93 protein-coding genes and 1 pseudogene (2 of these 94 running past the window's edge) are annotated in these 115343 nt (G+C 52.8%); 44 read left to right on the forward strand and 50 right to left on the reverse strand.

The window, feature by feature from the left end:
- Positions 1–251 carry the 5' portion of a DUF6582 domain-containing protein gene (locus HNV11_RS08550; protein ID WP_171739269.1) on the reverse strand. It extends 4 nt beyond the left edge of the window, so only the first 251 of its 255 coding nucleotides appear in the window; it begins with the start codon at positions 249–251; the stop codon falls past the left edge of the window.
- Between the two features lie 279 nt (positions 252–530).
- Between HNV11_RS08550 and HNV11_RS08555 the strand changes: the two genes are divergently transcribed.
- From HNV11_RS08555 to HNV11_RS08565, 3 genes are read left to right on the forward strand one after another with little or no spacing between them, the layout of a single operon-like run.
- The gene (locus HNV11_RS08555) at positions 531–1649 is read left to right on the forward strand and encodes a sensor histidine kinase (protein ID WP_171739270.1); all 1119 of its coding nucleotides are present in this window, start codon (positions 531–533) and stop codon (positions 1647–1649) included.
- A complete protein-coding gene (locus HNV11_RS08560; protein ID WP_240163857.1) occupies positions 1646–2758 on the forward strand; it encodes a sensor histidine kinase in 1113 nt (370 codons plus the stop codon). The genes HNV11_RS08555 and HNV11_RS08560 overlap by 4 nt, the downstream gene beginning before the upstream one ends.
- Positions 2739–3524, forward strand: a complete 786-nt coding sequence (locus tag HNV11_RS08565) for a LytR/AlgR family response regulator transcription factor (protein ID WP_171739271.1) — start codon at positions 2739–2741, stop codon at positions 3522–3524. Before HNV11_RS08560 ends, HNV11_RS08565 begins: the two co-directional genes overlap by 20 nt.
- A gap of 7 nt (positions 3525–3531) precedes the next feature.
- Here the strand turns inward: HNV11_RS08565 and HNV11_RS08570 are convergent, their stop codons facing one another.
- Together HNV11_RS08570 and HNV11_RS08575 are read right to left on the reverse strand one after the other, a co-directional pair.
- The gene (locus HNV11_RS08570; RefSeq protein ID WP_171739272.1) at positions 3532–4356 is read right to left on the reverse strand and encodes a hypothetical protein; all 825 of its coding nucleotides are present in this window, start codon (positions 4354–4356) and stop codon (positions 3532–3534) included.
- A gap of 36 nt (positions 4357–4392) precedes the next feature.
- A complete protein-coding gene (locus HNV11_RS08575; protein ID WP_240163859.1) occupies positions 4393–5862 on the reverse strand; it encodes an aminopeptidase P family protein in 1470 nt (489 codons plus the stop codon).
- Between the two features lie 448 nt (positions 5863–6310).
- Here HNV11_RS08575 and HNV11_RS08580 point away from each other — a divergent pair, with 448 nt between their 5' ends.
- Positions 6311–6706 (forward strand): response regulator, encoded by a 396-nt coding sequence (locus tag HNV11_RS08580; protein WP_171739273.1) that lies wholly within the window; start codon positions 6311–6313, stop codon positions 6704–6706.
- 307 nt (positions 6707–7013) lie between these two features.
- On the opposite strand, the gene HNV11_RS08585 is transcribed toward HNV11_RS08580, so the two are convergent.
- From HNV11_RS08585 to HNV11_RS08635, 11 genes are all read right to left on the reverse strand, one after another.
- The gene (locus tag HNV11_RS08585) at positions 7014–7823 is read right to left on the reverse strand and encodes an SDR family NAD(P)-dependent oxidoreductase (RefSeq protein WP_171739274.1); all 810 of its coding nucleotides are present in this window, start codon (positions 7821–7823) and stop codon (positions 7014–7016) included.
- A 32-nt stretch (positions 7824–7855) separates the two neighbouring features.
- A complete protein-coding gene (locus HNV11_RS08590) occupies positions 7856–8695 on the reverse strand; it encodes a ThuA domain-containing protein (protein WP_171739275.1) in 840 nt (279 codons plus the stop codon).
- Positions 8696–8710: 15 nt separating this feature from the next.
- Entirely contained in the window at positions 8711–9883 is a 1173-nt protein-coding gene (locus HNV11_RS08595; protein ID WP_171739276.1) for a Gfo/Idh/MocA family protein, read from the reverse strand.
- Positions 9884–9919: 36 nt separating this feature from the next.
- Entirely contained in the window at positions 9920–11323 is a 1404-nt protein-coding gene (locus tag HNV11_RS08600; protein WP_171739277.1) for a putative oxidoreductase C-terminal domain-containing protein, read from the reverse strand.
- 41 nt (positions 11324–11364) lie between these two features.
- Positions 11365–12786, reverse strand: coding sequence for a Gfo/Idh/MocA family protein (locus HNV11_RS08605; RefSeq protein WP_171739278.1), 1422 nt, complete (start codon positions 12784–12786; stop codon positions 11365–11367).
- A 90-nt stretch (positions 12787–12876) separates the two neighbouring features.
- Complete coding sequence (locus HNV11_RS08610; protein WP_171739279.1) at positions 12877–15009, reverse strand: alpha-glucuronidase family glycosyl hydrolase; 2133 nt, start codon at positions 15007–15009, stop codon at positions 12877–12879.
- The gene (uxuA, locus tag HNV11_RS08615) at positions 14999–16252 is read right to left on the reverse strand and encodes a mannonate dehydratase (protein ID WP_171739280.1); all 1254 of its coding nucleotides are present in this window, start codon (positions 16250–16252) and stop codon (positions 14999–15001) included. The genes HNV11_RS08610 and uxuA overlap by 11 nt, the downstream gene beginning before the upstream one ends.
- A gap of 13 nt (positions 16253–16265) precedes the next feature.
- Positions 16266–17702, reverse strand: coding sequence for an alpha/beta hydrolase family protein (locus HNV11_RS08620; protein ID WP_171739281.1), 1437 nt, complete (start codon positions 17700–17702; stop codon positions 16266–16268).
- Positions 17703–17708: 6 nt separating this feature from the next.
- Complete coding sequence (locus HNV11_RS08625) at positions 17709–19034, reverse strand: MFS transporter (protein WP_394353876.1); 1326 nt, start codon at positions 19032–19034, stop codon at positions 17709–17711.
- A gap of 67 nt (positions 19035–19101) precedes the next feature.
- Entirely contained in the window at positions 19102–20385 is a 1284-nt protein-coding gene (locus HNV11_RS08630; protein WP_171739282.1) for a mandelate racemase/muconate lactonizing enzyme family protein, read from the reverse strand.
- Positions 20386–20410: 25 nt separating this feature from the next.
- The gene (locus HNV11_RS08635; RefSeq protein WP_171739283.1) at positions 20411–21355 is read right to left on the reverse strand and encodes an RraA family protein; all 945 of its coding nucleotides are present in this window, start codon (positions 21353–21355) and stop codon (positions 20411–20413) included.
- Between the two features lie 196 nt (positions 21356–21551).
- Between HNV11_RS08635 and HNV11_RS08640 the strand changes: the two genes are divergently transcribed.
- The 5 genes from HNV11_RS08640 (at position 21552) to HNV11_RS08660 (ending at position 26334) form a co-directional block, all read left to right on the forward strand.
- Positions 21552–22544, forward strand: a complete 993-nt coding sequence (locus HNV11_RS08640) for an aldo/keto reductase (protein WP_171739284.1) — start codon at positions 21552–21554, stop codon at positions 22542–22544.
- A 135-nt stretch (positions 22545–22679) separates the two neighbouring features.
- Positions 22680–23132, forward strand: a complete 453-nt coding sequence (locus tag HNV11_RS08645) for an SDR family NAD(P)-dependent oxidoreductase (RefSeq protein ID WP_394353877.1) — start codon at positions 22680–22682, stop codon at positions 23130–23132.
- Positions 23133–23237: 105 nt separating this feature from the next.
- Positions 23238–24215 carry a cellulase family glycosylhydrolase gene (locus HNV11_RS08650; RefSeq protein WP_171739285.1) on the forward strand — a complete coding sequence of 326 codons (978 nt, stop codon included), beginning with the start codon at positions 23238–23240 and terminating at the stop codon, positions 24213–24215.
- Positions 24216–24303: 88 nt separating this feature from the next.
- Complete coding sequence (ypfJ, locus tag HNV11_RS08655) at positions 24304–25161, forward strand: KPN_02809 family neutral zinc metallopeptidase (RefSeq protein WP_171739286.1); 858 nt, start codon at positions 24304–24306, stop codon at positions 25159–25161.
- A gap of 156 nt (positions 25162–25317) precedes the next feature.
- Positions 25318–26334 carry a GRP family sugar transporter gene (locus HNV11_RS08660; protein WP_171739287.1) on the forward strand — a complete coding sequence of 339 codons (1017 nt, stop codon included), beginning with the start codon at positions 25318–25320 and terminating at the stop codon, positions 26332–26334.
- A 113-nt stretch (positions 26335–26447) separates the two neighbouring features.
- Here HNV11_RS08660 and HNV11_RS08665 read toward each other — a convergent pair whose 3' ends face one another.
- From HNV11_RS08665 to HNV11_RS08690, 6 genes are all read right to left on the reverse strand, one after another.
- Positions 26448–26825, reverse strand: a complete 378-nt coding sequence (locus tag HNV11_RS08665; RefSeq protein WP_171739288.1) for a hypothetical protein — start codon at positions 26823–26825, stop codon at positions 26448–26450.
- Positions 26826–27398: 573 nt separating this feature from the next.
- Positions 27399–29141: a serine hydrolase gene (locus HNV11_RS08670; RefSeq protein ID WP_171739289.1), complete on the reverse strand. Its 1743-nt coding sequence runs from the start codon at positions 29139–29141 to the stop codon at positions 27399–27401.
- A gap of 53 nt (positions 29142–29194) precedes the next feature.
- Entirely contained in the window at positions 29195–31603 is a 2409-nt protein-coding gene (locus tag HNV11_RS08675; RefSeq protein WP_171739290.1) for a TonB-dependent receptor domain-containing protein, read from the reverse strand.
- Between the two features lie 169 nt (positions 31604–31772).
- Positions 31773–32486, reverse strand: a complete 714-nt coding sequence (locus HNV11_RS08680; protein WP_171739291.1) for a LytR/AlgR family response regulator transcription factor — start codon at positions 32484–32486, stop codon at positions 31773–31775.
- Positions 32486–33466, reverse strand: coding sequence for a Kelch repeat-containing protein (locus HNV11_RS08685; RefSeq protein WP_171739292.1), 981 nt, complete (start codon positions 33464–33466; stop codon positions 32486–32488). Before HNV11_RS08685 ends, HNV11_RS08680 begins: the two co-directional genes overlap by 1 nt.
- A gap of 39 nt (positions 33467–33505) precedes the next feature.
- Positions 33506–34573: a sensor histidine kinase gene (locus tag HNV11_RS08690; protein WP_205402748.1), complete on the reverse strand. Its 1068-nt coding sequence runs from the start codon at positions 34571–34573 to the stop codon at positions 33506–33508.
- Positions 34574–34792: 219 nt separating this feature from the next.
- Here HNV11_RS08690 and HNV11_RS08695 point away from each other — a divergent pair, with 219 nt between their 5' ends.
- Positions 34793–35428 (forward strand): dioxygenase family protein, encoded by a 636-nt coding sequence (locus HNV11_RS08695; protein ID WP_171739293.1) that lies wholly within the window; start codon positions 34793–34795, stop codon positions 35426–35428.
- An 80-nt stretch (positions 35429–35508) separates the two neighbouring features.
- Here the strand turns inward: HNV11_RS08695 and HNV11_RS08700 are convergent, their stop codons facing one another.
- A complete protein-coding gene (locus HNV11_RS08700; RefSeq protein WP_171739294.1) occupies positions 35509–36234 on the reverse strand; it encodes an NrtR DNA-binding winged helix domain-containing protein in 726 nt (241 codons plus the stop codon).
- A 301-nt stretch (positions 36235–36535) separates the two neighbouring features.
- Between HNV11_RS08700 and HNV11_RS08705 the strand changes: the two genes are divergently transcribed.
- The 3 genes and pseudogenes from HNV11_RS08705 (at position 36536) to HNV11_RS24265 (ending at position 41453) form a co-directional block, all read left to right on the forward strand.
- Complete coding sequence (locus tag HNV11_RS08705; protein WP_240163860.1) at positions 36536–40006, forward strand: ThuA domain-containing protein; 3471 nt, start codon at positions 36536–36538, stop codon at positions 40004–40006.
- 58 nt (positions 40007–40064) lie between these two features.
- Entirely contained in the window at positions 40065–40442 is a 378-nt protein-coding gene (locus tag HNV11_RS08710) for a hypothetical protein (RefSeq protein WP_171739295.1), read from the forward strand.
- Positions 40443–40727: 285 nt separating this feature from the next.
- Positions 40728–41453 (forward strand): annotated as a pseudogene (locus HNV11_RS24265) (transposase).
- A 402-nt stretch (positions 41454–41855) separates the two neighbouring features.
- On the opposite strand, the gene HNV11_RS08720 reads toward HNV11_RS24265, so the two are convergent.
- The 5 genes from HNV11_RS08720 to HNV11_RS08740 all read right to left on the reverse strand — a co-directional run bounded on the left by HNV11_RS08720 (position 41856) and on the right by HNV11_RS08740 (position 46776).
- Positions 41856–42404 carry a DoxX family protein gene (locus tag HNV11_RS08720; protein ID WP_205402749.1) on the reverse strand — a complete coding sequence of 183 codons (549 nt, stop codon included), beginning with the start codon at positions 42402–42404 and terminating at the stop codon, positions 41856–41858.
- Between the two features lie 549 nt (positions 42405–42953).
- Positions 42954–44111, reverse strand: coding sequence for an esterase (locus HNV11_RS08725; RefSeq protein ID WP_240163862.1), 1158 nt, complete (start codon positions 44109–44111; stop codon positions 42954–42956).
- A gap of 16 nt (positions 44112–44127) precedes the next feature.
- The gene (locus tag HNV11_RS08730; RefSeq protein WP_240163864.1) at positions 44128–44586 is read right to left on the reverse strand and encodes a DUF3237 domain-containing protein; all 459 of its coding nucleotides are present in this window, start codon (positions 44584–44586) and stop codon (positions 44128–44130) included.
- A gap of 23 nt (positions 44587–44609) precedes the next feature.
- The gene (locus HNV11_RS08735) at positions 44610–45515 is read right to left on the reverse strand and encodes an alpha/beta hydrolase (RefSeq protein WP_171739297.1); all 906 of its coding nucleotides are present in this window, start codon (positions 45513–45515) and stop codon (positions 44610–44612) included.
- A 7-nt stretch (positions 45516–45522) separates the two neighbouring features.
- A complete protein-coding gene (locus HNV11_RS08740; RefSeq protein WP_171739298.1) occupies positions 45523–46776 on the reverse strand; it encodes a flavin-dependent oxidoreductase in 1254 nt (417 codons plus the stop codon).
- Between the two features lie 131 nt (positions 46777–46907).
- Between HNV11_RS08740 and HNV11_RS08745 the strand changes: the two genes are divergently transcribed.
- Positions 46908–47798 (forward strand): LysR family transcriptional regulator, encoded by an 891-nt coding sequence (locus HNV11_RS08745; protein ID WP_171739299.1) that lies wholly within the window; start codon positions 46908–46910, stop codon positions 47796–47798.
- Positions 47799–47818: 20 nt separating this feature from the next.
- Here the strand turns inward: HNV11_RS08745 and HNV11_RS08750 are convergent, their stop codons facing one another.
- A complete protein-coding gene (locus tag HNV11_RS08750) occupies positions 47819–48592 on the reverse strand; it encodes an NUDIX hydrolase (protein WP_171739300.1) in 774 nt (257 codons plus the stop codon).
- A gap of 224 nt (positions 48593–48816) precedes the next feature.
- On the opposite strand from HNV11_RS08750, the gene HNV11_RS08755 reads away from it, so the two are divergent.
- Positions 48817–49665 carry a ThuA domain-containing protein gene (locus HNV11_RS08755; protein ID WP_171739301.1) on the forward strand — a complete coding sequence of 283 codons (849 nt, stop codon included), beginning with the start codon at positions 48817–48819 and terminating at the stop codon, positions 49663–49665.
- 40 nt (positions 49666–49705) lie between these two features.
- Entirely contained in the window at positions 49706–50731 is a 1026-nt protein-coding gene (locus HNV11_RS08760) for a sugar phosphate isomerase/epimerase family protein (RefSeq protein WP_171739302.1), read from the forward strand.
- 102 nt (positions 50732–50833) lie between these two features.
- Here the strand turns inward: HNV11_RS08760 and HNV11_RS08765 are convergent, their stop codons facing one another.
- On the reverse strand, positions 50834–53458 hold the full coding sequence (locus HNV11_RS08765) for a DUF7133 domain-containing protein (protein ID WP_171739303.1): 2625 nt from the start codon (positions 53456–53458) through the stop codon (positions 50834–50836).
- Between the two features lie 314 nt (positions 53459–53772).
- Here HNV11_RS08765 and fucP point away from each other — a divergent pair, with 314 nt between their 5' ends.
- Entirely contained in the window at positions 53773–55035 is a 1263-nt protein-coding gene (fucP, locus tag HNV11_RS08770) for an L-fucose:H+ symporter permease (RefSeq protein ID WP_171739304.1), read from the forward strand.
- Between the two features lie 502 nt (positions 55036–55537).
- On the opposite strand, the gene HNV11_RS08775 is transcribed toward fucP, so the two are convergent.
- Together HNV11_RS08775 and HNV11_RS08780 are read right to left on the reverse strand one after the other, a co-directional pair.
- Entirely contained in the window at positions 55538–56047 is a 510-nt protein-coding gene (locus HNV11_RS08775) for an SgcJ/EcaC family oxidoreductase (RefSeq protein WP_171739305.1), read from the reverse strand.
- A gap of 272 nt (positions 56048–56319) precedes the next feature.
- A complete protein-coding gene (locus HNV11_RS08780) occupies positions 56320–57000 on the reverse strand; it encodes a VOC family protein (RefSeq protein WP_171739306.1) in 681 nt (226 codons plus the stop codon).
- 302 nt (positions 57001–57302) lie between these two features.
- Here HNV11_RS08780 and HNV11_RS08785 point away from each other — a divergent pair, with 302 nt between their 5' ends.
- The 3 genes from HNV11_RS08785 to HNV11_RS08795 all read left to right on the forward strand — a co-directional run bounded on the left by HNV11_RS08785 (position 57303) and on the right by HNV11_RS08795 (position 61906).
- Positions 57303–58106 (forward strand): alpha/beta fold hydrolase, encoded by an 804-nt coding sequence (locus tag HNV11_RS08785; protein ID WP_171739307.1) that lies wholly within the window; start codon positions 57303–57305, stop codon positions 58104–58106.
- The gene (locus HNV11_RS08790) at positions 58103–58927 is read left to right on the forward strand and encodes a helix-turn-helix domain-containing protein (protein ID WP_171739308.1); all 825 of its coding nucleotides are present in this window, start codon (positions 58103–58105) and stop codon (positions 58925–58927) included. The genes HNV11_RS08785 and HNV11_RS08790 overlap by 4 nt, the downstream gene beginning before the upstream one ends.
- Before the next feature lie 594 nt (positions 58928–59521).
- Positions 59522–61906: an ABC transporter permease gene (locus HNV11_RS08795; RefSeq protein WP_171739309.1), complete on the forward strand. Its 2385-nt coding sequence runs from the start codon at positions 59522–59524 to the stop codon at positions 61904–61906.
- 93 nt (positions 61907–61999) lie between these two features.
- Here HNV11_RS08795 and HNV11_RS08800 read toward each other — a convergent pair whose 3' ends face one another.
- From HNV11_RS08800 to HNV11_RS08825, 6 genes are all read right to left on the reverse strand, one after another.
- The gene (locus HNV11_RS08800) at positions 62000–63301 is read right to left on the reverse strand and encodes a serine hydrolase domain-containing protein (RefSeq protein ID WP_171739310.1); all 1302 of its coding nucleotides are present in this window, start codon (positions 63299–63301) and stop codon (positions 62000–62002) included.
- Between the two features lie 102 nt (positions 63302–63403).
- On the reverse strand, positions 63404–64870 hold the full coding sequence (locus HNV11_RS08805; protein ID WP_171739311.1) for an FAD-binding protein: 1467 nt from the start codon (positions 64868–64870) through the stop codon (positions 63404–63406).
- Between the two features lie 102 nt (positions 64871–64972).
- Positions 64973–65383: an energy transducer TonB gene (locus tag HNV11_RS08810; protein WP_171739312.1), complete on the reverse strand. Its 411-nt coding sequence runs from the start codon at positions 65381–65383 to the stop codon at positions 64973–64975.
- A gap of 222 nt (positions 65384–65605) precedes the next feature.
- Positions 65606–66739 (reverse strand): porin, encoded by a 1134-nt coding sequence (locus HNV11_RS08815; protein WP_171739313.1) that lies wholly within the window; start codon positions 66737–66739, stop codon positions 65606–65608.
- Between the two features lie 97 nt (positions 66740–66836).
- Positions 66837–67067 carry a response regulator gene (locus HNV11_RS08820; RefSeq protein WP_240163866.1) on the reverse strand — a complete coding sequence of 77 codons (231 nt, stop codon included), beginning with the start codon at positions 67065–67067 and terminating at the stop codon, positions 66837–66839.
- A gap of 279 nt (positions 67068–67346) precedes the next feature.
- Complete coding sequence (locus tag HNV11_RS08825; RefSeq protein WP_171739314.1) at positions 67347–69752, reverse strand: TonB-dependent receptor; 2406 nt, start codon at positions 69750–69752, stop codon at positions 67347–67349.
- Positions 69753–69940: 188 nt separating this feature from the next.
- Between HNV11_RS08825 and HNV11_RS08830 the strand changes: the two genes are divergently transcribed.
- The 5 genes from HNV11_RS08830 to HNV11_RS08850 all read left to right on the forward strand — a co-directional run bounded on the left by HNV11_RS08830 (position 69941) and on the right by HNV11_RS08850 (position 75513).
- The gene (locus tag HNV11_RS08830; protein WP_171739315.1) at positions 69941–70525 is read left to right on the forward strand and encodes a helix-turn-helix domain-containing protein; all 585 of its coding nucleotides are present in this window, start codon (positions 69941–69943) and stop codon (positions 70523–70525) included.
- 129 nt (positions 70526–70654) lie between these two features.
- A complete protein-coding gene (locus HNV11_RS08835; RefSeq protein ID WP_171739316.1) occupies positions 70655–71086 on the forward strand; it encodes a MarR family winged helix-turn-helix transcriptional regulator in 432 nt (143 codons plus the stop codon).
- Positions 71087–71233: 147 nt separating this feature from the next.
- Positions 71234–71461 carry a cysteine-rich CWC family protein gene (locus tag HNV11_RS08840; protein ID WP_171739317.1) on the forward strand — a complete coding sequence of 76 codons (228 nt, stop codon included), beginning with the start codon at positions 71234–71236 and terminating at the stop codon, positions 71459–71461.
- Positions 71462–72112: 651 nt separating this feature from the next.
- Entirely contained in the window at positions 72113–73822 is a 1710-nt protein-coding gene (locus HNV11_RS08845; RefSeq protein WP_171739318.1) for an arylsulfatase, read from the forward strand.
- A gap of 113 nt (positions 73823–73935) precedes the next feature.
- Positions 73936–75513, forward strand: a complete 1578-nt coding sequence (locus HNV11_RS08850) for a family 43 glycosylhydrolase (RefSeq protein ID WP_171739319.1) — start codon at positions 73936–73938, stop codon at positions 75511–75513.
- Positions 75514–75609: 96 nt separating this feature from the next.
- Here the strand turns inward: HNV11_RS08850 and HNV11_RS08855 are convergent, their stop codons facing one another.
- The 5 genes from HNV11_RS08855 to HNV11_RS08875 form a co-directional block, all read right to left on the reverse strand.
- A complete protein-coding gene (locus HNV11_RS08855) occupies positions 75610–76074 on the reverse strand; it encodes a GNAT family N-acetyltransferase (protein ID WP_171739320.1) in 465 nt (154 codons plus the stop codon).
- Between the two features lie 7 nt (positions 76075–76081).
- On the reverse strand, positions 76082–76675 hold the full coding sequence (locus HNV11_RS08860) for a hypothetical protein (protein ID WP_240163868.1): 594 nt from the start codon (positions 76673–76675) through the stop codon (positions 76082–76084).
- 355 nt (positions 76676–77030) lie between these two features.
- Positions 77031–79682 carry an ATP-dependent chaperone ClpB gene (gene clpB / locus HNV11_RS08865; RefSeq protein ID WP_171739321.1) on the reverse strand — a complete coding sequence of 884 codons (2652 nt, stop codon included), beginning with the start codon at positions 79680–79682 and terminating at the stop codon, positions 77031–77033.
- 315 nt (positions 79683–79997) lie between these two features.
- Positions 79998–80957, reverse strand: coding sequence for a tryptophan-rich sensory protein (locus tag HNV11_RS08870; RefSeq protein WP_171739322.1), 960 nt, complete (start codon positions 80955–80957; stop codon positions 79998–80000).
- An 85-nt stretch (positions 80958–81042) separates the two neighbouring features.
- On the reverse strand, positions 81043–82107 hold the full coding sequence (locus HNV11_RS08875) for an SDR family NAD(P)-dependent oxidoreductase (protein WP_171739323.1): 1065 nt from the start codon (positions 82105–82107) through the stop codon (positions 81043–81045).
- A gap of 165 nt (positions 82108–82272) precedes the next feature.
- On the opposite strand from HNV11_RS08875, the gene HNV11_RS08880 reads away from it, so the two are divergent.
- The gene (locus tag HNV11_RS08880) at positions 82273–82824 is read left to right on the forward strand and encodes a DUF4136 domain-containing protein (protein ID WP_240163871.1); all 552 of its coding nucleotides are present in this window, start codon (positions 82273–82275) and stop codon (positions 82822–82824) included.
- Between the two features lie 73 nt (positions 82825–82897).
- On the opposite strand, the gene HNV11_RS08885 is transcribed toward HNV11_RS08880, so the two are convergent.
- From HNV11_RS08885 to xseB, 3 genes are all read right to left on the reverse strand, one after another.
- Positions 82898–83938 carry an SDR family NAD(P)-dependent oxidoreductase gene (locus tag HNV11_RS08885; RefSeq protein WP_171739324.1) on the reverse strand — a complete coding sequence of 347 codons (1041 nt, stop codon included), beginning with the start codon at positions 83936–83938 and terminating at the stop codon, positions 82898–82900.
- A 152-nt stretch (positions 83939–84090) separates the two neighbouring features.
- The gene (locus HNV11_RS08890) at positions 84091–85452 is read right to left on the reverse strand and encodes a DUF937 domain-containing protein (protein ID WP_171739325.1); all 1362 of its coding nucleotides are present in this window, start codon (positions 85450–85452) and stop codon (positions 84091–84093) included.
- 136 nt (positions 85453–85588) lie between these two features.
- The gene (gene xseB, locus HNV11_RS08895; protein ID WP_171739326.1) at positions 85589–85777 is read right to left on the reverse strand and encodes an exodeoxyribonuclease VII small subunit; all 189 of its coding nucleotides are present in this window, start codon (positions 85775–85777) and stop codon (positions 85589–85591) included.
- A 180-nt stretch (positions 85778–85957) separates the two neighbouring features.
- Here xseB and HNV11_RS08900 point away from each other — a divergent pair, with 180 nt between their 5' ends.
- Entirely contained in the window at positions 85958–88753 is a 2796-nt protein-coding gene (locus HNV11_RS08900) for a TonB-dependent receptor domain-containing protein (RefSeq protein WP_394353878.1), read from the forward strand.
- A 177-nt stretch (positions 88754–88930) separates the two neighbouring features.
- Entirely contained in the window at positions 88931–89632 is a 702-nt protein-coding gene (locus HNV11_RS08905) for a DUF4405 domain-containing protein (RefSeq protein ID WP_171739327.1), read from the forward strand.
- 10 nt (positions 89633–89642) lie between these two features.
- On the opposite strand, the gene HNV11_RS08910 is transcribed toward HNV11_RS08905, so the two are convergent.
- Positions 89643–89810, reverse strand: coding sequence for a hypothetical protein (locus HNV11_RS08910; RefSeq protein WP_171739328.1), 168 nt, complete (start codon positions 89808–89810; stop codon positions 89643–89645).
- A gap of 98 nt (positions 89811–89908) precedes the next feature.
- On the opposite strand from HNV11_RS08910, the gene HNV11_RS08915 reads away from it, so the two are divergent.
- Positions 89909–92437, forward strand: coding sequence for a DUF5686 and carboxypeptidase-like regulatory domain-containing protein (locus HNV11_RS08915; protein WP_171739329.1), 2529 nt, complete (start codon positions 89909–89911; stop codon positions 92435–92437).
- Positions 92438–92456: 19 nt separating this feature from the next.
- On the opposite strand, the gene pgmB is transcribed toward HNV11_RS08915, so the two are convergent.
- Positions 92457–93119: a beta-phosphoglucomutase gene (pgmB, locus tag HNV11_RS08920; protein ID WP_171739330.1), complete on the reverse strand. Its 663-nt coding sequence runs from the start codon at positions 93117–93119 to the stop codon at positions 92457–92459.
- Positions 93120–94425: 1306 nt separating this feature from the next.
- Here pgmB and HNV11_RS08925 point away from each other — a divergent pair.
- The 4 genes from HNV11_RS08925 to arr all read left to right on the forward strand — a co-directional run bounded on the left by HNV11_RS08925 (position 94426) and on the right by arr (position 97733).
- Entirely contained in the window at positions 94426–95184 is a 759-nt protein-coding gene (locus HNV11_RS08925) for an SDR family NAD(P)-dependent oxidoreductase (protein WP_171739331.1), read from the forward strand.
- A 79-nt stretch (positions 95185–95263) separates the two neighbouring features.
- A complete protein-coding gene (locus tag HNV11_RS08930) occupies positions 95264–96133 on the forward strand; it encodes a helix-turn-helix domain-containing protein (RefSeq protein WP_240163873.1) in 870 nt (289 codons plus the stop codon).
- A gap of 225 nt (positions 96134–96358) precedes the next feature.
- A complete protein-coding gene (locus HNV11_RS08935) occupies positions 96359–96781 on the forward strand; it encodes a hypothetical protein (protein WP_171739333.1) in 423 nt (140 codons plus the stop codon).
- Positions 96782–97307: 526 nt separating this feature from the next.
- Complete coding sequence (gene arr, locus HNV11_RS24205) at positions 97308–97733, forward strand: NAD(+)--rifampin ADP-ribosyltransferase (RefSeq protein ID WP_205402764.1); 426 nt, start codon at positions 97308–97310, stop codon at positions 97731–97733.
- Between the two features lie 172 nt (positions 97734–97905).
- Here arr and HNV11_RS08945 read toward each other — a convergent pair whose 3' ends face one another.
- The gene (locus tag HNV11_RS08945) at positions 97906–99780 is read right to left on the reverse strand and encodes a glycoside hydrolase family 13 protein (protein WP_171739335.1); all 1875 of its coding nucleotides are present in this window, start codon (positions 99778–99780) and stop codon (positions 97906–97908) included.
- 151 nt (positions 99781–99931) lie between these two features.
- Between HNV11_RS08945 and HNV11_RS08950 the strand changes: the two genes are divergently transcribed.
- The 11 genes from HNV11_RS08950 (at position 99932) to HNV11_RS08995 (ending at position 111460) form a co-directional block, all read left to right on the forward strand.
- Complete coding sequence (locus HNV11_RS08950) at positions 99932–101674, forward strand: alpha-amylase family protein (protein WP_240163874.1); 1743 nt, start codon at positions 99932–99934, stop codon at positions 101672–101674.
- 61 nt (positions 101675–101735) lie between these two features.
- Entirely contained in the window at positions 101736–102611 is an 876-nt protein-coding gene (locus tag HNV11_RS08955; RefSeq protein ID WP_171739336.1) for an N-acetylmuramoyl-L-alanine amidase-like domain-containing protein, read from the forward strand.
- Between the two features lie 86 nt (positions 102612–102697).
- On the forward strand, positions 102698–103069 hold the full coding sequence (locus HNV11_RS08960) for a hypothetical protein (RefSeq protein ID WP_171739337.1): 372 nt from the start codon (positions 102698–102700) through the stop codon (positions 103067–103069).
- Positions 103070–103293: 224 nt separating this feature from the next.
- Positions 103294–105501 (forward strand): bifunctional alpha,alpha-trehalose-phosphate synthase (UDP-forming)/trehalose-phosphatase, encoded by a 2208-nt coding sequence (locus HNV11_RS08965; RefSeq protein WP_171739338.1) that lies wholly within the window; start codon positions 103294–103296, stop codon positions 105499–105501.
- A gap of 31 nt (positions 105502–105532) precedes the next feature.
- The gene (locus tag HNV11_RS08970) at positions 105533–105946 is read left to right on the forward strand and encodes a response regulator (protein ID WP_171739339.1); all 414 of its coding nucleotides are present in this window, start codon (positions 105533–105535) and stop codon (positions 105944–105946) included.
- A 185-nt stretch (positions 105947–106131) separates the two neighbouring features.
- Positions 106132–106458: a hypothetical protein gene (locus HNV11_RS08975; RefSeq protein WP_171739340.1), complete on the forward strand. Its 327-nt coding sequence runs from the start codon at positions 106132–106134 to the stop codon at positions 106456–106458.
- Positions 106459–106636: 178 nt separating this feature from the next.
- Positions 106637–108928 carry a molybdopterin oxidoreductase family protein gene (locus HNV11_RS08980; RefSeq protein ID WP_171739341.1) on the forward strand — a complete coding sequence of 764 codons (2292 nt, stop codon included), beginning with the start codon at positions 106637–106639 and terminating at the stop codon, positions 108926–108928.
- A gap of 14 nt (positions 108929–108942) precedes the next feature.
- Positions 108943–109401: a molybdopterin oxidoreductase gene (locus tag HNV11_RS08985; RefSeq protein ID WP_171739342.1), complete on the forward strand. Its 459-nt coding sequence runs from the start codon at positions 108943–108945 to the stop codon at positions 109399–109401.
- A gap of 83 nt (positions 109402–109484) precedes the next feature.
- The gene (locus HNV11_RS23915; protein WP_240163875.1) at positions 109485–109622 is read left to right on the forward strand and encodes a hypothetical protein; all 138 of its coding nucleotides are present in this window, start codon (positions 109485–109487) and stop codon (positions 109620–109622) included.
- The gene (locus HNV11_RS08990) at positions 109623–110534 is read left to right on the forward strand and encodes a tellurite resistance/C4-dicarboxylate transporter family protein (protein WP_240163876.1); all 912 of its coding nucleotides are present in this window, start codon (positions 109623–109625) and stop codon (positions 110532–110534) included. It abuts the gene before it with no gap.
- Positions 110535–110665: 131 nt separating this feature from the next.
- Complete coding sequence (locus tag HNV11_RS08995) at positions 110666–111460, forward strand: ion transporter (RefSeq protein ID WP_171739343.1); 795 nt, start codon at positions 110666–110668, stop codon at positions 111458–111460.
- Between the two features lie 62 nt (positions 111461–111522).
- Here HNV11_RS08995 and HNV11_RS09000 read toward each other — a convergent pair whose 3' ends face one another.
- The 3 genes from HNV11_RS09000 to HNV11_RS09010 all read right to left on the reverse strand — a co-directional run.
- On the reverse strand, positions 111523–112140 hold the full coding sequence (locus HNV11_RS09000) for a hypothetical protein (RefSeq protein WP_171739344.1): 618 nt from the start codon (positions 112138–112140) through the stop codon (positions 111523–111525).
- Between the two features lie 97 nt (positions 112141–112237).
- On the reverse strand, positions 112238–114064 hold the full coding sequence (locus HNV11_RS09005) for a glycoside hydrolase family 15 protein (RefSeq protein ID WP_171739345.1): 1827 nt from the start codon (positions 114062–114064) through the stop codon (positions 112238–112240).
- Between the two features lie 266 nt (positions 114065–114330).
- On the reverse strand, positions 114331–115343 hold the 3' portion of the coding sequence (locus HNV11_RS09010) for a carboxylesterase/lipase family protein (RefSeq protein ID WP_171739346.1). Its footprint extends 646 nt past the window's final position; 1013 of the gene's 1659 nt are visible here — the last part of the coding sequence; the start codon falls outside the window, past its right edge; its stop codon occupies positions 114331–114333.

Consider the following 115343-nt stretch of genomic DNA (forward strand, 5'->3'; position numbering starts at 1 on the left):
TCGCTGATGTCTACGTCGTGTTTTTTGGCGGCTTTTCGAATCCGGTTTTTAATAACCTCTACCTCGTCCTTATCGTACTTGGCTGCGTTGTCTTTGTGATTGATATACGACCAGGCGGCCCGTACGTGCTCAGGCGTATCAATCGGGTACTTTTTGTTGGTTGGGTCGGCAAATTCAACGTCGCCGTATTTGTGCTCGCCTTCCGCTGGGCGAACGTCGTCGCGCCGGTCAATTTTAGGGTCGTTTGCCATGACTGTTTTCGGATTGTTCATCCAGGCAACCAATGAGTGAAACCAATGTTTACCGGTTGCCTAAGCCGCTATAGCTATCCGGCGTATTATTAGAGAACGGCCCGGCGATTACACGCCTATTTGTTCATACGATTCATCCCCTGTTTTTCTCAGTTCATCCGCCTTTTGGTTCAGTTCGTACGGGGGTGGCACAGGTTTTGTCCGTCAATTTCCTAGTTTCGGGGCTTCACCTGTACGCGTCCGTGTGTGCCGGTGAAGCCCGTTTTCTGTAACCTGACCATGCCCATCGATCTGTCACCCGAAACGAGCCAGTCTGCCCTCAGCGGTCGGCCGGTGCTGCTTCCTGCGCGGCAATGGTGGTATGTCTTTGGGGCCTTTGCCTGGACGGTGCCAATTGGAAATTACATTCTTCTGGGCGACCGGTACTGGACCGACTGGCGGTTGCTGATAACCGCTACGGTGTTTTTGTATACCTTCTATGCCTTTGCCATCTTTGCCTGCGGATGGGTAGCCAACCAGACCGAAAAGCGCTACTCAGAGGTTAGCCAGACGCTCTATCGAATGGGAGTTATGTTCGGAGGAGTGCTGGCCGTTACGCTCCTGACAATCTGCCTGACCTTACTGGCTTATGCATTCATTCCGCTGCTTTCCATCGCAATCACTCCCGAATTGTGGAGCAATCTGTTGCGGCTGGGTTTTATCTTCGACCTGCTGTTCTGCCTGGCGCACGGCTGTCTGTTTCTGCTGGGCAAATGGCGCGAAAAGCAGATGGAAAAAGAAGGTCTGCAGCGGCTCCAGATTGAAAATCAGCTCGATGCGCTCAAAACGCAGGTCAATCCGCACTTTCTGTTCAATAGCCTGAACTCGCTTTCTTCCCTGATTGGGGAGGACGCACAACGCGCCGAAAAGTTCGTTGATGCGCTGGCGCACGTCTATCGGTATATGCTGCGTAGAGATCCGGTTGATGACCCCGGCCGCGACCGTGATCTGGCGACACTCGAAGACGAGCTGCGGTTCGCCACTTCCTACGCGTATTTGCTCACTACACGCTACGGAACCGGCATTTCGTTCCGCTTCAACGTGGATATGGCATATCGGGACTGTTACTTGCCCCGGTTAACGCTCCAGACCTTGATTGATAACGCAACCCGACACAATACTATCAGCCCGGACCGGCCCCTGTGTATTGAGATCAGTACGGCCAACACCGGGCGTTTGCTGGTGCGCAACAACCGGCAGATCCGGGTGCGCCGGGTTGATGGCGGGCAGGGAAGTCTGTCGGCGCTGATTGTCCGGTATCAGTTACTGGGTAAACGCATTCCGTCCATTGCTGAAAACGAATCGCATTTTTCAGTCTGGTTACCGCTTATTCCGTCCAGACAGGCCATCACTGCATGAAGACGATTATGGACATAGTGCTCCGGTGGCCGCCCTGGATCAGCCTACGCAGTCGGCAGGTGTATTGGCTGTTGATGCCTTGCCTGAGCGTGGTTGTGACCTATTCCCTTTTCGGGCCCCTGCTGACTACGCATATTGGGCTATTTGGGCTGGCCCTGCTGCAGGCTGCAGTGGTGATTACCGCCATGTTTACAGTTTACGACCCGGTGCTTCGTCTGATTACCCGCCGGTATCCGAATCTGTCGCAGACGCCCCAGCGGGTGCTGCTCAATGCCGCCTTCTTATTCCTATTTACGTCGCTGATCGAGCAGGTTGTGTTTTATGCTTACGTCCAGTCGGGGCTGCTGCCCGCAGCTTACGGGACTGGCCAACTGCTGAGCCTGTTTGTTTACGGGCGGGTCGGCAACATTGTTACTATTTTTCTTTACGAAAGCCTGTACACGATGCGCCGGTGGCAGGAAAACCTGGCGGAGTCTGAGCAGTTGAAAAAAGCCAATCTGCAAAGTCAGTTCGAAAGTCTGAAAAATCAGGTCAACCCTCACTTTCTGTTCAATAGCCTGAACTCGCTTTCGTCGCTGATTGCCGACGAACCCGACAAGGCAGAGCAGTTCGTGGATGAAATGGCCAAGGTGTACCGTTACCTGCTTCAGACTAATCAGTCGCAACTCACGACGCTGTCTGCCGAGCTGGAGTTCGTTGACTCGTATTATCACCTGCTGAAAACGCGCTACCAGGCCGGTATTGAACTACAGGTCGACGTAGCGCCGGATTACTACCTGTACCGGCTGCCGCCCCTGACCCTGCAGATGCTGCTGGAAAATGCTGTTAAACACAACATAATCCAAGCGAACCGACCGCTTACGCTGGAAATCAAAACCCGGCCCGCCGAATCTGGTAGTTCGCCGGAAGGAGCCGCCGAACTGCTGGTTCGTAACAACCTTCAGCGCAAAAACACCCGAACCCTGTCTAATCAGGTGGGCTTGTCTAATATTGAGGCTAAATACCGACTGCTGGCTCAGAATGAGCCGATTGTGGGGGAGGCCGATGGTTATTTTAGTGTTATCTTACCCCTGTTAACCCCGCTTAATCATGAACGTGCTGATCGTTGAGGACGAAGACCTGGCTGTCCGTAAACTGCAGAAATTAGTAGCCGAAGTAGATCCTACCCTCTCGATTGCGGGAGTAACGGCGAGCATTGAAGATACCGTAGACTGGCTGGAAAAGCATCAGACGACCAATGCGCCGGACCTGATCTTCATGGATATTGAACTGGCCGACGGGCAGAGTTTTGAGATATTTGAGCGGGTGAACGTACAGAGCACGGTCATTTTTACGACTTCTTATGATGAATACGCCCTGCAGGCCTTTAAGGTTAATAGCATTGATTACCTGCTGAAACCCATTCAGAAAGAAGATCTGCAGCGGAGCCTGAAAAAGTTTCGCGATCTGCGCGGTAATGGCCCCGCGGCCGAAACCCCGGCGCTCAACCTCGATAAACTCTTGCGTGAACTGCAGTTAGGCCAGCAGCCGAAAGATTACCGCAAGCGATTCCTGGTTCGGCAGGGGCAGCGGCTGCTTTCGGTCGAAACGAGCGAAATCTCTTATTTCTTTACCGATGAGCGATTCAGCTTTTTCCGAACGCATAACAACCAGAAGTTTCTGGTGGATTACACCCTCGACGAACTGGCTGATTCGCTCGATCCCTCAAACTTCTATCGAATCAATCGGAGCGTCATCGTTACCCACCGGTCGGTTGATCAGATGCAGCCGTATTTTGGTAACCGCCTGGCCCTGACGCTTCGCCCGGGGTTCGATAAGGAAGCCATCGTTAGCCGGGAAAAAGTGACCGAGTTTAAAAAATGGATGGGGAAATAGCCCGGGCTTAGTTACCGGCTTTCGTGGTAAACTCCATAAAGCGGTACACTTCCTGCCGCACTACGTCGAATGTCTGGGCTATCTGGTTGCGGAACTGCTTATACGCCTGGGGTGTCATGATGGCGCCGGCAGCCTCCATCAGACCCGGATTTGCAATCGCGCTTAGGTTGCCGACGTAGTACGCCACGCTGCGGTCGAAGCCTTTTTCGCTGCCGTTCGGAATAATCAGGGCCGAAAAGTCCCAGCCCGCCAGCGTATTGCGTTTGATGCGCTCTTCGCTCAGTCGCTTCATCTGGCTAACGAGGTTTTCCGTGTCGGTCACCGGGTCTTTACGCCGAATCCGGTCAACAACCATCAGCGGAGTCTGGCCGGGTGCGAAGCCCGGCGCATAGGCCGCATCGAGCGTTTCCCAAATTTCTATCTTGACTACGGGAGCCACGGTGCGATCACGCTTCTGGAGATCGGCCATTCTCGCCTTTGCACTGTCGCCATAAATTCGGGTCAGGGCCGCCGGCGATGCGCCTTTCAGGTTAACATCCCGCCCAACTATGCGGGTTACGTAGTCATACTCGGCCGGGTTGGGGTTCGAACTGAACTGCTTGACCATCATGTACCAGCCTTCAAGATTCCCTTCATCCACGGCGGCCTGATTCAGGGTCTTCCACTCCCGTTCAATGGGTAAAGCGTCCTGAATGGTGTAGCCGGGGGCTAGTTTATGGTAAATCAGAAACGTATAGGTTTTCTGGGCGGGTTTAGCCTGTGCCGACGATGAGTGTGGGCAGAAGACTAGGCTAAAGAGCGCCGTGAGGCTGTAAAGAAGCAGGCGGTTCATGGACAGGGGGTTAAGGGGAGTGATTCGTCAGGAGACTTAACGGCTCACCGGCTTTTTAAACTGACTCGGCTCGCGCATGAGTTTTTCGACGTCTGCTACGGTACGCGGAGCTGTCAGCGACAGAACCCGGTGACCTGTGTCGGTAATAAGCACGTCGTCTTCAATTCGCACGCCGATGTTCCACCATTTTGGATCGCAGGGCGAATTCGCCGGAATGTATACGCCTGGTTCAACCGTCAGCACCAGACCGGGGTTCAGATTGGTCAGCGCCGGGTTGTGGGAGGGAATCATCCGGTCGCCAACCCGCCAGTCGTGAACGTCGAGCCCGAGGCTGTGCGAGGTGCCGTGCATAAAATACCGGGCCGTTTCGGCAGAATCTCTGGCGATTCCCAGCCTGGCCAGGCCATCCTGAACCACCTGAAATGCAGCTTTATGAACGTTCCGAAACGGAGTTCCGGGCTTGCAGGCCGAAAAACCTGCTTCCTGAGCCGCCAGCACCAGCTCGTAAATAGCTTTCTGGGCGGGTGAAAACGTGCCGTTGACGGGCATGGTGCGGGTAACGTCGGCGGTATAGCCGTGGTACTCGGCCCCGCAGTCGGCCAGGAACAGGTCGCCGTCCTGGAGTTTCCGGCGGTTGGTGATGTAGTGCAGGATGCAGCTGTTCTCGCCCCCGCCCGCGATTGAGCCGTAGCCTACGTATTCGGAACCGTTGCTTTTAAACATATACTCCATCACCGATTGAGCGTGGTATTCCGTCAGGTTGGGAGCCAAGAATTTCATGACTTCGCGGTGCCCCTGGCAGGTAATGTCAATAGCTTTCTGGAGCAGCGCCATCTCTTCGGGTTGTTTGAACTGCCGCAGTTTAGCCATAACCAGCCGGAACGCAGGCGCAGAGACGGTGCAGTCCTGGGTTTTGGCATTAAACTGACCGATCAAATCAAAGAGGTCTGCTTTCTCTTTTGGGTCGGCGTAGTCAACCGCCCCTTTAGGCAAGACGCACAGAACACTGTCGAACCGGGCGAAGTCAAGCGGGAAGTTGTTGAAATCTTTTCCCAGACTAACGTTCCGCAGCCCAAGTTGATTCGTAACCCCTTCTGTTCCCAGTCGCCGGCCCGTCCAGGTCTCCTGGCGTGGGTTACGTTCCTGCGCGAAGAAAAACTCCGTGCCGCGCTGATTGCCGACCGTCACTTCGTCTTTGGTGATAATCAGCAGGGCGTTCGGTTCGCCGTAGCCCGTCAGGTAGTACAGGTTCGGGTCCTGCGCATACTGAAAATCGGTGTCGTTATTGCGGTTCCGTTCGGGGTTGGCAAACACCACGACTGCCGTGTTGGAGGGCATGGCGGCCCGTAAGGCGGCCCGTCGATCGGCATGAAAGGCAGGTGACAGCTTATCCGTATCGTATAAAGCCGGGTTTATCTGCGCACTTGCGGGTAACGCAAGCAGACCTGTCAGTAGAATGGAAAACAGAACGCACAGCCCTGCCATTAAGCCGGAAAAGATTCTCATGTAAAATTGTCGGTTTAAGACTCCTAAAATACGGTTATAATTACTTACTAATCAACAGCCGATTGGATCGGTAAACCGTAGACCACCCAGCCAGGAGCTATCTTCAAAAAATGAAAATTTACTTAGATTTCTTGGTGTGACCACTGTTTTAGCTTAATTATCAGATATATAAAGTATTGTGCCTATATAGTTACTTGAATAAACTGACGTTTAGTAGTTTACAAACTTTTGAAATTTAAAATTGAACGTATATTTTTGGAGTATAGTCCTTACGTGTATTGTTGAATTAAGGGTATTAATCGTGGGTCTGAGTAAAACTACTTGTTAATCAGATGTTGCGGTTAGGCTATTAAATTCAGCAGAATATAGGTTCATGTGACTATACCCACCCGTTACTTAAAGCCTTAAAGCGCAACTTCCCCGTGAAGTAAGTGCATTGTTCAACTTGATGACAGATTTACAGAATCACCTGATCTACGTCGTTGATAATAATGACAGGGACTGCGGTATGTTGAAAGAAATAATGGACGATTACCGCATGTCCTGCCGACTACGTTTTTTTGGCAATGGTGCCGAACTGTTCATCCAACTGACTCACCGGCTGGATGGACGGCTACCCGACATGATCCTGATGGATCTGGACATGCCAATTATGAATGGCTTCGACACGCTTCGCTTGCTGAAAGCAATCGAGGAGTACCGGCGGGTTCCGGTCGTTGTCCGAACCACTCTGAATGAAGACGAGGTAATAAACCGCTGCTATGACCTGGGGTGTCAGGCTTACGTAGTCAAAACGGTTTATTCGAAGCATCTGGTCAACGTAATGCAGCTTTGCCTGAATTAACCCTTCGAAGGGTATAGTTCGGATAAAGTCCACAAATATCAGAGGTTTACGGCCTCGTAGTACGTTCCTACTTAAGGTTCATGGCCAACCTCAGGGCATTATCATTACGAACTTGCACGGGGTGAATACTTCATCAGAAGCGCCGATCTAAAAAACGCCGGAACATTACGTCAGTAACGTTCCGGCGTTTTTTAGACAATAGGAAACATGTCAGCCGTGACGCTTCCGGCTCATCCGGTCATTTGTTGCTCCGTGTACCTTTGGATAGGTACACGAGCCAACAGGAGAGCGAACGATGCGACAATTTTTAGAACCCGATGGAATTGCCGCCATCCACCGGCAGCGAAGCGCCGGTAATGTAGCGGGCGGCATCGGACGCCAGAAACACGGCCGCCCAGCCAATGTCTTCGGGCTTGCCAAACTTGCCCATGGGCGTTCGGCGCATGGCCCGGTCGCGCCGGTCGGGGTCATTGTTCATGGCCGTGCGGCTCATTTCGGTTTCAATGAACCCCGGCGCGATGGCATTGACGCGCACGCCCTGCCCCGAAAACTCCGACGCCAACACTTTTACCATGCCCTCAACGGCCGATTTGGAGGCTGCATAGGCTACAACGCGGTCAATGCCGTAGTAGGCTGCCATTGACGAGATCATGATGATCGAGCCGCTGCGCCGTTCGATCATGCGCTGCGCACAGGCGCGCGTCAAACTAAACACAGAGTTCAGGTTGGTATGGACGATCCGGTCGAAATCCTCGTCAGAAACTTCCAGCGCCGGTTTTTTCATGTTAATCCCGGCGTTGTTAATCAGGATGTCGATAGGTCCGTAATCAGCTTCGATTTCTTCAACCAGGCCGTCGAGCGACGCCCGCGCCGTCACGTCGTTGACCTTATAATGAGCCTGCCGACCGAGTGATTCGACGGCTTGCTGAAGCGGCTGCTCGCGCCGACCCGTAATGATGACGGTGGCGCCGGACAGGACCATGCAGCGGGCAATGTCCAAGCCAATTCCGCTACCACCGCCCGTGATGAGGGCCAGTTTCCCGGCCAGTGAAAAAACAGAGGAATAAGCCGGAGCTTCGGCCGGTTGCCCCGCAGGGCTGGTATGTGTCTGTTCCATTATACTTGGTTGAAGGTGGCAAAGTCTCAGATTCAGCGAATGGGTGTGTCCCGCGAATCGGCGTAGGCTTTGCTGAAATCAATCTTGTTGACCTGCCCTACTACGTAGCGGATACCCTGAAAAATATGCTGCACGTAAGTTGGGTCTTCGTAATCTTTTTTGTGGTGGCCGAGGGTAGTGCACCACGTATGCCCCCCGTCGAAATTATAATACCAGACGGACGGATAAAGCTGCGTATAAGAGCCTGCGTTCTGCTTTATTTTGTCGGGTTCTTTGTTAAGATCGAGCGACGTAAGATCGTTCGCCATAATGACCGTTGGGCCGGGCGACATGTCTTTGGCGAAATAAAATTCATCCTCTTTCTCCCACACTTTCGGTAACCCCTGCACCGATGGGTGGCTGGAGTCGATTACGTCGATTCTAATTTTCTGGAATGGCGGATGCCAGGAAAACGTACCGCCAATCATGCGCTTAAACCAGGCCCAGTTCCGTTCAGTACCCATGACAGAGTGAATCCCGACGAACCCGCCCCCGGCTTCAATATAGCGCCGGAAGGCCAGCCGCTGCGCGTCGGTATCGAACACGTCGTTGTTGGTGCTGGGAAAAATCAGGGCTGAATACTGCTTCAGATTAGCTTCCGTAAAGACAGTCGGCTGATCCGAAACATCCACTTTAAAGCCGTGCTGCTGACCGAGTTTCTGAAGGCAGGCAACGGCGTTGGGAATGTTATCGTGGACGTAGCCTTTCCCGTTTTTGGTGTACACCAGCACGCTGACCTTTTTCCAGTTGATGGGGTCTTTGGCCCAACTTAACTCCGTAGCCAGCAAAGCAAAAAACAAACTGGACAGCAGTACCGCCCTGAATTGGTTCATATGGAATCGGATCAGTTATTTCTTTAGGTGAATTGTCTCGGCCTGTTTCTGAGCTTTGAGCGCCAGTTCCGTCGCCAGAAAGCAGTGCTCCTGCGACATGGCCGTTTCGGTCCGGTTCAAAATGTCATCCACAAGCTGTTCGCCGTAGGGCAGCGGCTCTTTACTGCAATCCAGGTAGCGAGTCTCTTTATGATCGGTGATAAAGAGGTGGTTACCGCCCGGATGACCAGCCGGGTCAATATTCTTGCGGAGTTCGATGAAGCCATCCGTACCGAGGATCGTCAGCCGACCATCGCCCCACGATTTAAGCCCGTCGGGCGTAAACCAGTCGACCCGGATGTAGCCGGTGCCGCCATCGCCCCGCAGCATGACGTCGCCAAAATCTTCGAACTTAGGATACTGCGGGTAATGAACATTGCCGACCTGCGAGGCTACAATTTCCGCTTTTTTCGAGCCGGTAAAAAACAGAAATTGATCGAACTGGTGCGAGCCGATATCGCAGATAATTCCGCCAAAGCGTTTTTTGTCGAAAAACCAATCGGGCCTTGATTTCGGCGTCATGCGGTGTGGTCCCAGACCGATGGTCTGAATAACATTGCCAATCGCGCCGGCTTTGACCAGCTCGCCAGCCTTAACGGTGGCCCGGTTTTCGAGCCGTTCGCTGTACATGATCGAATAAATCCGCTTGGTTTCTTTCTGAACCCGACGCACATCGGCGAGCTGCTCAAGCGTCGTGATGCCGGGTTTGTCGGTCATGAAATCTTTCCCGCTCCGCATTACCTGAATACCCAGCGGAGCGCGCTCTTCCGGAATACCGGAGGTCAGCACGAGCTGGATAGATTTGTCATTCAGAATTTCCTGCTCATTGCGAGCCTGTTTGGCCTGTGGGTAGCGCTTGGCAAAAGCCGCAACCAGGTCGGCTTCCGGCGCGTAGAAGGAAACCAACTCGCCACCGCCCCGGATCACGGCTTCCACCTGGCTGTAAATATGCCCGTGGTTTATTTTGATGACCGAAAACCGGATACGGGGTGCTGCAGACTTCCTCGGCAGAATGGCTGCCGACTGACACGTAACGACTTTGGGCGCGGCCAGCGTTTCGGTAGACAGACCGGGCATCATGAATAGGCCAGCGGCCGTCGTAATGGATTCCTTGATAAATGTGCGCCGATTATCCTGTGCGTCTTTCATCCGGGTTGTTAGGTTTTGAGTGGGTCGGTTTTGAATCTATTTACTGGCGAGCGTTGCTGATGGTTTTGATTTTTTGGCCAGTTCGAGCGCCTGCGTCGTGGTGTAATACTTGGCAATCATGTTGGGCACCTCCCAGGCCGGCATCTTGCCCGCTTTCAGGTACTGCAGGTATTTTTCGGTTACTCGTCCGAAGTGAGCTTCATGGCCTTCCTTGTACTTTTCGGGGATAACGATCTCCCAGCCCTTGGCCACTTTTTTCAGTTCAACGCCCGGAAACTCCTTCTGAATGGCAGGCAGCGTACTGTTCAGCGCCGACTCCAGGCCGGTATTGCCCGACACGGCTTCGACGTAAAGCGTAGGTTTATACTGCTGTTCGGCTCCCTGGCGGATAATCAGATTGGCTTTGGTGCCGCGCATGATCGAGTAGTGCGTATCGCCCGCGCCCTCCGGGGCTTTGTAGGCCCACGTAACGGAAACTTTAGCGTGCACTCCGCGAAGCTGGTAGTTGATCTCGCCGTTGCTAAACACCCGCAGAACGCTGTCGTTCACAACGTCTTTTTTCAGGTAATCCGGAAAAGCTGCTTGCTTGGTGATGGCTTTGAACTGGCTCAGATTCATGTCGGTTGTCCATCGCCGGGCCGAGGTTAGCTGAATATCTTTCTGGTAGTCAATTGTTTGTTCTGGAAAACATTCCCACTGCACCAGATCGACGAGGTGAGTCGTTACGTCTACAATCCCTTCACCCTGCTGCGCTACGTCCATGAACCAGGCCGGTCGGGTGAGTATGCTACCCGATACGTTCTTGTAGAAGTGATGAACACTTTCTTTCGTGACGGCCGGGTTGTCGGGCGTTCCTTTTTCGAGCGTGCCGAACACGGCAGCCTGCTGCGAAAATGCCCGCTGCAGCATGGTCGTGATTTCGTACCGCTCGGTCATGATGTCATAAAGCAACACATTTTTCTTCTCCGCCGTCGCAAAAGCCTGTTTCAGTTTGTCGAAGTTCGACGCGCTGATGACCATGGGCTTATCGGCCAGGACGTTGAATCCCGCGTCAATGGTCTTCCCGATATAATCCGTTTTCAGCCGGTTATTCCCCGCCATCACCACTACGTTCCCCGCTTTTTCGGCGAGCATCTTATCCAGAAAATCAGGTCCCCGGTACACCTCTTCTTTCCAGTGTGTCGGATCATCGGGGCGGGTGTTGTAGGTCTGAATCTTGTCTAGATACAACTGAAGATCGGGACCGTCCGGTGCGTAAACGTGCACCATCGAATCGACGCCTTCGTACATGGTTTTCTGCACCAGAGCGGCATGAAAATGGCCGGGGTCCAGCGTAATCAGGCGAATGGCATCGGAATCTGTCCGGCTCTTTTCCGGCGACTGACAGGCAACAAGTGTAGTAGCCATAAGCAGCCAGCTAACGGCGGGGATTAACTTCATTGAGAGATGGGGTTAACGCTACATTGATTTGCGGCCATGGTTTAATGGCCTTTTGCAGCCGCCATCATTTTGATCGCATACGGTGCCCGTTGCGGCCGCGACAGCAGTTTATTGGCTTCGGGATCGTTTTTAAATTGCTCTTTCTGGGGGTCCCAGTACAGCTTGCGGTTCAGCTTCATGGCCGCGTGGTGGAGCAGGCAGGCCGAGCAGGAGCGGTGGCCGATCTCGGCGGGCGCGATGGGCTGCTTCCGGCTGACGACGCTCTCCAGCCAGTTGCCGTGGTGCTCTTTGCTGACGGTCAGATGCGTTTCGTTCGGGCCAATGACCGACGTAAGCAGTTTCGGGTTGCTGGCGTCCAGCTTTTTGGCCGCGTTCTGTTTGGCTACCGGGTCGCTGGCCGTAACCGACGAATCGCCCCGCGAAACGAAAATCCAGCCGTCGGTGCCTTCAAACCGTATGCCGTTGGGAATCTCGTTGCTGACGATCATGTGAACGCCGTTTTCATAGACGGCTTCGGTCCGGAAGATACCGTGAACATCCCACAGGCCGCTTTTCGGGAAATCGGCTTTACCCCAGATTTCTACCGGGCCCGTATGCTCGGTATTCATGGCCCAGTGGGCGCAGTCGATGTGGTGCGAACCCCAGCCGGTAATCATACCCGCGCCAAACTGTTCGCAGCGTAGCCAGCCCGGCCGGTCGTAACCACTCTGCGGATGCACTCGCTTTTCGGTATAATAGACCTCGGGCGTAGTGCCCAGCCACATATCGTAATTAAGGTTCTTCGGCACGGGCATCTGCGGTTCCTCGTCGCCACCGGGGTCGCCGGGCAGGCCGACATACACGGTTTTTAACTGACCGATCCGCCCGTTGCGTACCAGTTCGGCGGCATACCGGAACTGCTCGGACGAGCGCTGCTGGCTGCCCACCTGCACAATCTGCTTCGACTGGTTCACCACATCGGCCATCATCCGGCCCTCGGAGATAGTCAGCGAAGCGGGCTTCTGCATATACACGTCTTTCTTCGCCCGGACCGCATCAATCACAATGGGCGCGTGCCAGTGGTCGGGCGTGCTGACCAGTACCGCGTCGATGTCTTTATTATTCAGCAGTTCGCGGTAGTCAGTATAAACCCGCACACCATCGTAGTTGCTTTTGCCGGTTTTCTTGGCATACACACTATTGACAAGCGTCTTGGCGTCATTGGCGCGGTTGCTGTCCAGATCGCAGACGGACATGATGAGCGCATTGTCATACTGCCAAACGCCCGGCATATCGTGACCACGGGAAATGCGTCCGGTGCCAATCGCGCCAACGTTAATCCGGTTACTCGGGGCGTTTTTGCCAAATACCGATGCGGGTACAATCGTCGGGAAGCCGCTGATAACGGCAGTGCTCAGAGCCCCCTGGGCGCTTGTCTTTAGAAATTTCCGTCTCGACAGCGAGGTTATATCGGGTTTGATCATGGTTCTTGCGGTTTCGGAATAGTTTATTGTATAAAGCCCCTCCGGCCAAACACCTACCTATTTTTTAGCAGGCAATTGCCGCTGAACAGCCTAACGCAGCTGGTACGTATTAACCAGTCGTTTGATGTCGTCGAGGGTTCGTTCCGGCTTTTTGAAGGGAGCCGGGATGGGTTGCCGGGAAAATGTCTGGAAATACAGCACGCACGCATCGCGCCACCACAGCGCTTCTTTGTGCTGCGTAGCCAGCCGTCCAGCTACGTCGGCATAGATTTCCGGATCAACGACGGGTTTAACCTGCGTCCATTGCCGCTGCATCCAGGCCACCGAATCGACGCCGGTATAATACCGGGTGCAGAGTTCGTCCCAGAGCGAGCGGCCCGTCGACAGCTTTTTGGTCCACGGTACGTGGTGAAACCAGAGCAGGTAGGGCAGGGGGCAAGTTTCGGCGTTGCCCCACAATTTCTGCACGTCGGGGGCGTATAAACTCAGCGCATTGCTGCCGGTGGCTGTCCGGTCAAAGCCTACCCCAATGGAGTCGGCGCGGTGGTAATACGTATGATTCCAGTCGGGCCGGGATGCGTTGGCTTTCCAGGGTTCGGGACCGTAGTGAATCCCGTAGCCCATAATGTGATGCAGACCGAGCGGGGTGGTGTAATCCACGTAAATCTCCCGCGAACGCAGCATCAGGTTCGTGATCTGGCTAACGGCCGCTGGCTCGTTGGTCAGGGTCATGTTTACCCACTCACGGGCAATCGCTTCCGACGATAACGTATGATCCCACGCCAGCCGCCCGAAGGCATACCAGTTAGCCTGTCCCATCGTATGCCCCGTCCAGTTTCGGTCGGAGCCGGTGTTGGCTACGCCCGCCATGGCCGTTATGGGGTAGCCATGTAGACTGCCGTCAATTACTTTGGCGACCGTTGAGCCTTTGCCTTTCGCGTAGGTGTCCGACTCCAGACATTCTTTGAAGAGGGGCGCTTCGTAAACCAGATGCGTTGCAAAGCCAAGGTATTCCTGGGTGATCTGGAACTCCATGGCCAGTGGCGTTCTGGGCATGGCTCCGAACAGGGGCGAGAAGGGTTCCCGCGACTGGAAATCAATGGGGCCGTTCTTGACCTGCACGATTACTTTCCTATTAAACTGCCCGTCGAAGGGTTTGAACTCTTCGTAAGCCGCTTTGAACCGGTCGCCTTTGGGATCGGCTTTGTAAACGAACGAACGCCACATAACCACGCCGTCATAAGGAGCCAGGGCTTCGGCCAGCATGTTGGCCCCATCGACATGCGTCCGGCCGTAATCCTGCGGACCGGGTTCGCCTTCGGAATTGGCTTTGACCAGAAAGCCGCCAAAGTCCGGAATGGCCGCATAGATTTCTTTCGTTTTATTGGCCCACCACTGCCGGACCTGCGGGTCGAGCGGGTCGGCCGTGTTCAGACCGCCGATGGTTTTGGGCGCCGGAAAATATACCGACAGATACACCCGGATACCGTAAGGGCGGAAGACGTTCGCCAGGGCCGCTACCTTTTCCAGATACTCCCCCGTCAGAAAGCGGGAGCTGGCATTGACGTTATTGACGACGGTGCCATTGATACCCAGCGACGCATTGGCGCGGGCGTAATCGCGGTAGCGCGGGTCAATGCGCTCGGGCAGTTCATACCATTTCCAGAGCGACGAGCCCGCATACCCCCGTTCGATGGTGCCGTTTACGTTGTCCCAGTGGTTCAGCAACCGATACCGTACTTTGGGGCTGCTGGTCAGCGCGATACCTTCTAGGGACTGGAGCGTCTGGACCTGACGCAGCAGGGCAAATGCCCCGTAGAGGACCCCCGCGCTGCTTTTGCCGGTAATGACCAGGTTGTTCTGACGCCGGGTAATCTGGTAGCCTTCGTCATTGAGCGACTGGCTCTCGGCTCCCGTTCCGGTGGTCAGGATAATGCCGCCGGTTTTATTCGGGACACTGGTGATAATTGGAACAGGTTTACCCAGAAGCCCCTGCAAACCGGCCTGTAATTCCTGGGCGGCTGTTTTTAGAACCGGGTCAGATGAGGCCCGGCTGTTGTTCTGGATGGAAATAAACTGCGCCGAACGGGCGTAGGCTTCCCGTTTGCCTGCGTCCCTAAGCAGGTCATATTTCAGCCAGAGCCGGTAACCATCGTCGGCGCGACTGCTGTTCGCCAGAAGTAACAGGACCAGCAGGAAGCAGCCTATATGTTTACCCTTCATGGTTTTCTTCGGCTAGATCCTGCGAAACGATTTCTTCCCGCTCCGCCAGTGATCGGGTGATGCCAAGTTCCAGCCCCCGGATTTCGGCCAGACCGCGCATACGACCAATGGCCGAGTAGCCGGGATAGGTTCTCTTATGCAAATCGTCGAGCATCTGGTGGCCGTGGTCGGGGCGCATTGGGATAGACGGTTCGCCCACGCCCAGCCTGGCGCGTCGCTGCTGTTCCTGCACAATGGCTTTCACAACGGCATACATATCGACGTCGCCCGCCAGGTGGTCGGCCTCGTGGAAATTACGGGGGTTCTCTTCCCGCTTCGTGGTGCGCAGGTGAATGAAATGAATCCGCTCACCAAAACGCTGGATCATGCCCGGCAGGTCATTGTCGGCGCGGACGCCGAGCGAGCCGGTGCAGAACGTAATCCCGTTGGCCGTTACGTCGCTGGCTTCCATGAGTTGCGAAAGGTCGGCTTCAGTGCTGACTACACGCGGAAGTCCAAGCAGCGGAAACGGCGGGTCGTCGGGGTGAATGCACAGGTTGACGCCTGCTTCCTGGGCGACCGGGGCCACTTCCCGGATGAAATGATACAGGTTCTCGCGCAGGGCCGCATCGCCGATCTGAGCGTACTCGTCCAGCAGACCCTGGAAGGTTTCAAGCGTGAATCTTTCTTCCGAACCCGGCAGACCGAGCAGCACGATCGAGGATAATTCCAGAATACGCTCGGGCGACATCTGCGTAAACGCTTCGCGGGCCGCTTCGACAACCTCTGGTTCATAGTCAGCTTCGCAGCCGAGACGTTTCAGAATGCACAGGTCAAACACGGCAAAATCCTGCCAGACGAACCGCAGCGCCCGTGAGCCATCGGGCATCTGATACGTCAGGTTGGTTCGCGACCAGTCGAGCACCGGCATGAAGTTGTAGCAAACCGTTTTAATACCGCAGGCCGCCAGATTCCGGATCGATTGCTTGTAATTCTCGATATAGGTGGCCCGGCTCGGCCGCCCTTTCTTAATATCCTCGTGAACGGGCAGGCTTTCGACCACCGCCCAGTGCAGGGGCGTGTACTGGCCGTTGTCGGCTTCGATCAGCTGCTTTCGTTTCTCAATTTCGTCCACGGACCATACGGCCCCAACCGGTAGCTGGTGCAATGCCGTAACGATGCCTTCGCATCCGGCCTGCCGGATATCCATCAATGACACCGGATCGTTCGGCCCGAACCAGCGCATGGTTTGTAACATTCCCATTTTGTTTTACAGGTTATTTTTTTGCGGTGGGGCGGTTAAACTGCCGTTGGGCAAACTCCAGAAAAACAGGCCAGTCGAGCGAGTCAACGTGGCCGCCTTCGTGGTTGCGGAATGCCAGCTCGCCGTCGATCAGGGCGACATCCGGCGCGGGCATCTCGCTGGTTCCGACGCCTTTTGCCCCAAGGAGCTGATAAACTGGACTCGCGCCCACGCAGGCCAGAAACTCCCCTTTCGGATCGGCCCACTGGTCTTTGGTGCCGCCGGTAATGAACAATGGTCGCGGGGCGATGAGGGCCATCAGTTCGTGCGCATCGACCGGCATGGCAGCCCAGTTGCCGCCGTACTTGATAAAATTCGGCGCCATCCAGTGGTATTCGCCCGCGCCCGCTACGTTGTCAATCGTCTCGCCAAAATTTCGTTTTTCCAGCGATGCACCCATCGAGCCTGAACAGCTGGCGAAGACAATCGCCCAGCGTGAGTCCAGGGCGCCAGCCAGCAGGGCCGTTTTTCCCCAGCGGGAATGCCCCTGAATCCCGATCTGTTTCGGATTGATGCCTTTGTCTTTTTCAAAGTAATCGAGTGCCCGGCTCAGGCCCCAGCTCCAGGCTGCCAGAACGCCCCACTCGTCGGGCTGGCGATCTTTCCCGCCGTTCATGAGCCCGATAATGCCCTCGTGCAGACCCGCACCACTGTCCAGTTGGATAGCGCCTGTGTTGACGGTCGCCACTGCCCAGCCCGCATCAATCAATTTCTCGATGTTAGCCAATGGCTGTGGAAACGAACCCCAGACAATCACCATCAACGGCAGAGCACCCGCAGCATTGACCGGTCGGTAATACGTAACCGGAATACTCGGCGTTGCAGTCGGGTAGCGACTGTTGTCAATGCTGCCCAGGATGGTTTTCCGGGTGGCTTTGCCGTTCAGCACCGTACTGTCGGTGCTGGCAGGCGCAAAGCGTACGGAAGGCGTATTGGCCGGTGTTTTGCCGAAAATTTCGGTCTGGTACTCATTCAGGATCTCCGGGCGACGCTGCTTCCACCACTCGTTGGCAGTCGTTACAGGCTTACCGTTTTTTAGTTTGAGCGGGTCTGGCAGCGAATAATGGCTGGACGTGGTCTCATCGTAGTTTGTCCAGTTGCCCCATCCCGAGCGTACGTGCGTGTTGCCGGCTTGGTCGAACCAGTTCGTTGTGCCTTCTTTCGGTTTGAGGAAGGCGGGCCGTTTTGGATCGTCGGCGGGTGGTGGCAGGGAGGGTAGGACCAGATTGAGCCTATTCATCATCTTCTGCCAGTCGGCCTGGCTGGCTTCGCGCATCCGGTTCATGTACGCCGTTCGCTCTTCCGGCGTCATTTTCTGAAAATTGGGAGCCTGCGCGCTGGCCGTCTGCATGGACAGTCTAAAAGCCAGACTGACCGCAGCGAATGTCGTAGTAAGCTTTACAGAATTCATGAATGATTAATGTTTGCCAGCCCGGCGAAAAACGAAAATATACAGCAGTGTCCAGGCGACCAGGTAGGCTAGTCCGGCGATATAAAAAATGATATAATAGCCTTCCGACAACTGATCCAAGGCTTTATAATGATCCAGAATCCGGCCCACGAGCAGCGGAAAAATCGCACCGCCCAGTGTGCCGGCCATCGTGCCGAAGCCAACCACGCGGCTGAGGACCTGCTTGGGGAACTGATCGGCGGCAACGGTGAAAATATTGGCCGACCAGGCCTGGTGAGCCGCCACTGCCAGCGATAAAATGCCGATTACGGGCCACATGCTCCCCATCTGGCTGATGATCATCACCGGCGTTACGCAAATGGCAAACAGCGCCATTGCCCACTGCCGCGCCCGCGTCGGATTCCAGCCTTTCTGAATGAGCCGGGACGACAGCCAACCGCCCCCTACGCTGCCGATGGTAGCGGCCAGGTAGATAATGATCAGAGGAGCGCCCAGTTTTTTCAGGTCCAGGTGGTAGATACTCGCCAGGTAGGAGGGCAGCCAGAACAGAAAAAACCACCAGATGGGGTCGGTCAGGAGTTTGCCGCCCATGAAGCCCCAGATCGCCTTGTTGGCAAAAATCGGGTAACGGATGGGCGTTTCGTCGTTAACGATCTCGGTTGATGCCGCATCGGCCGTAATATACGCAAGTTCAGAAGGGCTAACGCGTTTATGCCGGGCGGGAACTTCATAGTAGAACCACCAGAAAACAATCCAGATGAACCCCAGCGCGCCGGTCACGATAAACGCCATCTGCCAGCCGGCCACCAGCGCCAGCCAGGGAACGACGGCCGGAGCCGCTACCGCACCGATGTTGGCGCCGGAGTTGAAAATGCCCACCGCCAGGGCCCGTTCTTTCTGGGGAAACCACTCCGCTACGGTCTTTATTGAAGCCGGGAAGTTACCCGCTTCGCCAATGCCCAGCAACGCCCGGGCTACCATAAACCCAGCCGTACCGCCTGCCATGGCGTGGCCCATAGCCGCCAGACTCCAGACCAGAATAGCGCCGATATACCCCAGTTTGGTGCCGATCTTGTCAATGATGTAGCCCGCCAGCAGGGTGCTTGAACCATAGAAAAAAGTAAAGACCGTAACGATATTGGCGTAGTCGGATTCAGTCCAGCTAAACTCTTTTTCCAGGATTGGCTTCAGCAGACTGATCACCTGCCGATCCAGGTAGTTGATCGTCGTGGCAAAAAAGAGCAGGCCCACAATGATCCACCGGTAATTGCTCCGGTTGGTTGAAAGAGGATCGGTCAGGGTGCTGCCGGCAGGTGTTGGGTTCTGAATCAAAATCGGGTTGGGATAAGAGTAAGCGGGTTTACAGAGAATTCAGGTCAGGACATTGGCCTGCTGGTCGTTACACAAAGAACGGCACGTCTTTCGGGGCGTATTTGCGCATACCTTCTTCATTGATTTCGACGCCGATCCCCGGCTTCTCGGAGAGAGGAATAAAACCATCCTTCACCATCGGGCCGTCGAACGTAACGATCTCCTTGAACATCGGCTCCTCGTGGAAATAAATCTGCCACTCCAGAATTAGGAAGTTAGGCACCGACGCGCAGACATGGCTCGATGCCATTGCCCCCAGATATGACGCGACCATGTGGGGGGCAAAGGGCACGTAGTACAGGTTCGCCAGGTTCGCAATGCGCTGGGCCTCGCCCAAGCCGCCAGCTTTCTGCAAATCGGGCATGATGATGTCTACCGCTCCAATTTCGAGCAGCCGCCGGAAGCCGTACGCCAGGTAATGGTTTTCGCCCGCGCAGATAGGCGTGTTCGAGGCTTCCCGGATCTGCTTATACGCTTCCGGGTTTTCGGCCGGGATCGGCTCTTCCAGAAACAGCAGGTTCAGGGGCTCCATCATCTTGGCTACCCGCCGGCCCGTCGTAACGTCGTAGCGGCCGTGCATATCCACGCAGATGTCGATTTTCGGGCCAACGGCCTTCCGAACGCCCGCAATCTGGTTGTACATCCGCTCCAGTTCACCGGGGCTAGCCGTCCAGTTATAGGCGTCGTATTTGTTGGGATCGTTCCGCTCGTCGATGTCGTATTTCACGGCCGTAAAGCCCATATCGACCGCCCGTTTGGCGCTTTTCCCGAACGATTCGGGCGTGGTGTCCTTTTCGCGGTACGCCCCCGTATCGCAATACACGCGGATGCGGTCCCGGAATTTACCGCCCAGCAACTGATAGACCGGCATACCGAGCGCCTTACCCACCAGGTCCCAGAGCGCTGTTTCGACGGCCGACAGTACCGAAATATACATGCCAGCCTGTGCGCCTTCGAAGAAACCCGCCTTCCGGACGTCCTCGAACAGGCGGTTGACGTTAAGGGGGCTTTTACCTTTGATCCGCTCGCCCATCATCTTGACCAGGTGGTAGGTGCCGGGTGTTGCATCGACCGCTTCGCCACAGCCCCAGATACCCTGGTTGGTATGAACCTTCACAAACAGGCTGTGGCCGTTGCGGATATAGCCGCACTTGATGTCGGTAATTTTCAGGTCGGATGGGCTTGACGACAGCGGGGCTCGGTCAACGGCGGTTTCGAGCCCTTCGCCAAAGCTGGTTAGGGAAGATGCCGCAAACGCGCTGGCCAGGGCGCTCTTGGTCAGGAAGGAACGACGGGAAGAAGTGTGACTCATTGGATTGGAGAGTTTAGGCGTTGTATTACCAGGTGCGGGTTTTCAGATAATCCTGAATCTGTTCTTTCGGTACGGGCAGTTCGTTGACGTGCGCATTCAGCCACTGCGAGAAATCTTTTTCGATCTCTGCCGACCAGCGGGAGTCAATCTGGCCGGGCGTGTATTTTTGTTCGCGCAGGCGCAGGTGGCCAAACATATCCCGCAACCGGATAATCTCCGACGTTTTCACTACTTTCTCGGCCAGATGCGGAGGGATAAAGCAAACGCCCCCGTCGCGGCCCAGCACTACGTCGCCGGGCATAACCATGACTTTTCCGATACGCGTTGGCCGATTAATACCAACCAGGGTTGTGTTCAGATTGCCTTCCGGATTATGGTGGGAAGGATGGTAGCTGCGGAAATAGGACGTAAAGCCACCGATTTCTTTCAGACCGGCAATGTCGCGAACGGCACCTTCGTAGACAATACCATTGCCGGTTTTGGCATAAATGGAATTGCCCAGGTTATCGCCGATGGTGGGGCCGTCTTCGTGCATGCCAAACTGATCAACAACGTACACATCGCCTTTCACGAGCATATCAATCGGCCAGGCGTTCTGCGATTTAACCCGGCCATCTTTGGTATGGCCCTTCTCATCCGTTACACGGTGAACGTCGGGGCGGCCGGGCATGAATGTAGCCGTCAGTGCGCGGCCCACCAGCACACTGTCGGGGTTGATGGTCTGCCAGTCGCCGGTGAACTGATATTTGTAATTTTCCCCTTTCAGCACTGACCAGGCTTCTTCCTGGGTAACCAGCTTCATCCGTTTCAGAATTGCGTCCGGCACTTTGGGGCGTCCATCAGGAAAGCGTTCGCCTTTCCATTCGGGGGTTAAAAAGATGAGTTCATCGCGGGAAATCTGCTGGCCGACTGATGCTCTTATCGGACCAAGCAGACTGAGCGCAACACTAGCTACGAATACCAGCTTCATTGGAAATCAGAATTAGGTTCAGGTCTAGGAATCAATCCCGATAAGCATAGACAGGTAGCACTTCTACCCGTCAGCAGCCAGAGCAAGGGGAATTTCTATGTATGCCGACGGTTGAGCGTATAGGCAACTGACGCGAATTGGCCAACAAAACAGAGATGAATTGTCTTATAAGCAGGAACTCTTTTTACAACAAAATATGGAATACAGAAAACTGGGTGAGTCGGATTTGAGCGTTTCGGTCATCACTTTCGGTGCCTGGGCGGCCGGTGGCTGGATGTGGGGCGGTACTGAACGCAAAGAAGCGGTTGATGCTATCAGAGCCGCCTACGATCTGGGCGTAACCTCAATTGACACGGCACCCATCTACGGGCAGGGAACCAGCGAGGAAATTGTTGGGGAGGCCATCAAAGGAATTTCCCGCGACAAAGTGCAGATACTGACTAAATACGGAATGCGCTGGGACCTGGCTAAAGGCGATTTTGGCTTCAAAAGTCAGGATAACCAGGGCAATCCGATCGACGTCTATAAGTACTCGGGCAAAGAAAGCCTCATCAAAGAATGTGAGGATAGCTTAAAACGGCTGGGCACCGACTATATCGACCTATACCAGATGCACTGGCCCGACAAAACCACCCCCATCGAAGAAAGCATGGAGGCTGTTCTGCGGCTAATCGAGCAGGGGAAGGTCCGGCAGGCGGGTGTCAGCAACTACAACGTTTCGCAGATGCAGCAGGCCGAGAGCGTGCTTAAGCTGTCGGCCAATCAGGTGCCGTTTAGTATGCTTAACCGGGGGATCGAAGACGAGCTTGTGCCGTACTGCCTTGAACATAATAAGGCCATTCTGGCCTATAGCCCTATGGAACGGGGTCTGCTGACGGGTAAGATTAAGCCCGGTCATCAGTTTGCCGAGGGCGACCACCGGGCCAATTATCGCTTCTTCAAAGAAAAGAACATCGAAGAAACCGATCGGTTTCTGCAAGCTATCAAACCCCTGGCCGACAGCAAAAACGCCAGTCTGAGCCAGCTGGTCATTCGGTGGACCATCGAGCGGCCGGGGATTACGGTGGCGCTCGTTGGGGCACGTAACGCAGAACAGGCGGTCCAGAATGCCAAAGCAGTTGATATTCAGTTATCAGCCGATGAGCTGAAGTTTATCAATCAGCAACTGGGCGAACTGGAGCTAGTGTAAACCCAATTTGTTTATCAACACGAAGCCGGTACGTCTGTATCGGCTTCGCTGTTTTCAGACCCTTACGAGATTGTTAAGCCTGCTACAGTAGGTAAATCTAACGGTTATTTCCTGGTTAATAAGGCGGCCTTGCCGGTGTTGCAGAAAACCAAGGGGAACGTAGTGAAGGCGGGTTCAGAGGCTGGTCATATGGGCGAACCGCAGGCGGCTCCATATGGTGGTACGAAAGGCTTAGCCATTGAACAGGCGCATTTTGGGGTGCGGAGCAATATTGTTGCGCCGGGACCGGTGGATACAGCCTGGACGCATGCCAGCACCGGACCGATGAGTCCCGAAATGGAAAAGTCGACGACGGCGGGTACGCTGATGGGTCGCCGGGGTACGCCCGAAGAGATTGCCAATGTGTATTTGTTCGTAGCGTCCGACGAAGCGTCGTACGTAACGGGCGCTATCTATTACGTGGACGGTGGAACAACTATCGCCAGGGGACCCATGGGCGAAAAAGCCGCAGACAGTATGAAGAAAGAACCGCAGGGTGAGCTGGACCTACAGCACTCGATGGATGGGAATACGTCTGTGAACGGGTAAGCCCGTAAACGAGCTAAATAAGGTGCCGGTTGCTACAGCGATAGCGGCTGGCACCTTATTTTGTGCCGGAGATCACCCCTTCGTGAATTAATAACAAACCATGCGATGCGATTCTGGATTACTCTCGTTTTAGTAGCCTTCTTTCTGAATACTCATGCGCAGACCATGACCGTTAAGGGCCGATTTTTATACACGGCTGCCGACGAAAAAGTGGTGCTGCGAGGAATTAACGAAATGTTTATCTGGTCGAAAGACCACACCGGTGCAAGCATCCTGCCCGAAATTGCCAAAACCGGCGCCAACGCCTGCCGCCTGGTCTGGACTACGCAGGGCGAACCCCGCCAGCTGGATCGGTTGATTGGCAACTGCATCCGTCACAAAATGATCCCGATTGTGGAACTGCACGATGCTACCGGCGACTGGAGCAAACTGCAACGCTGCCTGGATTACTGGCAGCGGGACGACGTAAAGGCCGTGATGGCGAGGCACAAAAAATGGGTTCTGCTCAATATTGCCAACGAAGTAGGGCATGTAACCCGACCGGATACCTTTCGGCTGGCGTATACAAACGCCGTTTCGCAGCTTCGCCAGGCTGGCTATGAAGTGCCTCTATTGATCGATGCGTCAACCTGGGGGCAGGACGAAACCAGTATTCTGCAAACCTGGTCGGCCATCCGGAATGCCGATTCCCTGAAAAACTGCATGTTCTCTGTACATACGTACTGGCGGCAGAACGCCCAGACCCGGCTGGACAACCTGATCCGTCGGGTCATCGCGGATGAGATTCCCCTGCTGTTTGGCGAAGCGCCCCAGCCGAAAGTTGGGCAGACCTGTTCAACCGATTTTCCGTATGTAAGTCTGATGCAGCAAAGCCAGCAGAACGGCATCGGCTGGCTGGTCTGGTCGTGGGGCGCGGTCAACAATGGCGACTGCGGCCGACCCAACAGCGCGTTTGATATTACAACCGACGGCCGCTACGGCAACTGGGAGCATCCCTGGAACCGCGACGTAGTAATTGATAATCCATATAGCATCCAGAAAACAGCTGTCCGGCCAGCCTCCATTCTGAAGCAGTCCGACTGATACGCGAAGCGCCGTCCAGACACAAATCAAACACTTTACGGTCGGAAACGGTAGTTAATACTCAACCGTTCATTAACCGAAAAACACTATGCGTTGGATAGGAGGCCGTGAAAGCGGCAATGTCGAAGACCGCCGGGGAAGCGGTGGGGGAGGTTTGCTCGTCGGCGGTGGAATTGGCACCGTTGTGGTAGCCTTAATTGTCATGCTGCTGGGGGGCGACCCGTCAGAAATTCTGAATCAGCGGTCATCCAGTCAGTCGGCGGCTCAGGCGCCTACGGGCCCGCAGTCCGACGACGCAGCGGCCAGTTTTACCCGTAAGGTGCTGGCCAGCACGGAAGATGTCTGGACAAAGCTGTTTGCCGAACAGGGGTCTCAGTACCGCAAGCCGACGCTGGTCATGTTCCGGGGCGTTACGCAGTCGGGCTGCGGCACGGCGCAGGATGCAATGGGCCCGTTTTACTGCCCGCTGGACCAGAAAGTATACATTGACCTGTCGTTTTACGATGAACTCGCCCAGCGGTTTCAGGCACCGGGCGACTTTGCGATGGCTTATGTTGTGGCGCACGAAATTGGCCACCATGTGCAGAAGCAATTAGGCATCATGGACCAAACCGATGCACTTCGCCAGCGACTGAGCCGCACGGAATACAACCGGGTTTCCGTCCGGCTGGAATTGCAGGCCGATTTCTTTGCCGGCGTATGGGCGCATCACGCACAGGGGCAGAGTATTACGCTGGATGCGAATGATGTTGAATCAGCCCTTACGGCCGCCAATGCCATTGGCGACGACCGGATTCAGCAGCAGACTCAGGGCCGCGTGGTACCCGATGCCTTTACGCACGGTTCGTCGGCTCAGCGCGTGTACTGGTTCAAGAAAGGGCTTAAAACCGGCGACCTCAGCCAGGGCGATACATTTAACAGCCGCGAAGACGCGGATCTGCAGTGATGCGATACATCTTTTAGACAACGGCCCGATGACGCTCGTCATCGGGCCGTTGTGTTTTCTACGCTCAGTAATCTCCCGTTCGGGACTAATAATATAACGATTCTGCTCCGTTCTGGTAGTCGGTAAGAATAAGGGATTGTGATTCATTTTTCGCTCATGTTTGTCATCCATCAACCGGCAGTAGCCATTTGTTTTTGCCTGCTCACGATGCTGTTCTGGGGTTCCTGGACAAACGCGCAAAAATTCGTTACCAAAACGGCTCCGCTTTACGTTTTCTACCGCGACTATGTGTACGGCATTCTGGCTGCTTCGTTGTTGCTGGCCTTTACGTTAGGCAGTTTTGGGTCGCAGGGACGTTCGGTGCCGGAAGATATTCAGCAGGCCGAGGGGCGATCTATTTTGCTGGCGCTGGCGGGTGGGATCGCCTTCAACGTTGGCAATCGGCTGCTCACGGTTGGGATCAGCATGGCCGGTATTGCGATTGCCATGCCCGTAGGAACCGGACTGTCGCTGGCTATTGGTCTTGTGGTGAACTACCTGGCCGAACCCAAAGGGAGCGTGGCTCTTCTGTCTCTTGGCGGAGGGGCAATCATTGCGGCCATGATTTTCAGCGCGCTGGCTTATAAGACCAAACAGGAAGGGGCCGACGATGCTGACTCCTCTTCGAATGGTAACCGGGGCATCTGGATTGCCTTGGCCGGGGGCTTAGCCGCTGGGTTTTTCTTTCGGCTTGTTTCGGAAGCGATAGCTACCGATCTGATCCGGCCCGAAGCCGGACTTCTGACGACTTATACCGGGTTTGCCCTGTTCGCTATCGGTCTGAACCTGTGCAACCCGCTGGTGGAGTGGCTCGTGCGAAAATTCGTTCTGCCCGACGAGGACGGTCAGCCAGATTACCGGCATGTGGGCCGGCGCGAACATCTGGCGGGTCTGGGGGGCGGCCTTATCTGGGGGCTAGGTATGAGCACGCTTTTACTGGGTGCCAAGCAGGCCGGTGATGCCGTTTCCTATGGGCTGAGTCAGGGAGCAACCATTGTTTCAGTGCTCTGGGGGCTGTTTGCCTGGCATGAGTTTAAAGACGCTCCTGCCAAAGCAAATCGCTACCTCTGGCTAATGGGTGGGTCTTACGTTGCCGGTCTGGTCCTAATTGTGCTGGCCCGTTCAGGGGGGTAAGGGAGCCGTGGTATCCCGGCCTTTGTCTTATACCGAATCGCCCCCGTTGCTTTGAAACCAAAGCAACGGGGGCGATTCGTCTAATAGAAATTGCCTGCTGTCAGGCCGGGCGCTTACTGAATTGAGATGGCCCGAGTGACCTTGGCAATCGGCGCTTTGGTGGCTACGTTGATCTGGCGAACCTCTTCCGTGGTGCCGTCGGTGATGACCAGTTGGTACTGGCCGTCCGGCAGGCCTTTAATGTCGAACCGGGCGCGGTACTGGCTTTCTTTCTTCGCAATGGATTCCTGAGCGATCAGATGCCCGCGCTGGTCGAGCAGCCGCACCTGAACTACATGACTTTTTTCTTTGTCAATGGCTACCCGCAGATCGTTGGTGGTTGAGATGTACACCGACGACTGGAACGATGCTGAACCCGTGGGGTTAGTGGCAGGAGCCGCAAAGGCGCTGGCGGAAAGGGCAATCAGTAAGGAAGCAACTAAGGTTTTCATGGTATTTGATGTTTATCGGGAAGGCCCGTGGTTAAATGGATTTAAAAATGTTGGCCGGCTTTTCCGCCGGTTAATGGATCAAAGCTACAATCCGTCAGAGGGGGAGCGCTATGGATAGTCGCTGAAGCCGCCAACAAGGCTGAAGAACGGTTGATTTCATTGGATGAATTGAAAGTTTAACCAAACGGCCTTCAATTGGAGTGTAGCCTAATTTCAACTGGTGGATCGAGTTTCAAGGCCAGTTTTCGCATTCATTCAGGATAACCGGCTGCACAGAATCGCCGGGGGCACGGGCTGTAAACGGGTTCCCGGCGATGAGTTTTAGCTTGTGTACCCGCAGAAGGACCATATCTACTCCATTGCGGGCCGCATCCACCTGAGCGATTCGAGCAGAGACAGGGTTTTGCCGGTAATGGTCTGTAGAAGGGGTTGGGCAGCTAACAAAAAGAGGAACGCAATGCCCAGGGCTATCAGGGCTACAAACACCAACTCGACCAGGTATTACCAATCAGTTGCCTTATTTTGGTATCGGGTTCCTCAGGCCGGGTTTATGAAGAATCCGATACCATGTTGTTACTCCGGTACTACGTCATAATCGGTGACTAATCCTTCGGGCGTCAGGTGCACAATAACGTAGCGCTGCGTCATATCGGTAAGGAGTTTATACGCCAGCACCTGTCCGACCGGACTTTCGTGCCGCTCAATGCCGCGACCGCTTACGTCCTCAACGCCCACGAACGTCATGGATTTGAATCCGGCCAGTTCGCCGGAGCCTCTGCTGAAATCCCGTCGCGCCCCGGCTGTAACACCCGCCGTTTCCTCCAGCGCTTTACCCCCCTCCGACATCGCCTTCAGGGCGGTTTCGATCTGGCGGGTACGCGGTGGATTCGGGTCTGGTTTTGGCTTAATCGTGTGAAAAAGCGGGCCGATACGCGGTATCTTCCGTTCATCTTTGCCACTCTTCCAGACCAGTTCGGTTACTTCGCCCTGCGCGTTTGGGCTGAACGTAACAAACGCGTCCCGATCCATGGAGGCAAAGCGAGTGGTTGATTCAGGTACGAATTCTTCATCGATAAATCCATCGGCCAGCGTGTACAGACGATCATTTTCTGCTTTGAAGGTTATGATCCGGTTGTTGGCAAATTCATAGCGCCCTTCCAGAGCGGCAAGCCGATTGGGGTGAACCTGGGCGGCTGTCCGGGCAGCGGGCATTTTGGACGTGTAACCCGCCCAATGATATTTTCTGGCTACCGCGTCCAGAATACGTCCCAGCATCTGGGAGTTATCGTTGGCATTGATCATGATAACGACGCCCTGCCCCGTTTCAACCCCCGCCGTCATCAGGGCGTCGAAGCCTTCATCCCGGCCATTGTGTCCAAACCGCATCGCCGGTCCTTTGCCTTCTAAAAAGACGCCAAGACCGTCGTTGTCCTTTTGATCGGTGAGCATCTGCTGCGTCATTTCCCGTGACAGCACGGCCCCCGGTTTACCCGCAAAGGCGTTCTGAATACTGATGGCAAATCGCGCCAGATCGGAAGGCGTGGTCCATAGGCCAGCGGCCGCCATTTCGGGGTAAATATGCCAGCGCCCTTTGACCAGACTTCGATAGCCTGAGTGCCCCGTAGCGGTTGCCTGTGCTTTGTCGGCCGGAAGCGGCTGCTCATAGGTGCTCGCTGTCATCTTCAGCGGTCCCAGCACCGTTTCCTGCATGTACTGCGGAAAGGATTTGCCCGTTACGTCCAGCATGAGCTGCTGCATAACGGTATAACCACCCCCGGAGTAGCGCCAGCGGCTGCCCGGCACAAAATCGACCCGAACCGGAGCCGTATTGGCAGGCGGGGCACCGTCGAGAATCTGCACAACCGTTGGGATTGGAGAACCTGCCTCATAGCCGGGAAACCCGTGAACCGTGAGCCCGGTGGTATGGCTGAGTAACCCCCGTAGCGTTACTTTTTTATCCCTGGTGAAGTCATTCTCGGGCACTTTCCAGGTTCGCAGCTTTGCGTTCACATCTTCGTCGAGCGACAGCTTGCCTTCTTCAACCAGACGGAGGGCACCAACGGCCGCAACCGACTTGCTGATTGAGCCAGCCTGGAATAAGGTAGAGGTAGTCAGGGGTGTCTTGCCACTCTTATCGGTGAATCCATAGCTTTGGGCTTTAACGATTTTACCGTCCTGAATAATGGCCAGCGAGAGGCCCGGAATCTGCCGTTTCCGGAGTTGCTGCCGAATGTAGTCGTCCAGATCATCCGCATGGAGGGGCTGAAGCAGAAGCAGTAGCGCAACAAGGGGAAGAGGTCGGCATCGTTGGCGCATGGGTTGTATCGGCTTCGTTTAGGGACAGAAATGGATTCGGATGGTTAATTACGTCAGTTGTTGCCTTCGCCAGCCTTCTTGTCGTCGTTACTGATCTGTTTTTTCTGGCGTTGGGGTTTGTTCATTTTTCCAAATTCATACTTCAGATTCAGCCGCCAGCCCCGACGGTACATGGACACATACTGCGTCTGCACAAAATTGGGTCCGACGTAATCGTTTCGCCAGCTGATGGTTTCGTTGAACGGAATATCGTAACCAAAGCCAATCGTGCCTTTTTTCTTCATTACTTCTTTTTGCAGCACCATGTTGTAGTAGCCGAAGCCACCATACTTGCCCTGCAAGTTTACCCGCGCCGAGTTATAAAAGCCGAACAGTTGCGCTTTGAACCCTTTTCCGAAGTCAATTGTCGAGTTCAGATTGATCCGGTACATCCAGTCTTCGTTGCGGGTTTTTAGCTCTGCGCTTTCCAGGATGTTGTAAAATAGGTTAAGCGAGCCGTTTACTGACCATTGCTTGATGATTTTCGTATTGGCGCTCAGATTGACGCCATAGGCCGAATTCTGCGCTACGTTCTGAAATATCTGCATTAAAACGCCTTCGCTGTTAACGGTGCTGATGCTCTCGATGGCGTTGTTGGTCTGTCGCAGAAAGAACGAAGCATTAATGTTTGTTTGCTTGATGGCAATGCTGTAGTTGGCTTCGACAGAGTGGGTTAGTTCGGGCTTCAGGTAAGGATTCCCGCCGTATACGTTTTTCGAATCAGACTGGTTAACGTAAGGATTCAAATAATAAAACTGGGGTCGCTGAATCCGCTGCGAATAGCTCAGCCGAACCTGCCGGTCTTTTTTCAGGCTGCGCGACAGGCTTACGCTCGGAATCAGGTTGCCGTAGGTATTCGAGAACGGAGAGGTGCCGTTCAGGAAGTTAGCCTGAATAAACGTATGCTCATAGCGCGCGCCCAGGTTTACGCCCCAGTTTTTCTTTGGCGAACGGCTATAGACCGCATAGACCGAGGCAACCTGCTGCCCATAGTCAAAGACATTCGCCAGCGATGGAACGTCCGTAAAGTTGGTTGAGCCGTCAACGGCATTGGCTATACGATAGTCGCTAAGAATTTGCCGGAAGATCAGTTTGGAGCCCAGTTCGAGTTTACTGATGCTGTCCAGCGGATTGGAAAAATCCAGTTGAAGGGTACCTTCTTTATTGTTGCTGATATTGTAGCTCTTCTCGCGGTAATAAACCGAACTAGCCCGATTCAGGAGATTCGACCAGTAATCGCTGTCTTCGCCCTCAAAGGAATAGAGCATCAGGAACGTGAGTTCTTTTTTCGGCTTCTTGAACAGCCGGGTATAATCTAAATTGATCGTAGCCCCGGCCCAGTCGTAGGTGCGGCTCATGTCCCGGCGAAAGTATTGATTGACAGTGCCCTGGCTGCTTTCTTCAAAGTTGATGTCGAAGCGGTTGGTATTGGCTCCGTCGTAGTAGTTTAAGCCAGCGCCCAGCCGGTTAAGCGAATCAATATCCCAGTCCACATTCAGGGTACCGTAAAAATTTTTCCCGCTGCCCAGTATCCACTGGGTCTGGTTCTGATCCGTAACAACGCCTTCGCTGGTAAACGAGCGCAGCAGCTGCATGTACCGTTTATTGCGCCAGTTGCTGTACCCGCCGTTCGCCGAAATCGTAATACTCTTCATGCGGTGGTTGATACTGGCGTTCGGCCAGTTATTCCACTGACCAAAATTCGGGCTGATGGAGCCGCTGGTACCCTGCAGCGAATTTTTCTTGGTGATGATATTGATAATCCCGGCCGTGCCCTCGGCGTCGTATTTGGCCGACGGCGACGTAATGACTTCAACCTGCTTGATGATGTCGGCCGGAATCTGTTTCAGGGCGTCGGAAATGCTGCGGGCGACAATGCTGGATGGTTTGTTGTTAATCAATACCTTGATGTTGGAACTGCCGCGAAGCTGTACGTTCCCCTCAATGTCGACGGCTATGGATGGAATTTTCTTTAGCACATCCGTAGCATCTCCGCCTTTGATGCTGATATCTTTTTCGGCATTGTAGACCATCCGGTCGGACTTTTCCTCGAAGAGCGCTTTTTGCTCCGTTACGGTTACCTCGGCTAATTTCTGAACCGCCTGACTGAGTTTGATAACGCCTATCTCTGTATCCTGCCCGGCCAGAACCGTAACCTTCTCCACCGTTTTTGGGGTATAACCCACAAACGAAATCTGGACGGCGTACTCACCCGGGTTGACCTTTGAAAAGGTGAATTGTCCTTTGGCATCGGCGGTAATACCTTCAATAACTTTGCCTTCTTTCAGCAGAGCTACCGTAGCAAATTCAACGGGTTTATTCGCGGTTGAATCGAGTAGTAAACCGGCGATTTTGGCTTGCTGAGCCAATACGATTCCTAGACTCGACGCGAACGCGAGCAGGGCAAGTAGAAACGATTTCATTGAATTTGCTGGTTAGTGCAGGGTTTGTATTGGGTTAGCGATTTGGGAGGTGTATCGTGCAGCAAAGACGCAGGCTGTTAAGAAACGTTGCATAGAGATTCTGCCGCCGACGCAATTTGAATAGCTGGCCCGTTACGGCCAGTAGCTAATAAATCAAACCGGATTCCGATCAGCGGTCGAACAGAGCTTTCTCGACGGCTTCTTTATAATTACGGCCAACCGGAATTGGGTTGCCATTAATCATCAGTCGGTTTCGGTCAATGCGGCTGATGCGGGCAATCGCGGCAATGAAAGATTTGTGAACGCGGATGAACCGGCTTGCCGGGAAAATTTCGTGCATGGCTTTGATGGAGCCTTTAATAACGATTCGGCCGGTAGCCGTGTGAATGATCGCGTAATCTTTTAGCCCCTGGATGTGGGTTACGTCGTCAAAATTCAGTTTAATCCGCTGTACACCACTTTTCACAAAAATTGATTCGGGCAGCGGCTGGCTCGGTTCGTTCTCAATTCGGGTGTTCTGGTCTTTCAGGCTTAAAAAGTCCTGAATTTTTTCGATGGCCTGCAGAAACCGGGGATAGGCAATAGGTTTCAGTAAAAAGTCGATCACGCCCAGTTCAAAACCTTCAAAGGCGTAGTTTCGGTAAGCCGTTGTAAAAACCGTGACGGGTGGATTGGTCAGGGTCTTCAGGAAGTCGAGGCCGTTCATGCCCGGCATTTCAATATCCAGAAAGAGTATATCGGCTTCGTGGTTTTCCAGATACAAAAGTGCATCGCGGGCGTTAGCGAACTGCCGCACCGACGAAATGCCGTCCAGCCGGTTCAGGTAACCGTTCAGCACTTCCCGCGCCAGCGGTTCATCGTCGAGTACAACGCAGCGGAGCATTAGTCGTTCGTTTGAGATTTTCGCTCCAGTACCCATACATCGTTACTATAAATGAACTTCGTTTGGTCCCCATCAAACCCGCCATATTTTCCGCCCGTCATATAGATTTTTCCCTGATGCACACAGGCAGCTATTCCTCCTCGGGGTGACCAGGGCGCTTTTTGCTCCCACCAGGTACGCCCATCCGAACTAACCAGCACCTGACTACTGAACTGCCCGTTTCGGTTGCAGCCCAGGAGCCAAATCTGCCCGTCTAAAACTACGGCCGTGTAGCCGAAAATTTCCACCCCGTTTATAATCGCGCCTGTTTCCTGCTTCCAGTGTAGGCCATCCTCCGAAGACCACACGTCGTTATTCAATAGATATAATTTGTTTCCAAGCATGACGACCTGGCTCCTGGATCGTTTGCCGAAGGAAAGGTTATCCTTTACTTTGGTCCACACAATACCATCGGGTGAATTCCAGATGTCGGCGAATTGCGTCTTGCTGTCTTCGCCCCCTACGAACCAGAGTTTGTTTTGGAAAACAAATGGACGATAGAAAAAACGCCGGGGAAGCGTACTCGGATTGGCCAGGATCTCCCAGCCTTTCAAGTCATGAGTTCGATAAATAGTCGACTGCAAGCTGTATTGTTCGATGTTTCCCGTAAAGCGACCAAGCCCCAGGATGGAGTTATTAAACGATACATAATTCAGAAACGCCAGATTATCAATTACGTTGGGCAAAGACGATTTGATCCAGGATCGCCCATTCGCTGAAAACCAGACACCATCGAAATGGAAAGCCCATAGCGTGTCGTGGTGGCTGAACAACTGGAAGTTGTAACTTTCCTTCCAGGGACCTTTGTCCAATACTTTGATCCATTTGTATTCAGCAGCGGTATGCTGCACGGACAGGTTGGGGTGTGTAGCTGCTTTTCCGCAGAGAAGCGCTCTAATCAGCAGGAGAGAAATCAGTAGATAAGGCACGACGATTTTCATGATTTCCGGTTAGCTGGTCTTTAATTGAAAACCATCCAGTCAATTGTTCAGCGAAATGTATAGAGACGCCCGGTAGGTTTGCGGCTTTTCTTCGATTTGGAGCGAATAGCGGCCGGGGTAGAGCAGTTCCAATCGTTTCCTGAGGTTAACCAGTCCAATTCCGCCGTTTTTACGGTTTGGAATCGTCGCTGGCTTAGTGTTCTCAACGGTCATCGACAAGGCCGAGTGATCCAGCGTCAGCGTGCCGCGCAGCCAGGCCTCGCCCGTTCGTTTGCCCACGCCATGCTTAAAGGCGTTTTCGACCAACGGTAGTAGTAAAAGTGGCGCTATCTGCTGGCCGTTTGGCTGCCCGTTGATATCCAGCGTAATGGCTGAATGATCGCCACACCGGATGCGCTCCAGTTCGATGTAGTTCTGTAAATAGCTGATTTCTTTTTCGAGCGGCACGCGGGCATCATCGCTGTCGTAGAGCATGTACTCCATCATGTCCGATAGTTTAAGGACCATATCCGGCGCCAGATCCGATTTTTTGAGCGTTAACGCATACAGATTATTGAGGATGTTGAACAGGAAATGCGGGTTCACCTGCGACCGCAGAAAATTCACTTCGGCCTGTAGTTTCTCGACCGCAATCTTCTGCAGCAGGCGCTGTTGTTCATACCAGTCGATGCTGAGCTTCAGGGGCACCATCAGGCCCAGATACCAGAGCGTGCTGAAGAAATTGTACGACAGGGTTTCAAGCCAGTCCTGGTTAAACGTGGGCGCAATCACGAAGCCGTACAGGATAAAATCATAAAACGCCTGAACGAGCAGATACCCCAGAATGGACAGGAGCACCAGACCGAAATAGCGAACGTAACGGCCCGCGAGCAGGTAACGGGGTAAAAAGTAGTGCAGATTAAGATACGCAATGGCCATCAGCAGGACGACCCGGACGATTACGCAGGCGGCAAAAAACGGCAATCCTGCCTTATAAATGAGATACCGCTTCTCATAGAGAAAAAAGCCGGTAATCAGCACCCAATAGGCAGTATGCACCAGCGCGTATTTAACCGTAATGGTGCGGTTCGAAAGGGGAATGGTTATACGTCGGTCCAGGAAATCCACGGCGGAATCTGTTCTAATCCGGTGTAAATGAACAGAAAAGCCGAATGTCCTGAAAATTATTTCGACCAACGACCAAAAAAGTAGAGGAAGGAAATAAGCCCTTGTAACTCGTCTATTTTCCGGGTTGTTGGTCTACTATTTTTTGGCAGGAGAATCGCTCGTTGTTGCTTTGTTCAGGCGTTGAACAGAAGGCCCAAAACCCGTTAACCAGCTCTAGTCATGAAACCTCAGGTCTTTATTCTGCTGATTGCCGTCACCGTCCGAAGCCTGCCCGCATTTGGTCAGGCTAAAACGGTGGGAGGCCCCTGCGAAGGCTGCGAAGCAATCTACGAAAGTCCGGTCCCGTTCGACAAGCTGGACATGTTCGTGAAGTTGCCCGATGCCAACTGGGCAGGCCAGAAGCCGATTGGCATCAATGGGATTGTGTATAAGGCCGATGGTAAAACGCCGGCTCCGGGCGTCGTTCTATACATCTACCATACCGACCAGACGGGCCATTACACGCCCAAAGCAGATGCTCGAGGATGGGGACGGCGACACGGACAGTTACGGGGCTGGATGCGTACGGACGAAAAAGGGGCTTACAAGTTCGTTACCCTCCGGCCCGCTCCGTATCCCGGCCGTACCGACCCGGCTCATATTCACATTACGGTGAAAGAACCGGGTATCAACGAGTATTACATCGACGAATATCTATTCGCCGACGATCCGCTGCTTACGTCCGGGAAACGCCAGAAATTGGAGAACCGGGGTGGGAGCGGGATCTTGACTTTAAAAGACGTCGGGAATATGTTCAAAGCCGAGCGGCATATCTACCTCGGCAAAAACATTCCGAATTACCCCAGGGAGCAGTAAGCTTGCCGCATTGTGGAATAGAGAAATGTAATCATGCCGCTTCCAGTTGCGGCACTGGAAGCCGGGGGCGCAATCCCCGATTATCTCAGGAAGCGATACAGGTAAGGGGCCTTGTTGGCGGCACCCGTAAATTTCTTCTCAAGTCGCTCCAATACGTTCAGGTCCAGAATCTTTTTCTGGAAATTATTACGGGCAAACGGCTTTTCGTAAATGGCTTCGTACAACTCCTGCACCTCCTTCATCGTAAAGGTTTCCGGCAGCAGATTAAAGGCCATCAGCTTCTGGTCGAGGTGTAGCCGTAAAGTTTCGAGGGCATTTTCAATAATCTCGTTATGGTCCATGATCAACGTGGGCAGGTGCCTGATGTTATACCAGTCAACGGATGCATCAATGTCGCTTTTCTGGGGGTTGACCTTGTTGATATCGACCAGGGCATAATAGCCAATGGAGATAAATCGCCGGGTAACCCAGTCAAACTCCTTCCGGTTGAGTTGCTTATCGCCTAATTCAGTCCGGTTTAGCTCAATCAGCCGCTCCAGAAACGAACGATTGCTTCGCCCGGTATCACCAAACACCCTGAACTGCTCGAGGTATATGTCCTTGATACCGGTTCGTCCTTCCAGAATCCGGCGGGCAGCCTCGTCAATGCTTTCATGCTGATAAATGAAGCCAGCGGGCAATGCCCAGAAATCACCTTTGAAAATCAGCTTGGGCACTAATACCTTAAGTTGTTTTTCCTGATACCCAAAAATGACGCAATCAATCGAAAGCTGCTGAATGTAATCCTGTTCACTGGGTGATTGCATAACGTATTAAATAAGCCGGCAAACAGATTGTTTGCTTACCGCGAATGAAACGGATGAATGCCCTCCTCATTAGCGAATCATCTATCCAAAATTACTCCTTTCGCCAATCTTCCCGGCCCGGCCTTATTCCGGTGTTGTCCGAACCCATGGTCAATGGCACCTCAAGGAGAAATCGGGAAAGCGCTACTAAAAGCTCAATAAGAATTATTACCCTGCAAATATAGAGTTAGATAAAATTTATTGTCTATAAAAAAGACAATGAAAAGAAATACCAGTACATTTGCTTATCAATCGTTTCCCAATGGTTCCTAAAATGAAAGTCAACCGCCTGTTACCCAGTCTCTTTTTGTGGAGCTTATGGCTCGCTTCCCTATCGCTGCGCGCCCAGTCACCCCAGTCACCTAAAATCAACGTACTTGTCTTTAGCAAGACGGCCGCCTTCCGGCACCAGTCGATCGAAGCGGGCAGGAAGGCACTGGCTAAAATGGCGTCGGAGAAAGGCTTTGGCGTAACGTTCACGGAAGATGCAACACTTTTTCAGGAGCCGAATCTGAAGAAATATAACACGGTCGTTTTTCTGAACACCACGGGCGATATTCTCAACAACGAGCAGCAATCGTCGTTCGAGCGCTATATCCAGGCGGGTGGTGGTTACGTGGGTATCCATGCCGCCACCGATACCGAATATGAATGGCCCTGGTATGGCAAACTGGCAGGTGCCTATTTTCTCGACCACCCGATGCCCAACAACGTACAGAAGGGCAAATTCATCGTCACTCTGAAAAACCACTGGGCTACCAAAGGGATGCCCGACGAGTTTGAGCGCTCCGATGAATTTTACAGCTTCAAGAATATCTCGCCGAAGATTACTCCTGTCCTGGCCATTGATGAAAAAACGTATCAGGGCGGGAAAAACCCTGATTTCCACCCCATGAGTTGGTTTCAGGAATTTGACGGTGGCCGGGCGTTCTACACGGCCATGGGTCACACGGACGAAACCTTCTCGGAGCCCCTGTTTCTCAATCACCTGTGGGCCGGCATCAACTACACGATCGGTGGCGATAGCCCAAAATCGCTGGATTTCTCGAAAGCCCGGCCGGAAGAAAACCGGTTCAACAAAGCAGTGCTGGCCGAGAAACTCGACGAACCCATGGAGCTAAGCGTACTGGGTGACGGACGTATCCTGTTCATTCAGCGTAAAGGCGAGGTTCGGCTGTATAACACCAATACCAAAGAACTGAAAACGATCGCCAAGCTTCCCGTCAGCATTAAGTATGTCAGCAAGGAAGGTAAGGAATCGATGGGCGAAGACGGGCTCCTGGGTCTGAACAAAGACCCTAATTTCGCGCAGAACCACTGGATTTATCTGTACTATTCAGATCCGAACGAATCGAAGAACGTCCTGGCTCGCTTCGAGCTAAAAGGCGATGAACTGGACATGGCCTCTAAAAAGGTCATGCTTGACGTGCCGACCCAGCGCGAGGAGTGCTGCCATACAGGCGGCTCGATTGCCTGGGACCGTCAGGGCAACCTGTACCTGTCGACAGGCGACAATACGAACCCCCACGGCTCCAATGGCTATAGCCCAAGCGACGAGCGGGAAGGCCGCAGCGCCTGGGACGCTCAGAAGTCGTCGGCCAATACGAACGATCTGCGCGGTAAAATCATCCGCATCAAACCCCAGCCCGACGGTACGTACACGATTCCAGAAGGCAACCTGTTCGCCAAGGGCACTCCGCAGACCCGGCCGGAAATTTATACCATGGGACACCGCAACCCGTTCCGTATCTCGGTCGATCAGAAAACGGGTAATTTGTACTGGGGCGAGGTTGGTCCTGATGCCGCTAAGCCCGACGACAACCGGGGCCCGGCTGGTCACGACGAAGTCGGACAGGCCCGTAAAGCGGGTAACTTCGGCTGGCCGCATTTCGTCGGGGATAACAAAGCCTATAATAAATACGATTTTACGGCCAGTAAGTCCGGGGAAAAGTGGGATGTAAACGCGCCGACCAACACCTCGCCCAACAACACCGGTCTGAAGGTGCTCCCCCCGGCTCAGAAAGCGTTTATCTGGTATCCGTATGATGCCTCGCCCGAGTTTCCGCTGGTAGGTGCCGGTGGACGTAACGCCATGGCGGGGCCGGTTTTTTACGCCGATGCCTTTACAGGCGCACCCCACGCGTTTCCGAACTACTACGACGGTAAACTCCTGACCTACGACTGGATGCGCGGCTGGATTATGGCCGTTACGATGGATAAGGATGGTAACTTTCAGTCGATGGAGCGCTTCATGCCGAGCTATAAATTCAGCAACCCCATGGATATGGAGTTTGCTGATAACGGTGACCTCTATATGCTCGAATACGGCTCCGGCTGGTTCTCCGCGAATGACGACGCCAGACTGATCCGTATCGAATACAACGGTGGGAACCGTAAACCGCAGCTTCAGGTGGCCGCGAACAAGATGGGTGGCTCGGCTCCGCTCAATCTGAAACTTTCGGCAGCCGGTACGGCCGACGCCGACGGCGATGCGCTGACCTACTCCTGGAAAATCGCGTCCAAAAACGGCTTCAACAAAGTCGTTAACGCGCCCGACGCAGCTCTGACCCTGGCCAAAGCAGGCGTTTATAAAGCGACCCTGACGGTCAACGACGGCAAAGGCGGCATCGCTACGCAGTCGATGGATATTACGGTGGGTAACGAAGCTCCCGTTCTGACGATGGATATGCCTGGTGGCAACAAGTCGTTTTACGTACCGAATAAGCCGTTCCGCTACGACGTAAAGGTGAGCGATAAAGAAGACGGCAGCCTGGGCAAAGGGATCGATCCGGAGCAGGTAGCGGTCAACATTGACTATCTGCCAGAAGGATACGATCAGGTAGCCATCGCGCAGGGACACCGCTCGGCCGATGCCAGTGTACTCACCGCAACGGGTAAAAAACTGCTCGAAGCCAGCGATTGTAAAGCCTGCCACAGCATCGCTAAAAAGTCGATTGGCCCCGCATACGTTGACGTAGCCAAGAAATACAGGAATGACAACACAGCCCTGGAGCGGCTGACCAAAAAAGTCATTACGGGTGGCGCGGGTGTCTGGGGCGAAACGCCAATGTCGGCCCACCCACAGCTTTCGGCTGCCGATGCCTCGGAGATGGTTAAGTACGTTCTGAGCCTATCCAGCGAAGCCGCCAATGCGAATTCGTTGCCGGCAAAGGGAAGCTATACGGCCAAACTACCGGCGGGCGACAAAGGTAAAGGCGTCTATGTGGTGCGGGCTTCCTACGCCGACAAAGGCGCTAAGGGACTGCCTTCGCTGAAATCGGAACAGACGTTCGTGTTGCGCAACGCCAAAGCAGACGCCCATGCCTTTGACGTGTACGACAACATCAATAAAATGTCGTTCGGGGGTAATAACCTGGCTATTCCCAGCAAGTCAGGTGCTTACATGGTCATGAAGCAGGTGGATCTGACCGGCATCAGCGAGTTTCGGGTGATGGCTACGGCCCCCAGGCCCCAGCTAAACGCCAAAGGAGGCAAGGTTGAGGTGCGATTGGATAGCCCAACGGGTAAGCTTTGGGGGGAATCTGCCTTCCTGGAGCCTTCCGATAAAATGGATTTCAAACCCTCTGTGTTAGCGGTTCCGATTAAGCAGCCTGCTCCGTCAGATGGCAAACCGCATGATGTGTACCTGATATTCACCAATCCAAAGGAGGCTTCCGGCAGCTTAATGGTGGTGATGGGCGTTGAAGCCGTACTAAATTCGGAAACTGAGTAAATACAATTAAATAAGCAATTCAATCTTAACCAATAAGTCACCTCAAATCTTATACCATATGAAAAAAGTAAGTATGCTGCTTGTCTTCGTCCTGCTAAGCGTTGCCTTTAGCGGCTTTTCGCAAACAACTCCACCCACCGACTTTTTCGCTGGAAAATGGGAAATCAACATCGTCGGAACGCCTAACGGGGACGTAAAACTCGTGACGGATCTGGTTCGCAAAGACGGTAAACTGACTGGCGAACTGGTCGATCCGGTTGATAATACCAAACCCAAAATGCCCATCACCAAAGTAGTTGAAGACGGCAATAAAGTGGCGATCTACTTTGAGTCGTCGCAGGCGGGTGAGCTTTCCATTGACCTGACGAAAGTGGACGATGACAACCTTAAAGGCTCGGTTTATAACTTCGATACGACCGCCAAACGGATTAAATAGCGTGAATTATGGATGAAGGTGTTTGTGAGCTGGCACCACCACAATTGAAGGCTTTTGCTCGTAAAAACACTACGCAATTAGCTCCGACAAGACGTTGATCGGCTGTTGAAGACACTCTGACGCCGAGTGGCCCGCCGTTGCGGTTAGCTTTACATCAAACACTAATGTGAGCAGGTAATTAACTAATCTAAGTTGTATGAAAGCTGTTTAATACAAGCACAAAAAAGACATAGCGTAGAGCAGGCGTACCTTTGAAGTGCGAAAACAACGATAACCCGCTCTGGCTTGTCTGAAAAAGTGCTGGCAATTTACTGCTTTCTGGATGACTTTTTTCTGGAAACCAAGCCTCGGCAATGCTCTACATGGCCGACAAGCAGGGTGTTCTCATGCTCGAAAAGTCAGCCTTCAATCGGCACCTGCATCGGTTGGCTCACACGCTGCAGGTGTTGTTATATTATCTGGCCGACTTTTTCAAAGCCCTTAACCTCAGCGGCCAGTACTTGATCGACTCCTTCCCGGTAGCCGTCTGTGACAACATTCGCATTGGCCGCTCGCGGCTGGTGGAGGGCCAGGAGTATCGAGCCAAAATTGCCTCCAAACGGCGGTTCTTCTTTGGGTTCCGCATTCAACTCGTCACTACGGTGGACAAACAGCCCGTGCAATTTTTTTCTGTTGCCTGGCTCGTATGTAGACGTAACGGCTTTGCAAATGATGCATTTGGGGTTGCCTGTAGGCAGCGAGGTGTTTGGCGACGCGGGCTATACTGACTATGAGCAGGAAGCGTTTTATGCCGAGTGTGACCGGGGCGCCGGAGCGAGAGATCGATTTGCAGATTCAGCGGAAAAGCAACTGCAGGCGGCCTGACCAGGCTTGGCAAGCAGCTCACAAGAAAGCGTTGCGTCAACGGATTGAGCAGGCCTTAGTCAGATTACGATGCGCTTTCCCGAGAAGATTCATGCGGTTACCGAAGCGGGTTTTCTGATCAAGATCGTTTTGTTTCTGCTGGCATAGGCCCTTGAAACAAGCTTATAACATACAACTTAGATTAACTAATTCAATCAACCCACGCCGACGGTAGGTTTAACTTGTCAGCTAGCGGCATCAGTATCAGCTTCATCTTCTTCTGGAGACTGATAATGATGTGTAAGCCTTATTGACAGAAGCTAGCAAACCGCTCAGTCAGATAGCCGCACAGCGACCCGACTACTAAAGCAATATCTCTACAGGTCGGCTAGTAGATACGCCCCACAAGAGTTACCTATCTATCCTGTACCAGGCATTTTAGCGGTCAAACGCCGGCGAGAGACGTACTAACTCCCCATCCTTGTAATCCGTCAGCAGCCATACATGGATTTATTGAAAAATACCTCACATTAATGAATCGTGGCGCAGTAACCCCAGTAAAGTAGTCTTTTAAGCCGATTCTAAACTAGGCTCTACTGAGGACACTCGCTTAGGCAGGGTGCTGCGTAGGCTTTGTGGCTTAGCAACGATACGTGCTCCTGTCCAGGTTGATGCCACCACCATCCCTGCAGCTACCAGAATAATATCCTTAATAATGTATTGAGCCGTTAGGGTGGGGGCATGAAGAGGACCAGGAAACAGCTCCGTAGGGAAAATGAGTAGAGGTGACATAGCCCCAATCATCTGGGCAGCCATCAGCCATACTCCTACACGAAGGAATCTGCCGGTGATAAAACAAATCCCTATGGCAGTTTCTAAACCAGCTACAAAATTCATTGCATCGTGTCCTGACAGGATACCCAAGCTTAAGACTGTAGTTGTTCGAGTGGCTAAGTCTTCAATAGGACTAATGCCTGGGAAGAACTTCAACAGTCCGAATCCCAAAAAAACAAGACCCATACCAATACGTAAAAGAGCAATGCTATGGGCCACCAGCCAACGATTGATACTGGTGTCCAGACGGTCAAATCCGTCAAACAGGTTAGTTAAAGTTTTCATAGCTATAAGCGAACGTATATAGTATCTACGTGGAAAGAAGTAAAGTGGATTGATATAGGGCTGCAACAGCACAATACACCGGTTCGGACTACCCCACGAGTTTGCAAGACGCCCCTCTGTAGACGACGGTTCAAGGACAAGATATAGAGCAGACCGGGCTCATTGAGATGACAAGCAACCGTAAGTATAAGCCTCGTAAAGGCTCTATTACGTTTGGCTGGGGTTAAACAGTAAACGGGAAGGCGGTGAATACTCACCGCCTTCGTTCTTGAACTCCATTTGCTTTATACCACCTGTTGAAAAAGCGTTTAGCCAAGATGTGATAAACAGGGCAAATTTTTCCAACGCTGTGGGCAGCCTCACAACGGCAGGGTGACGCCAGGACGCCGTATATCCGTATTCAAAACTTCGATCGGGTACAGGCAGTGGTTAAATAAACATCTGGAACGGCTATGCTGGTTGTCGATGCATGAGATGAGGGGCTTTGGAGCGCGGTTAGCAGACTCCAAAGCCCCTCGTTTTTTACGATGTGAGCTAAATAAAGTTAGCTCAGCGAAATAGCAGGGGCGCAAACTGATATAGGTTCTGCCGCCAGGCCAGAAACGAGTGCCCACCCGGTACCTCCGTATACTGGTACTTAATGCCGTATTTGTCAAAAAGGGCCATTGTGTTCCTGTTGTTCTGATAAGCAATATCTTTTTCCCCACCCATAGCAATCCAGAAAAGCTTCCACTTGTTAATCTGTGGATTCTTCAGCACGGTTGTGGCATACTTGGTTTCCAGTTCGGTGAGTACCGGCGGGAAATAGCCCGTACTCAGCGGCAATACGTAGCTAAACAGCTCTGGATTCCACAGGGCAATGTTCATAGTCTGAATGCCACCCATAGATAAGCCCGCCAGCGCCCGGCCTTCGCGTCGGTTAGAAACGTTATAGTGCTGTTCGACGTACGGGATAATGTCCTTGATGAAATCCTTCGCGAAAGGGTCCTGATCCGGACCGGCTCCCATGGCTATGGCCGTACCCGGTACGTGTCCGGCGGGCATCACCACCAGCATCGGTTTCATCCTGCCTTCGGCCAGCAGATTGTCCAGAATGAAATTCGCCCGGCCAACCGTTGTCCACGATCCGTCGTTATCACCACCGCCATGCAGCAGGTACAGCACCGGCAGTTTATCCTTCATCGACGCATAGCCCGGTGGCGTGTATACGTGCATCCGGCGCGTAGTGCCCAGCGAAGACGACGGATACCAGACCAGTTCTATCTTGCCATGCGGTACGTTTTTTACGGCCAGATAATCAACTTCTTTGCCTGCCAGCTCGAAGAAATTCGATACGCCGTTCTGCGATTCCTTGAACCTCGGGTTCTTCGGGTCGAAGGTTTTAACCCCATCCACGACCATATCGTAGCTATACACGTTTGGGGTGAGTGGCCCTAACGCCAGCGACCAGACGCCATTTTCAGCTTTCGTGAGTTTCTGGGCCGGAAAGCCACCAGGAAAATCGCCCGAAACCGTTACGTCGGATGCTTTGGGTGCATATAGGTTGAGTTGCACCCGTCCGTCCGGCAAAAACTTAGGCGACACCAATGTATCGTTCGGGGTGTTGGTGCGAAATCCCGGCTGAGCCTGTGCAACCAGTGGAAAAACCATGCCAGCAGCGAGCAGGGCTTTCGGAAGAGAGGGTAAACGAAAGAAAAGGTGCTTCATGGGGTGAGACGATTGGTTATAGAAGTCTGTAAACACGGATCAGTACCTGGGATGGTTGCCGGATGCCCGTTGCAATAAACACGGACCGGGTCAGCCAGTCGTAGCGCGGATCGGCCGTTTCGAATACGGGTATGGAGCGAAAATAATAGTCGGATGGATCGACTAGCTCTCCTTTTGCCAGTCGCTGCATTACCTCGGGTGGGCCGTGGCGTAGCCCCTGATTGATGATGGTAATCAGGGAACCGTCGTGGGTTCTGAGCAAATACCGGGCTTCTACTTCGGTCACGCCGTCGGACCGACCAATCTGCCAATCATAGCCGCCAGCTACAATATGGCCCTGAATGGCCGGTCCTTCGAACGTGCCGCCTGTGATCGGAATCACCCGGCGGATACCTTTAGCTGTCTGCCCCATTTCCTCAATGGCGGCTACTTCAACGCGCAATTCGAACGCAAACTCCTGTAAAATGGGCTCCATCGTTACGTTTAGTTGGGCAACCGTTACGGAACCCTGGTTAAGAACCCGCCGAAGGCAAGCCACTCCCCAAAGCGCTCTATCCAGCTATCGACCGGCAGGTTTTGTTTACGCATACCGAAACCATGTCCCCCTTTGGCGTAACTATGCAGTTCGGCTCCTTTGCCGGCCGCTACCCAGTCGGTATAGAGCTGAATGGTGTTCGAGGCCGGCACCAGCTGGTCGTCGGTGGCGGTCACGGCAAACAGGGGAGGGGCATCGGTCGGAACGGCTGTTTTGTCCAGCGCGCCCATATAGGCATAAATTGGCGCGACAAAAGCCGGACGGTTTGTGGGCGTATAACTGAACGCAACCCCCGCCGTTACGGTCCCACCCGCTGAGAAGCCCATGATGCCGATGCGGTTTGGGTTAACGCCAAACTCAGCGGCATGTTCCCGAACATAGTCAATGGCTTTCCGCCCATCGGCAATCGCCAGTGGAACGACGGGCGCATTCTCCGCATCCAGCTTTTTAAAGTCGCGCAGCTTCGGCAGCAGTTCGGCAACGGGGTCATCGGTCAGGCTGTGAGCCAGGCGGTATTTAAGCACAAATGCGGCTACGCCTTTAGCGTTCAGCCATTTCGCCACGTCGATTCCTTCGCTGTCAATGGACAGGGTGTGAAACGCACCACCCGGACAGATAATAACCGCCGTACCGTTGGCATTGGCCCGGTCGGGTAGATAAGCCGTAATCGAGGGGCTGGTCACGTTATAGACCACTCGCGTATTGAACATATTCTTAGTATTCTCTTTTTCGGGCCAGTCCCAGGTTTCGGAACCGGGCGCTTTGCCAGAATACAGCGGAATCACCTGCTGGGCCTGGGCGGCTGATGCGCACAGCAGCAAACAGCTGAGAGTTTTCTTGAGAAGGGTCATGCTGGGAAGGGATGTCATGGCGAAATCAGGGCTTCGATTCTAGTTTCTGGTTCAGGGTTTCTTTATCAAATCCCGCGATCTGGCGGTAACGGTCCATCACGGCTTTCAGCTCCTCGTGGGGAATGGCATCATCGGGATTCTGAAAACCATCCGGCGCGGCCTCCTCCATCATATCCATAATCTGGTCGGGGCCTTTCTGGCGGTTTTGCAGCACCACCTGCGTGGTGGCCGGCAGACGTTCCCGTTCATACCGTTCGAGGGCCCGGCTTACGTCCGTCTCCTCTGCCAGCGCTCCGGCTAAGGCTTCGGCATCCAGAATCGCCTGGGAAGCCCCGTTGGAGCCGATGGGATACATGGGATGGGCGGCATCGCCCAGCAGGGTTACGCGGCCATACGTCCAGCGCTTCAGCGGGTCGCGGTCCGACATCGGAAATTCGTACACCGCCCCGGCACCGGCTATCATGGCGGGTACGTCGAGCCAGTCGAATTGCCAGCTTTTGTAGATTTCGACCAGACGGTTCTGGTCGGCCTGCCGGTTCCAGTCGCGCACAGTGATTAGGGTATCATCCCCTTCATAGAGATTGGCTACCCAATTGATGAGCTGCTGACCGGACTCGTCGGCTTCGCGAATAGGGTAGACTACCATCTTCTGCTTCAGATGGCCAATCATGACCATCGAACGACCCGTCAGGAAAGACGTCATCCGGGTGGTGCCCCGGTAGAGTACGTTGCCCGAAAAACGGGGGCCTGCCTCCTGCGGGTAAAGCTGTCCACGCACGACCGAATGAATACCGTCGCAGCCGATGAGCGCATCGCCTTCTTCCTGAGCAATGACTTCACCCGTTGTCCGGTTTACAAAAGTCGCCTTAACGCCCCGCTCCGTTTGCTCAAAATGGGCCAGATGATGATCTGCCAGAACGGCATCCGGACCAATTACCTGCTGAACGTGTTGATACAGTAGCCACTGGAAATCGCCCCGGTGAATTGAAAACTGCGGCCAGTGGTAGCCCGCATGCCGCCCGCGCGGCTCCTGCCAGAAGAGCTGACCGTGTTTATTGAAATAGCGGAGGTCCTGGGTCTCGATAGCGATCTGGGCCAGATGATCCGCCAACCCTAAGTTGGTCAGCACCCGCACGCTATGGGGCAACAGATTGATGCCTACACCCAGCGGTCTTATCTCTTTCGCCGACTCATATACCCGCACCGAAACGCCAGCCCTGTGCAGGCTGAGCGCCGTGGTTAATCCGCCTATTCCTCCGCCAATGATGAGTACCTGCATGCGTTTCCAAAGATGACACTGGCTTATCTGCCAGCGGCTGACCAGTAGTGCGCTTACAAAAAGATAATGTATTGGGGATATTGTCCAATCGTATTTTCTTACATTGTGATAAGAATAGCTTATCAGCCTGTATGGAATTACGTCAGCTACGATACTTTGTCGAAATAGCTCAGGAGTTGCATTACCGAAAAGCGGCCAATCGGCTTTTTATTTCGCAGCCCGCCCTGAGTCAGCAAATTCAACTATTGGAAGATGAGCTGGGTGTCGATTTATTCGTCCGGAGCCGACGTACCATTCAACGGAAGGTTGAGCTGACCGAAGCTGGTAAAGTGCTTCTGCGCGAAGCAAAGCAGATTTTGCAGCTAAGCCAGCAGGCTATCGAAGTGACCCGGCAGGCGGGCCTCGAAGGGCCTATCCGGATGGGTGTTTTCAAAACGCTGCTGCGCAGTCGGATTCTGAACGTAATGAATCTGCTGGCGGAGCGATTACCCCAGGCCAAAGTTAAATTAATCGAACTGCCATCGTTCCTGAGTGTACAGCAGGCCCTGTTAGAAAGCACAATTGATCTGGGACTGACCGTGCTGCCTCTGCAGTATCCGCAGCTTACGGCCGTGCCCTTTGCCCGTGGGAATATCGCTGTTCTGCTGCCGCAGCAACACACCTTGGCAAAGGAGACCTCTCTTACGCTTGCCCAGTTGCAGAACGAAGACTGGGTGGAGATTCCCCCACCGCTCAATCCGGTTTATGAAGCAGTCGAAGCGCTGTGTCAGCAAGCCGGTTTTGCGCGCACGATCATTCAGGAAGTCAACTCGCTGGAGCTCCTGGCCGATTTAGTGCAGCTGAACAAGGGGATCGCGCTTATTCCGTCGCATTTCGATGTGAGTCAACTGGCCGGGGTTGTGCCGGTACCCCTTGTCGACAGTGGGCGACAGGCATATCCGGAACTGGACCTTCAGCACGTAGTAGCCTTTCTGTCGGGCAGCCGGTTGCCCGCTGTGCTGGCGTTCGGGCAGCCTTCGTAAACCCGGCTGACAATACGCGCCTAGATAATGAACATGCGCTCCTCAGCCAAGGCATTCTGGTAGCTGGCCATGTCAAACCGATACAGGTAAGGCGCTTTATGGGCACCAATTGCTTTACGTTCCTCCAGCCGCTCCAGGATGCCGTAGCCTAACATCCGCTTCTGAAAATTCCGGCGGTCCAGCGGCTGGCCGAGAATCGTTTCGTACAACTGCTGCAACTGCGGCATCGTGAACTTGTCGGGGAGCAGGTTATACCCGATGGGCTGGTAGCTCAACTGGCGACGTAACGTCTTTAAGGCCAGCGTAATCATTTCGTTATGGTCAAAGAGTAGCCTGGGTACTTCGTCAATGCTACACCAGCGGATTTCCTGGGTTAACAGATCGGGGCTGGGTTTCACCTTAGTGTACTCGACCAGCGCATAATATCCCACCGACACATCCCGGCCCGGCAGTCCTTCTAAATCCTCGGGCGACAACCCAAGTCTGTCCAGCGTTTCCTCTATGGCGTAATACGTATTCCGAATGACGTTGCCGAAGGTGTGAAACTGTTGCAGAAACACTTCGCCCAGGCCGGTTCGCTCCCGCAGGTTCCGATAAGCGGCATCATCCAGGTTTTCATTCAGTCGAACCCGGCCACCGGGCAATAGCCAGTCATGGATGCCTTCCCACTGGAGCAGCAATACTTTTAACTGCCCTTCGTGAAAACCGAATATAACAAAGTCCATTGATACTGAGGGGAGATAGCCTGTCTTTAGCTCCTGAATGAACTGCTTTAACCGTTCTTTGTACTCCATGGAGCAATAATAAGAAAATTTTTAGTGTGTCCGTTGTACACAATAGGTTTTCGATGTATCATTGTGTTCAAAATACACAACGAAATGAAGCTCTATGCTTCCCATCCCTGTTTACCCCATCACCGTTCAGCTGTTTAATTAACACTAATCGCCACATGTCAGTCTAGTCAGGCGGGCCTGTAGACTTGTCGTCCTCACTGTTCGCAAATCACTCATTAACCCTCATGAAAAAAGCGGTCAAAATTATTCTCTGGAGTGTGCTGAGCCTGGTACTGTTGGTAGTCCTGGCCGGTGCGGTGTTCTTCTACAAAATCCAGAACGGCTTTCCGGTGAGCTACGAAACCGAGAAGCCAGCGATTAACTTCCCTGCTAACCAGCCCGCCGTTCTGGTATTCTCAAAAACGACGGCCTTCCGGCACGGCGAATCCATCGAAGCCTCCAAACCGGTTTTTAAGCAAATAGGCGAACAGAACGGCTGGTTCGTGTACGAAACCGAAGAAGGCGGGGTGTTCAATCCTGAGCAGCTAAAGCGGTTCAAGGCCGTCATCTTCAATAATTCCACCGGTCGGGTACTGAATGATGAGCAGCAGCAGGCTCTTGGGCAGTACGTTGAAGCGGGCGGGTCGCTCATCGGCATTCATGGCGCGGGGGATAATTCGCATCACTGGTCCTGGTACGAGACCAATCTGCTGGGCACCCAGTTTTCTCATCACCCTATTGAACCGCACCTGCAAACCACCGACGTACACGTAGAGACGCAGGTCGATACCACCCTGACCCATAAGCTACCCCAGTCCTGGGCGCTTGAAGACGAATGGTACGTCTTTTTTCATCAGCCGAAAGGCGCTAAGGTGGTTTCGTACATCAACGGCGACCAGATTATTCCGAACGGCAACATACTCTGGACTAAGGATAAAAACTTCGGGATGGGTAAGTACCATCCGGTAGCCTGGTATCGGACCGTCGGCAAGGGCAAAACCTTTTATACATCCATGGGGCATAGTGCCAAAGTTTGGCAGGACGCCAACTTTGTGGAACTCGTAGAGAATGCCCTGCGGTGGAGCCTGCAATAAATTATTTCTTCAGAACCGTTTAAACAGCCAACTATACCCCATGACCCAGTCACGTCGCCAATTCTTAGGACAGCTCGGCCTGTCCGTTGCAGGCATCAGTGCAGCTTCCCTTCTCCCAACCCAAACTTTCGCGGATACGATGGCTAAAAAGCTCAGCTTTGACATTTCACTGGCCGAATTTTCGTTTGCCGGGGAACTGTATTCCGGCAAAATGACGAATATGGATTTTCCGGCCCGGGCCAAAAACGAGTTTGGCATCAACGTGCTGGAATACGTTTCTGGCTTTTTCAACAACAAACACACCGACCAGGCCTATCTTAAAGAGCTGAAGCAGCGCACGGACGATCTGGGCATGAAAAACAACCTCATCATGGTCGATGGGGCGAACATTGCCGATCTGGATGCTGCGAAACGTAAACAGGCCGTCGAAGCGCATCACGCCTGGGTGGATGCCGCCAAATATTTAGGCTGCACGGCCATTCGGGTGAACCTGGGCGATACGTCAAAAGCCATCTCCGGTGCTCCTGACGACCCGGCTGAGGAAGCCGCCAAAGCAGCCGCCGACGGGTATCACCAACTGCTCGAATATGCCGCCAAACAGAACATGAACGTCATTGTCGAGAATCACTTCGGCAACTCGACCGATATAGACTGGCTGGTTGGCGTTATGAAGCAGGTAAACATGCCCAACGCGGGACTGCTGCCCGACTTTGGCAACTTCTGCCGGCAGCGCAGCAAACCCGAAACCAACGACATAAAAGGGATTATGTCGACGAAGTGTATCCAGGAATACGACCGGTACGAAGGCGTGAAGAAGATGATGCCCTATGCGAAAGGTATCAGCGCCAAAACGCATAAGTTCGATGCGGCTGGTAACGAGACCGAAACCGATTTTCGCCGGATGTTCAGGATTATCAAGGACGCCGGTTTCCAGGGTTACGTAGGAATTGAATACGAAGGCGGGATAATGAGTATGTACAATCCAACGGGTGGTTACCTGTCCAGCAGTGAGGGGATCAAGGCCACAAAAACCTTACTCGAACGCGTACGTAAAGAACTCGCCTAAACTGGTACGTACGACCACAGGCTCGGTACGCACTTTTGCAATCATCTGCCTGGAAGGCAATTGAAGCAGGGGTAAGCAAATCATTTGCTTACCCCTGCTCGTTTATTTCTGCTGCGAAAGAAAGGTAATCAGCGAAGCAAACTCGTCGTAGGATAAGGCGTTGGCCAGACCCGTCGGCATCATGGACGTTTCCATCTCTTTCCGGCTGAGAATATCCGGCTTTTTGATGGTGTACACCTGTCCGGTAATATCCCGCATGACAACCCGGGAGGAGGATTCCTCGGTGACAAATCCGGTATAGCTCTTATTCCCTTTCGCCGTGATCAGCACCGTCGAAAAGCCCTGCGAAATCGATGCGTTCGGTTTCAGAATGGACTCAGCAATCTGCTCCCGGTTCATAATCGATCCGATCTGCCCCATAAAAGGCCCTTTCATGGGCTCATTCTTGCTAAGGCTGTGGCAGGCTACGCAGCCCTGCTGCGTAAACAGAGTTTTGCCCAGAGCCGCGTCGCCCGGTAGTTTGCCAATCGCCAGCATGACATCTTCAATCGAAGCCGCGCCTACCTGGCCCTTTTTGCTCCGGATTTTTTCCAGGTCGACTTTATTGTCTTCCTGAACGACCACCGGAGTCTCTACGCCAAACTCCGGAATTTCCAGCCGAAGCCGACTGTTCAGATCGGTGAAGAACTGCTTATCGCCGGCCTGCTGCCATTCGCCGACCAGCATAGTTCGGATAGCGGGCGAGGATTCCCATTCAATGGCTTTATAGTATGGTCCATGCGTGTCGGGTCGGGTGCTCCACCACCAAGACGCGTCGTACGGAGCTTCCTGTTTGTATAACCGCGCCAGTGTAGTGAGAACCTGATTTTTGAAGGTTTTATCGGTAGCCTTCTGGTAGGCTTTCATTAACCCATCGACCGCTGCGGAGCTGTGCATGTACCGTAATGCCCATAGCGCCAACTGCGGATTTGGGCCGTCTATTGCCTGCACACAGGCATCGACTGCGTTCAGTTTCACCAGCGACCGAACGGCCAGGTGAGCCGGTACAATAGCCGCATTTGGCGTAGCATGTGGCCCTTCGCTATCCTTGACGGGAGCGATAAAGGAAGCAGGAACCTGCACCTGCAATAAAGCGGGAGCGGCCTCTTTTTTATCCAGTCGGCCCAGTCCAATCAGGGCAGCTACCTGCACCCGCTCCGAAGGGTCTTTGAGGCCCGACAGGAAAGGGTCCAGTGGTACTTTCTCGACAACGGGCTTACGGTCGGCCAGCGCCCGCAGGGCAAATTCCCGCACCGATGCGTCCTGCGTTAATTGAACCAGCTTGTCGATGCCAGTTGCCTGAGCGGCCTGGGCATAGGTAAAGATACCCGCCACCCGGTTAGCCAGCGGCAGGCTTTGATCGGCCGCTATTTTCCAGGCAGCTTTGGTGGCCTGTTTGGCCGGACGGGTCAGCAACTCCTGCGAAGCGTGTAGACGCAGCACCGCACTTTTGGCGGTAAGCATCTTCGCTAATTTTTTTACCGAGGCTTTTTTTAGGTTCGGAAACGCCGTGTATGTCCAGTTTTGTGGTACCACCCGCACGACGTAACCTTTGCTGGGGTTACCCACGTAACTTGCTCCGTTCCAGGCCGACAGATACATACGTCCCGAGCCATCGACGTCGACGTCGGTGATCTGTGACAGTTTGATGAATTCTTCTTCCTTTTGCGTGAAGGACGCTTTGTCGGGCGTAACGCGGTGAATGTAGAGCTGATTGCGGCCCCAGTCGGCCATCATGGGCACCTGGTTGTATTTCTGCGGCCAGGTGGGCTCATCCATAAACAACGACCCGGTGCCCGACCCGCCACCCACATCGACCAGCGCCGGAATGATCTCGTCGGTGAAGTGCTTGAACAGCACCGGGTAGCCATATTCGGCAGATTGAATCTGGTGGCTGAAGCGAATGTTCCAGCCGCCCCCGTCGTTAGTATTGTCACGGGTGAAAATATTCATGTACGGGTCAATGGCCACATCGTATATGTTCCGCATACCGTGCGAATAAATTTCCATCTCAGTACCGTCCGGTCTTACCCGTACAATCCCCCCACCCAGCATGGTCAGCTTTTTGCCCGAGCGGTCTACGGCATTGTGGAAGCCAAAGTCACCTACCGCAATGTAAATCCAGCCGTCAATTCCCATCCGGATGCCATTGGTGGCATGGTCAACCCCGCGCTGCTGGATGAACGCTGTATTGCTGATATTCTCAATCAGCGGTCGGGACGGGCCATCTGCCACGCCGTCCCTGTTCTTGTCGTCAAAAACAACCAGATTCATCCCGGTTGCTTTGCTGGTTTCGGACGAGAACGTAGCGTGCAGCACAAACACCTGGTCGCCCAGCACGAAAATTCCCCGTGGGTTATCTACCTGGGCAAAGTTTGTATGCTGGTCTACCTTGCCATCGTTGTCTGTATCGACCAGCCGGACAATGCTGCCCAGATTTGGCTTTTTACCCAAAGAGCCCTGCTTATCTACACCGACAAAAACCTCACCGGTTGGCGCTACCGCCAGACAGGCCGGGCTGGGTGTCAGATCGGGTCCGGAGAAGTTGGAAACTTGAAGGTCGGCAGGGTAATCCGGTGCCTTGACCACCGTCGTAGCTGCTTTCTGTTTTCTGAGGAGCCCATCTTTGTTGTACGTGCCAAAGGTCAGCAAAAAGACAGAAAGGAAGCTGAGGGAAATTTTAAACATGCTTAACAGAGTAAATAAATCATACCTTATTTACCAAAGCACAAGAGCGGCCGGGTTTAATGCGTTTCGATCCGGTTAATTCTATCTTGCATAAGAAAACCTGCATCTGTGTCGCGCTTTTCAAGCACTGTTCCAGCGAAAACGGGTGCAGGACGGCAGGGCCCTTTACCAATGCGAAGGTGTTGAGAGCGATACCGTCAATAATGGTACATTTGCATACTTTCGGTTTCGCCCGAACGAGTAGTCTTTGGAAGAACCAGCCGTTTTGTCTAGAACTGTTAACATTCATACTATCTAAACTAAAGTCAGAGGAAATGCAATCACCCGTTGTTACGTCTAACCCTAAAACGGCCGCTTTCACCGAAAAAAAATATCTCGTAACCCTGGTGTTCGTTACGTCCCTGTTTATGTTGTGGGGAATCGCCATCACCATGGGGGATGTTTTGAACCGTCACTTCCAGAACGTACTGCACGTATCGAAGGCTCAGTCGGGTCTGGTGCAGTTTTCTATTTTCGGGGCCTATGCCGTCATGGGTATTCCGGCGGGTTTATTCATGAAGCGCTTCGGGTATAAGAACGGGGTTCTGCTTGGGTTGACCTTATATGCGCTCGGCGCCTTCCTGTTTGTGCCGGCCGCCAATGCCGAATCATTCGGGTTTTTCCGGGTTGCCCTGTTCATCCTGGCTTGTGGGCTGGCAACCCTGGAAACGGTAGCGCACCCGTTCGTAGCGGGACTGGGCGACCCGCATACGAGCGACCAGCGAATCAACTTTGCTCAGGCGTTCAACGGCCTCGGGGCTGTAGTTGGTCCCCTGATTGGTGGCTATTTCATCCTGCGCGCCGGTCAGGAGCATTCCAACGACCTCGAATCCGTAAAAACGCTGTATGTTATCATCGGGAGCGTCATCCTGAGTATTGCTGCGGCTTTTTTCTTTGTTAAGGTGCCTCCGGTGCAGGATGCGCACAGTATTGAGGCCGAGGCTGATGCGTACGCTGTTCCAACGGACGTAGAGACAATCAGACAGCCGAAAACGCTTTTTCAGCACCGGCACTTTGTCTGGGCGGTCATCGCTCAGCTCTTCAACGTAGCCGCACAGGGCGGAACGTGGGCGTTCTTTATCAACTATGGCGTCGAGAAAATGGGCTTCGAAGCCGAGAAAGCCTCGTATTATTTCGCCTTAAGCATGGTCATGATGATGATCGGCCGCTTTGTGGGTACGTTCCTGATGAAGTTCATCGCGCCCAACAAGCTGCTGGCGGGATTTGCCCTGGGCAGTATTACCATGTGCCTGATCATTGCCCAAAGCTTCGGCTGGCCGTCGTTCATAGCCCTGCTGATGCTTAATTTCTTTTTCAGCATCATGTTCCCGACGATTTTCAGCCTGGGTTTAAAAGGAATGGGCACCCATACGCAGCAGGCTTCCTCGTTTATTGTGATGGGCGTTGTGGGTGGTGCTCTGTTCCCGCCGATTATGGGCATGGTGGCCGACAAGGACGTAGCTGCTGCGTATTATCTGCCGATTATTTGCTACGTCGTGATTTTTCTGTTTGGCGCCAGGTTTTCCAAAGTTGACTAAGGAGGAGAGAAAAAGCCTCCGTCATCTACCCCCTGATGATTGAGCAGAGCCTGAGCCGCTGGTCAAACGTTTTAAGAGATTTAACGTAAAGCAAGCCGCCCAGTATCAATCGGTATTGGGCGGCTTGCTTTACGCTGCGTACTTCAAGCGAGGCTCCAGCGTGTCACACGGGCAACTTTAATGCAGCATTTAAAGGCTTACGTTATTTAAAATTTAGCTCAGTCTTCGGGCCGTCAGCCTGCACCTGCCAAAACGGGCGTTTTTGCGATATACCGTTCATACTATCCTAAGAGGTACGGAAATGATTCCTTTGAAAACTTGGGACTTTGGTAGTCCTTTCGCGCACTTTAATCTAAGAACTAACTTACGAAAAGGCATAACGATTCTATCGCGACACAAGCTGTCGTATCTGTATTAATAATAAGATTGCTTCCAACCTATATCCTTGACTAATGGTGGTAATAGCTGTTGCCGACTAGTTGGCAGTATAAGGTTACGCCGTTTATTCGGGAATAGGGGTTCCCGGTTTTACATCTACATTATGATAAGAGATAATTTTCCAACCGCTGGCATCTTTAGCGAATACCTGTAATAAGCGGGTGTTGAGTTGCCCCTTGGCGTCTAGCTGAAGTCTGGTCGGAAGACCTTCTTTGGCAAAGCCCGATACCTGGCATAAGGTTTCTAAAATGGCGACATCGGAGCGGACAAAGTTCAGAGATACAATTTTTTGGGTTAAAACCGTATTCTTAAAAAAGCTTTTGAATATCACATCGTGCTGGTCCAAAAAGGCTTTGTACCCTTTGAAGAACATACCCGCAATATTCGTAAAGGTGCCATCAGGGGAAAATGGCTGAGAGTATGCCGGGGCATCCCCCTTATTCCAAGCCTGATTCTCCTGCTGAAGGATGGCTCGAATTGCCACTGAATCCTTCTCGGTTTGCGCAAGCAGAATCGTTGACTTAAGGATCAAGGTAAGAACTAAAGTTCTATTAAGAACCGAATATAGTTTCATGATTGCTGGCTTTAGATTAGAACAGTTATGTAAGCTATCAACTAGATTACCCGCCACTTATCCTTCTTTATTTATCGGTTAATGAATAAGATATCCTGACCTGTGTGGGTATTTGAAAATATCCCAATCAGGCACTCAAGCCGACTTTTATAAATTCGTAAAACACTTATTGAACATACCCATAGGGGCAGCTGCTGAATCGTGCAGCAGAGGACGGACAAGTGAGTTTTCAACCTATTGAAACGTAGTGCATTTGGACACTTAGGTACTGGCTACCAAGTAATGCGTAATGGAATCAAAGGGGTAAAATCTTTCATTTCACCTTGCTTGCCATCGTCAAATTCTAGAGCTACTAAATAGGTATCACCAACTAAACTATGAATAGTACTTTCCTGAAGAACCTTTTTGAGAGCCGGGGAGAAGTTTTTGACAAGTGCGGGTAGGGTTAAGGTCACATTCGTCAGTTGACGAAATCCAGTTGTATGAATCAATGGCTGCTGCTTTTCTAAGGGGTAGTCTTTCGGAGCTAAGCCAAAAAATGGCATCTCAAAGAGCATAGGCTCAGCGGGAAAATTTTCATTTGAAGCTATGTTGGCAAATTGACCCTCGGGCAAATAACTGGAATAATAGCGCCAGCCATCCTCAAAAAGTAGGCTAACAGATTGTTCAGATTGCTGTATGGTTTTGAAACAAAGCCCAAAGGGACAATACTGGGTGAGCTTATATTGTGATCTTTCCCATAGTTTGGTCCGTTCAATCACTGGATTTTTAATTTCATCGCTATTAATCACCCAGGTTAATTCCAGGTACGCATTCTGAAAATAGAAGCGCCGACAAGCAGTTCCTTGTCCAGGATGGACATTGGCTGTGCCTTCGCTTAAGCCAAAGGTTTGTAATGCGCTCGCGACTTGTTCAGCCTGATGCGTAAAAATAAAAATATGGTCTACTTCCATTGTCTGGTAGGGACGATAGTGCGGTCACACAAGATGTGGTTTCGTAGTTTGGGAAGTAAAGTACGAAAATTAGTTAGCCTGTTAACAGGCAACCGTACGGGGCTTAATCTCGATAAAGGCTTTTACTCAAGGCGAAGAAAGTCGAATGTATTTACTTTTATAAACTGGCTTTTTATACGTTAATAATTAAGGCATATACTAGTTGTAATGATTGGATTACACGAAAATAGATGTCGATTTTTTACTTGTTGTAGTTGAAGGAAGGCTGATAAGTTTGTGGCGGACAATAAACCGCTACTAGTATGAAAATCGGACTTCTTTTGCTGCTAATGGCAGCGCTAGTTCAAACCATTTTGCGCGCTCAATCGAAAACCTATGTGCTGGTTCATGGAGGCTGGCAAGGGGCTTGGTGCTGGAAAAAGGTAGTACCCCTGCTGGAAGCTAATGGCAATCGGGTAGTGGCGATTGATTTGCCTGGACATGGCGACGACAAAACTTCTCCCGCAATGGTTACTCTTGATGATTATACAAAAAAGGTAGTTCAGGTCGCTAATGCCCAAACAGGTCCAGTTATTCTGGTTGGGCACTCGATGGCGGGCGTTGCCATTGCGCAGGCCGCTGAGCTATTAGGTAAAGAGAAAGTGGCAAAACTGGTATTTCTGGATGCCTTTATGCCTAAAAATGGTGAGTCTGTTTTTGCGCTGGCAGCCAAAGCGGAGGAACTGAATAAAGCCGCTGGTAAACCAGCGCCAGGACCGTCGCTAAGTCAGTGTCTCCTGCTAGCGGATGACAGGATGACTTCTGTAGTCGATCCTGTTCGAGTCGCCCAATTATTCTACCATGATTGTTCGGCCGACGACGTAGCTTTTGCTAAAGCGCATATAGGACCCCAGCCGATGGCTTGCCTGGGTACTCCTGTCCATGTAACGGATGCTCAGTATGGAGCTATTCCGAAAGTGTATATCCTTTGTACGCAGGCTAAAGACCTGGATAAACGTAGTATAGCTAAACACGTACCGATCCAGAAAATGTATACCTTGGCCAGTAGTCATTCACCGTTTTTCTCAATGCCAGAAAAACTGGTGGCTATCCTTCAGGCGCTATGATCTTTCACGCAATACCTCCCAGCCTAGCCCTGCAGCCTTATATAAAGAATTATCTACTGGTCAACCTCTTTTATCATCCAGCTGATTTTCCGAAAACGCCCTATCCTGTCCGTCTGGAGCAAGCCCTGATATTTTTCGCCCGAGGCCTTATTACATCCTATGATCCAATAATTGGGAAAACGGTTCCGATCGCTCACAATGCCATATTTGGCCAACAAGTGTCCCGGCTTGATTTCCAATGCGTTGTGAAGACCGACTTCCTGATGGTGCAGGTCATTTTTCAACCGGGAGCCCTGTATCGTTTATTAGGTATTCCAAGTACGGAACTGACCGGTGTGTTTTGTGACGGAGAGTCTATACTCAACTCGGAATTACAAACCGTCAATGATCAACTGGCTAATGCGAAAGACTATGCAGAGATGATTGAGCGGGTTGAGCAATATATGGTAAGTAAATTAAAAAAAGTCAGGCGGGAGGCCCATCCCATTGATCGAATTGGGGAGCTTTTACTTTATAACCCAGTACCTTTTTCCTTGGATTGGCTGGCCGGTCAAGCCAATTTAAGTCCTCGTCAATTTGAGCGGAAATTTAGTGAACGTATTGGCATAGGTCCCAAACTCTACAGTCGAATCAGTCGGTTCTTTCAGACGATAAACTATAAAGAAAGGCATCCTGACCAGGATTGGTTGACCGTAGCCGTTGAATTTGGCTATACCGATTATAACCACTTAGCTAAAGATTTCAAGCAGTTTGCCAATGTCACCCCGAACTTATTGATGAAGGAATATGCCCAACGTCCCGAGATTATCGTGAATCTTTGAACTACCGATTCTCACGGTTGGAATTATCGACTAAATGGGCCTGTTTAACATGCTCTCCTAATGGCTTAGTTGCGATTTTTGCTTCTATTCTTCCTTTTAAGTGTCTTCATCTTGGGTGCGCCTTAGGGCCCAATGTATAGGCCGCAGTCCAGTAACAACCGATCCGTATAGGTGTGGGGTGCATGCAGCCGAATTTTCTTAGAGTTTCATATTTGTTATGTGCTAACGGCTATTTTAAGCCTGCTCCAAAAATTATATTTTACCATTAAATCGACAATAATGGTACTTTATCTCCCTTTTTGATTTTTGTACTTTTCATAGTATCTGTCCATACATGGCAACCTTTTCGTGATCCGTTTCAGATATAATGCCTAATGATCTATTCCATTAATCGTCTGAAGCAGACACAATCTTTCGAAGGAGCTTTTTAGGATCGTTTCTCCTTACGTTATCCACTCTCGCAAGCGGACAGCATTGTACGAAATCGGACAAGTAAGCAGCTTTAAATATGTGTCTGGAACGTCTGAAAGGCATTTTCAGGGCTGTGGTATGATAGTTGAGCCATAACCTGTAACTCGACCTATACCTACGAATATGCTGAAAAATTACCTGACCATCGCGATTCGGACGCTCTGGCGCAACCGGCTGTTCACCACCATCAACGCCCTGGGCCTGTCGGTTGGCCTGGCCTGCGTGGTCGTGCTGGTGCTGTTTGCGCAGAAATGCCTGACCTGGGACAGCACCCACGCCAACCTCGACCGGATTTATTACGTTCGGACGCAGTATCCGGGTGGCGATGCCGGTAACCAGACGGTGTATCCGCTGCTCGATCAGATGCTGCGCGACTACCCCGAAATTGAAACCGGCACGCATAACCAGAGCTGGTATTACCCCTGGATCGAGTATGGCGGCAAGAGCGTTCAGGAGGCCACCCGATTCGTCGATTCAACCTACTTCCGGGTCTTTACGTTTCCCTTCAAATACGGCGATCCGGCTACCGCGCTGATGAACAAACGGTCGGTAGTGCTCAGCGAGAAGATCGCGCAGAACTTATTTGGCGACAGCAATCCGGTTGGCAAGTCTGTAACCGTCAATGATACGCTGCAGTATGCCGTTACGGGCGTGCTGGAAAAACTGCCGTCCAACTCATCCCAGCAGTTTGAGGTGCTGCTGCCCGCTTCGAACCTGCTCGACAATCCGGGATTTCGCGAAAACGCCGACTGGTCGAACACGTTTGCCTCGACGTTTATCCTGCTGAAGCCAGACGCCGACCCTGCCCGACTGGAAGCCAAGCTGCCCCAGTTAGTGAAAACCCACTATAAGGTCCATGCCCGGAACTCCACACTGCGACTAGCGCCGTATAAAAACTTCATTTATACCCAGAATCCGTCGTTTCGGGGCCTCATCTACGGATCAATCGCTATCGCTCTGTTCCTGCTGTTTATCATCAGCGTCAATCTGATCAACCTGAACACGGCCTCGGCCCTGCCCCGTGCCAAAGAAGTAGCCATGCGGCAGGTGGTAGGGGCGACACGCCGGTTGGTACTGGGCCAGTTCTGGACCGAGTCGGGCCTGGTTGTTCTGGGTTCGCTGGTGTTGTCGGTGCTGTTTGCGGTATTCTATCTGATTCCGAACTTCAATCAGTTACGGAGCGAGAATATGCAGCTGAGTATTGACTTCGCTCAGGATTACCCGACCATCCTGACCGTGCTGGGCATTGCCCTAACGGTGGCCGTGGTGGCCGGAACATATCCTGCTTTGTATCTGATGGGGCTGAAAACGACGGAGGCCGTAAAGGGAAAGATTTCAGCCGATCCCCGGCGCGGTCGGCTCCGGCAGAACGGACTGATCGTGCTGCAGTTTACGCTGGCTGTAATCCTGATTCTGGGGACAATTGGTATGCGCGAACAACTCCAGTACATGAAAGAAGCCAATCTGGGCTACGACAGGGAGAACGTGCTGGTGTTTAAGACCGATCTGGCTTACCGGAACGAGAAACAGGCCCAGTCGCGCGGACGGGCTATTTTCGACCGGCTTCGGCAGAATCCCAACGTAGTATCTTTTGCAAGCACCTATTACACCCCGGTTGCCTACCAGGACAACTTCAATCAGTATTATCCCGTGGGCACTGAAAACCGGCAGGTACACCTTCGGCACATGGGCGGGGCGGTCAACTATACCGAAACGCTGAAAATTCCGATGCTCGAAGGCCGCAACTTCTCCGACGCTACGCTCGCTGATTCCGTCAATAAGGCCGTGGTTATAAACGAATCGGCCATGCGGGCGTTCGGCTGGAAAACGGCTGTGGGCAAACAGCTCCGGCAACTCAACGACCCGTCGGTATACACGGTTATCGGGGTAACGAAGGACTACCACTACCGCGACCTGGCCGGCCGGGTCGAACCCATGCTGCAGGTATACAATGGACGCGAAAGTCTGAGTGGGTATCTGCTGGTTCGGGTCAGGGATGTAGCCAAAGCGCCGGCGCTTGTTGCCGAACTGGAGCGGGAGTTCAGAAAAATTCCGGCCCGCCGGGCGCTTACCTATTCCTATCTGTCCGACGATATTGCGCGGTCGTACCAGTCACTCGACAATATCTGGCGGATGATCAGCTTCGTAACGATGATCGCTATCCTGACGGCCTGTGCGGGTATTTTCGGGCTGATCTCGCTCGTCGCCAAACAACGGACCAAAGAAATTGGCGTTCGGAAAGTGCTGGGTGCATCGGTGGCAAGCCTTACGCTGCTGCTCTCAATGGATTTTCTCAAACTGGTGCTGCTGGCCATCGCAATTGCTATACCCGTGGGCTGGTGGTTCGGTCAGGACATGCTGAATTACTTTGCCTACCACACCTCGATTCAGTGGTGGTACATTGTTGTGGCGGGCGGACTGGCTGTGGGCATTGCCCTGATGTCGATTTCTTTTCAGGCGCTCAAAGCCGCGCTGATGAATCCGGCGAGGTCGTTACGCTCTGAGTGAGTCGGACGTTGACTTACCACTTAAAAGGGGATTGTAACGACTGGTGCATCGTTGCAATCCCCTTCTGCATTACGTCGCATCGCGATGGATGGTTCAGGGTCTACCCGGATAGCCCAGTGTTGTCCGGGCCGCGTAGGCTGCATCGTAAAGGGCGGTAAAGCATTTCAGAAACGACGTGTCGCCCTGGGTTAAATCCCATAAAGGCAGATACACCACGACCGATACGTCGGTAAGCGGGTCATAGGCTATCAGCGCGAGGTTGCCAATGCGGGCACCGTTATGGCCGTAGCCCACATTTTTGGTGAACGTAGTCCCCAGCGCATAGGTTGGATTCGCCGACGACACATCTGTCTGCATGATCTGTACCGTTTCGGGCTTTAACACGTTCTGCCCTTTCATCAGGGAACGGATATACGTGTTCAGGGCAGCCATTGTCCCATAGCCGTTGCCTTCACCGACCTGCGCGCTCATGTTGTAATCACCGTATTGCCGGGCGCTCCCCGGCGACAGAACGAGACCTGCCATATGCGGGCTGGGCAATACCGTATCGTCGGCCCGGACGGGGAAATGAATGGTTACGGGAACCGGCGCGGTGGAACCAATTACGTAATCTTTCAGGTAATCGCCGTAGGTTTTGGTGCTACCACTTTTAACGGAATAAACCCGCTCGATGATCTTGGCCAGAATGGAGTAGCCCGTGTTGCTGTAGTGATAGCCCGTACCCGGCGCAAAATAGGACAGGTTATGGCGGATCAACTGATCAACCATCTCGTCGGTCGAGAACTGGTGCGTCGGGTCAGCCGTTTGGGTAGATTCGGTGAAGGATAGGCCGCCGAATCCCGGAACGGGGTCGTTGTCGACGTCGAACACCCCGGCGCTGTGTTGCAGCAGCTGCTCAATGGTAATCGAGTTTTTATAGGGAAAATTCCAGTTTGGCGTATCGGGCACATAAGGAACCGTGGTGCCCGGAATAAGCCCGGTGATCGGCGCCCTGAAATCCAGCCAGTCATCTTCGTACATGTTCAGAATGGCGGTAGACGTAAAGTTTTTGGTATTGCTGGCGAAGCGGAAATACGTCGTTTCCGTAACGGGGGCATTCCCCGGAGGAACGGACGATGCGAAGATTTTTTCCGTCGGTGTCTGAATCAGCACATTCAACGAAGGAACCTGATGCTGCAGGCTGGCCTCCAGATCGGCCCGTACCTGGTTAACCGCCTGCTGAACCTTCTGCGTATTCGTATCGCGGTGATCTTCCAGATTGATAACGGAACAGGCTCCCAGCAAACAGGGCAGCAGTGTAATCAGACTCCAGGGACTTACGCCAGCACAGATTCGAGGGGTACTTGTCCACAACGAGGACGTGGTCAGAACAGATTGGCCAGAGAAGTTTTTCATGATCTGATAGGGATAGAAAGAGGAAGGTTTCCCTGAGTAGCAGGACTGTACTGAAAACACTGGACGTTCACCACCACAACTGGGATGGGTGGGTAGTAACCGTCAGCAGGCTGAGTCAAACACGCTTAGCCCCGCCCCAAGAATATTATCGGGGTCATGGGTTTGTTTGGCTCTGACCAGATCAGGCCACACCGGCTGAAAATGAGCAGCCCAGTCCGCACGGGTCATGGGGACGGCGCTGATCGTATAAAAAGTCCCACCTCGGCTACAGTTCTGTTCGTACAGCCTTCGGTTTTGAGCCAGAATGGCCTCCGTTACATCGGGGCTGGGCGGGATCGCCAGCAGGATGTCGAAGAGATAAAAGAGTTCTTCATCGGGTACCCGCAGCATGGGCCGCTTCAACTGCGAGCGCACGAAAGGGAAAAACAGGATGATGGAGCCCGGCAGCAGCAGGGTAGGGTCGAGGGCAGCTACAGCCTCGGAAGCAAACTGATCGATGGCGGAATCGGGCACGAACAAATCCAGCCAGGGGTGCGGCAGGCTGTTGAGTCCGGCCCCTTCCAGGGTATTGACCAGTTCTGACACCAGATCGGTATAGGCAAAATAGGTCATCTCTTCGGTTTGCTCGGAACCCCGCCGAAAATGCAGATCAGTCAGCGCATCCGTCGGCAACTCATCGGCGGTGTTATAAAAAGAGGTGGCTTCCAGAAAATAAACGAGCTCCGTGGAGGGCTGCTCCGGCGTACCCCCCAGCATACTGTTGCCCCGTATATGGTCGAAGCGCTGGTCTGTCGTCAGCAGACGAAGGTCTATCAGCATCGTTGGCACGTCGGCATAAAACAGACGTAACGTGCGGGCGTGTTGCTTAGCCGGAATCAGCCGGATCGTAGCCCGGACAATGATCGCGCACTGGCCCAGTCCGGCTAATACGGCCTCAAAAAGTGGGCGGTTGGTTTCTTCGGAGCAGGTGATGAGCTGGCCTTCTCCGGTGACTACCTGAAGTTCGAGTACGTTGTCCACTTGCGCGCCGTACTGAAAACTCCGGCCGCTCACCCCGCCCATCGACAGCGTGCCGCCGATGGTCAGCCGGGTATAATCCGTCAGGACCGGTGGAGTCAGGCCCACGTTTAAGGTAGCCAGCAGCAGGTCGCGCCAGATTACGCCCCCACCGACCACGGCCTGATCCGACGTAATGGCGTGAATCTGGTTGAGGCTCCGGAGATCGATCACCACACCGGCTTCCACCTGCGACTGACCGTAGGTCGTGTGGCCGTTGCCCCGGCTAACGATACGGATGCCGTGCTGACGGGCAAACTGAACCATGCGAGTGACATCATCTACCGACGCCGGACGTAACACGGCCGTGGGCGTACGGTGGATTAGATGCCCGTAATCATCGGCTACTGCGGCCAGCGAGGCTCCGTCGGTAGAAAACTGACCCTCGAACGCCGGTAAGCCAACCCACGAATTTCCCGTACGGCTATCGGGAGCCCAGGTGCGGTTAGAAAGATCAAAACCCATCCGGGTTGGGTGGATAGCTATGGCGTCGAGGTTGTTGGGCGTGGTCATCGGGTTATGAGCTGGAATGAGAAACGGACTGTTGGTTCGAAAGGACTCTGATGAATAATGAACTGCCCTACTGATAAACCTGCACGTATGTGCTGTAAGGGACTACAGAGCAAAATTGATCGGAAGATTATACCGGCAAGCCACCGCTTTACCAGCCACTTTAGCCGGTTTCCAGTTGGGCATGGCCTGCACAACCCGGACGGCTTCGGCATCCAGTTCCGGGTCGAGGCTATTCAGGGCGCGGACTTCTTCAATGGCGCCCTGTTCGCCCACAATGAAGGTAACAAACACCTTTCCTTCTTTCCGGGCCTGACGGGCCGCTTGCGGGTATTGCAGATTTTTGCGAAGATAATTTCCCAGTTTGTTCATCCCGCCAGGAAACGCAGGATGTTCTTCGGCTACGGTATAAATGGGACGAGATGGTGTAGACTTGGAATCAAGATGGGGTTGCTGGGCCTGAGCGCACACCCCCAAAAGGCCTAGTAGCCAGAACGTGAGGAAGAATTTAAGCATAATCGTTGAGTCTTTTATGCTGGCGTTTTCAGCCTGCTAAGTGTAGTTCAACTTAGCCATTATTCGAAAGCTTACGCTTTACTTTTGAGGGAACGGTTACTATTGACCTCAGCAGCCGGTCGGCGTCATACTTTTCTAAAACGCATAGAAAGCAAATCAAATGCAGGGGTTACAGAGATCCTTGGGTTCGTTACGTAGATCAGTTGCTCTGCGGTTAACTGCTTAAAAACTTACCGCCAGGCTCGTGGTCAGCGATGCGTTGGAACGAGTTAACCCACGGGCAGACTCAAACAAAGCCTTCGTACTGGAATACACCTTGCCTTCCATACGCAACAGCGCATTGGGCAGAATGGCATAATCGTAGTTAAGCGAATAGCCGAAGGTCTGGAAGCCGGGAATACCAATAACTACGGCGTTCCGGTCGTCGTAATATTCTACGCGACCAGCTACGTAACTCTTATCAGACGCTTTGCACCGGGCAATCACCACGGGCGAAAACCAGACGTAACTGCCACCCCCATCCACGCGGATAGTCGATCCGGTGCGGACTACCGGCTTGCGATCAGCCCCGATATCGAAGCCCAGAATCAAACCAAAATGACCCTGTGGGTTCATGATAACGTACACGTTGTTATAAAACCGGCCTTGCCGGAGCGAATCGGGCCGGTCGGAGCCCAGAAAGCTACTCCAGTTCAGCGTCAACTTGTCCGAAGGGCGGTACTGCACCTGCGTACTGATGGACGGGCCGCTATAGCCCTCTAGTTTTTTTACCCGCTGCCAGCCGTTGGTTACCATGCCGAGTAAGGTCCACCTGCCGTTCCCCGAATTATAAGTCAGCTTGGCCCCCGCCAGATAATAAGGCGAGTTTTCGGCCACCAGGCTGCGCGTGAGTGTCCAGCAGTCTTTCGAGATGGCGCTCTCAAAACCAATGTGCGACGTAAAAATGCCTGCATCGAGCCAGAGGTCTTTCGCGCGGCTCAGTTTCACGCCTGCGTTGGCTTCGAAAATAGGTTTCACCAGACCCTGCTCGGCTGCGTAGTTGTATTGCACATAGGTGCCGACCTGAAGAGCTAGATTGCTCCGGACGCGGGCAGTGGTATAGGCTGCTTTTACAAAGGCCAGGTTGATGTTGACTTCGCGGTTGCGTTTATGATTATATAGAAAGGCCGGCCGCTCCTGGCTGGTTTTTGGGGCTGTAAAGTCATGAACGTAATACGCTTCCACGTAGCCCGTTAGGGTCAGCCCCGGACCTGTGTGGACAGCTGCCTGGGCGGTTGCCGATGTTGTCGTGTCTGAAACCTGGGCAACCGAATAGGTTGCGAACAGCAGAGCGACGACGCTTGGAAAAGATCTCATGGTTATTGCTTAATACACCGGTGCGGTCTCACAGACCTTACTGCTTTGTCATTATTTCAACGCGTCCAGCACTATATTCAGCTGCTTTAGACAATCTTCATGGCCAGGCCCTTTGTTCGATGCCGTTCCTGTCGGGCAGCTTCACGTCGCTGATGACCACGTGAACGGCCTCACGTTCAAGGAGTTTAAGGTCTAATCGGGCGTTTTCGGCTTCGAGCACGTTATAGCCTTCGAGCTGGAGAATCCGGGCCAGTAGCTGCCGCAGTCGGGCTTCTTCGTCGATAATGAGTAGGGTAGAAGTCGAGCCGATGAACAAGTTAAGAAGCAAAGCAAGTGAAGAAAGGTGAGGGCTGAAAATTTGATTTTACGAATAGCCTTAGCGTTGGATTCGCGTAGGAAATGGATAACACTATCAAATCCGGAAGGATGCTGGTTGGTGCTAAAGGCGTTTCACAAAAAAGCTGCGCCAGCAGAATCCGGGCGCAGCTTTTTCAGGATGAAATCGCGTCGAATTTCTATTTTCGACTGGCTACTGGTAGTCTATGGTAAAATCGATTTGTCTGTTTCAGGTATGGTGCTCTTTACGTAACGTTTTCTGGAAGGCAGTTTAGCCCGCCCGGCGTTTTTCATCTTCAGCTCCGCCGGTACGTCGGCGGGTGGGCGCGACCTTATCATTGCCGAAGCGGTAGGAGAAGGACAACGTAACGACCCGCGAATCCTGCCGCTGGTAGAACCGTTCTACGTAGTTATCATACGACGATACGGCCCGCACTTTGCGCGTAAAGAAGATATCCGATGCATTAAGCCGCAGCGTGCCTTTACGTTCCAGCAACGATTTCTGCATACCCACCGTCACCTGCCCGTTGGGGCGCACCCGCAGGAAGCCGTACTGCTCACCCGACTGGAAACTGCCGTTTACTTCGCCCGTCCAGCCTTTGCCGAACGTAAAGGTATGGTTGCTGCTGAAATTGAAGGCTGGCCGCCCTTTGTTGAGCGCCGTTCCGGCCAGGTTGCCCACAAAATGACTGTAGTAGAAAACCGCGTTGTTGTACATCTGCCACCATTTGGCCGGTTGCAGCGGAATTGTGAGCGTGAGTGCGTAATAATCCTGCCGATCGAGGTTAACGTTGGTGGAGATGACAGTTGAGTCGGTTTCGGGCTGCACAACCCCAATCATCGGCAGCGTCGTTCGGCTGTAGCTCAGGCCGGTGCTGAACGTGCCTTTGAACGTATGTGTCAGTTCGAGGTTGTAGCTGGTTTCGGGGCGCAGGTTCGGATTGCCGGAGCCTGCTGTGGTGGGGTCGATAATGATCCGAAACGGGTTGAGCTGGTTATACGAAGGGCGGTTAATCCGGCGGCTCAGGGTGAGGTTCAGCTCGTGGGTCTTATTCAGCGTTTGTTTGATGGCTGCACTGGGGAAAAGCTGCGTATAGTGGCGGGTGAAACTGCTGTCGCCCACCGTCTGCCGTCCGCGGGCCAGGGTTTGCTCGGCCCGCAGGCCAATCTGAAGGCTTGTTTTCGATAAGGTACGGCTCCAGTTCAGGTAAGCCGCCGTGATGGTTTCGTCATAGAGAAACCGGTTGGTACGGTTGCGGTCAATGATGGTCGATTGGCCTTCGGTCAGTTTGAAGACCACGTCGTTATCCGACGATACCCGGCTGAACTTAGCCCCGGCTTCCAGACGGCTCTGATGAGCCAGTGGACGCACGTAATCTGCCTTGGTCGACAAAATACTCAAATCGCCCTGCTGATCCCCAATCAGGACGTTACTCGTGCGGCCCGTCAGTACATATTCCGTACTCAACTCCTGCAGACGGCTCGTGCGGTAACGGGCATAGTCGGCGTCGGCGGTGAGTTCGGGGCTGTTGGTTGAATCGGCAAAGGTGTGTTTGAAGTTTAGATTGACGGCCCCGTTGGGCGAGACGTAATTCCGCCTGTTGCTGGCGTTATACACATCGGTCGGTCGACCCATTGCATCGTAAAGAGTCGTTTGATTCAGTCCCACCTGTCCGGGTAGGCGGCTCTGCTGCCCATTGACCACGGCTCCCAGTACGGTTCGTTTCGAAAGGTTATAATCAAATCCGGCCCGCGTCGTATGGGCAATGGAGCCAATCCGCATCCGGTTGATCTGATCACTGCTGCCGGTGAGCGTCTGCTGCCGGTTAGGACCGACCGCGTAGAAGTCGCGGTGAATATCGAGCATGGCAATGCCGTTCCGGTTCGAGTAGTTATAGGAGCCGAACAGGTTCAGCCCCTTTTGTCGATTGTTAAACGTAGCCCCCGCCGTGTACTTGCCGTACTGACTGCGGCCGTAGCTGGTCTGCAGCGTACCGTTAGTGCCCAGTCGCTGATCTTTCCGGAGGGTAATGGCAATGATGCCCGCTGTGCCTTGTGCGTCATATTTCGCGGGTGGGTTCGTAATCAGCTCGATGCTTTTGAGCTGGTCGGCGGGCAGGGCGCGCAGGTAGTCTGCCAGTTCGGTGCCGGTCATGGGCTGGCGTCGGCCATTGATCAGCACCAGGACGTTCTGCCGACCGCGCAGCGCCAGATTGTCGTTGTTGTCGACGGTGACGCCGGGGGCGCGGGCCAGGATGTCGAGGGACGTGTTGCCGGCCGTCAGTGAACTGCCTTCTACGTTCACAACCGTGCGGTCGGCCAGTCGTTCATACAGCGGTTTCTGACCGACTACGTTTACCTCGTTGAGGGTCGTATTCTGGCTGGGACGAAGTATTAGTGTCGGCAGCCTGACGGTTTCGGTGGTCAACGTAATAACGTCTGTCCAGGCCCGTGCATATCCAACCTGCGAGGCCGCAATCCGGTAGCGACCTGCTGGCGGAAGCGGCATCTGAAACGCGCCCTGAGCATCGGAGAATTCTGTTTTAACCACCACCGAATCACTTGCCCGATGCAGCGTAACGGTGGCGAAGTCAACCGCCTGCCCACCTTCAGCCTGTACTGTTCCCTGAATTTGAGCATAACTGGTCAGGCCGGAAACCAGACCTATGAGCAACATAGTCAATGAAATAAAAGCAGGGAAAGGGCGATTCATGAGCATTTTGAAAAATTATATGATATATCATCAATTAAATTACGTTTTAGGGCTGTCCATGCAACGAACGGCAACTAAAAACAACCTTTAGGTGGATGGGTGCAAGGTAGTCCCATCACGTAGAGGTCAGTGCTACTTTCTTGCTAACTATTATGTCATTGCTTACAAACTCTTACGTCTCCCGCCAGGTGGAGGGGTCGGTGTCAGGGCCGTGTCCGCCCAATCAGGCGCATCTTAATAACGCAACCAATACCTCAGCCGGGCAGACTTCAACGAGTCAGTTAGTTACCAATGACCTGACCGAGAATCTGTGCTACGAAGGGGCTATGCACCTGCAGCAACAGGAGCATCCGCCGTTGACCCGCTTGCCGGCGCTGAAACCAACCACTCGTCAGGAGCTATACCGGCGGCTGCTGCTGGCGAAAGAGTTTATACACGACAACTTTTCGGAAGCCATTTGCCTGAGTGACATGGCGGCCGTCGCCTGCCTATCGGACTACCATTTCCTGCGCAGCTTCAAAGCCGCATTCGGTGAGTCGCCTTATCAGTATGTGCTTCGGCTACGCCTGCAGAAAGCGGGCGATCTGCTCCGGTTCAGCCCCATGCCCATTGGCGAGGTGGCACTGGCCTGCGGCTTTGATGAAGCTCAGGCATTCGGAAAACTGTTTCGTAAGCAGCACGGACTAGGTCCTCTGCGTTACCGGCAATCTTTGTGTTCTGGTGGTGCAGTGTTTTAAGTTGATCGTCGTATTAATGCCCTGTACCGACTGGATAGATGACAAACGGGGCTGTTACTAAGCAGCCCTGCCGATAATTGTTCGGGTTTGGCTAAACTTGCGGAAGCCATTTATTTTCGCGGGAGCCTCATGCTGAACACTATCATTTTTTATGTACTCGACAAAACGATCAAGCAGTACCGGCAATTTGCGCAGGCAAACATCGACCGGGCCGGCATCGACATCACCATCGATCAATGGCTGGTGCTGAATGTGATTCGGGAAGCTCCCGCGCTGGGGCAGCTTGAAATTGGCGAACGAGTATTCAAAGACCAGGCGTCTGTTGCCCGCATCATCGAACTGCTGGTAAAAAAGAACCTGCTGGTACAGACCGCCAGCCAGCAGGATCGTCGGCGGGTGAATCGAGCTATAACTACGCAGGGTCAGCAGTTGCTTGAAGACGTAGCCCCAATTATTACCCAGAACCGCAGCACAGCTCTGCAGGGGCTTTCCGATTCGGCTATTCAGCAACTGCGTCAAACGCTGGAAACAATTTTCAGGAATTGCCAGCCAACCCTATGACTGGCTGTACATTGTGCCCGATGCAGGCAGCAACACAATGGAGCATTAGTTAGAACGGTTGGTTAATCACGTTTGTTATGAAATGCTGATGTTCACGCTTGCTAAGTAAGCCGCCTGATCGTCGGCTTACTGCTATCGGTTACGCCAATGAACAAACATACTCAGGCGGGTTGTCCCCGCTGCCACCAGCCGTTTATCTGTAAAGTCAATTCCATTCTTAAATGCGACTGTCTTCAGATAAATCTGACGCACGAAGAAACCCAGTATATACGGGATAAAGCGTTGCTGAACTACGATGGTGACTGCTTCTGCCTAAATTGTCTCCACCAGCTAAAAGCTGAATATCATCAGCAGTTGATAAGTCGCGGTAATTGAGTTATTATATCGGAATAGTTCAATTAAAATTCAGGCGTAATTACGGCTTTCGGCCCGGTAGTTGCTGAGTATACTTTATCTATTGTCAGTATAAGCAAGCCGTATAGTTCTTTTGGTTAATAGTATTTCGATAATAATTTTTTAAACAATATTAAGTGAATATTTCGTTTTATAACGAAAGCTTCTATTGCAAATCAGCTAATGGCCCAAATACCGCCTTTTTATAGCCTTCAACAATTGGTTTATCATACGAATGATTTTTGTCCGGACGCCAAAGATATAGCTCCAACTCTTCGCCTTACCGGAACCGGTGGAAAAGTGGAATGTTTATGCTGCCGGCATTTAAACAAGGCCCAGCGCAAGCACGGAAACAAGTATGGTATTATCAGACGGCTGGTTACGCAACACAACAAGTCAGCCTGACTGTTGCCAGCCTGGTCATGAAGTGCATCAGGTGTAGGACCGTCTTTTACGGCCTTTATAGCGTAGTTTTTTCCAATCGCTTCCGTTTGCCGTCGTAGCTGAACGGGCTATCTTGCATCGTCGTATCACCTGCTGAAACAGACCGATGCCCGACGAGGTCGGATTTGGTTTCGTGTTTGAAGGCAACACTCGGTATGATCGAACCTGCGCCAGCTAACCGTGCCGTTTATGAAACAAGGGCTACTCGTTCTATTGCTTTCTGTACTAGTCCTGGCGGCCGGCCTGATGCTGGTTGCATTCGGAAACAAACAGGCCGGATCATCCAGCGCCGACCGCCGACCTAATATCATCGTTATCATAGCGGATGATATGGGCTTTTCAGATTTAGGCTGTTACGGTGGTGAGATCCGCACGCCCAATATTGATTTTCTGGCCCGGAACGGCATCCGTTATACGCAGTTTTACAACACCTCCCGCTGCTGTCCTACCAGGGCGTCGCTGCTTACGGGCCTGTATAACCAGCAGGCGGGCATAGGTAAAATGACCGACGCCGAAGATGAACCCGGCTATCGCGGGCACCTGACCGAAAACACCGTTACGTTAGCCGAAGTACTCAAGTCGGCGGGGTATCAGACCGCCATGACGGGGAAGTGGCACGTATCCAATACCCTTGTGCAGAAAGACCCCAGGGATCAACAGGACTGGCTGAACCATAAAAAAGACTTTGGTGATTTTTCGCCCGTCAGCCAATACCCAACCAGCCGGGGCTTTGATCGCTATTTTGGTAACATCTGGGGCGTGGTCGATTTCTTCGATCCGTTTAGCTTGGTCAGCGGTACCAAACCCGTCAAACAGGTTCCGAAGAATTACTACCATACTGACGCCATCAGCGACACGACCGTGGCGTATATCAATTCGTTTGCGAAATCATCGGCCCCGTTTTTTCTGTATGTGGCGCATACCGCTCCGCACTGGCCGCTCATGGCGCTGCCCGAAGATATTGCCAGATATAAGGATACGTACAAATCGGGTTGGGACGCCATACGTAAAGCCCGGTATCAGAAAATAGTTAAACTGGGGCTGATTGATCCGGCAAAAACCAAGCTCTCCCAGCGCTGGCAGGATAATCTGACCTGGGCCAATAACCCCGACAAAGCGTGGGATGCGCGGGCTATGGCCGTCCATGCCGCCATGATCGACCGAATGGATCAGGGGATTGGCCGCATGATCAGCACCCTGCGCGAAACCGGCCAGTTAGACAATACACTGATCGTTTTTCTGTCGGACAATGGGGCAAGCCCCGAAAATTGTGCTGCCTATGGCCCCGGCTTCGACCGTCCGAACGAAACCCGCGATGGCCGCCCGATCGTGTACGACTTGAAAAAACAGGTTATGCCAGGGCCGCAGACCAGCTTTGCGTCGATTGGTCAGCGCTGGGCTAACGTTGCCAACACGCCCTATCAGTACTGGAAGGCGGAGTCGTTCGAAGGGGGCGTTCATACGCCCATGGTCGCTTATTGGCCCAATGGCATTACGGCGAAGAAAGGCAGCTTCAGCCCACAGGTCGGGCACGTAATGGATTTCATACGCACGTTTGTCGAACTGACAGGGGCTACTTACCCCAGAATATATAAAGGGCACGTTATTACGCCGACTACCGGTATCAGTCTGGTGCCTTCATTTCAGGGGAAAGCGTCGGTCGGGCACGAAGCGGTGTTCAACGAACATTTCGGCGCTCGATACGCCCGGTCAGGCGACTGGAAGTTAGTGTCTGCCAGCCGCGACAGCACCTGGCACCTGTTCAACCTGGCTGCTGATAAAACCGAAACGCAGGACGTAGCCGCTCGGCACCCCGAAAAGGTGCGCCAGTTGGAAAGCCAGTGGCGGCAGTGGGCTAATTCGCATCAGGTGTTTCCCAAGCCGGGCCCGAAGAAATGAGCCTTTTCTAATCACCGCCCACCGATTAGATAATAAACGAGTCCGTCGAGTACGATGCCTCATCGGATAGCAGCCGCTCCCGCATTCAATCTGGTCATCTCACAATCAAAAACATGAAAACAGTTCTTCTGCTGCTCGTAACGTTCCCGATTTTTTATTACCTGAGGAATACGGAAGAAAGCCATTTTCTGACAGGGAGCAAAGGAGTCTCAGGCACAGAAAAAAGGATTTTCTCGGAGGTAAGTGATAGCAGTCAACGGAAAGAAAATCCGGTGATTCCGGGCGATTTTGCTGATCCCTCGATCATTCGTGTGGGTAAAACCTATTATGCTACCGGAACATCGTCGGAATGGGCACCGCATTATCCGTTATTGCAATCCACCGATCTGTTGCACTGGCGGCAGCTCGGGTATGTGTTTTCAAAAACGCCTTCCTGGGTTGCGGCTTCGTTTTGGGCACCAGAGCTTTTTTACCGGAACGGAACCTACTATGTGTATTACGTAGCCCGCAAAAAAAGTGACGGTGTCTCCTGCATCGGCATAGCGACCACCAGCGATCCGGCAAAGGGCTTTACCGACCGGGGGATTCTCCTGGAGTTTGGCAAGGAAGCCATTGACCCCTTTGTGTTTGAAGAAAAGGGCAAGTTATACATCACCTGGAAAGCCTACGGGCTGGATAAGCGACCCATTGAAATTCTGGGCAGCCGACTTTCTGATGATGGCCTGAAGGTGGAAGGCGAACCCTTTACGCTGCTGCGTGATGACCGGAAAGAAGGCCTTGAAGGGCAGTGTCTGGTCAAGAAGGGGCCGTATTATTACCTGTTCTATTCACCGGGCAACTGTTGCGGACGCGGTTGTAGTTACAAAGTGGAAGTGGCAAGATCACCCACATTGCAAGGCCCTTACACGAGGTTTGCCGACAACCCGCTACTCTCCGAAACCACCGACTGGAAATGCACCGGCCACGGTACCCTCGTGACGTCGACAGAAGGCAAGGATTTTTATTTGTACCACGCCTATAGCAAAACGGATAATGTGTACACGGGACGACAGGGCCTGTTGGGCGAAGTCGTCTGGAACAAGCAAACCGGTTGGCCCACCATTAAGCCCATGGGCGAAAAGGCCGAATACAGAAAAAGTTTCCGGGACGAATTTTCAGCGGCTCCATTGGCCAACAACTGGCAGTGGGATTTTCGCCATGCACAACCGGAGGTTACTATCCGACAAGGTAGCTTATGGCTGTCCGGCCAAACAACTGCCGATAATCAGGCTGGAACCGCTTTAACCGTTCGGCCCCTTACCGGCAAGTATGAGATCCAGACGGAAGTGGTCAACCGCAACCCATCGCTAAAAGGTTTGGTGCTGTATGGCGACGCAGGTGAATCAGTGGGTATCGGCGTACAGGACAATAGGGTACAGGTGTGGGAGGTGAAGAAAGATAAACGGCTGATTGTGGACGATGCTCAGGTAAGTGGAAACGAGCCCGTACAACTCAAAATGAAGGTGGAGCAGGGGGCTCAACTCCGGTTTTACTGGCGCGAAGGCGGAAGCGATTGGAAAGAAGTGCCTACCCGCGGAGCGTATTACAACGGCGATTTTCTGCCCCCCTGGGACCGCAGCCCCCGGCCGGGTTTACTCCAGAACGGAACAGCGCCAGCCGCGTTCAGCTATTTCGAAATTACGTACCAGTAAATACAGGATAATAACAGAAGCGTATACCACTGATTGAGTTAAATACTTATTAAATGTACTCGGCCGCTTTCCGGTAGGTTTTCAGAAAGATCTCAGTTATCTGTATGGAGAAATAGCCTTCTCCATACAGATACTTTCGGCTATGTTTACGTATGGGCCATAGTTGGCGATACGCTTATAGCCGGATTTCTGGTATAGGACCATGGCCTCGGGCTGTTTATCGGCGAGTTCCAGTCGGGCGAACGAATAACCGTCTTCGCGGGCCCATGCTTCCAGTTCAGTCAGGATTTGCGCAGCAACGCCCATCCTCCGCCAATCGGGCCGAACGTACATGCGTTTTACCTCAACTTGATCGGCTTCGTCCAGTACTTTATAGCAGCCGCAGCCAACGGGCGTTTCGCCGTCGAGAGCGACAATCGCCCTAGCATCGGCCGGGAGCGTGTTATGCGGGTCGAACTGCGCCTGCTGAGCACCATATCGACTGCGTAAGTCAGCGTTCAGTTCTGCTACCAGCGTCAGAAAACGATCATCGAAGGGAGTGGTGCGGTTTAAGGATAACATATAGTTTTTAGGTATACGTTATGGGCTTTGGGAGTCGATTGACCAGCCAAAGCCAAAATAAGGCACTGAATATTAACGTGAATGGAATAACAGACAGGTTTTTGAAAAATAGAATCAACACCCATTCGGAAGCCTGCCCGGAAATAAGCTGACGGGTTTTTAAGGTGATATACAGGCAGGTCTCGTAAGCGATATGATTAATGAAGGCATTCACAAAAAAAGCAAGGAGCGAGAATATAAACAGGTTACCGAGTAGGGCAGGCCAGTTTCTGCGCAATTTCCGGCTACCAAGCTGCCAGTTTTGCCTACGGCTTTGCCTGTTTGCCACAAATTCAATGAATCGGGTTGTTCCTTTTCTGACGTTGCTCAACCCCAGGGCATATAAAAATATAGCTAGTCGGGCGGATTCTACGACGACTTCAATCAGTGCATTCGATGATGGACTAATTGGTCCAAAGGCTTTGAGTTGGATAGTCCGTCCAAGGGCTGCGACAAGTCCCAGGCCGAAGATCACCAGAAAATGACGTCTGAAAAACCGGACTGTGTGCAAAGTCCAGTCTAGAGACTTGTATATGTTTCGCGATAGGAGCATGGCGTTCATTCGGCTAACTAATCAATGGCAGCGTTCGTGTCGATCAAACAGCACTCGCTTATTCGTTACGCATCTCTTCAGGTTGACAATAGAGATCTGCAGCAACCTCTGGAAAAGGACTCTCCGAAACTGCTCCGACAGTTTATGTTTTGGCGGCTCTGTAAACTTCAACTTTTACGCAATTAGTTGGATAACATTCTGTTTTTCAGGGCCACGTAACAAAGAAACGACCTTCTTGTCTAAAACTTCAACATGTCGCGTTTGGATACGCGTCAATTTCTATCAATTTATAGATGTCCGCCGATAAACAAAACGCCCGGTACTCATCAGAGCCGCCGGGCGTCTTATTATCTATCCGTTTACCTTACTCTAAAACCGGCACAACCTTGTCGAGGTTGTAGAAGATGATGTCTTCTTTGCCGTTTTCGTCTTCGTTGAGCATCATGCCCACAATGGCGTTCTTTTGAATCCGGCCCGCCAGAATCTCTTTCGAGAGGGCGTTAAGGATGCGCCGTTGCATGACGCGCTTCAGCGGACGAGCACCAAACTGCGGGTCGAAGCCTTCGCGGGCGATGAAGTCGAGTACTTCGGTATCGGCTTCGAGGGTGATACCCTGCTCGGCCAGACGATGCTGAATCTGCCGGAACTGAATGTCCATAATCTTGCGAACCTCACGCTTGGTCAGCGGCTGGAACATCACCAGTTCGTCAATCCGGTTCAGGAACTCGGGCCGTACGGTCTGCTTCAGCAACTCGAACACTTCTTCTTTCGTGTCCTCAATAATCTGGTCGGCGTTCCGGTCGTTGATGTCTGCGAACCGCTCGCGGATGATGTGCGAACCGATGTTCGAGGTCATGATGATGATCGTATTCTTGAAGTTGGCAACCCGGCCTTTGTTGTCGGTCAAACGGCCATCGTCGAGCACTTGCAACAGGATGTTGAACACGTCGGGGTGCGCCTTCTCAATCTCGTCGAGCAGAATCACGCTGTATGGCTTCCGGCGCACGGCTTCGGTCAACTGACCACCTTCGTCATAGCCGACGTATCCCGGAGGAGCACCGATCAGCCGGCTCACGGCATGACGCTCCTGATACTCCGACATATCGATCCGCACCAGGGCGTTCTCGTCGTTAAAGAGGAACTCAGCCAGGGCCTTCGCCAGTTCGGTTTTACCCACGCCCGTTGTACCGAGGAAGATGAACGAACCAATCGGCCGTTTGGGGTCCTGCATACCGGCCCGGCTCCGACGCACAGCATCCGACACCACCGCAATAGCTTCCTCCTGACCCGCTACGCGTTTGCCCAGCTCGGCTTCGAGGAACAGCAGTTTGTCGCGCTCCGACTGCAACATCCGGCTTACCGGGATGCCGGTCCACTTGGCTACCACCTCCGCAATGTCCTCAGAGGTTACTTCCTCCTGCAGCATCCGGTCGGCGGCACCGTCGGGTTGTTCGGCGTTAGTGAGCTGTTTCAGGCGGTTCTCAATTTCGGGAATACGACCGTAACGAATCTCGGCTACTTTGCCGTAATCACCCGCCCGTTCGGCCTGCTCGGCTTCAATACGTAACTGGTCCAGTTGCTCTTTCAGCGTCCTGCTTTCGTTGACCGATTCTTTCTCGGTTTCCCAGCGGGCTCGCAGTTCGGTGCGCTGCTCGTTGAGGTCAGCAATCTGCCGACTCAGCTGCGTTTCTTTTTCCTTATCGTTTTCACGCCGGATAGCCTCCCGTTCGATCTCCAGCTGCATAATCCGCCGGTTCAGCTCGTCGAGTTCCTCTGGTACTGAGTCGATCTCCAGGCGTAGCTTGGCAGCCGCTTCGTCCATCAGGTCAATGGCTTTGTCGGGCAGGAACCGATCCGAAATGTAACGGTTCGATAGCTCGACAGCGGCAATTACCGCGTCGTCCTTGATGCGAACGCCGTGGTGCAGCTCGTAGCGCTCCTTGATACCGCGCAAAATGGAGATGGCATCCGGTACGTCCGGCTCATCGACCATAACGGCCTGAAACCGGCGTTCGAGGGCTTTATCCTTCTCAATGTATTTCTGATACTCTTTCAGCGTAGTGGCGCCAATGGCATGGAGTTCGCCACGGGCCAGGGCAGGTTTGAGCAGGTTAGCCGCATCCATAGCGCCCTCGCCACCACCGCCCGCGCCGATGAGCGTGTGAATCTCATCGATGAAGAGCACGATTTCGCCGTCGGAGTCGGTCACTTCCTTAATGACCGCCTTCAGCCGCTCTTCAAATTCACCTTTGTACTTGGCACCGGCCACCAGCAGACCCATATCGAGCGACATGATGATCTTCGACTTCAGGTTTTCGGGTACGTCGCCCTGCACGATACGCTGGGCCAGCCCTTCCACAATGGCCGTTTTACCGACGCCGGGTTCACCCAGCAGCATCGGGTTGTTTTTTGTCCGGCGGCTCAGAATCTGGAGCACCCGCCGGATTTCTTCATCGCGTCCAATGACCGGGTCAATCTTGCCCGCACTGGCGCGTTCATTCAGGTTAATACCGTACCGCTCCAGCGATTGGTAGGTTGCTTCAGCGTTTTGGTCTTTCACGGGGTTATTTTTGCCACGCAGTTCGCGAATGGCGTCTTTTAACGTCTTTTCAGTAAATCCAATATCTTTCAATAAGGTTGCGACGGCGTCCTTGCCGCCCACAAGCCCGAGCAGCATCATTTCGACGCTGACGTATTCATCGCCGAAATCCTTCATCTGGCTCTGCGCACGCTGGAGAGCTGCGTTCAGATCGTTGCCAAGATAAATACCCTGCTGATTGTTTCCCGATACGACTACCTTCGGGTAGCCATTCACAATGGCGTCCAGAGCCATCGTCATGCGGGTAATGTCCGTGCCGAGTTTCTTCGCCAGAAACCCAACGGTATTGGGGTCTTCTTCCAGAATGGCCTTCAGCACGTGACCCGTTTCGACGGTCTGCTGCTGATTGCCCTGCGCCATCTGAGCCGCGTGCTGCACGACCTCCTGCGCTTTGATCGTATAATTGTTAAAGTTCATGGCTTAGGTTGCAATTGTTACGTCTGCCTACATAGTAACAAATCCTAAGCCATGTGGTTATTTCGGACATTTTGACCGGGAAAGCGCATATTTGTTTGCCAATTGTGTCATCCTGTCGTAGTGGAGTTCGGAGTCAATGATCAGTGGATAAAACGTTGGGGTAGGAACCTCAGCCCCGCTAGGGGCGATCTGTTCATAGAAAATCGCCATTCAATCTAACAAAGCTCCATTAGGAGCGGCATGTTGATGCCGTAAAAAATGCATTGCTATATTAAAGCTATAAGAAAAGCCGCCCTAAGGAGCGGCTTTCGCGATTTAATCCAGACTCTCGGCCTCGATGGGGTCCATGCGTTCGCGTTCCAGGTCAACTGCGGCCTGCCGGCCTGAATACACATCGCCCGGATTGGGCTGGTAATCCATCACGACAGCATCCGCATCTATGTCTACCACGGAGCGTTCGAACTCGCGGAATTTGCCTTTTGGGAGCCAGTAAGCCAGCAGGCCCGCGTAAACTGCAGCTAACCCGGCGGCTGTCCAGCCCACAAGCGGGTGCCGGTCCCATTGCCGACTGGCGATACCGCCAAAGCCAGCTACGAACGGCACCATATACCAGGGGTCGTTCAACTGGCGGGCGATGACGTAACCGGCTCCGGCAGTGGCACCGAGAATACCGGCTGCCAGCGGTTCGTCGCGTTCTTCATTGGGTTCCCACCAGCCCAGCGTCAGCAGGGTATCCGGCGTACCGACAACGGTCGCAGCCGTAAGCCAGCCAGCGTAAAGACTAACCGGAATGCGCAGGTATTTCTCTGGGGCCGGTACGTCGGTTTTGCCAATTCCCAGACTCTGGTGCAGGCCCAGCGCTACGGGTAGATTAAGTTTGGTTGTCAGGTCTGAAATGACCACGCTTTGGGCATCATTCTGTGAAAAGAACCGGCCGAAGACCGCGTTGAGCGTCCAACTGGCCCACCACCAGGGCAGGGCCTTCTGATAGCGGGGGTTGTTGGTCTGCGAACTGAGCAACTGATGAATCAACAGCGCGCCCAGTCCCGAGTAAACCGTTGACCAGACAACGCCAAACGTCCAGCCCGCCGGAATGATTAGGTTTTGGTCGAACACCTTCTGGTACTCAACCGGCACATCATATTCCGGGGCAGACTCGTCCTGAACCTGTTCCCGATTCTGTCGGCGCGACCGCATACTCGATGTGCTGGTGTAGAGTATGCTGCCAACGGCAAAAACAGCCGTGGCAATGCGCCAGAGTGATGAGTTTTTCATAACAATTAGCCGTGGTTCACTAAGCTTGAATGCGCACTGCCACGATTTTTGAGTCGTGGCAGTGCGCATTTATTGGTACGTTGGTTTAACCAAACACATTGGCAATGGCTCTACCGGCCATCTGGCCCAGGTCCGACCATTTGTCGGCGGCTGTGTCCTTGGCCTCACTCAGGGCATCGCCAGCCTCATCGATCAGGCCGGTAGCCTTTGATTTTAACTTGCCGGCCTTATAGCGATATCGGGCTTTATCCACGGGGTCCATGTTGTTGAAGGCCGACACCAGCGCAATGCCGGCTACGACCGCGGCCGCAACGCCGACGATTGTCCAGACTGGCGTTTTTTCCTGTCCCGACTCATCTTTGGGCGTAAGCAATCGGCGCATCATGGCGGCTAACGTTTCCTGGGGCGACACGTAGGCCATCACTTCCTGCGCTTTGTTGCTCACCCCACCCGGAATCACTTTGGCTTCACCTTTCATGAGGGCCTTGTAGGCGTCTTTGGCCACCATAGCCGGATCGTCCATTGTATCCTCCACGGTCAGTTTCGGCGCTCCGGCTTCCCGGAAGAAGTTCGTTGCCGTTGCGTTGGGCATCAGGGCTGTCATGGTAACGTTCGAGTCTTTGATCTCATTAATCAGCGACTGCGTCAGATTCCAGATATAAGCCTTCGTTGCAGCATAGACAGCCATCAGCGGGAAAGGCGTAACGGCCACCAGTGAGGCCAGCTGTAAAATCCGGCCTTCGTTGCGGGCAACCATATCCTTCAGAAACAGCTTCGTCAAAAGGGTTGTAGTCAGCACATTCAGGTGGATGATCTGCTTTTCGCGTTCCCAGTTGGTTTCAGTGGCAAACAGACCGTAGGTACTGGCGCCGGCGTCGTTGACTAGGACGTTCACCGTAATGCCAGCTTCCTGAACCTGGTTATAAATGTCCTGAGCAGCGTCTTCCTCCGAGAGGTCTTTGTTGATAACCAGAATCTGCTGGGTGCCGTAGTTGCTTTTGAAGACTTCAGACAGCCGGTCGAGTTTGTCTTCGCTGCGACCAACCAGCACCAGGTTGTAGCCATCCTGGGCAAAAAGTTTGGCAAGTTCCTGGCCGATACCGCTCGAAGCACCTGTAATCAGGGCTGTTTTTCCCGTTTCTGCGTTCATACCGTTAGTGTAATTTAGAGATGTAAGTGAATAGGTAATGAACCACAGCGGCCGGAAGTTGTTTCGCGCAATGTATAGCTCGCGGGGTTTCTTTACTCAGCAGGCTAGCGTACGAGGGGGACAAATCAGGCCGGTTTTTTGTTATTTAATAAACCTTACAACGTTGTGAAGAAACTAGTAATCGCATTTTTTATAGGCGCCGTCATTACCAGTCTGGGTAGTTGCTCGCGCTATCGTATCATTCGAAATCAGACCGATAATTCCGCAACCTGGTCGTCGTACCGGACGTTCGCCTTCGTGGATACAAACCGCATCGAAGCAACTCCCCGCGATACGTATCAGGCGGCCGTCGCGCAGGTGAAACAGGCTGTTGCCAATGAACTGGCCAGGCGGGGCTATCAGCAGACAACCGACAATCCGGACCTGCTGGTTAATCTGGGTACGGTTGTGAAGGAAAAGACCCAGACGCGGCCAACAACCATTTATGAAGCTCCGCTGTACATTGGTCAGCGACGGTATTCGTGGCGAAGTCAGGACGTGCCGATAGGAACTTACCAGGAGGGAACCGTTAGTCTGCACGTAGTGGATGCGCAACGTAACGCGCTCGTGTGGGACGTCGCCGTATCGAGTGTGCTGAATCAGCGCCGGGTTACCACCGACCAGGTGAGTGAGGCTGTTGCCCGGGTCTTCGAGAAGTTTCCCGGAAAGGCCCAATAGCTGAATCGGATAGACATAAAAAAACGCGGGATAACTCATTATGGAGTTATCCCGCGTTTTTTTGTAGAATGGATCAGGCCAGCGCTTCCTCTACTTTAGCCTTGCCGTTCTGATAGGCGCCGACCACCGTATCCATAACCGAGTTCAGCGCGTCTTTTGCCGAATCTGCGGCTTGCCCGGCTTTATTGCGATACCTGGCCCGGGTAACTACATCCGTATTTTTATACATAGCCGCAACGACAAGCCCGGCGAGGGTGACGGCTGCAATACCGATCCCCAGCGCCAGCAAGGATGAATTTTTCTCCTGTTCAGCCTCGGTCCGGTCTTTCATCTGCGCGCGGGCAGCCTGGCTGACAACCGAATCGGGTAAAACCCGGAATGCGGCCGCCTGCACCTTTGTCGAGAAGCCCGCAATCGCTTTGTCTTTGCCTTTCATCAGGGCGTCGTAGCCTTCTTTGGCTACATCGGTGGGACTCATCGAGCGGGCCTGCTCCTGCGCTACCGTGTTTGACGCCCCGGCTTTGTTGAAAAAATCGGTATCCGTAGCGGGCGGCATCAGCACCGTAATCGTAATGTTAGTGTCTTTAACTTCGTTGCGCAGTGCTTCGGAAAACGAATAAATGAACGATTTCGTGGCGCCATAGACGGCCATCATCGGGTTCGGCATGATCGACGCAATGGAGCCGAGCATCAGAATCTTACCTTCGTTGCGGGCGACCATATCTTTCAGGAACAGCTTGGTCAGGTGGACCAGCGCCGTCAGGTTGACCTGGATGACGTTCAGCTCTTTCTGCAGATCGGTTTCGGTCGCAAACTTCCCGTATTCGCCAAAGCCAGCGTTATTGACCAGCGTGTTGATGGTAATGTTCTGGCGCTTAACCTCGTCGTAAATTTCCTGCGGTGCCTGCGGATCGGACAGATCTTTTTCGATAACGGTGATGGACGAAGTGCCGAATTGCTGCCTAAATCGGTCGGCAATATCCTGCAGTTTGTCTTCACTGCGGGCCACAAGCACCAGGTTATAACCGTCTTTCGCAAATAGCGTAGCCAACTCGCGGCCAATACCGCTCGATGCGCCCGTAATCAGGGCTGTTTTTCCGACGTCTGTTGTCATACTAGTTGAGTAATGAATTAACTGATTCTTTACTCAACTGGCCGGTTAGGAAAGTGTTTGGAGAAAAATGGACGAGGCACAAAAGGACGGGGCTATAGGTCAGCCGCGTAGCTGTGTCCGATAGCCCCATCTCTTCAGGTCCTGCGTGAATACTATTTTACCACTACTTTGAAGTCAATTTTGCGGAGCGTAGGGCGAGGAACACCCGACGTATCTCGGCGGCTCACGCCCGAGCCGCGCCCGATGGCGTCGATCCGTACGAAGTCAATCCCCGAAGACATAAGCTGCTGTTTGATCTGGTAAACGCGCTTGAACGACAGACTTTTATTCGTCAGTCCGCCCTGCGCATCGTTCGCATAGCCGATCAGCTGAATCTGCATTGATGGGTGGGTTTTCAGAAGCGTGGTCAGCTCGCCAATGGTTGCCTGCGACCCGGGCGTTAACGAAAGTGAACCCGGCAGAAATGACACGCCCGGCAGCGGGAAAACGCGACCTTTGGGCAGGGCGGGATTGCTCAGATAAGGGGTTAGCTGCTGAGTCAGAGCACCCGCGGCAGCGCCAGCCGGATTAGCCGCTCCCGGCGTTGTACTGGCGGGCGCGGCTGTTTTTGGGGTGGTTTTGGCGGCCATATCAACCGGTACGGCCAGCGAACGGGTAACGGTATCCGCCTGTGCCGTATCGTTGGAAATCAGCGTCTCGCTGTTCACTTCTTCGGCATCACCTGAGTAGTTCCGCGTATTCTGATAAATATAGTAACCTCCGGCGGCTACGACCAGTGCCAGCAGCGCTCCCACGCCCCATTTGGCCAGCGAACTGTTATCATTATCCAGGGTATCCGGTTCGTAACTAACAGCTGTGCGGGTAGCCGTGGCGACCGAACGGCCTGCCGGAGCCCCCCCATACGTAACCGGCCGGACCGGTGACTCAACGGCCGCTCGGCGGGCGGGGGCGGCCATACCGGAGACAACTTGTTGGAGGCCGACTTTCTCGACCAGCCGGGGCATAAACTCTTCGGGAACGGCGTTCACAAACGCTTCGCGCTCGGCAAAAAGTGACGACGCCAGCCCGTCGGCATCCAGTTTACGCTCTTTTACCTGCTTGCCCAGAACGTGCAGAACAATGGTGGTGGTCAGGCCCAGCAGCGAAATCGCTGATGAGTTTCGAATTCCCGCATAGCCCGAAATCATGGTGCCGATGGAGCTTTTCATGGCGGGCAGCAGGTGGCTAATAACGTCGTTGCCCTGCGTAATGAGCGTATTCGTCAGAGCCGGGTCGCGCAGGATGGTAGCCAGGTTATCCGTCAGGGAACCGTCGTAACGGCCTTTCTGAATATGGTTATACAGTTGATTAACGCCAATTTCGGTGGTCGTGCGTTTCATCAGACCGCCAACGACCGTATAGACAAGGCCATCGACGGCTTTGTGGGTTTTTTCCGTGGGTTCATCGACGTACACAGCAATACGCGACAGAACGTCCGGATTCAGTATTTCATTGAATGAAGCAAATAAAGTCATATAAAGTAGGCTCAATCAGGCAGTAAGCAGGTGGTACTTCTTGCATCACATCCTAAAACGCACAATCACACCTCAAGCGATAAAATTAGGCAAGGTTTGGCAAAGGTCGTATAAGACCGCCTAATAAATTCCCTTTTTATCGGCGGGGTAGCCGCTCAATGGCTTCCTGGTATTCGGTTTCAACAGCCCGTAGCCGTTCCTGGCAAAAAGTAATCAATTCGGTGGCGCGCCGGATTTTTCCGGGCAGTTCGTCGAGGGGTACCTGCTCGTTCTCAATTTCGTCTACCAGCGTAGTGAGTTGGTCGTAGGCGTCCTGATAAGTCATTGGTTCTGGATAATGATAACCGCCTGCTCAGCGGCTGTCTTTTCTCAAACATACAGCTTTCTGCGGCATCCCCCGAATTTCCCCGTTCAGTTTTCCCCATTCAGCACCTAAAAACCGGCATTCAGTAAGATTGATTTCCGGGCCCGGTCGGGTCGTCGCACCTTTGACAAGTTATTACACATGAACACAACCGACCACATGAAGGCGCTATTCTCTTCGTTACTCATCCTTAGTTCAGCCGCCTGTTTTGCGCAGACACCTGCCGGAGCAGGCTCTTCCCCGAATAGCGCAACCGTAACTACTCCAGGCAACATCACAGCGCCGGTTAGCGCTCCCCCCGATAGCCTTGGTAATCCTGCTGGTAACGCCAGACGGCGGGGTAACCCAAATGCAGCCGGGGCACCAGGCGCCACCGGCGGTGGATTTGGGCAGGCGGGTACGACGCCATCCGAAGCTGATCCCATTGCCCGTGGAAATGGCCGGGTTACCGGCGTCCTGATGGATTCAACTACCAACAAACCGGTTGAATTTGCCACAATTGCTCTCCTGAACACAACGACCAACAAGCCGATTGATGGGACCACTGCTGATGCAAAGGGAAGCTTTGCCTTGACCCGACTAGCACCGGGCAATTACCGGCTCCTTTATTCATTTATCGGCTATAAAGACAAGCGCAGCCAGGTCATTACCGTTGGTCGCGGCACCGATCTTAATTTAGGCACAATCAAACTGAGCGCCGACGTGCGGACGCTGAGCGAGGTGAATGTGGTGGGTCAGGCGGCTATGATTGAGGAGAAAGTAGACAGGCTGGTCTATAACGCCGATAAGGATCTTACGTCAAAGGGCGGTGATGCCGGCGATATTCTGCGGAAAGTACCGATGCTGTCGGTCGACCTGGATGGTAACGTCAGCCTGCGGGGCAGTAGCAACGTGCGGGTGCTGATCAACAACAAGCCATCCACCATCGTGGCCAGCAGCGTGGCCGACGCCCTGAAGCAGATTCCAGCCGACATGATCAAGACCGTTGAGGTCATCACCAGCCCCTCGGCCAAGTACGATGCCGAAGGCTCGGCCGGTATCATCAACATCATCACTAAGAAAACTACCCTGCAGGGCGCTACGCTCGACATAAACGGGGGCGTTGGTAACCGGGGGTCTAACCTGGGTCTGCACGGAAACTACCGCGTGGGGAAGATGGGCTTTAGCCTGGGCGGTTTCGGTCGAGCCGAGTATAACGTAAAGGGTTCGTTCATGAACGACCAGACAACCACTTCACTAACGAACAATACCCAGACCCGGACCATCCAGACGGCCAGCACGCTGAGTCAGCGCCTGTTTGGTAACTATCAGTTAGGCTGGGATTACGACATCAATAAAACGACCTCGCTCACGGCCAGCCTGCGTTACGGTGCCCGCAACGGGATCTTCAACCAGTACAACCTGTTTACCCAGACGTTTTCGCCGAGCAGCTACTTTCCAATCTATAACGACCGGAACGTTCAGACCAAAGACCTGTCGGGTACGGTCGATGCCAACGTAACATATACCAAGACGTATAAGCCGCAGAAGGAATTCAGTGTGATGGCCTTGTACAGCCGTAACAACCGCACGAACAACTTCGTGGCCGACATTCTGAGTGGCGCCGACTTCGAGACGATTACGGCCCGCCAGCGGAACGACAACCTGAGCTATAACCAGGAATCGACGCTTCAGGTTGATTACCAGACCCCCATCAAAACCAATCAGTTGTTCGAGTTTGGTGGTAAAGGAATTTTCCGGCAGGTGAACAGCGAATACCAGTATTACTTTGCCAACGGAGCCGAAGGCGAGTATCAGATTGATAACAGCCGCCCCGCCAACACCCTGTTCTACGATCAGAATATCGCAGCGACCTATCTGTCGTACACCCTGACGACCAAGAGTAAATTCACCATCAAAGCCGGTGCCCGCTATGAATACACGTTCATTAACGCCCGGTTCAGCAACGAATCGGCCGGGCAGGCTTCGTCTATCCCTGACTACGGTAACCTCGTACCGAGCATTAATATCTCGAAGAACATTGGCAATGGCAGAATCCTTAAGCTGGCTTATAACCGCCGGATTCAGCGGCCGGGTATTCAGTTCCTGAACCCGAACGTAAACGCGTCCAACCCGACGAACATTACCATCGGTAACCCGTACCTGTCGCCCGAGCTGACCGACAACATCGAGCTGAGCACAAGCGCGAACATCAAGGGTCTTTACCTGAACGCATCGCTGTTTGCCCGCCGGACGAATAACGAAATCACGGCCGTTCGGGACGTATCCCAGCAGTCGTTCGGCGATCCGACGAACCCCGTACTGCAGCAGGTGATCCGCACGAGCTACCAGAACGTTGGTCATCAGGATGCCTATGGTCTGAACCTGTTCGGAAACGGAACCCTGTTTTCCAAACTGCAGCTCGGTGGCGGACTTGATCTGTACCACGTAAGCCTCACCAACAACAACGCGAGCCCGATCTATTCGGCTTCCAACTCCGGATGGGTGATTGGCGGACGGGTAATGAGCAGCCTTTCGCTGAGCAATGGCTGGGGCTTCCAGCTCTTCGGGGGCGGACGCGGCAAACAGATACAACTACAGGGCTACCAGAGCGCCATGTATTTCTATAGCCTGGGGCTGCGGAAAGAGTTTAACAACAAAAAATCCAGCCTGGGGCTGGCGGCTGAGAATATTTTTAACCGACCCTTTACCCAGCGCGCTGAACTGTCTTCGCCTATCCTGACGCAGAGTTCGCAGACGAACTTCTATAATGCCGGGGTGCGGCTGACTTTCAGCCACAAGCTTGGTAAAATGAGCTTCGACCAGCCGCAGCGTCGCCGGAAATCGATCGAGAACGATGACATGAAGGGGGGCGACAACGGCGGTAATGACGCTGCTCCGCAGCAGACAACTCCGGCCGGTGGCAACAGTGGTGGCGGCCGTCCCCGATCGAAATAAACCCTTACTGATATAGTGAGTAGTGGCCCAATTGATGAATTAGAATAGGTTGAAGGTAATCCCTCCTGCACTTGCGGGAGGGATTCCTACTTTCAGGGCCAGGCTGTTGAGAAAGAAGGCTAAACCCATGTATAAATCCGTTTGCTCGTCTATCTTGCCGGGCAATTTTTATCTGCTATGAAATCAAAACACCTTGTCAGTCTTTCGGTCGCGCTCGTTTTTCTGGTTCTGGCCATAACAGGCCTGCTGATTTATTTTGGTCAGGGAACACATGCTGTTGAACATATCCATGCCTGGTTCGGTATCCTGTTCGTCACTGCTGCCGTGTTCCATATCGTCAATAACTGGTCGTCGCTAACGGCCTATGCCCGGGAACGCCGGACGGGCGGTATCCGCCGGGAGTTTGTGCTGCCCGCCATTGTAGCCGTCGTCTTTACGGTCGGTATTGCCGCGAACCTGCCCGTGTTTGACAAACTGGCTAATGCCGGCAAGAATCTTGTCCGGGGCGACAGACCGCGTGGGGGCGGGCCGCTACCCCAACCCGCTGTTGACTCGATTGCCCGGGCTACCGAAGTGGCCTATGCTAAAGCGATCAGCGCCAGCGATACGGCTGCCCTATCAACTGTTGTCGCCGATAAAGCGGCAGTCCGGATGCCCAATGGAACGCTGGTGAGTGGGCGAGAGGCTCAGCCGGGTGATAGTTCACCGTCAGACTCCCTGAGTCATACTGTTGACCGCGCAGAAGCCCTGGATGACAATGTCATTGTGGTGTATGGTACCGCGAACGGCGCAAAAGCTGGTCAGTCATTCTTTACGCACGTGCTGAAGAAACAGGAGAATCGCTGGCAGATCGCAGCCGTTCAGATGGCGCATCCGTAGGCAGTCGTCTTTACCTGAACTCTTTTCCTGAGCCCGATGGCCCCGTGATTCGCTCCGGAGTCGTCGGGCTTTTATACGGGTTATCCTGCAACGAACCCCGGCCCACCAGCGTACCAGTAAACAGGAAGCCCGTCTGACCGCCTTTACGGAATCTTTTCCGCCCGACTAACCCGTTCATCACCCAAAGTCGCTATTTCGTCGAAAATTTCTTTATTTAGTAAACCCTGTTGACTACTTTCGAGTTGAGCATTATGTTGAATGCATACCTGAATTTTAATGAAGCATTTTTTACGGATCGCCCTAGCGGTTAGTGTTCTATTGATCGGGTGGGGGCCGTCGACAACGAATGCCCAGACGACGATCAATGGGCGCGTAACCGATGCGGCTACCGGCGAGGGGATTCCGTTTGCCAGTATTGCCGTAAAAGGAACAACGGCGGGCACGACCTCCAATGCCGATGGCCGCTATTCGCTCCGATTAACCCAGACGGCCGACTCGCTCCAGGTGCTTAGCCTCGGTTACGCTACCCGTTCGTATGCCATTCTTCGCCAGCCCAGCCAGACCATCGACGCGCAATTAACCTCAACGGCTACCAGTCTTCAGGAGGTGAAAATTTACGCCAAAGGGGGCGATCCTGCCTACCGGATTCTACGCGAAACGGTACGTCGGCGGGACCAGTTCGACCCGGCCCGGCTTCTGGCCTACGAATACGAGAGCTATACCAAAATTGAAGGCTATATAAACAACTTCGGTGGTAAGCGGAAAAACAACCGCCGACCGGGACCAATCAGCCGGTTGCTGGGTAAGCTGCCGGCCATTACGGATGAAAACGGCCAGCCCGCCGTGCCCGTCTTTATCTCTGAAACGTTCTCGAATGTCTATGCGCGCAGCAACCCCGACAAAATAAAGGAACGGGTGATGAAGTCGCACGTAACGGGTGTGGGCGTCAGCGATGGCGGCCTGATTGCCCAACTGACAGGCGCTTCGTTTCAGCAGTATAATTTTTATCGCAACTCGCTTTACGTCCTGCGGAAAGACATTCCCTCGCCAGTGGGCAGCCAGTGGGAAACGGTCTATACATTCCGCCTGAAGGACACGGTTGCGCTCGGTGAGGCTGTCTGCTACGAAATCGAGTTCGAGCCTAATCGCGCTACCGATCTGGCCTTTGCCGGAACGGTCTGGGTCGATACGCTGCAACTGGCTTTGGCTCAGATTGACGCGCGGGTTGACAAGCGTGCCAATATCAATTTCGTGGACGAACTGCACATTGAGCAGGAGTGGAGCGCGACGGCGTCGGGCCTGCGCTTTCCAACGCAGACGCAGGTCACGATTGATACCGACGAACCGGCTCCCCATGCACCGGGCGCGCTGATCCGCTTTTTCGCGACGGCCCGCCACATTACCGAAAACAGGCCTAAGGAGACCGGCTTTTATGATCCGGCGATCGAACTGGACGATGACTACCGGAATGCCGACGCGACCTTCTGGCAGCGCGTTCGACCCGATTCACTCTCGGCCGACGAGTGGCGGGCCATGCGGGTAGTTGATTCGGTACGTAACGTGCCGCTCGTGAAGGTGACCGGCGAGATTATCAAACTGGGCGTACTGGGCTACAAGCCGTTGGGCAATCTGCATCTGGACCTCGGGCCGCTACTGTATTCCTATGCCTATAACTCGGTGGAGGGAAATCGCTTCCGGCTGGGTCTGCGCACCAACACGGGCTTCAGCCGAAAATGGCTGCTGAGCGGTTATCTGGCCTATGGCACCCGCGATCAGGCATTCAAATACAGCGCCAACATCGAATATATCCTGCACCGGAAACCCTGGACCGTTCTGGGCGTCCGGCGAAGTTATGATCTGGAGCGAATAGGTATCTCCACCGACAATATTGGGGATAACTCTCTGTTTGCGGCCTATTCCCGCTTTGGAACGATCCGCCGGCCGTATTTTCAGGAGGATAACCTGCTGTATTTCCGGCGCGAGCTGGGGCGGGGATTCACCCAGACGCTGGCGTTACGTAACCGGACGTTTGAGCCGCAGTTTCCGTTTGCGTTCCGGCCGCAGCTTCAGGATAACGACCAGACCATTCGCAGCGGCTACCGCGTAACCGAGCTGATCTCCGAGACGCGCTTCGCCCCCGACGAGGTAATGCTTCAGAACGACAACCTGCGGGTAAGCGCCGGGGCCACCCGCAAGCCTATTTTTACACTCCGGTATACGGCTGGCGTACGGGAGGTGCTGGGCGGAGATTTTGCCTACCACCGCGTGGCGTTGAACATGAAACATTCGTTCCGGATGGGCGTGCTGGGTCGGACATACTATACGATTGGGGGAGGAATCATTCCGTCGACAGTACCGTATCCGCTGCTATACACACCCCTCGGCAACGAGTCGATCTTTTACGTCGGCAACGCCTACAACCTGATGAACTACTTCGAGTTTGTCTGCGACCGCTGGGCAACGGTTCAGTTCGAGCATAACTTTGGCGGACTGCTGTTCAATCGATTGCCGGTGCTGCGGCAATTGAAATGGCGCGAACTGGTTACGGCGCAGGTGCTGGTCGGCAGCGTTTCGCAGGCGAACCTGGCCACCATTCCGGCGCTCGATGCGCAGGGGCGTTCGGTCGAGGGTTTCAATTCCCTCAACCGAACGCCGTATATTGAGCTGGGTTACGGTATCGACAATATCTTCAAAGTTCTACGCGTAGATGCCATTCACCGGCTTACGTACCGCGACAACCTCGGCCGGACAGGGGTTCCCGTAACGCCATTTGCCATCAAGATATCGGGCTGGCTATCCTTCTAATAGACTGGGCTTGCGGGGCTTAGCTGACAGCCTGCGCCCGGTCTAAGACTTCCTGAACGCTCAGGTGTTCCAGGGAGGGCGCAACCAGATCAGCCTGGGTAAGAACATCCGGCGAGCCCAGACCAACCACAAACATACCGCCCCGTCGGCCAGCTTCTACGCCCGCAACGGCATCTTCAAACACCACACATTCGGCCGGACTGACGCCCAATTCGGCCGCGCCTTTGGTAAACACTTCCGGGTCAGGCTTGCCTTTGCTGATTTTGGTACCATCGATGATGGCATCGAAGGTATCGCTCAGCCCGATCCGTTCCAGAATCAGGGGCGCATTCTTACTGACCGAGCCGATGGCCGTCAACAGATTAGCCTTGCGGACCTGCGAAAAGAAGTTCGCTACGCCCGGCAGAATGTCTTCCGGCGTCATGCGGCTGACCAGTTCCAGGTACCACTGGTTTTTCTGCGCGGCCAGCTGCGTTTTTTCTTCGTCGGGTAAGGTCAGGCCACCGTGTTCGAGAATAATATCCAGGGAATCGGTCCGGCTGACGCCCTTGAGCCGTTCGTTAAACTCCTCCGAAATATCGAAGCCCAGCTCATTGGCGAGCCGTTTCCAGGCCTGGTAGTGATAGATAGCGGTATCGACAATGACACCGTCGAGGTCAAACAGAAAAGCAGTAATAGGCATGTGGCTTCAGGTTGTCGAAGCCACAAAAATAAAGGATTTCATCGGGTACTGCCTATCAGGCCGGTTCTCTCTAAGGATTTTCGACTCCTAATCGAAACTGCACGATAATGCCAGGTTCGCATTATGTATTGAAATCAGGGCCACACTACAAAAATACGAAAGACGCATGTTGTATTGCCGCTTGTGAAACAAGCCTGGAATAATTAGCTGCGCTCATGATAAGTTAGTTAAAATCAATTAGTTGGCTTCTTTGCTGATTGGCCTCTTAAGATTTTAGTATAATTGCTACATTTATAGATATTAACTGCCAAGGTTCATATATGTACGAGTTAGCGGTCAGCTTAGAACCACCTTTCACACATCAAAATGATATTTTATTATACAGCATGAGGAACGTTTGACAAAGATTACGAAGAAGACGTTATATCTTGGGGAAAATACCTTCAGTGGAGCAAGTTGACACATTTGTCTGAACTTGTTTTAGTTGACAGTATGCTGAATGAAATTTTGGTTGACCCAGGCCGAGACAAGGGAGACGATTGGGATTATATGGTTATTGGATAGAATCTCATGAAACAGGCTTTTATAAAACGCTGGACTATGTTCTTCGACATGTGGAGCCAAGAGAAAGGCTTAACCTATTGCTGCTGTCGTTGAACCTGACCAAGACTGTACTAATGTATCTCTTGAAAATTTTGCCTTTCTCAGCTACGATTTATTGGGTAAAGATTATATTGTTAGCGCACTAAGTAATTACGGTGGTTTTGATGAAACGTTTTCACCCGCTGACTTGAACAATTTCGGATTAATTGATAGGTACGAAAAAGCATTCGAAACCAAACACCGGCTGGTTGAGAATAAGCTAGGCGAGTATCATGCAGACATTCGTGTTATTGCCATCTGGCGACACAAGACAATTGGACGGCGAAAACCTAACGTTCAAACATCAAAATAAAAGCCGAGCCGCTAACAGCGGTTTGGCGTTATGGCGGGGCGACCCAACGCAGCATCAGCTATAGCAATTCTATTCAGTATCAGTTCCAGCGTGACGGAACGCAGTTGACCAGCAGAAATAAGTATTAAACTTTATACCTTTAATCGGCTTTGGTTCGGGGCGTGACGTAACACAGAGTACCCCAAGCCGCCAACTATTAGTGATAATGGCATAATGGCATTCTATATCAACCATAATTCTGACTTTACTGATGATACTTTTATGAGTTAAGCTACAACAATCTTAGACATGGATACATCTACCCGTTGGGAATGAAGGAATTTTGTGCCATAATTTTAAACAAATAAAAAAATGGGTACAAAAAATAAAATCGCTATTGTTACAGGTGGCAGCAGAGGAATGGGCAGGGATATGGTTTTGAACCTGGCTAAAAAAGGCTCCAACATCATCTTTACCTATCATAGTAATAAAACAGCGGCACACAGCCTAATTGCCGAAGTAAAGGCATTGGGACAATCTGCAATTGCTTTAAAATTAGATGTAAGTAATCTTAGCACATTTGATACTTATGTTGAGCAAGTGAAACAACATTTAGAGCAGGAAGGAGTAACAAACTTTGACTATCTGGTAAACAATGCGGGAACAGGTATGTTTCAGTTTTTTGCTACCACTACCGAAAGCCAGTTTGACGAAATGCTGAATGTGCATTTTAAGGGTGTGTTTTTCCTTACACAAAAATTATTACCAATAATGAATGATGGGGGAAGAATTGTAAATATTTCAACTGGGCTTACAAGGTCAACTGTTCCAGGTGTTTCCGCCTATGCATGCATGAAAGGTGCTGTAGAAGTGCTCACAAAATATTTGGCGAAAGAATTGGGTGGGAGAAAAATCACTATCAACACGGTCGCACCCGGTCCAATTGCTACAGATTTTGGCGGTGGTGGTAATAAGAACCCTGAAGTTCAAAAAAGTTTTGTAAGCATAACTGCTTTAGGTAGAGTTGGCGTACCTGAAGATGTTGGTGCTACAGTTGCTTATTTATGCAGCGATGAAGCTGGTTGGATAACTGGGCAGCGAATAGAGATTTCTGGCGGAATGGCTCTATAATTATTAATTGTAAAATTGCGCAGATGCTATTTTAATGGCAATAAAAAGAATAAAATCAATAGGGGAATATCTCAGGCTTATGAATTCATCTAAGCCTGAGCATCCTTTGATTTGTGTGATTGATTATTCACAATCTACATTTCCTGAATATACAGAAGAATGTAGTTTTGTGTTTGACTTTTATTCCATTATTTTAAAGAGAAATATGGGATATAAATTTCATTACGGGCAAACCACTTATGATTTTGATGAAGGTGTAATGTCGTTTGTAGCGCCTGGGCAGGTGATTCGTATAGAGAACAGCCATGTAGAAAACCGTAAGTGCAATGGGTATATTTTACTTTTTCACCCTGACTTTCTATGGGAACATTCTTTACATAAAAACATAACTCAGCTGGACTATTTTGGTTACAGTGTGAATGAAGCCTTGTTTCTTTCTGACAAAGAAGAAAAAAGTATTATCCAAATATTTAAAAACATTCAACAGGAGTATCACAGCAACATAGACCGATTTAGTCACGACATTATTATTACCCAAATAGAGTTATTACTAAAATACAGTGATCGTTTTTATCATCGTCAATTTCTTACAAGGCGAAAACCAAGTAATCAGTTGCTGACTAAAGTAGAGGATTACTTAAATGAATATTTTGCCAATGATGATTTACTGACTGAAAAAGGCATACCAACTGTACAGCAAGTTGCGGAAGCTGTGTTTGTATCGCCCAATTATTTAAGCACCTTGTTAAAATCTTTAATTGGCAAGAATACACAAACGCTGATACAAGAAAAATTACTTGAGAAAGCCAAACAGAAGCTATCTACTACGCAACTTACTGTAAGTGAAATTGCCTACCAATTGGGTTTTGAGCATAGCCAAAGTTTCAGTAAGTTTTTTAAGGGCAAGTTAAATCAGTCGCCTATTAAATACAGGCAATCGTTTAACTGACAGAAATCGGAAAAGCCACTATCAATAACATCGGTTTTGCGATATTGGGGTTGCTGTACTAAATCTGAGTATTGAAATTCTATTGAGCATTTGTACTTTGAATTTCCCAACATTGCACAGTCACAAACCGTTAGCGTCAACTCTCCTCGCTTTAATGCCAATGGAGCCTTATTCTATAAGAAAATGTTCGCCTAAGCAACTTTGTCTCTATTTTAAAATTAATGTATGAAGATCGATCTCAGTTTCAGCCAGCGAATCTTTCTGGTATTTGTATGTTTTGCAATAGCTGTCATTGCTTTTATGATAAAGTTACCTTCGTATTTTCGATCTATCGATAAAGAAATGCATGCAAGTTTTTACTTTATGGCAGCCGCATTTTTAAATGTTTTATTTGTAAAGATAAATTTTTTTAAACATGTGATGGTATTCATTGTACTTTACCTGTTCGGCATGGCAATAGAGTACGGGCAGGCATACTCCAATAAATTCTTCCGTAGTCGAATACACGGACGCTTTGATCCTGAGGATATTCATTGGAATCTAAAGGGCTTGATCGCTTTTTCACTGCTTTGGCTTATTTGTACGGGTGTTACATTGATTTACAACAAAGTCAAATTAAAAAATGATACATACAGTTCAAATGCCTGATAACGATTATCAAATTCTATTTTAAAAAGAAGACAACCTAATTGGCACTGCCGCTAATAGAGCGTTAGCTTGCTATTGTCAGGCCGTCAGGTGGGAGGAATAGGTTTTTTGCACATCTAGCAGCTTTTGCAATCGCTAACTCAAATAGCTTCTATGGTTAAGCGACTAAAATCTGATTACGCTAATTGACAGACAACCTAATCCGAAAATGGAATTCGACCCTAACAATCCTGTCGTTAAACTCTGTGTTCAAGGTATGGACATGGAAGCAAATGGCAAGCCTGAAGAAGCAAGCCGATTGTTTCTTCAGGCCTGGAATGAAGCGACCAATGACTTTGAAAAATATATTGCTGCTTATTATGTCGCCCGGCATCAGGCGAATGTTTCCGACAAGTTAAACTGGCTCGAAACAGCTTTGCAGGCCGCGCTGAAACTAAATAACGAGGCCATCAAGGGCGCATTTTCGTCTTTGTATGCAAACATTGCTAAATGCTTTGAGGAACTGGGCGACCTTGAAAACGCAAAAATGAATCATGATTTAGCAGGTTCATCCACGGTTGAGCCGTCTGACAAAGGCCCTTTTTATCACGGTACGAAAGCCGATCTGCAGGTTGGGGATTTTCTGACAGCCGGATACAAATCTAATTACAAGTCGGAACTCACCATGAATCACATTTATTTCACTGCTCTGGTAAACGGTGCGGGACTTGCTGCGGCATTGGCTACTGGTGATGGACAGGAGCGTGTTTATGTAGTTGAACCGACAGGGAGCTTTGAAAATGACCCCAACGTTACCAATAAAAAATTTCCGGGCAATCCAACACGTTCCTATCGCACCCGAGCACCCCTGAAAATCATTGGTGAAGTCACAGATTGGGTAAGACAAACACCGGAGCAACTTCAGCAATGGCGTGAAAAGTTAGCCAGTAATAAAGGAGAAATTATCAATTAATTACCGGGTATACTGAATGGGTTGCTCTTTGCTTTTGTCGGTCACCGAGTACAGAATTCGCTTGAAAAGAAGAGGAACTGAAATAAAATCAGCGAAGGTTGGTTTTGCCACAAAAACAGCTACGGGGCTCCCACAACATACCGGACATGGGAGCCCCGTTACGTCTATCCGTTTATTTCATTAACTCCAGCACCAGCGCTGTTTTGGCGGGGAGTTTTACCAGTTTCAGGTCGTTCAGCGTAGCGTCGGTCAAGATATTGCGGGCAGAGGTAAAGCCGTTCATCCGCTCGGCGAACCGACTCGTATCGAGCGAAATTTCCTTATCATTGGTATTAGTGGCGACCATAACTGTCTTGTTGCCATCATAGCGGAAATAGACGTACGTGCCGTCCTGCGGCAGGAACTGCATCAGTTTGCCTGTATGCAGGGTCGGCGTGGAGCGACGGTAGTTAGCCAGTTTCCGCACGTATTGAAAAGCTTCATTTTCGCGGCTTGAGCGTCCGGAGGCCTCAAACTTGTTTTCTCGGTCGCCGACGAAACCGCCTGGAAAATCACGTCGCACTTCGGCATCCGAGGGGTCTTTGAAGTTCTTCATCAGAATCTCCGTACCGTAATACATCGACGGAATGCCGCGCGTGGTGAGCAGCCACGTCAGACCGATTCTGTACTTATCCAGATCATCGCCGATGACCGACAGATAGCGGTCGGTGTCGTGGTTGTCGAGGAAGGTTACCAGTTTGTTGGGGTCCTGATAAACGGCATCCTGCGCCAGCGCCTGATAAAACCGGTTTACGCCATCATCCCAGCTGAATTTCTGCTTCAACGCGTCAAGCATGGAGGCATACAAGACAAAATCCAGTCCGCCCGGCTGGTTCGACTTGAACGGAAAGTTGATGTTGTTCCGCGTGTAATACGCCTGATCGACTACATTGTTCACCCACGACTCGCCGAAGATGTGAATCTTTGGGTACTCCTCCAGCAAAGCCGCGTTGCAGCGGTTCATGAACGGCTGATCGTTGTACATATAGGTATCCACGCGCCAGGCATCGACGCCAAAGTTCTCGACTGTCCAAAGAGCGTGCTGAATCAGAAAATTCGCTACGTATGGATTGCTCTGGTTGAGGTCGGGCAGGTGGGGAACGAACCAGCCGTCGAGCGTAACGCGCCGGTCAATCTCGGCTCCGTGCGGGTCGGTGATGGGCTGGTATTTATACGAGGTGTTGGTATAAGTCGGCCATTGGTGGAGCCAGCTCTTCATGGGCAGGTCTTTCAGAATCCAGTGATTGATGCCGACGTGGTTGTAAACGGCATCTTGCACCACTTTCATCCCGGCCGCATGCGCTTTTTTGACGAAGTCGACGTAAGCGTCGTTACCGCCCAGTCGCCGGTCAATGGCATAATGGTCCGTAAAGCCGTACCCGTGATAAGCCGAGCGCATGGCCCCGCCCTCATTGGTAAGCGGCTGGTTGTTTTCGAGTACGGGTGTGAGCCAGATGGCTGTTACGCCGAGGTCTTTCAGATAATCGAGGTGCTGCACTACCCCGGCGAGGTCGCCCCCGTGCCGGTAGTAAGGGTTAGCCCGGTCGGCGTTGGGGTCGGCCATGTCCGCAAATTTATCGTTGCCTGGATCACCGTTGGCGAAGCGGTCGGGCATGGCCAGATAAATAAAATCGGCCGCCGTTACGCCCAGACCTTTGGGTGATCTGTCGCGGGCTCTCAGCTCAAACGGCTGGGTGAGCGTCTGATTGCCGCGCTTACCCGTAATTCGGACTAGGCCGGGTTTGGCCGATGGCGCAATAGTCAGATCAAGAAAAGCATAGTTTGGATTTTCGACTGTATGCGCTTTAACGAGCTTTACGCCGGGGTAATTGAGCGAATACGTCAGCGTACCGGCATTGGGACCGTAAATAAGCAATTGCAGGTTCGGGTTTTTCATGCCTACCCACCAGTTCGTTGGGTTCACGCGCTGAATCTGGGCATTCTGCGCAAAGGCGAGCTGACAGACTGTGATAAGAAGAATGAACAGGTAAAGACTGGGTCTTTTCATAAAATAGGACGTTAATACTGGCCTATAGGCCGGAGGACTCCTGTGGACAAATTATTGGGACGCGAAAAATAAACAGGGATTTAGGGCAAAATGGCTATATTTTTGCACTTACCAATGACATAATCACCGTAACCTGTATTTGTTCAAACCTATGAATACGATGTCCGTTGTTCCAGTAATGGACAAACTAATCATTTACCAAATCTTCACCCGGCTGTTTGGCAACCAGAACACTACCAATCGTCCGAACGGTACCCGCGATGAGAATGGCGTTGGCAAATTTAACGACATTAATGAGCGGGCGTTGCAGGCCATTCGGGATTTGGGTGCCTCGCACGTCTGGTATACGGGCGTTCTGGAACACGCCACTCAGACCGATTATTCAGCCTTCGGAATTCAGCCCGACGATCCAGCCGTAGTCAAAGGGCGGGCCGGGTCGCCCTATGCGGTGAAAGACTATTTCGACGTGGACCCCGACCTGGCCGTCAGCGTGCCCGACCGCATGACGGAGTTTGAAGACCTGGTGCAGCGCACCCACGCGCATGGCCTGAAGGTCGTCATTGACTTTGTACCCAATCACGTTGCCCGGCAGTATAAGTCCGATGTGAAACCGGCTGGTGTAATCGATCTGGGCGAACAGGAAGATCCGTCGGTCCGTTTCTCGCCGAACAACAATTTTTACTACCTGCCGGGCGAAACATTCATTTCGCCGGAGAGTGCTGACGACAGCGTAACAGCCCGCGATGAATCAGTATACTGGGGAACCCTGAATGAATGTCCGGCCAAAGTGACCGGCAGCGGCTCCATTACGGCTACCCCCGACGTCAACGACTGGTACGAAACCGTTAAGCTCAACTACGGCATCAATGTATTCGATGGCAGCCGGCATTTCCAGCCGACGCCCGCTACCTGGCAGCAGATGCTCGACATTCTGTTGTTCTGGGCCGACAAAGGCGTTGACGGTTTCCGCTGTGATATGGCGCAGATGGTGCCGGTTGAGTTCTGGCAATGGGCCATTGGCCGGGTTAAACAGCGCTATCCACGCCTGATTTTTATCGCTGAAATCTACGAGCCTGGCCTGTACCGCCCGTTTATTTTCCAGGGCGGTTTCGATTATCTCTACGATAAGGTCGGTCTTTACGACGCCCTCCGGCGGCTGATGGAAGGGCAGGGTTCTTGCTACGAACTGACGCGCGTCTGGCAGCAGGAGTCCGGCGATTTTGCCCAGCATATGCTCCGGTTTCTGGAAACGCACGACGAGCAGCGTATTAACTCGCGGTTTTTTACCAACGACCCTTGGGCCGCCGTGCCGGCCATGACCCTGGCAGCCACGATGCATACCGGGCCGTTTCTGCTGTATTTCGGACAGGAGATCGGGGTTCGGGCCGACGGCAGCGAGGGGTTCAGTGGGGACGATGGGCGCACCACCATTTTCGACTATTGGGGACTGACCGACTGGCAGAACTGGGTGAACAAAGGCCGCTACGATGGGGCTAAGCTGAACGACGACCAGCGTCGGCTGCGGGCGTTTTACCAGCGCCTGAACCACCTCGTCAACGGCTCGGATGCCATTCAGAACGGCTTTTTCTATGATCTCCAGTATGCCAACGACAACGGCCAGAGCGCGGGCTACGATGCGCATCAGGTCTTTAGTTACCTGCGGTATACGGATCGTCAGAAACTGCTGATCATCTGTAACTTCTCCCGCCAGGAAACTTCAATCACCGTTCGCATTCCCCATCATGCTTTCGGGGCGATGGGCCTCGACCCAGCGAAGGCCTACCAGCTTACCGACATTTTTATGACGAATACGCAACTCGAAATGGTCGGGCACACGGGTGTTTCGCTGGGGCTGTCCTCCCGCTCGGCGTTAGTGCTGGAAATTAAATCGTAAATTCGTGAAACATTTCGATGCCTCGTTAGTCGTAAGGAGGCATCGAAATCACCATTCACGTATGATAAAACTGTTTACTGCTCTTTTGGTGGTATGTATGGGATCGCGTGCGCAGGCGCAGGAAGCGGCTCCCGCGGATTTTCGTCTGCTGGCGAACGCGGGCGGTAAAACCTCCGCTGAAATGGCCGTTAGCATCGGTAAAAAATTCATCGGCGCTCCCTACGTTTCCCATACGCTCGATACCACCCCAACCGAACAACTGATCGTGAACGTTCGGGAATTTGACTGCACGACTTATCTGGAAACCGTGCTTGCGCTGACGCTGGCCTATCAGGAGGAAGGCAGTCAGGCCAATCCGGTAAGCTTCGACGCGACATTCCGGAGGTATTTGACCCAGCTTCGTTACCGCGACGGCCGGATTAATGGCTACGCCAGTCGCTTACACTATTTCTCGGACTGGCTGCGTAATAACGAGCGGAAAGGTCTGGTGGTGGACGTAACCCGCGATCTGCCGGGCAGTATTTCAGTGGCCAAGCCGGTGTCGTACATGACCTCTTTTCTATACAAGTACCCACCCCTGCGCGACCCGGCGATTTTTCAGCAGATAGCGCAGGCCGAAGCGGCTCTGAGCCAGCAGGCATTCGCCTTTATTCCAAAGAAGAACATTCGGGAGGCTGAAGCCCAGCTCCGCGAGGGCGATATCGTAATGCTGACCGCTGCCCGTCCCGGCCTGGATATGAAGCACGTCGGACTGGCGGTGCGGCAGCCGAATGGCCGGATTCACCTGCTCCATGCTTCGTCCGAGCACGGACAGGTCGTCATTACGCCGTATCCACTAAGCGATTACGTCCTGTGCCACAGGCACCTGTCGGGGATTCGGGTTGCGCGGCTTCGCCCGGATGGTCAGGTTGGTCCGGCCATTGTGCGGGGCGAATAGAAATCCGAGTCTATTGTGCAGTCTGGTCCGAACAAAGCGGGCCTGGTCGGGTTTTCCTAGCACGCAATCACGCAGGAAAACAACCTATGGAATCTATTTATAACTGGCTTCTTCAGAGCATGGGCAATGAAGGGAACTGGTACACCATTCTGAATGTCTACCCGGAAACAACGCCCGGAGAGTCGCGCTATCTGGACGTAATGGCCAGAACAAAAGACTTCGAAATCGTTAATTTTCTGATCTATTCCCCTAAAAACGGCGACGGGTCGGGCGATGAGCCAGATGAACTGAACGGCAGGACGGTGCTGGAAAAAATCATTTTCGCGGACGAGCACCAGGTCTTTGATTTTATAGCGGATAACAAACGGCCGGGGGTTGAGAATCCGCAGCCCCAAGCCGGTATAGAGGTTCTGCTGCTGGAGCCAACTGATGAACAGAGCTTTGAACGCAGACAGTAAAGTGGCTTTCCAGAAGCACCAGCAATGTAATAGCCGAAACGATTGGTTTACGTAAAAAGCCATCCCGTCCGGGGTGGCTTTTTACGTAAACCAAGGGCCGTTGCCTGTGTTTTGGGTTGCGCTAAGTTACATCTCCGTCCTATTTCTGTTTTACTGCCGAACAACTTTAGATAGAATGAGGCCAGACGGCGACTTACTCCGTCTGTGAAGCAATACCCTACGTTATGAAAAACAATCGGCTCATCATTATCTCGTATCGCTTACCGTTTTCGATTCAGGTCCAGAATAAAGTAACGACCGTCAAGCCTTCGTCAGGCGGCCTGGTGACGGCAGTCAAGTCGCTGGATCTGAGTGCCTCATCCCAGAAACCAGTCTGGATTGGCTGCGCCGACTTCACGCAGCGCACCTGGGAAAAACACCGGCACGAGGTCAATGACGATTTTGAGTATGTCCCCGTGTTCCTGGACAAAGCCACCAACAAACATTTTTATAACGGCTTTGCCAACTCGGTGCTCTGGCCGCTGTTTCACTATTTCCCGTCTTACGTGGATTACCACGACGAAGACCTGGCGGCTTATCAGACCGCAAATCAGCAGGTTTGTGAGAAGGTGATGGAGCTGCTTCAGCCCAATGATCTGGTGTGGGTGCATGATTATCATTTCCTGGCCCTGCCCCAGCTGATTCGGGAGCAGGAGCCTAAGGCCACCATTGGGTTCTTTCTGCATATTCCCTTTCCATCCAATGAGTTGCTTCGGTTATTACCCCGACGATGCCGGGACTATTTGCTGACGGGGCTGCTGGGCGCTGACCTGATCGGCTTTCATACGAATGACTACCTGATTCATTTTCTCAAATCCGTTCAGCTGAACCTAGGCTTGCCCCATACGTTAGCGAAGATTTTTAATCAGGATCGGGCGGTACAGTGTCAGGCGTTTCCGATTGGAATCAATTATGGCCTGTATAATGATGGCTATAATCAGCCGGAGGTGATTGAGGAGCGGAGGGCTCTGAAAGAATCGTACCCGGGCAAGATTATCTTCTCGGTCGACCGGCTAGATTACACCAAGGGGGTCATGCAGCGGCTCGACGCGCTGGAAGCTTTCCTGCAGGCACACCCCGAATGGAAAGGCAATCTGGTGTTTATTCTGGTGGTGATTCCGTCGCGCGACGAGATTCAGACGTACTGGGAACGTAAGCAGATGATTGAGCAGGCCGTTGGACGGATCAATGGGAAGTTCGCTACGTTGACCTGGGTGCCGATCGTGTACCGCTATGCGTCACTGAGCTTTCCGCAGCTTCTGGCTTTATACACCGCCTGCGATGTAGCTATGATTACCCCGCTTCGGGACGGAATGAACCTGGTCGCCAAGGAGTTTGTGGCTTCGCGGCAGGATCAGCAGGGCGTTCTGCTGCTGAGTGAGCTGACCGGCGCGGCCAATGAACTGGGCGAAGCCCTGCTGGTTAACCCGCTGGATGAATATGAAGTAGCCGATCAGTTAAACGCAGGGCTGACTATGGCCCCGGAGGAGCAGCAGCGCCGGATTGCCATTATGCAACAGCGAATTGCCGGGTATGACGTAAAGCAGTGGGCCAATGAATTTTTTGAGTCTCTGCTGACCGCCCGGCGAGGTCAGGAAAAAAGCCCGGTCCGGAGCCTGAAAGGAGTCGGCAAGCATAAACTGCTCACGGCTTATGAACAGGCTCAGTCCCGGCTGTTGCTGCTGGACTATGACGGCACACTAGCCGAGTTTGCGAGCAAGCCCGAACTGGCGGCTCCTTCGGCGGAAGTGCTCGAACTGTTACGCGAACTGGCGGCAATACCCCAGAACAAGGTTGTGGTTATCAGCGGGCGGGCGCATGACACCCTCGAAGACTGGCTGTCGGGTTTGCCCATTGACATTGTAGCCGAACACGGAACGTTTATCCGGCAGGAGGGAAGCTGGCGAAGCCCGGTGCTGGACGACGGGAGCTGGAAGGATACTGTACGGCCGCTGATGGCGGATTTCGTGAGTCGGTGCGCGGGGTCATTCATTGAGGAGAAAAGTCATTCGCTGGCCTGGCATTACCGGAACGTCAGCGAGGCTATGGGCTTTGATCGGTCGCGGGAAATGATCACTACGCTGCAGTCGCTGCTGCCCTATCAGCTGCGCGTCATTGACGGGAACAAAGTTGTGGAGGTGAAAAATGCGGATACGGACAAAGGTCGGATGGCGAAGCAGCTGGCCATGGCTTACCCCTACGAGTTTGTGCTGGCCATTGGCGACGACCGAACTGATGAGGATCTGTTTTCTGTCCTGCTGTCGCCCACTCATCACACCATCAAAGTAGGCAGGGGAGCAACCAGCGCCGGCTACCGGCTCGATTCGGTGCCGCAGGTGCTGGCTTTGCTCCACGAACTGGTCAATCATTCCCAACTCGCCAAAACGGAATAGGCCGGCCGTATAACAGGTCGGGTACACGCTAATGGAAACCCCTAAACGTTACGTCGGAACCCCGGTTGTATTCATTGCCGACGATCAGCCCGATGATCAGTATCTGTATCGGCAGGCATTCAGTGAAGCCTGCCCCACGGCCGTTTTGTATTTTTTCGTGGATAAGGCGGAGCTGCTGGCGGCTCTGCGGGGCGATGTGTATCCCAGACCTTCCCTGCTGATTATGGACTGGAATATGATTAGCTGTAAAGGATACGCGGCTCTGGCTGAGCTGGCGCAGACGCCCGACTGGCGAACGATTTCGGTGGCTATCCTGGCAAGTTCCGATCGACCGGTTGACGAAGATAGATGCCAGCAATTCGGCTGTGAGTTAATCCTGCCTAAGGAAACACAGCACGAGAAACTGGTTGGTCAACTCGCGGGTCTGATACAGGCTTTCGCCTGACCGCCAATTGACTCGATAGGATCGTAACTGTCACCTGGCCGGGGTAGTATGGGGAAGCCGGAGTCTGTCGGCGGACCGTTTCCTTATTTTCTCGTTCCAGATGATTCCGGCCGGAAAACTGTATAGTTATGGGGAGGGTGTATTTCAAGCAGTAAGATTTGCTAAGCCAAACTAATCCTCGAAATATGAAAACAGTAGTAACGGCGGTCGCACTGTGGTTAGCAGTGGCTACCGTGGGTGCCCAGGCCCAGTCCGGTACAAATGCAAAAAGCTCCTCATTGCGGAGTACGACCGGCTCGGCGAAGCCTTCGGGCCAGAGCGGAACCGCGGGTAAGAGCAATGGCCTGCAACAATCAAATAAAGGAGGCTCTACATCCGGCCAAACGTCGGGCGGGCTGGGGAGTATCGGCAATCAACGAGGCAGCACATCGGGTCAGGGTACATCGAATGGCAGCAGCCAGTCGGGCAGTAAGACGAAAAACCGCTCTACGGGCACGAAGGGCAACCCGTAATCTCCGATGAACAGCCATTGAACAGCAGAGCGACGTTTAGAGGACGCGGCCCCGAAACAGTCGGGGCCGTCCTTGTGTTTGACACCCGACGACCTTGCGCCGGTAACGAATAGAGACATGTATGCCCCCTATCGGCCAATAGCCACGCACCACCAGAAACGCACTAAACCTCTTCAGTATGGAACAAACCCGCGATAGTATTAAGGACATTTGGGGTGAGCGAACCCCTTATGAAGGCCATTGGCCAGTCCGAGTCGATGAACTGACCGAAGAAGCGCCTGACCGTTGGGTACAATCCGCCTGTGTATTATGCTCCAATGGCTGCGGCATGGACATTGGCGTAAAAGACGGTCGGATTGTGGGCGTGCGCGGTCGGGCCGTCGATGCCGTCAACCACGGGCGGCTTGGGCCTAAAGGCCTGCAAGGCTGGATGGCTAACAACAGCCCCGACCGACTCACCAGGCCCCTGATACGTCGCAACGGCAAACTGGAAGAGGCCAGTTGGGATGAGGCTATGGACCTGATTGTTCGGCGCTCCAACGATATTATCAGTAAGAAAACATCGCTGGGTATTGGCTTCTATACAAGTGGTCAGCTCTTTCTGGAGGAATACTATACGTTGGCCGTTCTGGGAAAGGCAGGTCTGGGGACACCTCATATGGATGGAAACACGCGTCTGTGCACGGATACGGCCGCAGCCGCGCTGAAAGTTTCGTTTGGGTCCGATGGACAACCCGGCTCCTATACCGACCTCGATACGACAGAAGCCATCCTGCACGTAGGCCACAACATAGCCTCTCAGCAAACCGTCCTGTGGACGCGGATTCTGGACCGCCTGGCCGGTGAAAATCCGCCTAAACTGGTAGTCATTGATCCCCGCGAAACCTTTACGGCGATGAAAGCAACGGTGCACCTGGTACCCAGGGTCGGCACGAACGTTCCGATTATGAACGGCCTGCTAAATTTGATTATCCAGGCAGGACACATTAACCCGGACTATATCGACGCACACACGGTTGGCTTTGAAGAGTTAAAACAGCTAGTTTCGCAATGGTCGCCGGAGCGTGTTGAAGCGATTTCGGGTGTACCGGCTACGAAGCTTAGGGAAGCGGCTCGAATTCTGGGAACGGCGAAAACACTGGTTTCTACGATTCTGCAGGGCGTTTATCAGTCCATGCAGGCCACGGCTGCTGCTGTACAGGTCAATAACCTGCATCTGATTCGCGGCCTGATTGGACATACAGGCAGTGGCATCTACCAGATGAACGGTCAGCCCACGGCGCAGAACACGCGCGAATGCGGAGCGGATGGCGACCTGCCCGGTTTCAGGAACTGGGGCAATCCGGAGCATATCGAACAACTTGCCCGGCTCTGGAACGTAGATTCCAACATCATTCCGCACTGGTCGCCCCCGACCCACGCCATGCAGATCTGGCGTTACGCCGAAAAAGGCTCCATCAATCTGCTGTGGATTAGCGGGACCAACCCGGCCGTTTCGCTGCCGCAACTGGAGCGTGTCCGTTCAATTCTGCAGCAGGAAAATCTGTTCGTTGTTGTGCAGGATGCGTTTATGACCGAAACCGCGCAGTATGCCGACGTCGTGTTACCCGCGGCTATCTGGGGCGAAAAAACCGGCACATTTACCAATGTGGACCGGACCGTTCACATCTCACACAAGGCCGTTGACCCACCTGGCGAAGCGAAACCAGATTTCGAGATTTTCCTGGACTACGCCCGACGGATGGATTTTCGGGATAAAGATGGTGCCCCGCTCATCAAGTGGAAAACGCCCGAAGAATGCTTTGAAGCGTGGAAAGAATGTACCCGCGGTCGCCCCTGCGATTATACAGGCATGAGTTACGCCAAACTGAGCGAAGGCAGCGGGATTCAGTGGCCCTGCAATGAACAGTATCCTGACGGCAAACCGCATCTGTACGAGGACGGAGTTTTCAATACCAGTATTGACTACTGCGAGACCTATGGCCACGATCTGGTGACGGGAGCGGCTGCTACCAAAGAGGAGTACAAGGCCAAAGACCCGAAGGGTAAAGCGTTCCTTAAAGGTGCGGACTATGAACCTCCGCATGAAGAACCCGATGAGGAGTTTCCACTCTGGCTCACTACGGGTCGGCTGGTGTATCATTTTCATACCCGAACCAAAACGGGCCGATCCCGACAGCTCAACGAAGCCGCCCCGGACGCGTTTGTGCAGGTATCCGACGAAGACGCGGCCCGTTACGGTCTGAAAACCGGCGATCTGGTTGAAGTGGCCTCCCGACGGGGTAAGGTTGTTGAGCCGGTACTGGTGGGTGATATTGAGCCTGGGCTGGTGTTTATTCCATTTCATTACGGTTACTGGGATGACCCCGGCCGCAAACGGGCGGCCAATGAGCTGACCCTAACCGAATGGGATGCTGTCAGTAAACAGCCTCACTATAAATATGCGGCCGTCCGTATCCGTAAAATCTAACCCAAACCTCAGCTATGCATATCGGTAACTACATTGCACTGGCTCATCACAGCGAACAGGAACTAACCAAGGCGTTCAGACAGGTGGCAGAACACCATAAGGACGAACCGGATATTGAACAGATCTGCCAGTTGTTGGCTACCTGGTCGGAGAAGCACGTAAACGAGCTAAAGACGTTCATTGAGCGCTATTCGGAAGAGAACAGCAACGAGCCGGAGCGCCTGACACAGTCTCTTTTTGAAGAACCCCGCAGCGGGGGGGGTGCCCTGCTGCGGGATCTGCACGATTTGTGGCTGATGGCCAACGAAGCCGAACTGTGCTGGATTGTGCTCTCACAGGCGGCACAGGGGCTGCACGATAAGAAGCTGGAAGCTGCTTGCGCCCGGTTTCGGGACGATACGAAACGGCAGCTGGCCTTTCTGCTGACCCGCATCAAGGTAGCCGCTCCACAAACCCTGATCGCAGCCGACTAGCCGGTGGCTCCTGACTGATTCGTCAAATTGCTGTGCCGGTTTACGCTCTACTGAAATTCACAGCAGAGCTGTACTTTATGATCATGAAGTTTAGCTCCAAGATAAAAGCGGGGATTCAGACGCTGTATCCTGCCTACTTTGCGCTGGTCATGGCTACGGGTATTGTGTCGACCGGGGCGCATCTGTGCCATCTGTCGCTGATCAGCAGTGTGTTGTTCTAGATGAACAACGTGGAATATGGGGTACTAATCATCCTGCTGAGCATTCGGCTCGTTGGCTATTTTCCGGCTCTAAGGGCTGATCTGGCTTCTTATGAAAAAGGAGCGGGGTTTTTCACCGTCGTGGCGGGTTCCTGTATTCTGGGAACCCAGTATGGCCTGGTTAAGCAAAACTATCTGCCAGCAACCCTTCTCTGGCTAGTTGCCTTGGTGTTATGGCTGCTCCTGTTCTATTCCTTTTTAACGCTTGTTATTACGCAAACAGAAAAGCCGCCCGTCGAAAAAAGCATTAGTGGCGTTTGGCTGCTCCTGGTTGTCGCTACGCAATCGCTGGCCATACTGGGAGTTATCCTGACTTCACATCTGATCTTTTCGGCGGATATTACCCTGTTTTTTGCCCTCTCGGCCTACCTCCTGGGGCTCGTTCTCTACCTGATTCTCGTTACGCTGATCGTTTACCGGCTGGCTTTTTTACCGGTCAGTGCAGAGGAATTTAAGCCACCTTACTGGATTGTGATGGGTGCCGCAGCGATTAGCACGCTTTCTGGCGTTACGTTAATTCAAAAATTGAGTACAACGGGGCTGTTCCTGGAGTTTCGGTCGGTGTTAACCGGGATGAGCCTGCTTGCCTGGGCTACCAGTACAGGCTGGATTCCCCTGCTCGCTGTGCTCAGTATCTGGCGGTATGTTGTCAAAAAAGTTACGCTGACGTATCATCCGCAGTACTGGGCCTTTGTTTTCTGCATGGGTATGTATTCGGTATGTAGCTGGCGTCTGGCCGAGGTTATGACAATTCCTTACCTGAAAAGTATCGCGGGCGTTTTCCTATATATTTCGCTGGCGGCCTGGCTGGCTACGTTTCTTTGGATGGGCCGCCATATTATCCGGGCTGTGACCCCTGCCATTGGACGCTAACCAGAGCCGGTTAGCGTAAAGAGATCAGAACGTTACTCTGTTTTATCCAGCTAGTAGCATTCGCGCGGATCAGGGTTTGGGAAACAACCGCATCCGGTGAGGGGTTGATTCAGGATAGCAATGGAAACCCTATGGCAACAAAAGATTCGCCTGACCACCGGGCGCTGAAACAGGAGCGGTATGCCTTACTCCGCCGGTTAAATCGCTGGCTGGAAACCCCCATGGTTCTGCTGGGCTTTGTCTGGCTGGGTTTACTGATTCAGGAACTGGCTTATGAATTGACCCACGCCCTTGAAAAGCTGGCTACCGTTATCTGGATTATCTTTATTCTCAGCTTTCTGTTGCAGCTAGTCCTGGCGCCCCATAAAGTCAGGTTCCTCGAACAAAATTGGCTTACTGTATTATCACTGATCATACCGGCCCTGCGCGTATTGCGAATTGCCCGCGTGTTCCGTCTCCTTCAGGTAACGCGCGGCTTCCGGCTGGTTAAGGTACTAAGCTCCATCAATAGAGGGATGCGGGCGCTTGGGTCCACCATGCACCGGCGGGGTTTCGGGTATATTGTTTTGCTGACGTTGCTCATAACGTTTGCCGGAGCGGCCGGCATGTATGCGTTTGAGCGAGAAGCCCCGGACGGAACCGCCCTGAACAGCTACGGTGAAAGTTTATGGTGGACGGCCATGCTAATGACCACCATGGGGTCGGAGTACTGGCCCAAAACGCCCGAGGGCCGTGCTTTGTGCTTTTTAATTGCCCTGTATGCGTTTGCCGTATTTGGCTACGTAACCGCCACACTGGCAACATTCTTTATCGGGCGCGATGCCGAAAGTAAAGACGGCGAAGTGGCCGGAGCGCAGGCTCTGGAGGAACTGAAAGCAGAAATCCGGCTCCTGCGTGAAGAAGTAGCCAGACTTGCCAAACAGTAACTGAGCCAGTTATCCTAGATAAGCCGGTTTAGGCGAAGGTAGCCTGGTAAGTGTCACCGTCGCTACAAATGAACGAGGTACTCGGTTAGTTTTTTCCACTGTAATTTCTGAAAGAAAGCCCAGCCAACTTCAGCGATTACCGTGTTCGCGATGGCGCGGTTACCGGCTTCCGAATCCTGATTGTTGATCCGCTCATTCTGACCAATTTCCAGGGCTACAATTCGGTTTCCATGCTGCTCTACCCGGAATGTACTACGGGCTTCTTCTCTAAAGAAATGTTCAGTTTCTCCCTGCACAAGTTCGCCTTTCTCCATCGGGTCGGTGCTGGGCATTACGGTAAATTCGGCCATTGTTCCGTCAGTCTGGCGGTTAATGACCCGGACCCAGTTCTCGGGCGTAGGGCCGGGCAGGTCGATCCGGATATAATCGCCTATCAGCGGTTCTTCGGCCGACTTGGGTTGTCCGGTTGAATCGAAAAGCTGAAACTGCGAATTCAAACCGGGCAGATTCGACCAGGCATTTACGTTGAATAATTTCTCGACCGATTGCTTAAAGGCCTCCGACGCTGCTGCTTCATCGGAAAACGTATGCTCACTGGAGAACGTTTTGTCTTTCGTCTCGTCGCCCTTCAGGACGTTAAGCTCGTGTTTGACTTTGTCAATAATCTTGTCGAGTTTCATAGGTTACTATTCGTTGAAGGGTTGATATGAGCCATATAGCCCGCAAAACCGATGGCTATCCGGAGCGGGCGGTCCCTGTGTAATCGGCCATAACTGGTTACTCACTCTGTTTGTTGCGTTCGTTATCCAATTGGTCGTTCAGGTTCAAAGCCGCGCTGATCAGCCCCAGGTGCGTAAACGCCTGCGGAAAGTTTCCCAGATGTTCGCCACAAAGCCCGAGCTGTTCAGCATACAAACCCAGGTGATTGGCATACCCCAGCATTTTCTCGAAGAATAAGCGGGCTTTGTGCAGCTGACCTGAACGGGAGAGGCATTCGACGTACCAGAACGTACACATGGCAAACGTCCCCTCGCTGCCCGTAAGCCCCTCCAGACTTTCGTCGGGCCGGTAGCGGTACACCAGCGAATCGGATACTAACACTTCTTCAATCTGCCGCAGCGTGGATAGCCAGCGGGGATCTTTAGGGCTAATAAACTTGACCAGTGGCATCAGGAGCGTAGCGGCATCCACGGTCTCGGCCCCTTTATATTGGACAAAAGACTGAAGCTTGTCGCTCCAGAAATCCTGATGGATAGTATGGAAAATCCTGTCACGCTGCTGAGTCCACCGCTCCGGCAGCGGATAGGAATGGTGGCTGCCTATCTTCAGCGCCCGGTCAATGGCCACCCAGCACATCAGTCGGGAGTACAGAAACTCCCGCTGGCCTCCCCGAACCTCCCAGATACCCTGGTCGGCCCATTGCCAGTTGTCGCAAACCCACTCTACCTGTTTGCACAAATCCTGCCAGAAGTCATAGGAGATGCGTTCGCCAAATTTATCGTACTGGTATACGGCATCGAGCAGTTCGCCGTAGATGTCCAGCTGCACCTGTTTAGAGGCTGCATTGCCAATTCGAACGGGTGAGGAGCCCTTATAACCTTCCAGATGCTCCAGTTCAACTTCTTCAAGCTCTTTATGGCCATCCAGAGTATACATCAGCCGCAGCAGGCCCGCCTGCCCAATATCACCACACTGCTTTTCGACCCAATTCATAAACTGGCCGGCTTCTTTTTCGTACCCCAGCCGAAGCAGCGTATAAACTGTAAAGGACGCATCCCGTATCCAGGTATAGCGATAGTCCCAGTTCCGGCTGCCGCCGATTGCTTCGGGCAGGCTGAACGTCGGAGCCGCAACGGGTGCCCCATATCGGCTGGACGTTAGCAGTTTCAAGACTAAGGCGGAGCGATGAACAACCTCCATCCAGCGACCCCGGTACGATGACTGGTCAATCCATGACTTCCAGAAATTGACCGTTTCCTGAAAGCGGGTGGTCACAAACGCGGAGAGGTCATGCTGCGGGCTGTTGGTCTGGGTATCCAGTTCGAGCGTAAAATCGGCCTGCTGACCACTGTCTAACGTAAATTCGGCATATGCATCGCCTTCCTGGATGGTGAGCGGCACATTGCTGACCAGGCGGAGCACGGTAGCATCCGGGCCGTCGCTTCGAAACAGAATCGCTTCGTCATGCTGTTCTACGCGGTGGGTGCTTCGGGCGTAGTTGAAACGGGGGTTGCACTCCATGCGGTACGTTAGCTTTCCGCGTATCGTCGTTACGCGCCGAATCAGAGCATGACCCGGATACAGGTCTTCGACAGGCATAAAATCGGTAATCTCTCCGACGCCGTCAACCGACAAAAAACGGGTGAGCAGTACGTTCGTGTCTGGCAGATAAAGCTGCTTGTTGTGGGGCAGATTATTAACCCCCTCATGAACCGGATAGATGCGGAAAAACCCGCCCTTGTCGGCATCCAGTAAAGCCGAAAAAACTGAAGGGGAGTCGAACATGGGAAAACACAGAAAGTCAATGGAGCCATGAAGGCCGACCAGCGCTACTGTGTTCAGATCACCAATGATACCGTAGTTTTCGATGGGTTGATATTTCATACAGGTTAACAGCCATGGTGTCGATCTCCGGAATGGTATCTGACAACCGGCGTTCCCTTAAGCTAACCAGACTGTGCTGGAACTGTTCTGCCTGCCGGGCGAATAAAGGAGCATCGGGGAGGCCGGCTGGTATGTTGCTGCGCTGCCGGATACATAGTCAACACAAACGGATACTATGCCAACCTCTTCAAACAGAAGAAGCAACCGCACAGGGGGTTGCTTCTTCTGTCGAAATACCAATTCGAGTGTACTGAATACGCGGAGTGTTAGGCCAGGGATTTGCGAGCCTGACGATCGGGGTCATTCACCAGCATGGAGGTGTCATCCAGCACCATGGTTTCCCCATTCTGGGACGTATACGGTTTCCAGGTAGGTAAACCGCCCCCGTTCGGATTGCCGGTTTTGACGAAATTGATAAAGGATCTGGCCATCTTCTCCGACAGGGCTCTGGGCCGTTTGCCGCCACCCGTATGCGTCAGCATCAGATCGGTATTGTAGAACCAGAAGCAGATGTCATCGCAGTGGAAGGCCCGCATCCGGCCATCAAACAGGGGCGGCTGCCAGCCAAACCAGGCCACGTAAACGGGTGCCTTTTGCTGCGCAACCTTGGCATCGGCGGCTGCAATGGCATTCTTCCGGTTCGACATCACCAGCGCCCAGATTTCGATAGGGCGGGCCTTCGGGAAATTCTGGGCGTAGGCATCGACAATTTCGCCTGCTCTGTCGCCAAATCGGGGTTTGACCTTTTCTTTTACTTCGGCCAGCGTAATGCTTTCCAGCTTCGCGTCGGTCCGGCTGGGGCTTTGCTCATGGAAGGTGGAGCAGATCAGCAGCGGGATGTCGGCCGAGAAATGCTGGGGATCGCTGAAGAACACGCCCTCGTTCAGCGCAACTCCATCAGCTACCGGCGAGTAGCCCCCGCGCTGGAGATTGAGCCGTTTCGCTTCATCGGCCATTTTTTCGCCGGCCCGGTTGGCAATGTCGATGTACTGACGCCAGGGAATCTGCTGCAGCTTATCAACTTCACCGGGCTTCAGGCCAGCCTCTTCCATTACTTTCAGGCCAAGTTTTTCGGCGTACTCTTTGTTTACGCCCGCCAGCGAACTACCGCTCAGGGCCACCGCCTTATGAAATAGCCCTTTCGCGGAGGGCATATTCATCAGGGTGGTCACTTTGGCTCCTCCGCCCGACTGACCGATGATGGTTACGTTGTTGGGGTCTCCGCCAAAGCTGGCAATGTTGTTTTTGACCCATTCGAGGGCGGCAACCATGTCGAGGT

Origin of the sequence: Spirosoma taeanense, assembly GCF_013127955.1 — a bacterium.
GTDB lineage: Bacteria > Bacteroidota > Bacteroidia > Cytophagales > Spirosomataceae > Spirosoma > Spirosoma taeanense.

Excerpts from the sequence above, each read along its gene's own strand:
- HNV11_RS08555 (WP_171739270.1), top strand. The coding sequence starts at position 531 with ATGCCCATCGATCTGTCACCCGAAACGAGCCAGTCTGCCCTCAGCGGT.
- HNV11_RS08560 (WP_240163857.1), top strand. The coding sequence starts at position 1,646 with ATGAAGACGATTATGGACATAGTGCTCCGGTGGCCGCCCTGGATCAGC.
- HNV11_RS08565 (WP_171739271.1), top strand. The coding sequence starts at position 2,739 with ATGAACGTGCTGATCGTTGAGGACGAAGACCTGGCTGTCCGTAAACTG.
- HNV11_RS08570 (WP_171739272.1), bottom strand. The coding sequence starts at position 4,356 with ATGAACCGCCTGCTTCTTTACAGCCTCACGGCGCTCTTTAGCCTAGTC.
- HNV11_RS08575 (WP_240163859.1), bottom strand. The coding sequence starts at position 5,862 with ATGAGAATCTTTTCCGGCTTAATGGCAGGGCTGTGCGTTCTGTTTTCC.
- HNV11_RS08580 (WP_171739273.1), top strand. The coding sequence starts at position 6,311 with ATGACAGATTTACAGAATCACCTGATCTACGTCGTTGATAATAATGAC.
- HNV11_RS08585 (WP_171739274.1), bottom strand. The coding sequence starts at position 7,823 with ATGGAACAGACACATACCAGCCCTGCGGGGCAACCGGCCGAAGCTCCG.
- HNV11_RS08590 (WP_171739275.1), bottom strand. The coding sequence starts at position 8,695 with ATGAACCAATTCAGGGCGGTACTGCTGTCCAGTTTGTTTTTTGCTTTG.
- HNV11_RS08595 (WP_171739276.1), bottom strand. The coding sequence starts at position 9,883 with ATGAAAGACGCACAGGATAATCGGCGCACATTTATCAAGGAATCCATT.
- HNV11_RS08600 (WP_171739277.1), bottom strand. The coding sequence starts at position 11,323 with ATGAAGTTAATCCCCGCCGTTAGCTGGCTGCTTATGGCTACTACACTT.
- HNV11_RS08605 (WP_171739278.1), bottom strand. The coding sequence starts at position 12,786 with ATGATCAAACCCGATATAACCTCGCTGTCGAGACGGAAATTTCTAAAG.
- HNV11_RS08610 (WP_171739279.1), bottom strand. The coding sequence starts at position 15,009 with ATGAAGGGTAAACATATAGGCTGCTTCCTGCTGGTCCTGTTACTTCTG.
- uxuA (WP_171739280.1), bottom strand. The coding sequence starts at position 16,252 with ATGGGAATGTTACAAACCATGCGCTGGTTCGGGCCGAACGATCCGGTG.
- HNV11_RS08620 (WP_171739281.1), bottom strand. The coding sequence starts at position 17,702 with ATGAATTCTGTAAAGCTTACTACGACATTCGCTGCGGTCAGTCTGGCT.
- HNV11_RS08630 (WP_171739282.1), bottom strand. The coding sequence starts at position 20,385 with ATGAGTCACACTTCTTCCCGTCGTTCCTTCCTGACCAAGAGCGCCCTG.
- HNV11_RS08635 (WP_171739283.1), bottom strand. The coding sequence starts at position 21,355 with ATGAAGCTGGTATTCGTAGCTAGTGTTGCGCTCAGTCTGCTTGGTCCG.
- HNV11_RS08640 (WP_171739284.1), top strand. The coding sequence starts at position 21,552 with ATGGAATACAGAAAACTGGGTGAGTCGGATTTGAGCGTTTCGGTCATC.
- HNV11_RS08650 (WP_171739285.1), top strand. The coding sequence starts at position 23,238 with ATGCGATTCTGGATTACTCTCGTTTTAGTAGCCTTCTTTCTGAATACT.
- ypfJ (WP_171739286.1), top strand. The coding sequence starts at position 24,304 with ATGCGTTGGATAGGAGGCCGTGAAAGCGGCAATGTCGAAGACCGCCGG.
- HNV11_RS08660 (WP_171739287.1), top strand. The coding sequence starts at position 25,318 with ATGTTTGTCATCCATCAACCGGCAGTAGCCATTTGTTTTTGCCTGCTC.
- HNV11_RS08665 (WP_171739288.1), bottom strand. The coding sequence starts at position 26,825 with ATGAAAACCTTAGTTGCTTCCTTACTGATTGCCCTTTCCGCCAGCGCC.
- HNV11_RS08670 (WP_171739289.1), bottom strand. The coding sequence starts at position 29,141 with ATGCGCCAACGATGCCGACCTCTTCCCCTTGTTGCGCTACTGCTTCTG.
- HNV11_RS08675 (WP_171739290.1), bottom strand. The coding sequence starts at position 31,603 with ATGAAATCGTTTCTACTTGCCCTGCTCGCGTTCGCGTCGAGTCTAGGA.
- HNV11_RS08680 (WP_171739291.1), bottom strand. The coding sequence starts at position 32,486 with ATGCTCCGCTGCGTTGTACTCGACGATGAACCGCTGGCGCGGGAAGTG.
- HNV11_RS08685 (WP_171739292.1), bottom strand. The coding sequence starts at position 33,466 with ATGAAAATCGTCGTGCCTTATCTACTGATTTCTCTCCTGCTGATTAGA.
- HNV11_RS08695 (WP_171739293.1), top strand. The coding sequence starts at position 34,793 with ATGAAACCTCAGGTCTTTATTCTGCTGATTGCCGTCACCGTCCGAAGC.
- HNV11_RS08700 (WP_171739294.1), bottom strand. The coding sequence starts at position 36,234 with ATGCAATCACCCAGTGAACAGGATTACATTCAGCAGCTTTCGATTGAT.
- HNV11_RS08705 (WP_240163860.1), top strand. The coding sequence starts at position 36,536 with ATGGTTCCTAAAATGAAAGTCAACCGCCTGTTACCCAGTCTCTTTTTG.
- HNV11_RS08710 (WP_171739295.1), top strand. The coding sequence starts at position 40,065 with ATGAAAAAAGTAAGTATGCTGCTTGTCTTCGTCCTGCTAAGCGTTGCC.
- HNV11_RS08720 (WP_205402749.1), bottom strand. The coding sequence starts at position 42,404 with ATGAAAACTTTAACTAACCTGTTTGACGGATTTGACCGTCTGGACACC.
- HNV11_RS08725 (WP_240163862.1), bottom strand. The coding sequence starts at position 44,111 with ATGAAGCACCTTTTCTTTCGTTTACCCTCTCTTCCGAAAGCCCTGCTC.
- HNV11_RS08730 (WP_240163864.1), bottom strand. The coding sequence starts at position 44,586 with ATGGAGCCCATTTTACAGGAGTTTGCGTTCGAATTGCGCGTTGAAGTA.
- HNV11_RS08735 (WP_171739297.1), bottom strand. The coding sequence starts at position 45,515 with ATGACATCCCTTCCCAGCATGACCCTTCTCAAGAAAACTCTCAGCTGT.
- HNV11_RS08740 (WP_171739298.1), bottom strand. The coding sequence starts at position 46,776 with ATGCAGGTACTCATCATTGGCGGAGGAATAGGCGGATTAACCACGGCG.
- HNV11_RS08745 (WP_171739299.1), top strand. The coding sequence starts at position 46,908 with ATGGAATTACGTCAGCTACGATACTTTGTCGAAATAGCTCAGGAGTTG.
- HNV11_RS08750 (WP_171739300.1), bottom strand. The coding sequence starts at position 48,592 with ATGGAGTACAAAGAACGGTTAAAGCAGTTCATTCAGGAGCTAAAGACA.
- HNV11_RS08755 (WP_171739301.1), top strand. The coding sequence starts at position 48,817 with ATGAAAAAAGCGGTCAAAATTATTCTCTGGAGTGTGCTGAGCCTGGTA.
- HNV11_RS08760 (WP_171739302.1), top strand. The coding sequence starts at position 49,706 with ATGACCCAGTCACGTCGCCAATTCTTAGGACAGCTCGGCCTGTCCGTT.
- HNV11_RS08765 (WP_171739303.1), bottom strand. The coding sequence starts at position 53,458 with ATGTTTAAAATTTCCCTCAGCTTCCTTTCTGTCTTTTTGCTGACCTTT.
- fucP (WP_171739304.1), top strand. The coding sequence starts at position 53,773 with ATGCAATCACCCGTTGTTACGTCTAACCCTAAAACGGCCGCTTTCACC.
- HNV11_RS08775 (WP_171739305.1), bottom strand. The coding sequence starts at position 56,047 with ATGAAACTATATTCGGTTCTTAATAGAACTTTAGTTCTTACCTTGATC.
- HNV11_RS08780 (WP_171739306.1), bottom strand. The coding sequence starts at position 57,000 with ATGGAAGTAGACCATATTTTTATTTTTACGCATCAGGCTGAACAAGTC.
- HNV11_RS08785 (WP_171739307.1), top strand. The coding sequence starts at position 57,303 with ATGAAAATCGGACTTCTTTTGCTGCTAATGGCAGCGCTAGTTCAAACC.
- HNV11_RS08790 (WP_171739308.1), top strand. The coding sequence starts at position 58,103 with ATGATCTTTCACGCAATACCTCCCAGCCTAGCCCTGCAGCCTTATATA.
- HNV11_RS08795 (WP_171739309.1), top strand. The coding sequence starts at position 59,522 with ATGCTGAAAAATTACCTGACCATCGCGATTCGGACGCTCTGGCGCAAC.
- HNV11_RS08800 (WP_171739310.1), bottom strand. The coding sequence starts at position 63,301 with ATGAAAAACTTCTCTGGCCAATCTGTTCTGACCACGTCCTCGTTGTGG.
- HNV11_RS08805 (WP_171739311.1), bottom strand. The coding sequence starts at position 64,870 with ATGACCACGCCCAACAACCTCGACGCCATAGCTATCCACCCAACCCGG.
- HNV11_RS08810 (WP_171739312.1), bottom strand. The coding sequence starts at position 65,383 with ATGCTTAAATTCTTCCTCACGTTCTGGCTACTAGGCCTTTTGGGGGTG.
- HNV11_RS08815 (WP_171739313.1), bottom strand. The coding sequence starts at position 66,739 with ATGAGATCTTTTCCAAGCGTCGTCGCTCTGCTGTTCGCAACCTATTCG.
- HNV11_RS08825 (WP_171739314.1), bottom strand. The coding sequence starts at position 69,752 with ATGTTGCTCATAGGTCTGGTTTCCGGCCTGACCAGTTATGCTCAAATT.
- HNV11_RS08830 (WP_171739315.1), top strand. The coding sequence starts at position 69,941 with ATGTCATTGCTTACAAACTCTTACGTCTCCCGCCAGGTGGAGGGGTCG.
- HNV11_RS08835 (WP_171739316.1), top strand. The coding sequence starts at position 70,655 with ATGCTGAACACTATCATTTTTTATGTACTCGACAAAACGATCAAGCAG.
- HNV11_RS08840 (WP_171739317.1), top strand. The coding sequence starts at position 71,234 with ATGAACAAACATACTCAGGCGGGTTGTCCCCGCTGCCACCAGCCGTTT.
- HNV11_RS08845 (WP_171739318.1), top strand. The coding sequence starts at position 72,113 with ATGAAACAAGGGCTACTCGTTCTATTGCTTTCTGTACTAGTCCTGGCG.
- HNV11_RS08850 (WP_171739319.1), top strand. The coding sequence starts at position 73,936 with ATGAAAACAGTTCTTCTGCTGCTCGTAACGTTCCCGATTTTTTATTAC.
- HNV11_RS08855 (WP_171739320.1), bottom strand. The coding sequence starts at position 76,074 with ATGTTATCCTTAAACCGCACCACTCCCTTCGATGATCGTTTTCTGACG.
- HNV11_RS08860 (WP_240163868.1), bottom strand. The coding sequence starts at position 76,675 with ATGAACGCCATGCTCCTATCGCGAAACATATACAAGTCTCTAGACTGG.
- clpB (WP_171739321.1), bottom strand. The coding sequence starts at position 79,682 with ATGAACTTTAACAATTATACGATCAAAGCGCAGGAGGTCGTGCAGCAC.
- HNV11_RS08870 (WP_171739322.1), bottom strand. The coding sequence starts at position 80,957 with ATGAAAAACTCATCACTCTGGCGCATTGCCACGGCTGTTTTTGCCGTT.
- HNV11_RS08875 (WP_171739323.1), bottom strand. The coding sequence starts at position 82,107 with ATGAACGCAGAAACGGGAAAAACAGCCCTGATTACAGGTGCTTCGAGC.
- HNV11_RS08885 (WP_171739324.1), bottom strand. The coding sequence starts at position 83,938 with ATGACAACAGACGTCGGAAAAACAGCCCTGATTACGGGCGCATCGAGC.
- HNV11_RS08890 (WP_171739325.1), bottom strand. The coding sequence starts at position 85,452 with ATGACTTTATTTGCTTCATTCAATGAAATACTGAATCCGGACGTTCTG.
- xseB (WP_171739326.1), bottom strand. The coding sequence starts at position 85,777 with ATGACTTATCAGGACGCCTACGACCAACTCACTACGCTGGTAGACGAA.
- HNV11_RS08900 (WP_394353878.1), top strand. The coding sequence starts at position 85,958 with ATGAACACAACCGACCACATGAAGGCGCTATTCTCTTCGTTACTCATC.
- HNV11_RS08905 (WP_171739327.1), top strand. The coding sequence starts at position 88,931 with ATGAAATCAAAACACCTTGTCAGTCTTTCGGTCGCGCTCGTTTTTCTG.
- HNV11_RS08910 (WP_171739328.1), bottom strand. The coding sequence starts at position 89,810 with ATGAACGGGTTAGTCGGGCGGAAAAGATTCCGTAAAGGCGGTCAGACG.
- HNV11_RS08915 (WP_171739329.1), top strand. The coding sequence starts at position 89,909 with ATGAAGCATTTTTTACGGATCGCCCTAGCGGTTAGTGTTCTATTGATC.
- pgmB (WP_171739330.1), bottom strand. The coding sequence starts at position 93,119 with ATGCCTATTACTGCTTTTCTGTTTGACCTCGACGGTGTCATTGTCGAT.
- HNV11_RS08925 (WP_171739331.1), top strand. The coding sequence starts at position 94,426 with ATGGGTACAAAAAATAAAATCGCTATTGTTACAGGTGGCAGCAGAGGA.
- HNV11_RS08930 (WP_240163873.1), top strand. The coding sequence starts at position 95,264 with ATGAATTCATCTAAGCCTGAGCATCCTTTGATTTGTGTGATTGATTAT.
- HNV11_RS08935 (WP_171739333.1), top strand. The coding sequence starts at position 96,359 with ATGAAGATCGATCTCAGTTTCAGCCAGCGAATCTTTCTGGTATTTGTA.
- arr (WP_205402764.1), top strand. The coding sequence starts at position 97,308 with ATGAATCATGATTTAGCAGGTTCATCCACGGTTGAGCCGTCTGACAAA.
- HNV11_RS08945 (WP_171739335.1), bottom strand. The coding sequence starts at position 99,780 with ATGAAAAGACCCAGTCTTTACCTGTTCATTCTTCTTATCACAGTCTGT.
- HNV11_RS08950 (WP_240163874.1), top strand. The coding sequence starts at position 99,932 with ATGAATACGATGTCCGTTGTTCCAGTAATGGACAAACTAATCATTTAC.
- HNV11_RS08955 (WP_171739336.1), top strand. The coding sequence starts at position 101,736 with ATGATAAAACTGTTTACTGCTCTTTTGGTGGTATGTATGGGATCGCGT.
- HNV11_RS08960 (WP_171739337.1), top strand. The coding sequence starts at position 102,698 with ATGGAATCTATTTATAACTGGCTTCTTCAGAGCATGGGCAATGAAGGG.
- HNV11_RS08965 (WP_171739338.1), top strand. The coding sequence starts at position 103,294 with ATGAAAAACAATCGGCTCATCATTATCTCGTATCGCTTACCGTTTTCG.
- HNV11_RS08970 (WP_171739339.1), top strand. The coding sequence starts at position 105,533 with ATGGAAACCCCTAAACGTTACGTCGGAACCCCGGTTGTATTCATTGCC.
- HNV11_RS08975 (WP_171739340.1), top strand. The coding sequence starts at position 106,132 with ATGAAAACAGTAGTAACGGCGGTCGCACTGTGGTTAGCAGTGGCTACC.
- HNV11_RS08980 (WP_171739341.1), top strand. The coding sequence starts at position 106,637 with ATGGAACAAACCCGCGATAGTATTAAGGACATTTGGGGTGAGCGAACC.
- HNV11_RS08985 (WP_171739342.1), top strand. The coding sequence starts at position 108,943 with ATGCATATCGGTAACTACATTGCACTGGCTCATCACAGCGAACAGGAA.
- HNV11_RS23915 (WP_240163875.1), top strand. The coding sequence starts at position 109,485 with ATGAAGTTTAGCTCCAAGATAAAAGCGGGGATTCAGACGCTGTATCCT.
- HNV11_RS08990 (WP_240163876.1), top strand. The coding sequence starts at position 109,623 with ATGAACAACGTGGAATATGGGGTACTAATCATCCTGCTGAGCATTCGG.
- HNV11_RS08995 (WP_171739343.1), top strand. The coding sequence starts at position 110,666 with ATGGCAACAAAAGATTCGCCTGACCACCGGGCGCTGAAACAGGAGCGG.
- HNV11_RS09000 (WP_171739344.1), bottom strand. The coding sequence starts at position 112,140 with ATGAAACTCGACAAGATTATTGACAAAGTCAAACACGAGCTTAACGTC.
- HNV11_RS09005 (WP_171739345.1), bottom strand. The coding sequence starts at position 114,064 with ATGAAATATCAACCCATCGAAAACTACGGTATCATTGGTGATCTGAAC.